A 115,343-nucleotide genomic window follows, 5' to 3' on the forward strand; every position below is an offset into this window, starting at 1 on the left:
TGTAAGTCTCCTTTCATTTCTTTGCAACATCATACACGATTTGCAGGAAAAAAGTGCCGAAATGTAATAAATGGTAGTGTTTCATGTAATAAGTTGCGTTTTTTCGGTTGATACGATACAATTACAGAAGCTTTATTTATGAAAAAAACGGAGGTATAAAATGAGTCGTGCGGATGATATTTTTATAGAAATGTGTAGATCAATCATAGAAAACGGATATAGTACAGAGGGAGAAAAAGTCCGCCCTAAGTGGGAGGATGGAACAAGTGCTTACACGATCAAAAAGTTTGGCGTCGTAAACCGCTATGATCTGTCAAAGGAATTTCCGGCAATTACACTTCGAAAGACATATATTAAGTCTGCTATAGATGAGATACTGTGGATCTGGCAGAAAAAATCCAATAATGTACATGATCTGAAAAGTCATATCTGGGATAGCTGGGCAGATGAAGATGGTTCGATCGGAAAAGCTTACGGATATCAGATGGGTGTAAAACACCAGTACAAAGAAGGTATGTTTGACCAGGTGGATCGCTTGATTTATGATCTGAAACATAATCCATACAGTCGTCGTATGATGACAAATATGTATGTACACGAGGATCTTCATGAGATGAATCTGTATCCGTGTGCTTATGGGATGACATTTAATGTAACAGGAGATCGCCTGAATGCTATATTGAATCAGAGATCACAGGATGTACTTGCGGCAAATAATTGGAATGTTGTTCAGTATGCAGCACTGGTTTATATGATTGCACAGGTTACAGGGTTTAAACCGGGAGAATTGGTGCATGTAATTGCAGATGCACATATTTATGACAGACACATTCCGATCGTAAAAGAGCTGATATCCAGAGAAACCTATCCTGCACCAAAGTTTACCATGAATCCGGATGTAAAAGATTTTTATCAGTTTACGTTGGATGATTTTACAATTGAAGATTATCAGACAGGACCACAGGTGAAGAATATTCCGATTGCAATTTAAACAATACTTGTGGTTATTTGAGTAAAATTACTAAAAAAAGACGCGATTTTAATATAAAATTCACAAAAAGTATTTGTCTATTCCGATATATTGTGATACAATTTTCATATATTTTTGGAGGTGCGTTACACATGGCAAATATTATGATTACATCAGGCACAAGTTTTGAAGGATATGAGATAACAGAATATGGTCCTTATAAATTTGTACAGACAATTTTAAGCTCTAATTTTTTAAAGGAGATCGGTGCATCTATTGCTGACATTGCAACAGACAGAAGCAGCATGTACCATGACAAGCTGGATGGAACAATGAAGGAAACCATCAAGTCATTTGAGGAAGTTGTCGGAAAGACAAATTACAATGCGGTCGTAGGCTTTAAAACAAATATAGTTGATTATTCATCTAATATTTCAGCGGTTATTGTTAGCGGTACACTTGTTTCGGTGAAAAAAGAGTACAAATCCGAATTTGAAAAGAGCGATTTTGTAAGAAAAGAATTATATGTAAATAATTATTACGACAAGCTTGTACCGAGAGCCGTAAAAGTTATCCTTGCATCTGAAGGAAACGGAACCAAGATTTCGGCATGGTATAATAATTACAATATGGATGATGTCAAAGCAATCAAAGCAGACATTCAGTTTGTAAATATTTACGGTGATGAAATCACATTAACAGGTGTGGATTTTGTATTTGATAAAACAAATGTATCATTATTAAAATCTGATTATATAGAATGTAAACTTCCTGAAAAATACATAAAGATTATTACAAGTTGTAAAGTATATATTCAGAAATATGTAACTGCAAGAGGTGTATATTCATGCGGAGATGATCCGATCGATGTTGAAATGAGTGCATTGAAGTATAAAGCACTTAAAGTTAAAAAAGGTCTTGATGCTGTATGTAATTATAAGTCGGATGGACTTGTATGGACCTGTAACTGCGGACATGTAAATGAAGGTGGCGCAGAGGAATGCGTGATCTGTGGCAGAAAACAGGATGAGATGAAGAACAGCATAACATTTAATTATGAGCCGATGTTGGAAGAAATGAAACAGAAAGAATATGTTATGGAGATCAAGGATGTCCTTATGAAGTATATTAAGGATATTGATTCAGGACTTCGTATGCAGTTATTGGAGATTATGGAATCCGGTATTCAGTATGAAAAAACACGTGGAGATATGAAGGAAACTGTAATTGAGAAGGTTGAGAATCTGTTCCTTGGATTGTAAAAATGCAACAATATATGTTACAGATCATTGAGCATCTGGGGGAAAAAGGATATAAAAAATTAAATCCTGACAGTAATAATGTATATGGCAGAGCGGAAGGCGATGCCATATACGTTATTGTGCTTGGAAATAGCAGAAATTTGAAAGCGGATAATCTTATAAAGTTTAATTCACAGATTAGAAATGATCTGGAAGAAACAGGAAAAAGAGTTATGATTTTGAACCTGCTACTTACCAAGGACGGAATATTTGATGACGACTTAAGTACGATCATTAAGAAGATGGACAATGTCTGGCTGTTCAGTGAGGATTATGGTAAATTATATATTTTTGAGAATCAACCGGCAGATTTTGACGGGTTACAGAGGATTCTTGAAAAAGAGATTTATGCGGAAAAAGACCACTGGCGTATCCGGTTAAAGGAAATATTTGGAGTGGTAACACCGATTCTGGTATTGCTCAATATTTTGGTATTCATAGCATATGTATATACCAGGGATGCTTACGGATATTCTTTTCTTGAAGAAATTCTGACAGATAATCTTCGGTATGTTCTTGTTGAAAAGCAGTATTACAGACTGCTAACATCTATGTTTTTCCATTTTTCTCTGACGCATCTTTTAAGCAATATGGTTGTATTGATTGCTCTTGGAGCAAGGGTAGAATATCTGCTGGGGAAAGTAAAGTATATATGCGTATATTTGTTCTGCGGCATTGTAGCATCTGTTTGTTCGATAGTCAGTTGTTATATGGGAAACTTTTACGAATATGCAGGAGGTGCATCGGGTGCAATCTGCGGCTTGATGGGTATATTGATTGTTTTTGCCTTTTTTGGTAAAGGAAAGATATCAGATATTTCATTAAAGGATCTTATTTTTTTATCCGTGATCACAATATTGAATGGATATGTTTCGGAAGGCATAGATAATGCAGCGCATATAGGAGGATTGATAGCTGGATTATTTACAGGATTGCTTTGTGCATATATATGCTCGAAGAAGCAAAACTCAGGTACATGACAGTTGTAAAAGATGACCTGATGTGATAAAATTAGCTGATGAAAATTAGTTTAGGAGTATGATTGGATGGGTACTGGAATTAGCATGTCAAGTGTCAACAAAATAAAAGAACTTGCGGCAAGCGGGGATTATAGTCTTGCATTGGATATACTTGAACATCAGGATTTGACCAGATCGCTTTCACCTCAGTTTATCAAGATTTGTGGTGAAGTTTACTATGAAAACGGACGTTATTCGGAAGCCAGAGCTGCTCTTGTAAAAGCCCACTCCATGGCGCCTGTTGGAAATAAGATTATATATTCACTGATTAAAGTGTATTTATCTGAGGGGTTTTACTCACTTGTAGACACATATTATGACATCTATAAATTTAATCAAGATGAAAAAGATGCAGGTACATATCGTATAGAATACATGATTGCAAAAGCAAAACGAAAATCGTTCAAAGAGCTGTATGGAATTCTTATTTCAGCAAATGAAGCCGAAACGGATGCAGCTTGGGATTTTGAGATGTTGTTATTGTATGCTGCAATGGGAAATATGGAGAAACTTCAGTCGGAGGCTGAAATTTTCTGCGCGACCTATAAAGGTTCCCCATATATTGAGAATGTGAACCGGCTTAGAGATAAATCATATGATGTAGAGAAAACTATATATTGTTATCCTGCATCAGAACAGGAGGATGATTCAAAAGAACAGGAAGAGATCAGAACATTTGAACAAAAGGTTTTGGAAGCTGATCACCTTCGTATGTTCCCGAAAGACCCTAAGATTACTTTGATGGTCGATGATCGTGAACCCATACCAAATTCTGTGAAGTTCAAACAGATGCTGCTTAAATCTAAAGAAAAGAAAGAATTAAAGAAACAGCAGAAGAAAGAACAACAGGAAAATGAGCAGTCAGAGGAAAAAAAGGATAAAGGAAAGAGATTTCATATAGGACGACTGTCAAAGAAAGAAGAGGCTGCGATTGAAGAGGTAATTGCTGAAACAGAGAAGCTGCAACCGGACAAAGACAAATTACTGGATGAAGTAATGGCGGTAGAAGAGAATATAGATTCGACTCAGAGTGAAGATATAATGAAAGAGCCGGAGACCGCTTCGATTGTTAGCGAAGAAAAGAATCTGGATCAGATATCAGAAGAATCATTCGATGAAAGTCTGGATGATTTTGATACTTCGGATATTACAGATGATTTCGATACAGTATTGATGGTTGACCCGGATGCGCTTGAACAAAGCGAGCCGGAGATCGAGACAACTGTCGAGGAAGAGACTGCGGAACCTGAGACTGAGACAATTGTCGAGGAAGAGACTGCGGAACCTGAGACTGAGACAACTGTTGAGGAAGAGACTGCGGAACCTGAGACTGAGACAATTGTTGAGGAAGAGACTGCGGAACCTGAGACTGAAGAAATTGTTGAGAAAGAGGCTGCAGAATCGGATACTGAAACAGTTATTGAAAAAGAAAATACAGAACCTGAGTCTGAAGAAAATACAGAGTCGGAGATTGTTGCTGAAGAAGCTGAGTATGCAGAACCTGCGGAGCCACATGAGGATGCAGAGGTAGCGGAGATTGCTGAACAGCTAGCAGAAGAAGACGAGACGGTTCTCATGGAAGAACCTCAGATAAGTGAAAATGAAGAGCTTTCGGGAGATGTTTCTGAATCTGAAGGAAAGAAAGATCATAAATTTGATATTGATGTTGCGATCCAGTCACTGGATGAATACAAATTTGATACAGACGATTGGGAAGACGATTCGTTTGAGCAGGCATATGAGGATGACGATATTGTAGAGATCTCGGAAGTGCCGGAAGATCTGATGCCAGATGAAAGTGATGAAGATATCATTCAGTCTGAGACAGAAGAAATCAAGCAGGAAGAAGATGTGGAAGCTGAAATCATTGACGAAGCGGAAGTTAATGTTGATATCGAAGCAGAAGAACCGGAACAGGCGGAGCCGGAGACGACAGAATCTGAACAGTCGGAAACAGATGCTTATATACCGGAAGAAACTGTCGACGTCACAACAGAAGCGTTTGATGAGTCGGTACCTGATGAACTCGATGAATCAGCTTCAGAAGTAATATCAGAACAGGATTATGATATAGATAATGATGCTTCTGAAACGGAGATTCCCGAAGCAAAGATTTTTGAAACCGACGATTTTGAAATAAATGATCCTGCATCAAAAAATCCTGAAACAGAGGTTTTTGAAATAAAAGATTCAGAATCAGAAATCTTAGAACCGGTGGTTGAGAATTCTGCAAATGTAAATGGCAGAAAAATAGATTTTCCTACATTCAGATCAAGTCTTTTCCCTGATTATAACAGTGATAAACCACCTGTTGTAGAACATGTAAAGCATGAAGACATACAGGAAGAATACGATCAGAAGATGGCTGAAAATCTGAAAAAAGAGGAAGCTTTGATCAGTGAGACAGATGAATTGCTTGCAAGACTCGGAATCGAGCTTGGAACTAAATATGCATCAAACACTGATTATTTCAATATGCATCAGGACAGCTTTGTGTTAAATCCTTCAAGCGAGGATGAAACCGATGAATCGGAAAACATAAAGGAAAATGATAGTGCTTCAGAGTCTGAAGCTGTAAAGAAATCTGAATCAAAACATTCCGATGAAAAAAAATATAAGCTTAAGAAAAAATGACAAATAATTAGATTAATATAAATATTATTTTTTTTATTTGATAATGTGGAAGGAGGCGTACAAATTGGCTATAGATCAAACAGAAGCTATGATTGCTGCGATTAAAGCACAGCTTGAAAAAGAAAGGGCTGCTGAAGCTGCAAAGCAGAAAAGACTTGAAGAAGAACAGGCTTTGAAGAATAAGAGCAGCAATAAAAAGAAAACTTCAGATAGTGGAAGCAAGAGCCAATACAAGACTTTGTCTGCTGAAGAACTTGCGCGAATTGAGGAGAAGAAGCGTCGTAAGAGAGAAGAAGCATTAGGTATTGTTCATGAGGATGAGCCTGAAGAGACAGAGAACAAAGAAGCTGAAGCTGAAAAGCCGGATACAAATAATATAGAGGCAGAGAGTGAAGCTAAAACAGAGAAAAAGAATGAAAAGCAGGAAATGCCAAAGATCAGTCTTAACCTCGGTGGTATTGCCGATGAGGGACTTGGTGGTGGCCTCGGCGGACTTGGTGGTGGCCTTGGAGAAGGCTATGGCGGTCTCGGCGGACTTGGCGGTGGCCTTGGAGAAGGAGCCGGCGGACTTGGTGGACTTGGTAGTGCACCTTCAGGAGAAGGCCTTTCAGGAAAACCGGGTGCGACAGGAGGCGGTCTTGGTTCGACTTTGAATATGAATGCTTCCCTTGAACCGAATAAGATAAAAGGTAAAGATAAGACAACGTTATCTGATGAAGCAGAACGATTTGACGAAGATGATATGACATCTGTTGTTTCAGATGATGCTGAATGGACACCGGGCAAGAATGTTAAGGTGAAAGAGGTTAAGACTAAAAAAGGAAATGACAATAATGGTGATCTTTTCAGTATTTTACCTGACAGAAACAAAGATGACGCGGATGTTTCATCTATGTATGATATAGATGATGACGATGAAGATGAAGACTTCCTTGGAGCCGGTATTGAGAACCTCTCCAATATTGATGAAACCAGCGAAGAAGAAGCTGCACGTATAAAGGCAGAAGAAGAAGCTAAGAAGAAGGCAGAGGAAGAAGCTAAGAAAAAAGCTGAAGAAGAAGCTAAGAAAAAAGCTGCAGAAGAAGCTAAACGTAAAGCAGCAGAGGAAGAGTCCAAAAAGAAAGCAGAAGAGGCACGTAAGAAGGCTGCGGCTGAAAAGGCAAAGGTTGAAGCCGAGACCAAGAAAAAACAGGCTATCGAACTTGCTGAACGTAAGGCTCAGGATGCAAAGAATGTCGTTGAAACAGCCAAGAAGACGATTGCAGATTCTGAAAAAGAAGAAAAAGAACTGAAATCACAGCTTGAAGAATGTGCAAAGAAAAAAGCCGCTTATGAAGATAAGATGAAGGCAGAATTCGATGCAAAGAAGAAGGCTGATGAGAAACTCTTAGCAAAAGAAAATGCAGAGCTTGAAACAAAAGTAAAAGCTATCAATAAAGAGATAGAAGATACTAATAAGAAAGCAAAGGATGATTCAGATAAGGTATTAAAGGAGAGCAATCCTGAGACTATCAAGATGAAAATCATCAATGATGCACAGGCTGCAGCTGATGAAGTGATCAAAAAGCTTGCAGATGCTAAGAAAGCAAATATTGAAAAACACGAAGCTGAGTATACAAAGGCTTGCAAGGATGCAGAAACGGCTTCCGTAAAATTAGAGGAAGATAAGAAGAAAGCAATTGATGCTGCCAAGAAGAAGAAAGAGACACAGAATGACAAAGCTAAGAAGCTGATGGACGATGCAGAAAAGAATAAGCAGCGTGCAGGTGTTATCTTCACAGATTCCAAGAAGGCGGAGGAAGAAGCAGCTCTTAACCTTAAGAATACAACAGATATGGAGTCGGAGTCATTAAAGACATTAGCCGGACTTGAAAGCAGGCTTGCTGAGAGTGAAGGCAAACTTAAGACTGCGACGAATAACAATGATTCAGCAACAAAGGCTATTGATTCAGCAAAGAAATCATTAAAAGAAGCAGAAGCAAAAGAAGCTGAAGCGTTGAAGAAACTGGAAGAAGCCAGAACAGCAAAAGCAGCGGCAGAGTCCAGAATTTCAAAGGGTGAAGCTGATAAGAAGAAATTCCAGTCTGAAATTGATTTACTCAATAAAGAAAAGAAGACAACAAACGATGATATTGTTGCGACAAAGAAAGATGTAGAATCCTTTAAGTCAGCAAAGGCTGAAGCACAGCAGGCACTTGATGCAGCAAAGAAATCCGTAGTAGAGGCAGAAGATCTTCTTTCCAAGGCAGAAAATGCAGAGGAAGAAGCAGAAGAAATTCTGGAGAAGGCTAAGATTGAAGAAGAAGTAGAGATCCGGAATGCTGAAAAGGCTGCTTCAGATGGAAGAGAGAAACTGGATAAGGATAAGAAGTCCAGAGAGGATGCACGCGAGAAGTTCCTTGCAGATGAAGAAGAAAAATATGCAGCAGGAGAGGCTGCAGAACTTGAGAAAGTTCAGTCCGCTGCAATGACTGCAGAGAGGGAAGCTGTTGATGCCCAGAAGGAAGCAGAGAAAACAGCACAGAAGTTGCTTGATGATGCCAAGAAGAAAGAAGAAGAACTAAAACAGAAGATTGCCGGTTTGAAGACTGAACAGGAAGAACGTGTCGTTGCCAGAAAAGCTGCAAATGAAGAGGCAGTTAAGAAAGCAGAAGATAAAAAGAAGCATGATCTTGATTCTCTTCTGAAAGAAGAAATCAGTACAAAGAAGCAATTGGAAGAAGTAAGTGGCAGAGCTGCCGCTGCTGCAAAGGTTCTTGAAAAAGCTGTTAAGAAGGAAGAAGAAGCAAGAAAACAGGTTGAACTTTTAAAAGCAGGAAAGGTAGAAGAAGCATCTAAGATAGATGTATCCTTAGAAGCAACGGATGAAGCCGCTGTAGAAGCTGAACAGAGTGAGATTAATCAGGAAATGAAGAAAGCCCTGCCATCGGAAGCAAAGTATCTGTATAAGTATCTTTGTGTAAATCCTGCGGGCGCACAGATTGTGAATGTTCTTCAGACAATGAAAGTGGATCCGAAACGCTCAAAGAATCTCGTTATTCTCGGTCTGCATGGATTTGGTTCATCAAAGGTTGGAGAAGATTTTGCTGAGTGTTATTATGATCTTGGTTTCTGTACATCACCTGCAAAGGCAAAGGTTAGAGCAAAAGTAATCAATAGCGGTAAGCTTGCCGGTGCGGTTACAAAATTGAAAGGCGGATGCCTGATCGTTGAGAGTGCAGGACTTATAACACCTGAGCGTTTCAAAGAGATGGTTGATCTTTGTTCTTCGGAGAAGAATGATGTTAAGATAATTCTTACCGGTGAAAAGGTTGCACTTAGCAAGATGCTTGCAGATAATATGACACAGGCAAGAAGCTTTAACAATCGTGTTTATTTTGATCAGATTAAAGAAGAGAATATGATTGTAATTGCCAAAGAATATATCATTGAAAAAGGGTATAAATATGAAGATGGTATTGAGGGTAATATCAAGAATTTACTTCTTGCGATGGAGACTGGTAATATTGACAGGTTGTTAACTGCTGTAGACGAAGCGATGGAACGAGCAGATGCAAGGAATCCTGAAGCAAAGAAAGTTATGAAGACAGATATAAAGTAATGAAAAGTGAATATCGTAGGATAACATTTTCCAGTTTATATTTTGGTTGAAAAAAATGGTGCCAATGTTTATAATATTTATTATTGTAAACTTGGCACTTTTTTTACGCAGATCGGTTATCAAAGTCTGTATTTATGTGAGATTTTTACAACCGGTACGATAACGTAAGAAACGAGCAGAAAGTTGTTTCTTATGGTTGTCAAACTTAAAGGAGATATAAGATAGTATGGATATAGGAATAGATTTGGGGACATCGAATGTGTTGGTATATGTAAAAGGTCGTGGGGTTGTCATCAACCAACCGTCTGTTGTTGCATATGAGAAAAGTTCGAAACGCATTATTGCGATTGGAAATAAAGCAAAAAAGATGATCGGAAAGACACCGGAATCAATCGAAGTTGTAAGACCGCTCGTAAAAGGAGTAGTTTCAGATTATATTGTTACAGAGCGGATGTTAAAGGCATTTATCCGCAGTGCTATGGAGAAACGAACCGGGGTTGGCAGACCGAAAATATGTGTCTGTGTTCCCAGCGGAGTCACAGAAGTGGAGCGGAGAGCTGTAGAAGAGGCTGTTTACAGAACAGGAGCTAAGAGTGTTTATGTTATGGAAGAACCCCTTGCGGCTGCAATCGGTGCAGCAGTTGATATAGAGGAAGCCAAAGGAAATATGGTCATTGATATCGGAGGAGGAACAACAGATATTGCAGTTATATCACTTGGAGGGGCTGTAGAGAGCCGTTCGATTAAAGCAGCGGGGGATGATTATAATGCATCGATGATCCGATATATCAGAAGAAAGTATAATCTTCTGATCGGAGAACAAACTGCGGAGAAAGCAAAGATAGCGGTAGGATCGGTCTATGAGAGACCGGAGGACATCACCTATGTTGTAAAGGGAAGAGATCTGATCAAGGGACTTCCAAAGGCGATCACGATCACGGCAAATGAGACAATAGAAGCATTTGCAGATACAACTTCTCATATTTTGACGGCGATTCATGGTGTACTTGAGACGGCTCCGCCGGAGCTGGTTGCGGATATATCGGTAAATGGGATTGTTCTGACCGGTGGTGGCAGCCTGATGTATGGAATGGATAAGCTGATCAAGGAAAAAACGGGAATTGATACGTATGTTTCGGATAAAGCGTTAGAAGCAGTTGCACTTGGTGCCGGTATGTCGGTTGATATTGCAGCAAGAAAAGAAGATGCATAGAAAGCAGAGAAAAGAAAATGACAAATACACATAATTTTCTGCCGGTGAATAAAAAAGATATGATAGAAAGAGGATGGGAACAGCCGGACTTCGTGTTTATTACCGGAGACGCTTATGTGGACCATCCTTCTTTTGGTCCGGCAATTATCAGCAGAGTTTTGGAAGCACATGGATATAAGATCTGTATGATTCCACAGCCGGATTGGAAAGATGATAAGAGCATAGATGTATTCGGCAGACCAAGACTTGGTTTTCTGGTTTCCGGTGGCAATATGGATTCTATGGTCAATCATTATACTGTTTCAAAAAAACATAGAAGTATGGATTCCTATTCTCCCGGTGGAAAGATGGGGCTGAGACCGGATTATGCAACAGTGGTATATTGCAATCTGATCCGTAGAACGTATAAGGATGTTCCGATCATTATTGGTGGGATTGAAGCAAGTCTCAGAAGACTTGCACACTATGATTACTGGTCGAATAAATTAAAGCATTCAATTCTGATCGATTCACAGGCAGATCTGATTTCCTATGGCATGGGTGAACATAGCATGGTCGAGATTGCAGATGCGTTAGACAGCGGAATAGATGTCAGGGATATTACATTTATCAGAGGAACAGTCTACAAGACAAAAGATCTGTCCGGTGTAGAAGCTCCGGTGATCCTGCCTGATTATGCAGCACTTCAGGAAGACCGTTTAAAATATGCAGAAAGCTTTTATACACAGTATATCAATACAGATCCATATTCCGGAAAAGTGCTGGTGGAAGGATATGGCAACCGGGGATATGTTGTTCAGAATCCTGCGGCATATCCGCTCACACAGATGGAGATGGATGACGTATATGGGTATGATTACATGAACACCTATCATCCGATGTATGAAAAGGATGGGGGAATCCCGGCTATAGCAGAGGTGAAGTTCAGTCTGGCAAGCAACCGTGGATGCTTTGGCGGATGCAGCTTCTGTGCACTAACTTTTCATCAGGGAAGGATCGTTCAGACCAGAAGTCATGAGTCGATCATTGAAGAAGCAAAGCGCATGACGAAAGATCCGGAGTTTAAAGGATATATCCATGATGTTGGAGGACCTACGGCGAATTTCAGACATCCGGCATGTGAAAAACAGATGAAATACGGCGTATGCCAGAATAAACAGTGTCTGTTTCCAAAACCATGTCAGAACCTGAATGCCAGTCATAAAGATTATGTTGAGCTGCTTCGTAAATTAAGACGGATACCCGGGGTGAAGAAGGTATTTGTAAGATCCGGTATTCGATTTGACTATCTGCTTGCGGATCACGATGATACCTTCTTACGGGAGCTTTGCCGGTATCATATCAGCGGACAATTAAGGGTTGCGCCGGAGCATATTTCAGATAATGTCTTAAAGTACATGGGTAAGCCATCGAATCAGGTATATGAGACATTTATAAAAAAATATGAGAAGATCAACGAGCAGTATGGATTGAAACAATATGCAGTACCATATCTTATGTCCTCACATCCAGGCTCTACGTTAAAAGATGCAGTAGCGTTGGCAGAATATATCCGTGATATCGGATATATGCCGGAGCAGGTACAGGACTTTTATCCGACACCATCAACGATCTCGACCTGTATGTATTACACAGGAGTAGATCCGCGTACGATGGAACCGGTATATGTTGCGAGAGACCCACATGAGAAAGCAATGCAGCGTGCACTGATCCAGTACAGAAGACCGGAAAATTATGATTTGGTAAAGGAAGCCCTGATAAAGGCAGGACGGAAAGATCTGATCGGATTCGAAAAACATTGTCTGATCACTCCGAGAAAGATGGATAGGAATACTTCGGGATATAAAGATGTCCATAAAAAGAATCCGTCAGGACAGGCAACACGGAATCAGAATAACAAGAACAGTAATCATAGAAAACAGGATAAATCCGGTAAAAATTCAGGAAGTTATAAATCCGGGCAGGATAACAGAAACAGCAGAACCGGGAAACCTGCAGGACAAAATGATAAAAAATATCAAAAACAGAAAACAGGAAAGAAAAAACACTGATATTTTATATAAAATTAAGAAAATAACCAGAAATGAAAAAATAATGATTTCTAATGCGTGCATTTCATTTTTGGTTGCGTGGTACTTTCTTTTGTGCTAGAATGTAGCCAGAAAGTGTGCTGTTATGTCAATAATGGTCATTATTGTGCCGTTTACAGCATAAATGTACCATGATATAACACTTACATTATAAAAAATTACGGAGGATTTCATTATTATGGCAAAGAAAATTGTATTAGCAGGCGCATGCCGTACAGCTATCGGTACTATGGGCGGATCATTAAGCACAACACCAGCTCCGGTACTTGGTTCAATCGTTATCAAGGAAGCTTTAAACAGAGCAGGAGTTCCTGCAGATCAGGTAGATCATGTATATATGGGTTGTGTAATCCAGGCAGGTCTTGGACAGAATGTTGCACGTCAGGCATCTATCAAAGCTGGTCTTCCAATTGAGACAACTGCTGTTACAGTTAATGTTGTTTGTGGTTCAGGTCTGAACTGTGTAAATATGGCTGCTCAGATGATCGAAGCAGGAGATGCTGATATCGTTGTAGCAGGTGGTATGGAAAACATGTCAATGGCTCCATATGCTGTAATGCAGGGACGTTTCGGATACAGAATGAATGATGGTAAACTTGTAGATACAATGGTACATGATGCTCTTTGGGATGCATTCAATGATTACCATATGATCAAGACTGCTGATAACATCTGTGAGCAGTGGGGACTTACTCGTGAAGAACTTGATGAGTTTGCAGCAAAGAGCCAGCAGAAGGCTGTAGCAGCTCAGGAGTCAGGTGCATTTGACGCAGAGATCGTTCCAGTTATGGTTAAGAAGAAAAAAGAGATGGTTGAGTTCAAGAAGGATGAGGGACCAAGACCTGGTACAACAGTTGAGACACTTTCAAGACTCAGAACTATCAATCCAAATGGTTTCGTAACAGCAGGTAATGCTTCAGGTATCAATGATGGTGCAGCAGCTATCGTTGTTATGAGCGAGGAAAAGGCTAAAGAACTTGGTGTTAAGCCAATGGCTACATGGGTAGCAGGTGCTCTTGGTGGTGTTGATCCATCTATCATGGGTATCGGACCAGTTGCTTCAACAAAGAAAGTAATGGCTAAGACAGGTCTTAAGATTGAAGATTTCGATATCATCGAAGCAAACGAAGCATTTGCAGCTCAGTCAGTTGCAGTAGCTAAGGATCTTGGATTTGATGTTGACAAGCAGGTTAACCCAAATGGTGGTGCAATCGCACTTGGACATCCGGTAGGAGCTTCAGGATGCCGTATCCTTGTTACACTTCTTCATGAGATGCAGGCAAAGGGTGCTAAGACAGGTCTTGCTACACTTTGTATCGGCGGTGGTATGGGCTGCTCAACAGTTGTTAAGATCGAAGACTAATCCGGTCGGCTGAAAAACCATATTACATTTCTATATAAGGAGATAAACGATGGAATTCGTAACATATGAACAGGACGGATTTGTTGGTGTTATCACTATTAATCGTCCAAAGGCATTAAACGCATTAAACAGCACAGTTCTTGAAGAACTGGATGCAACATTCAAAGCTGTTGACCTGAATACAACAAGATGTCTTGTACTTACCGGTGCAGGAGAGAAATCATTTGTAGCAGGTGCAGATATCGGAGAGATGTCAACACTTACAAAGGCTGAAGGCGAAGCTTTCGGTAAAAAGGGTAATGACGTATTCCGCATGATCGAGACATTCCCAATCCCTGTAATCGCAGCCGTAAATGGATTTGCACTTGGTGGTGGATGTGAGATCTCCATGAGCTGTGATATCAGAATCTGTTCTGAGAACGCAGTATTTGGTCAGCCTGAAGTTGGCCTTGGAATCACACCTGGATTTGGCGGAACCCAGAGACTTGCCCGTCTTGTAGGTGCAGGAATGGCAAAGCAGCTGATCTACACAGCAAGAAATATCAAAGCTGATGAAGCATACAGAATCGGTCTTGTAAATGCTGTATATCCATTAGAGGAGTTATTACCGGCAGCTAAGAAGATGGCTTCTATCATCGCAGCAAATGCTCCGATCGCAGTTCGTAACTGTAAGAAAGCAATCAATGATGGATTACAGGTTGATATGGATCAGGCAATCGTTGTAGAAGAGAAATTATTCGGCGATTGCTTCGAGACAGAGGATCAGAAGGCAGGAATGGGCAACTTCCTTGAGAAAGATAAGGAAAAGAAATTAAAGGTTGTTCCTTTCCAGAATAAATAAATCAACAATCTTGATATTGACGTTTAGGGTGGTTATTTTGAAATCGAAATCAACCATCCTAAATGTTTGATATACCAAAGTAAGCATGTCAAACGAAACGTATATGAATTTCTCATGTTTGCTTAAAAATAATTTTTAGGAGGATATTAAAATGAAAGTTGGCGTTATTGGTGCAGGAACCATGGGTCAGGGAATTGCTAAGGCATTCGCTCAGGTTGACGGATATGAAGTAGCACTTTGCGACATTAAGCAGGAATGGGCTGAAGGCGGTAAGGACAAGATCGCTAAAGGTTATGCCAGACTTGTTGAAAAAGGAAAGATGACACAGGAGAAGGTTGATGGTATTCTTGCCAGCATCACTCCGGGTATTAAGGAAGACTTATGCGCAGATTGTGACCTTATCGTAGAGGCTGCTTTCGAGAACATGGAAGTTAAGAAGACAACATTTTCTGAGCTTGACAAGATCTGCAAGCCAGAGTGTGTATTTGCATCAAATACATCTTCACTTTCCATCACTGAGATTGGAAATGGTCTTACCCGTCCTATGATCGGTATGCACTTCTTCAATCCAGCTGACAGAATGAAGCTTATCGAAGTTATCGCAGGTGTTAACACACCGGCAGAGACTGTTGATAAGATCGTTAAGATCTCAGAAGAGATCGGTAAGACACCTGTACAGGTAAATGAAGCTGCCGGATTTGTTGTAAACAGAATCTTGATTCCAATGATCAATGAAGCTGCATTTATCAAGATGGAAGGTGTGTCAGATATCGCTGGTATCGATGCAGCTATGAAACTTGGTGCAAATCATCCAATGGGACCTCTTGAATTAGGTGATTTCGTTGGTCTTGATATCTGTCTTGCTATTATGGATGTACTCTATAACGAGACAGGCGACAGCAAGTATCGTGCATGTCCATTACTTCGTAAGATGGTACGTGGCGGCAACCTTGGTGTTAAGAGTGGTAAGGGATTCTATGTATACAATGCTGACCGCACAAAGACACCAGTTGATGCTCAGTAATTGACTGATAAATATATTTATGGAGGAAGAAATAGAATGGATTTCGCTTTAGACAAGAAGTATGAAATGGCGCAGAACTTATTCAGAGAATTTGCGCAGAATGAAGTAAAGCCTCTTGCTCAGGAAATTGATGAAAATCACAGATTCCCTAGAGAGACAGTAGAGAAGATGGCAAAGTATGGTTTCTTAGGAATACCTGTTTCTAAGGAAGATGGTGGACAGGGTTGTGATCCTTTAACATATGTTATGTGTGTTGAGGAACTTTCAAAGGTTTGTGGTACTACCGGTGTTATTGTTTCCGCACATACATCTCTGTGTGTAGATCCAATCCAGACATACGGTACACCAGATCAGAAAGCTAAGTACCTCCCAGATCTTGCTTCCGGTAGAAAGCTTGGTGCATTTGGTCTTACAGAGCCGGGTGCTGGTACAGATGCACAGGGTCAGCAGACAAAGGCTGTTCTTGATGGTGATGAGTGGGTTCTTAACGGATCTAAGTGTTTCATTACAAATGGTAAAGAAGCAGATGTATATATTATCATTGCAGTTACAGGTACAATTGAAAAACGTGGTAGAAAGCAGAAAGAGATTTCAGCATTTATCGTAGAAAAAGGCACTCCGGGATTTACATTCGGAACAAAAGAAAACAAGATGGGTATCTGTGGTTCATCCACATATGAACTTATCTTCACAGACTGCCGTATTCCTAAGGATGCACTTCTCGGACAGAAGGGCAAGGGATTTGGTATTGCAATGCATACACTTGATGGTGGTCGTATCGGTATCGCAGCTCAGGCTCTTGGTATTGCTGAGGGTGCTCTTGATATCACAATCGACTATGTTAAGGAAAGAAAGCAGTTTGGTCGTTCAATCGCTCAGTTCCAGAATACTCAGTTTGTACTTGCTGATCTTGCAACAAAGGTTGAAGCAGCTAAGTTACTGGTATACAAGGCAGCTAAGAAGAAAGAGCAGTACCAGGCTGATCACAAGACTTCATACTCTGTAGAAGCTGCTATGGCTAAGCTGTATGCTGCAGAAGTAGCTATGGAAGTAACAACAAAGTGTGTACAGTTACACGGTGGTTATGGTTATATCAAAGAGTATGATGTAGAACGTATGATGCGTGATGCTAAGATTACAGAAATCTACGAAGGAACTTCAGAAGTTCAGCGTATGGTTATTTCTGCAAACTTATTAAAATAATTAGGAGGTACTTAACGTGAAGGTTATAGTTTGTATAAAGCAGGTACCTGATACAAAGGGTGGCGTTCAGTTTAACCCAGATGGTACATTAAACAGAGGAGCAATGCTTACAATCATGAACCCTGATGATAAGGCAGGTCTTGAAGCTGCACTTAGATTAAAGGATCAGTATGGAGCAGAAGTTACAGTTCTTACAATGGGTCTTCCAAAGGCTGCAGATGTTCTTCAGGAAGCAATCGCTATGGGCGCTGACAAGGGCGTTCTTGTAACGGATCGTGTTCTTGGTGGAGCTGATACATGGGCTACATCAACAACAATCGCCGGAGCACTCAGAAAGCTTGATTATGATCTTATTATTACAGGTCGTCAGGCTATCGATGGAGATACAGCTCAGGTTGGACCACAGATTGCTGAGCATCTTGGAATTCCGGTTATTTCATATGCACAGGAGATCAAGGTCGACGGAGATTCCGTAATCGTTAAGCGTCAGTATGATGATGGATATCATATGTTAAAGGCTAAGATGCCTTGCCTTGTAACAGCACTTTCAGAGTTAAATGAGCCTAGATACATGACTCCAGGTGGAATCTTCGATGCAGTTAATGCAGAGATCACAACACTTGGCAGAGCAGATCTTGTAGATGTTGATGATTCAAACCTTGGTCTGAAAGGTTCACCAACAAAGATTGCAAAGGCTTCTGATAAGGTAAGAAAGGGTGCAGGCGAGAAGGTTGTACCTGATTCTCCAGATGAAGCAGTTAGCTATATTGTTGGCAAGTTAAAAGATAAGCATGTAATCTAATATAGTAAAGGAAAAGTGGTGAATAAAATGGGCGCAATGAACGCAGAAGATATGAAGAACTACAAAGGCGTATTTGTCTTTGCACAGCAGGTAGATAATAAGTTAAGTGGTATTTCATTTGAATTGATCGGTGAAGGAAAGAGACTTGCAGATAAGCTTAATGAAAAGGTTACAGCAGTCCTGATCGGTTCCGACGTAAAGGGTCTTGTAGACGAACTTGCAGAGTACGGTGCAGACAGAGTTATCGTTGTTGATGATCCAGAATTAAAAGAATACAGAACTGAGCCATATGCACATGCACTTGCTTCAGTTATCAATGAGTACAAGCCAGAGATCGTTTTAGTTGGTGCTACAGCTATCGGTCGTGATCTTGGTCCTACAGTATCAGCAAGAGTAGCTACAGGTCTTACAGCAGACTGTACATTACTTGAAATCGGTGATTTCCCTCTTGTTGCACTTCCAAATCAGGAGCAGAAGCACAATCAGCTTCTTATGACACGTCCTGCATTCGGTGGTAACACAATCGCGACAATCGCATGTCCTGATAATCGTCCTCAGATGGCAACAGTACGTCCGGGCGTTATGCAGAAGCTTGACAGAGTAGCTGGCAAGAAGGCAGAAGTGATCGAGTACAATCCTGGATTTACTCCAAACAACAAGTATGTTGAGATCCTTGAAATCTCAAAGGCTGTTTCAGATATCAAAGATATCATGGACGCTAAGATCCTTGTTTCAGGTGGTCGTGGTGTTGGTTCAGCAGAGAACTTCAAGCTTCTTGATGATCTTGCAGAAGTACTTGGCGGACAGGTATCATGCTCACGTGCAGTTGTAGATTCAGGCTGGAAGCCAAAGGAGCTTCAGGTTGGTCAGACTGGTAAGACAGTTCGTCCACAGGTATACTTCGCAATTGGTATTTCAGGTGCGATCCAGCATGTAGCCGGTATGGAAGAGTCAGATATCATCATCGCTATCAACAAGGATGAGGATGCTCCTATCTTTGATGTAGCTGATTATGGTGTTGTTGGAGATCTGAACAAGATCGTTCCTGCTCTTACAGAAGCAATCAAGGCTGAGCTTGCTAACAAGTAATTCAGTTTATAATTGAAAATGGACATTTTAGACTGCCGGGTTTTATACCCGGCAGTTTGTGTGTAAATGAGCCAAGCACAGATATTCATGTAAGTACAGATATTATGCTTGCATGCATATCTGTACTTACATGAATATCTGTATTTGGCGAATAGGCGACATCGAGCCGACAGGCGAGATGGGGCATGAAAGAGAGTATATTGCTGTGCGGTGGGCGAGATGGGGCATGAAAGAACATGAGAATGTTCTTTTACGCACAAAAGAGAGTGTATTATTACAGATTTCCCTGTTGAAACAATAAATACAATGCTGTATGATAAATACTGTTGCGAAAAAGACAAATGACAGTTAGATAAAAGAAGATTAGGGTTGATGAGAAAAATGAGTAAGTATGAAACACAGGAAGAATTAAAACGAGAAGAATTAAGTCAGGAAGGGCAACTGTTAAAAACAGAGGTTGACAACGCAAAATTGACAGGCGACAGTATGGATGTAAAAATGACAGATGCAAGTGAAGAAAGCAAAACTAACAATACTACCGGAGAAAATAAGATGGGAACCATGCCGATGGGGAAGTTATTGATATCAGTATCACTTCCGATGGTAATTTCAATGTTGGTACAGGCACTTTATAATGTAGTCGATAGTGTATTTGTATCGCATTTTGATCAGGATGCACTGACGGCAGTATCGACAATATTTCCGTTACAGAATCTTATGATCGGAGTTACCTCCGGTCTCGGTGTCGGTTTTAATGCATTGATATCCAAGTCACTTGGTGAAAAAAATCAGAAAAAAGCAAATGATGCAGCCAGACAGGGAATCTTTCTGGAACTTATTGGATTTGCAATTTTCTTATTGATCGGTTTATTTGGGATCGATGCATTTATGAAGAGTCAGACGGATGTTGCAAAAATCATTGATTATGGAGTGGATTATGGACGTATCTGCTGTATCTGTTCCTTTGGTATCTTTGCACAGATGACATTTGAACGTATGCTGCAGTCAACAGGACGGACGCTTTACACAATGAAGACACAGGCACTTGGAGCCGTTATTAATATTATACTTGATCCGATTATGATCTTTGGATATTTCGGACTTCCGGCAATGGGTGCTGCAGGTGCGGCAATAGCAACAGTTATCGGACAGTGTATTGCGGCATCACTTGCAATCTATTATAATCTGAAAAAAAATCCGGATATCCAGTTATCATTTAAAAGCTTTCGGCCGGAGGGAGATGTGATCGGCAGAATTTTGTCCATTGCTGTTCCTTCAATCGCGATGGTTGCGGTAGGTTCAGTTATGACATATGGATTTAATCGTATTTTATTTACATTTACACCGATCGCAGTTTCAGTGTTTGGTATTTTTTATAAAGTACAGAGTATGGCATTTATGCCGGTATTTGGTCTGAATAATGGTATGATCCCTATCGTATCATATAATTACGGAGCAAAACAACCGGATCGAATGCTCAAAGCTGTTAAATATACAATGATGGCTGCGATCTGTTTCATGCTTTTGTGTCTGACTGCGATGCAGGTAATTCCGGGATTGATCCTTAAGGTATTCGATGCACAGGAGGACATGATGGCGATCGGTATTCCGGCACTTCGAACAATGAGCATTTCATTCCTGTTTGCAGGAATCTGTATTGTATGTTCCGGTATGTTCCAGGCGCTTGGTAAAGGTGTGTACAGTCTGATCGTATCTCTAGCCAGACAGTTGATCGTGCTGCTTCCGGTTGCTTATGCATTTGCAAAATTGACACACAATCTCGAGCTGGTATGGTTGTCTTTCCCGATTGCGGAGGTTGTCAGTGTGATTCTTTCGGTCTTCATGGCGCTACAGACAAAAAAGAAAATTATCGATCCTTTGAAGAATTCGGTGAAAGTAGTACAGGAATAAGCAGAACATTTGTCAGTAAAGAGCATATTCTATAAAATAGCAAAATAATTTATAAATGATCTGTAGAAAATGATGGTTCAGGATATAGCTATAGTACATAAAGAATCAGAAAGAAGGAAAAGAAATGAGTGATTTGGTCTATCTTGATCATGCGGCAACAACGGCAGTTCATCCGGATGTTTTAAAAGAAATGCTGCCATATTTTACAGATAAATTCGGAAATCCGTCCAGTGTTTATGGATTTGCGGCAAATAATAAAAATAAATTGACAGAGGCAAGAGAGACGATAGCCGGAGTTCTTGGTGTAAAACCGGAAGAAATTTATTTTACGGCAGGTGGGTCTGAGTCCGATAACTGGGCGTTAAAATGTACGGCAGAAGCCTATGGAGTACATGGGGGACATATCATTACGACTAAGATTGAGCATCATGCGATCCTGCATACCTGTAAGTATCTGGAGAATAGAGGGTATGATGTAACGTATCTGGATGTAGATGAAAATGGATTGGTTGATCTGAATATACTTGAGGCAGCCATCCGGCCGGACACCTTTCTGATCTCGATCATGTTTGCAAATAATGAGATTGGAACGATTGAACCAATAAAAGAAATCGGAGAGATCGCACACAGACACGGTATTTTGTTTCATACGGATGCAGTTCAGGCATTTGGACAGATCCCGATTCGCGCAGATGAAATGAATATTGATATGTTAAGTGCGAGCGGACATAAGTTTAACGGACCAAAGGGAATTGGTTTTTTATATATCAAAAAAGGCTTAAAGTTAAAGAGCTTTATTCATGGTGGCCAGCAGGAGCGAGGACGCAGAGCCGGTACAGAAAATGTACCGGGAATCGTAGGTATTGCAAAAGCGTGTGAGATCGCAATGGCAGAAATGGAAGAACGGATGAAAAAGGAGACGGAGCTCAGAGATTATCTGATCGAACGGATATTGAAGGAAATCCCGTATACCAGACTGAATGGACATTCAAAGAAACGACTGCCAAATAATGTAAATATCAGCTTTCAGTTCGTGGAGGGAGAATCCATTCTGATCATGCTAGACATGGCGGGTATCTGTGCATCCAGTGGCTCTGCCTGCACATCGGGTTCTGTTGATCCTTCTCATGTGTTGCTTGCGATCGGACTTCCGCATGAGATTGCGCACGGTTCTCTGAGGCTAACCCTTGGATATGAGAATACGAAAGAAGAAATGGATATGGTTGTCGATAATCTGAAACGGATCATTACAAATCTTCGGAATATGTCACCTTTATATGAGGATTTTGTCAAGAAAAATCATATACAGTAAGATTGTTAGAAATGAAAGATCAGATTCGGTCGGAGTGAATATAAGAATGCAATTGTGAAATGCGTGAGATAAAACGCCCCAAGTGTGAAGGAGAAAGATATGTACAGTGATAAAGTGATCGATCATTTCCAGAATCCAAGAAATGTCGGAGAGATTGAGGATGCCTCCGGTGTCGGTACGGTTGGAAATGCTAAATGCGGGGATATGATGCGGTTGTATCTGAAGATTAATGAGGAACAGGTGATCATAGACTGCAAATTTAAGACCTATGGGTGTGGAGCTGCAGTAGCATCCAGTTCCATGGCAACGGAGATGATCAAAGGAAAAACAGTTGCTGAGGCAATGAAGCTTACAAATAAAGCAGTTATGGAAGCATTGGATGGGCTTCCACCGGAAAAAGAACATTGTTCCCTGCTTGCAGAAGAAACACTGCATGCAGCTTTGTGGGACTATGCAGAAAAACATGGAATCAAGATTCCGGGACGTGTAAGACCGGTACAGGATATTGAAGACCGGATGGTGAGAGAACTGGAAGATTAAACAGTATTTGTATACTTGACAGCCGGAGAAATCCGGTTCTATACTGCAAGCAGGAATTGCAGGAAGGAAGATAAGATGGATAAAAAGACAGTATGTGTCGGTATGTCAGGAGGCGTGGATTCTTCTGTAGCCGCATATCTTTTAAAAGAACAGGGATATAACGTGATTGGTGTGACTATGCAGATCTGGCAGGATGAGGATGCAGATCAGATCAGTGAGCATGGCGGCTGCTGTGGCTTGTCGGCGGTAGATGATGCGAGAAGAGTAGCTGCACAGCTTGAGATTCCTTATTATGTAATGAACTTTAAAGAGGATTTCCGAAAATACGTCATTGACTATTTTGTAGATGAATACCGGAACGGAAGAACTCCGAATCCATGTATCGCATGCAACCGGTATGTAAAATGGGAGTCACTGTTAAGAAGGTCTTTAAGTATCGGTGGAGACTATATTGCTACCGGACATTATGCTAGAGTGGAACAGCTTTCAAGTGGCAGATATACCTTACGCGTGGCAAAAGGAATCGAGAAGGATCAGACCTATGCACTTTATAATCTGACACAGGATCAGTTATCAAAGACGTTGATGCCGGTTGGGGAATATAATAAGACACAGATCCGGCAGATTGCCGCAGATATCGGTATCCAGGTAGCAAATAAACCGGACAGTCAGGATATCTGTTTTGTACCGGATGGTGATTATGCCGGATATCTGGAACGGGAAGAGGGCTTAAAGGCAGTACCTGGAAATTTTGTAGATATGAATGGAAAAGTCCTTGGTACACATAAAGGTATAATCCATTATACGATCGGACAACGGAAGGGACTTGGACTTGCAATGGGACACCCGGTATTTGTTGTGGATATTATCCCGGAGACAAATGAAGTGGTGATCGGAGAAAATGCAGATACATTTTCAAAAGAACTGATCGCAGATAAAACGAACTTTATGTCTGTCGAGCGGCCGGAAGATGGGATGCAGGTGATCGGAAAGATCCGGTATGCACATAAGGGCGCGCCATGCAGGATCTACATGTTGGATGCTGACAGGGTCCGGGTTGTATTTGATGAACCGGTCCGGGCAGCGACCAAAGGACAGGCGGTTGTCTTTTATGAAGATGACCATATTGTCGGAGGCGGTACAATAAAAGAGATCATACGATAGGAATAAAAATGACGCTGGTGTGGATGCTATTATTTAAAAAATTATTATTGTTCTGCCACATACTCACCTATTATTACGCAAGACACTTCCGTTCTAGTCCTCGTGCAGCGGTTCTAAGCTCGCCACAAAGTGGCTTGCTAAGTACCGGCCTCGGACAAGGCTTGCTCCATAATAGTGAATATGTGGTAGAACAGCAAGATTTTTTGTAATAGCATCCACACCAGCGTCACTTTATAATTTATGAAATACAGGCTGCATCTGTTCAAAGGTGCAGTAATAGCGGAAACCTGTGGCGGTCAGAATGTCTCTGGCATAGGTTTCAAAGTCATAGCCAATGTATTTTGGAATATGTGCATCGCTTCCGACAGTGATGATCTCACCACCTAACTCCTTGTAGAGTTTAAGAATAGACGGATGAGGATGTGCATAAGTCATGTTTTTATACAGGCTTCCGGTATTGATCTCGATGCCCTTCCCATGTTCGATGATTGTTTTCAGAATTGCTTCAAAGACATCTGCATAATCAGAAAAGCGGAAGGCTGCTTCGCCGGATGGACAATAACGGACGGCATAGTCCAGATGGCCGTATATGGAATAATTATCAAAGGTCTGCACATTTGCAAGAATGGATTCAAAATATTCCAGTAGTGCTTCTTTTTCCGAACGTCCTTCATAGTAAGCGGGATAGTAGGGATCTTTGCCATATACAAGATGAGAGGACCCTATAATAAAGTCAAAATCATGATATTTATCTGTGTAAGCAATGATCTTGTCTGCGATATGAGACATCAGACCGAGTTCGATGCCGAGGTGGATCGTAAGTTTGTCTTTGTACTGTTCCTGCAACTTTCTTACAGCAGAAATATATCGGTCTGTATCTAACAGAAAGGTATGGCCTTCCTCGTCTTTTGGATAATCAATATCATGATGATCTGTAATGCAGATCTCAGACATACCAAGATGAATTGCCTGTTCAGCAATATCTGTAAGTCCTGTTTCAGAATCATCGGAGAATCCGGAATGTAAATGATGATCGCAAAGCTTCATATGTAAAACCTCCTGTTGACTGCAGATGTTGTGAAAATTAATGTTATTATAGCACGTTAGAAAATAAAACACAGCTACAGGGACTGAAAAAATAGTGAAGAAGAGCCGAAGATAAGAAGAAATCATACAAAAGAAGCATATATTGGTAACACAAGAATCATGTGTGAAATATCTCGAAATACGGGTTTAATGGTTGCAATAAATATGAAAATATCATAAAAAGTTGATTCTTTGTACATTTTGCAATATAGTGTTTGTTTATTTTTGCGTGAATTGGACAATTTTTTTTTGAGAAAGACTTGAAATTTACACACAAATTAGGTATGATTTTGTTGTGTGAATAGCACGATTAATTACTGCGCTTTGCAGTATATTATAAATACTTTTATTATTCAAAACTTAGGAGGAATAAAAAATGGCAGTAAAAGTAGCAATCAATGGTTTTGGACGTATTGGTCGTCTCGCATTCAGACAGATGTTCGGAGCAGAAGGATATGAAGTTGTTGCAATCAACGATTTAACAAAGCCTTCAATGCTTGCAGATCTTCTCAAGTACGATACAGCACAGGGTGGTTACTGTGGTAAGATTGGTGAGAACCTTCATACAGTTTCAGCTGATGATGAGGCTAACACAATCACAGTTGATGGTAAGACACTTACAATCTACAAGGAAGCAGATGCAAACAATCTTCCTTGGGGTAAGATCGGTGTTGACGTAGTTCTTGAGTGTACTGGTTTCTACTGCTCAAAGGAAAAGTCAATGGCTCATATCAATGCAGGTGCTAAGAAGGTTGTTATCTCAGCTCCAGCAGGAAATGATCTTAAGACTATCGTATTCTCAGTTAACCAGGATACATTAACAGCAGATGATCAGATCATCTCAGCTGCTTCATGTACAACAAACTGTCTTGCACCAATGGCTAAGGCTCTTAATGATTATGCTCCAATCCAGTCAGGTATCATGTCAACAATCCACGCTTACACAGGCGATCAGATGATTCTTGACGGACCACACAGAAAGGGCGACTTAAGAAGAGCAAGAGCAGGTGCTGCTAATATCGTTCCTAACTCAACAGGTGCTGCTAAGGCTATCGGTCTTGTTATCCCAGAGTTAAATGGTAAGTTAATCGGATCAGCTCAGAGAGTTCCAGTTCCAACAGGTTCAACAACAATCCTTACAGCAGTTGTTAAGGGTGCTGACGTAACAGTTGATGGAATCAACGCTGCAATGAAGGCTGCTGCATCAGAGTCATTCGGTTACAACACAGATCCTATCGTTTCATCAGATGTAATCGGTATGAGATATGGTTCATTATTTGATTCAACTCAGACAATGGTATCAAAGATCGCTGATGACTTATATGAGGTTCAGGTTGTATCATGGTATGATAATGAGAACTCATACACAAGCCAGATGGTTAGAACAATTAAGTACTTCGCAGAGTTAGCATAATTGACTGACAAATTGTAGTAATTAATTTGACCTTACAAGGGGTCCGGTCTTCATGGACCGGACCCTATATTTCTTTTACGGAGATGTATTTGCACTCTGTACAAATATGAAGATAAAAGTATAAAAATCAGGAGGTTTAATAGTAATGTCATTAAACAAAAAATCAGTAGATGATATTAATGTAAAGGGACAGCGTGTCCTTTGCAGATGTGACTTTAATGTACCATTAAAGGAAGGTAAGATCACAGACGAGAATCGTCTTGTAGCAGCACTTCCTACAATCAAGAAATTAATTGCTGATGGTGGAAAGGTTATTCTTTGCTCACACCTTGGCAAGGTTAAGACAGAAGAAGACAAGAAGACAAAGACTCTTGCACCGGTTGCGGTAAGACTTTCAGAGCTTCTTGGACAGGAAGTTAAGTTTGTTGCTGAGCCTGAAGTTGTTGGACCAAAGGTAAGAGAAGCTGTAGCAGCTATGAAAGATGGCGAAGTTATCTTACTTGAGAACACACGTTTCAGACCGGAAGAGACAAAGAACGGTGAAGCATTCTCTAAGGATCTTGCTTCTATCTGTGATGTATTTGTAAATGATGCATTTGGTACAGCTCACAGAGCACACTGCTCAAATGTAGGTGTTGCAGGTCTTGTTGATACAGCAGTTGTTGGATACTTAATGCAGAAGGAGATCGACTTCCTTGGAAATGCGGTAGAGAATCCGGTAAGACCATTCGTAGCTATCCTTGGTGGAGCAAAAGTTGCAGACAAGTTAAATGTTATCTCTAACTTACTTGAGAAGTGCGATACACTGATCATCGGTGGTGGTATGGCGTATACATTCTTAAAGGCAAAGGGATATGAGATCGGTAAATCATTAGTTGACGAGTCTAAGATCGACTACTGTAAGGAAATGATGGAAAAGGCTGAGAAGCTTGGTAAGAAGTTATTACTTCCGGTTGATTCCGTTATGATCGACGATTTCCCTAATCCGATCGATGCTCCGGTTGAGACAGAGATCTTTGATGCAGACAAGATGTCAGCAGACAAAGAGGGCTGTGATATCGGACCTAAGACAATCAAATTATATGCAGATGCTGTTAAGACAGCTAAGACAGTTGTATGGAACGGACCTATGGGTGTATTCGAGAATCCTACACTTGCTGCCGGTACAAAGGCTGTAGCTGCTGCTCTTGCTGAGACAGATGCTACAACTATCATCGGTGGTGGTGATTCTGCTGCTGCTGTTAACCAGTTAGGATATGGTTCTAAGATGAGCCACATCTCAACAGGTGGTGGAGCTTCCCTTGAATTCTTAGAGGGTAAGGAACTTCCGGGCGTTGCTGCTGCAAACGACAAATAAATTATGTACATGCTCCATCTGAATCGGATGGAAAAATATGCAGATAATGAAAATAATATTTTCAAGGAGATAAAAGACATGTCAAGAAAGAAAATCATCGCTGGTAACTGGAAGATGAACATGACTCCAAGCCAGGCTGTAAAATTATGTGAAGAGTTAAAGCCATTAGTTGCAAATGACGACGTAGATGTTGTATACTGCGTACCTGCAATTGATATTGTACCTGTAGTAGAAGCTGTTAAGGGCACAAATGTAGAAGTTGGTGCTGAGAATATGTACTTCGAAGAAAAGGGTGCATACACAGGTGAGATTTCAGCAGAAATGTTAGTTGATGCCGGTGTTAAGTATGTCATCATCGGACATTCAGAGCGTCGTGACTACTTCAAAGAGTGTGACTGTCTCTTAAATAAGAAAGTTAAGAAGGCATTTGAAGCAGGCCTTACACCTATCCTTTGCTGTGGTGAGTCATTAGAGCAGAGAGAAATGGGTATCACACTTGACTTCATCCGCCTTCAGATCAAGAGTGATCTGAAAGATATCACAGCAGATCAGGTTAAGAGCATGGTAATCGCTTACGAGCCGATCTGGGCTATCGGAACAGGCAAGACAGCTACATCCGATCAGGCACAGGAAGTATGTAAGGCAATCCGTGACTGCATCGCTGAAGTATATGATACAGACACAGCAGAAGCTGTAAGAATCCAGTATGGTGGATCTATGAACGCCGGTAACGCAGCAGAGCTTCTTGCAAAGCCTGATATTGATGGTGGTCTTGTAGGTGGTGCTTCACTGAAGGCTGACTTTGGAAAGATTGTAAATTACAATAAGTAATTAATTTTGCAGTAATTTTTGTAACTCATATATTTGAAATATACAAAGTTAATGCAATAAAGATACCGTAAAATACCAGATGACGACAAAATGTGCACTGTGTATTTTGCGGTATTTTTATTTTAATTGGTAATTCGTGCTAAATGAATAGATTCATACAATGTTTTTGTACATCCCGGCAATCTATACTGTAGGTTTGTCAAACATATGTTACACAGATGCCAGATAATCCTTTAGTACCTGATTTGGAGATTTCCATCCTAATGGACGCATAGGAAAGTTGTTATAATCCCTGCGATTATACACTTTCAACTGTTTGGCAAAGTCCTCAAAAGAATAAAAAGTATGAGTTGCATAAAAACGCTCATTATCCTTTCGGTGGCTTCTTTCAACTTTCCCGTTATGTCGTGGTGTAAAGGGTCGTATAACTTTATGGCGAATCCCATGCTGCTTCAGATGCACCTGAAATAGTGTGGGTTTATCACGGTGAGTGGTAAAACGATTTGTAAATTCTGCTCCATTATCAGTTTGGATACATTGAATGGGTAACGGAAAGGCTTTCACCAGATGCTCTATAAACATAGCAGAAGAATACGTGTTGTGTTCTTCAAAAGCCTCTACGAAACGCCATCTGGAATACTCGTCAATGGCAGTATACTGAAAGAATTGTTTGCCGATGACCTTGGGGTTTTTGAGGCATGCAGAAGGAACAAATTTTACATCAACCTGTATGCGTTGTCCCGGATAATCCATCTGTTCGTAAGGCTTTGGAATATATTTAGGATTTGGCGGATGAACTGCCATAATTCCCTGCTTACGGAGAAATCTGTATAGTCCAGGGATGGAACGGGAGTAACCACGCTGCTTGAGTTTAACCCAAAAGACAACAAGACCGGCATTGGGATTGCGTCTGCGCATATCAAAGATCAGCTTGATCTCTTCAGGGGTATGTTGGTTTGGATGATGATGGGGTCTGCGAGAGCGGTCACGAAGGGACTCAATAGAACCATCATAACGTCGTTTCCAACGATAAATGTATTGACGGTTGGTTTTATATTTGATAGCAGCTTTGGTGACACCAAACCTTTCAGCGTATTTGATTAAGGATAGACGATACCGCATATCTTGTGTTATAGTAGCCATAGCAGAGAACTCCTTTTTTGTTTTTTTGTTGTGGTGACTAAAATATAACACAAAAGAAGCATCTCTGCTTTTTTTATATTCAGTTGTAACACATGTATTGTAATCCTACAGTTTTTGTACATCCCGGCAATCTATACTTCGTTGACGATTATGTTTAACTGTGATATAATTCAAACGATTTTTGAACAAATTAAAAGAAAAAGGATGTAAATATGGAATATTTAAAGACATTCTGGAGCAGAAGATATCTGCTTGCTGAACTGGTAAAGAAGGGAATCAAATTAAAATACAGACGTTCGTATCTTGGTATTTTATGGTCCTTGCTGGAACCGTTGATGACAACAGCAGTATTAACTGTTGTATTCGGAACATTGTTTGACAACAAAAATAAGTTATTCCCGCTTTATATTTTAAGCGGACGTTTGTTGTATTCGTTTTTTAGCAGTGGAACAAAGGCATGTTCCAAGGCAATTCGTGCAAATGCCGGTATGATTAAAAAGGTATATGTACCAAAGTATCTGTATCCAATGTCATCGGTTCTTTTTAATTTTATAATTTTTATGATATCATTATTAGTAATGATACCATTATTTGTTTTTTGTCATCATGTGCCGAAGCTGCAGATACTTCTGATGTTTATCCCGTTGTTGATTCTGCTGCTTATGACATTCGGTGTTGGAATGATCCTAGCAACTGTTACGGTATTTTTCCGGGATATGGAATATCTGTGGGATGTATTTCTAATGATCATTATGTATACATGTGCGATTTTCTATTATCCGACGCGTTTGTTAAAAAGTGGATATTCCTGGCTGTTAAAGTATAATCCATTATATTGTGTTATACACAATTTCCGTGCATGTGTGATGGGTGATCCATTGAATTGGAATTATATGCTGTATGCATTTATTTTTTCGATAGTTGCTATTATAATCGGAACATACACGTTCTATAAGAAACAGGATAAATTTATTCTTCATATTTAAGGGGACAGGAATGGGTAAAGAAGCACTTATTGTTGATAATGTCAGTATGAAATTCAACCTGAGCAGTGAAAAGGTTGATAATATAAAAGAATATATTATTAAATCTATTAAACATCAGATCAGTTATGATGAATTCTGGTCTTTAAGGAATGTCAGTTTTACAATGAACAAGGGTGAACGAATGGGAATCCTTGGATTAAACGGTGCTGGAAAGAGTACGCTGTTAAAGGTTATTTCCGGCGTTTATAAACCAACGGAAGGTAAAGTGATCCGTCATGGGAAAGTGGTGCCTCTGTTGGAGCTTGGGGCAGGCTTTGACCAGCAGTACACCGGTAAAGAAAATATATTTTTATATGGAACTGTTCTTGGATATACAAAGGGGTATCTGGAAGAAAAATATGATGAGATCGTAGAATTTTCCGAGCTTGGGAAATTTATCGATGTGCCGATCAAGAATTATTCATCCGGTATGAAGTCCAAACTTGGATTTTCGATTGCAACGATTGCGAATCCGGATATTTTAATCCTGGATGAAGTGTTATCCGTAGGAGATGCAAAGTTCCGAAAAAAGAGTGAGGCTAAGATCATGCAGCTTATGGAGGGTGGAACAACCGTTTTATTTGTTTCTCATTCTCTTGCACAGGTTCGAAGAATCTGTGATCGGGCAATGATCCTTGACCATGGCACGTTAAAAGCCATTGGAGGAATAGATGAGATATCAAATCAGTATGAAGCGATGATAGAAGCGACGGATACTGGTAAAAAGAAAAAGTAGAAGGAGAATAACAATGAGTAAAAAACCTGTAGTTTTAATGGTACTTGATGGTTATGGAATTAGTGATAAGACAGAAGGCAATGCGATCGCACTTGCAAATACTCCTGTTATGGATAAGCTAAAGGCTGAGTATCCTTATGTAAAGGGGGCTGCTTCCGGTCTTGCAGTTGGACTTCCGGACGGACAGATGGGTAACTCTGAGGTTGGTCATATGAATATCGGTGCAGGAAGAATTATATATCAGGAATTAACCAGAATTACAAAGTCCATTCAGGATGGTGAATTCTTTGATAATGCAGAAATGTTAGAAGCTATCGAGAACTGCAAGAAGAACAATTCTGATCTTCATGTATGGGGATTATTATCAAGTGGTGGTGTACACAGCCATAATACACATTTGTATGCGATCCTTGAGTTGTGTAAGAAACAGAATTTTGAAAATGTATATGTTCATCCGTTCTTTGATGGTAGAGATACTGCTCCTGCATCAGGAAAAGGATTTTTAGAGGAATTGATTGCAGAGATGAAGAAGATCGGCGTAGGTAAGGTCGCTTCTCTATCCGGTCGTTATTATGCTATGGATCGTGATAACAGATGGGATCGTGTTGAACTTGCGTACAAGTCACTTGTAACAGGTGAGGGTGTACAGGCAGAAGATCCTGTTGCTGCAGTACAGGCATCTTATGACAAAGAAGTATATGATGAGTTTATCCTTCCTACCGTTATTACAGAGAATGGTAAGCCAGTATCACTTGTAAAGCCAAATGATTCGGTTATTTTCTTTAACTTTAGACCAGACAGAGCAAGAGAGATCACCAGAGCATTCTGCTGTGATGATTTTGATGGCTTTAACAGACCAAACGGAAGATTCCCACTGGTATATGTATGCTTCAAAGATTATGATGAGTCTATACCAAACAAGATTGTTGCATTTAAGAAAGAAGAAATCGACAATACATTTGGTGAGTATCTTGCAGCAAATGGCAAGACACAGGTTCGTCTTGCAGAGACAGAGAAGTATGCACATGTTACTTTCTTCTTTAATGGCGGTGTAGAAGAACCAAATAAGGGTGAAGACAGAATCCTTGTAAAATCCCCTGCTGTTGCAACCTACGATCTTCAGCCTGAGATGAGTGCTCCGGAAGTATGTGAGAAGCTGGTGGATGCTATCGGTTCTGATAAATACGATGTGATCATTATTAACTTTGCAAATCCTGATATGGTAGGTCATACAGGTGTTATTCCGGCAGCAATCAAGGCTGTAGAGACTGTTGATGCTTGCGTAGGAAAGGCAGTAGAAGCAGTTAAGAAGGCAGATGGTGTATTATTTATCTGTGCAGATCACGGTAATGCAGAGCAGATGATCAATTATGAGACCGGTGAGCCACATACAGCTCATACAACAAACCCGGTACCATTTGTACTTGTAAACTATGATGAGAGCTATGGTTTAAGAGAAGGTGGATGTCTTGCAGATATCGCACCTACACTTCTTGAGATCATGGAGCTTCCACAGCCAAAGGAAATGACAGGTAAATCACTGCTTATTAAGAAATAAAAAATAGGAACGTACAAATAAATGAAGAAATTTTTTCAGGAGTTTAAAGAATTTGCATTAAAGGGAAATGTTCTGGATATGGCGATCGGTGTTATCATCGGTGGTGCATTTTCAGGACTGGTAACGTCGCTGACAGACTGTTTTATCAATCCGATCATTGGATGCATCGGTGGTGCTGAAGTACAGGGTAAGATTCATCTGCTGGGAGATCAGTATATTGATTATGGTTCTTTCATTACAGCAGTGATCAACTTCATCATCATGGCGTTTATCATTTTCCTTCTGATGAAGGGAATAAAAAAGCTGTTATCTCTCGGTAAGAAAGAGGAAGCTGCGGCACCTTTAACAAGAAAATGTCCATATTGTTATGGTGACATTGATGTTAAGGCTACAAAGTGTATGTATTGTACATCTAATGTTGAACCGACAGTAAAAGCAGAAGAATAAAAATGATTGATATTCTGCATTATTCGTATTCATGCATCAGAATAAGAATGAATTGAAAATACCCGCCGGAGGATCATAGTAACAGATGATTTCTCCGGCAGGTATTTTTTTATTGCAGGAAAGTTTTTTGTCAGATAAAAACATTTTATTAAGATCATATAGAGTTTCTACGATCTGTTTACATCATATAAAATCCGATTCGTTATAAGATGAATACTTTGATAAAAAGTGTGAATACTATAAAAGAATAAAAATTGCCAATAATTGTACGGATAGAAAGGCAGAATGGAGAATCATATGAACAGATTGGAAATAATTGAAATTAAAGCAAGAGAAATACTTGATTCAAGAGGAAATCCGACAGTTGAAACAGATGTTACACTGGCATGTGGATGTAAAGGCCGGGCAATGGTTCCGTCCGGTGCATCAACTGGACAGTATGAAGCACATGAACTCCGTGATGGAGAGAAACGATATATGGGGCAAGGCGTATATGGGGCATGTAATAATGTAAATAACAGAATTGCAGATAAGTTGATCGGTATGGATGTTTCAAGACAGAACGAGATCGACAGGATCATGATAGAAGCAGATGGAACAGATAATAAGACACGTTATGGTGCAAATGCAATGCTCAGTGTGTCTCTGGCCTGCGCAAAGGCGGCTTCGATGGCACTTGGAATGCCGCTTTATAGGTATTTGGGAGGTGTTAATGCAAAAAGACTTCCTGTTCCGATGATGAATATATTAAATGGAGGAAGACATGCCGATAATACAGTAGATTTTCAGGAGTTTATGATCGCTCCAGTTGGGGCAGAATCCTTTCGGGAAGCGATGGAGATTGCCTGTGAAATCTATCATACATTAAAGATAGAATTAAATATCAGAAATTTAAGTACAGGTGTCGGGGATGAGGGAGGTTTTGCGCCGAATCTGGCAACGACATATGATGTATTAAATCTTCTTGTGGAAGCAATCGCAAAAGCCGGATATAATCCCGGCGTGGATGTGCAGATAGCAATGGATGCAGCTGCATCTGAATTATATGATGTAGCATCTGACCGGTATATCTTCCCGGGAGAGTCGAAAATGACCGGAAAAGAGATCCGAAGAAATTCAGAGGAAATGGTACAATTTTATGAGGATCTTGTTACCAGATATCCGATTTATTCAATTGAGGACGGACTGGATGAAAATGATATGAACGGATGGAAGGTTCTGACATACAGACTTGGAAAACAGATACAGCTTGTAGGAGACGATCTGTTTGTTACAAATAAAAAGCGTTTGTTAAACGGAATTGAAGATGGGATTGCAAATTCAATTCTTGTAAAGGTAAACCAGATAGGAACACTGACAGAAGCAATGGATGCAGTTGAGACAGCTCATAAAGCAGGGTATTCATCTGTGATATCACATCGTTCAGGAGAAACAGAGGATACGTTTATTGCAGATCTTGCAGTAGCCATGAACTGTGGGCAGATAAAAACCGGTGCTCCGGCGAGAAGTGAAAGAACTGCAAAATATAATCAGCTGATCCGGATTGAGGAGGAACTCGGTAAATCAGCTGTATATGGTATAGATTAGATTTACGTTATTATTTATCTTACAGGGGTCTGTACAGTAAAATCATCCGGAAGCTTATTTCCGAATTTATTATAAACTGTATGATTATAAATTCTTGTAGCTGTTATATCATAAGAAAGCATTTTATATCCTACAGAATCTAATTGCCTGATGCCGTCTGCTGTTTTTGTAAAAACAGGAAAGGCGGCATTTTTCTTTATTTTCTTTAAGACAGCCGATCCGTTTCTGCGAAGGGCAAGGATATGTCCGTAAAAGCTCCAGCCTTTATCCTTGAACTGTTCCATATCTGTTTTCTTCACATCAAGCAGCAAATGCAGAATCGCACGGTTGATACGTGTCTGAGTGATCTCTTTTGATTTTGCGGATTCAAGGATGTCATGATAGCAGCTGCATGTATCTGCCTTTCTGAGCTTATTATAAAGCTCAGGTGTCATATCGGCTGTATCCGGCATGGTTGTTTGCTGCAACAGCCGGTACTGTAATAAAGCAGAGAGATCATTTTCAAATACAGGGAATGATCTGCCATATTCAGACAAAAATAAAGAGGCAGATGCATCCGGCAGGATCTTCTTTATGGTATCAATAATATTTGAAGATATCTCAGCTTTATTTGTTTCCTGAATAAGAGATCGAATGGCGGAAGCGGAGCAGATCGTACCATTAATATCGGTGCTGTTATACGCAGCTTGTTCGCGTTTGATAATGTATGGTTTTATCGATGAATTCAATTTCTTTAAGGCGGCAAGATATTCGATCGCAAGAATATTGTTTGGTTCAGCAATAACAGAAACAGCATCCGGTAAAAGGCCGGCAAATGCTTTTGCACGTGCAGCCGGATAACTGTTACCATCTGTGATGTACTGTCGGATCAAATCTGAAAATTCGGTAGGCTCATCTATAAGAAAATTTGCAATTGTATTTAAAAGATCAACATCATCACATTCCGCACCAAAGACTAGATAATCAACAGCATGAAGTTTTTCAAGCAGGGAGACTCCGGCAAATGCGAAATCTCCGGCACTGGCTGTCGCAAAGACCATTGGAAGTTCAAATACAGCATCAATGCCGTTTGAAACAGCCATATCCGCACGCAGATATTTGCTGCAAACAGCAGGAAGACCACGCTGGATATAATCACCGCTCATAACAGAGATAATATGCTCGCATCCAAGCGTGGAACAAATCTGTTCCGCCTGATACAGATGTCCGTTGTGAAAAGGATTGTATTCTGCTATGATTCCGGCTGTTGACATATTATACCTCCGTGTTTTTTTCTTCATTATTTCATATGCTTCGCATATTCAATGCACTCGAAAAAAAACATCCCTTGCAAGCAAGTGGATTTTTCTTCATTATTTCATATGCTTCGCATATTCAATGCATTCGAAAAAAAACATCCCTTGCAAGCAAGTGTTTTTTTTCTTCATTATATTTTATATTTTATTTTCTGTAAAGTATGGTATAATTGAAATGTGCATGGTCGGCGTAGTCTGGCCTTTTTTTCGTGAAGATGTACGATTTTTATCACATGGGTTCATGTATGATGAAACAGAAGATTTCGGGAGCTGTTAAACAGAACGGATAAGAAGAAGTCTTGCAGAAAAAACAGGAGTGAATTCGATTTTCAGGATTGACATTTAAGAGAAAGGCTAGTAGTATAATAACAGGAATCGAACATTTGTTTATGGAGGTAGAAAGATGATAAAAGATGATGATAAGAAGAAGGCATTGGATGCTGCATTAGCACAGATTGAGAAGCAGTATGGTAAAGGATCTGTTATGAAGTTAGGAGATTCTTCAGCCAATATGAATATAGAAGTAATACCAACAGGATCATTAAGCCTTGATATTGCACTTGGACTTGGCGGAGTTCCGAGAGGAAGAATTATAGAAGTATTCGGACCTGAGTCCAGTGGTAAGACAACAGTTGCTTTGCATATCGTTGCCGAGATCCAGAAAAGAGGCGGTATTGCCGGATTTATTGATGCTGAACATGCGCTTGATCCGGTATATGCGAAGAATATAGGTGTTAATATTGACGATTTATATATATCGCAGCCGGATTGTGGTGAACAGGCACTTGAGATCACAGAGACGATGGTTCGCTCCGGTGCGGTAGATGTAATTATCGTTGACTCTGTAGCGGCTCTTGTTCCAAAGGCAGAGATCGATGGAGAGATGGGTGATTCACACATGGGCCTTCATGCCAGACTGATGTCACAGGCACTTCGTAAGCTGACGGCTGTTGTCAGTAAGACGAACTGTGTTGTTATCTTTATCAACCAGTTACGTGAAAAGGTTGGTGTTGTATTTGGTAATCCTGAGGTAACGACCGGTGGACGTGCGTTGAAGTTCTACGCATCCGTGCGAATGGATGTCAGAAGAATCGATACTCTGAAGATGGGTGGAGAGATCGTAGGTAACCGTACCAGAGTTAAAGTAGTAAAGAATAAGGTTGCTCCTCCGTTTAAAGAGGCAGAATTTGATATCATGTTTGGAAAGGGCATTTCCAGAGAAGGTGATATACTGGATCTTGCCGTTGCAAATGATATCGTTGATAAATCCGGTGCATGGTATGCTTACATGGGCGATAAGATCGGACAGGGACGTGAGAATGCGAAGGCATTTCTGGCAGAGAATCAGGCAATCTGTGATGAGATAGATGAGAAGATCCGGGAGAAGCTTGGTCTGGTTGAATCTGAGGATGCTGAAGAAAAAGGAACAGAGAAATAGGAACAGAGAAATAGAAAGGCTGTTTATATATGCTGGTAACGGATTTAAAACGGATTGATGATAAAAGATTCTGTCTGTATCTTGATTATGAGGCGTTTGGACCATTGTATGCTTCGGATATCAAGCGGTTAAAGCTGATTGTAGGAGAGAATACAGATGCGGAGAAGCTTACACAGTTCCGAAAAGATTATTTCTTTAAGAGAGCAATGGATAAAGCCATTGCGGCGATTAAATATTCAGAAAAATGTGAATATGATATCAGGCAGAAGCTACAAGAGCTTTGTTATGATAACGAAGTAATTGAAACTACGGTTGAGAAATTAAAAAAATATAAATATGTAGATGATGCCAGATATGCATCTGTATATGTCAGAAGTCATATTAATCGTAAAAGCAGAAGGGAAATCACATATGCGTTATCAGCAAAGAAGATATCGGATGAATGGATTGAGGAAGCCTTTGAAGAAAATCCGCTTCCTGACGAACACGAGATAGTAATGAGATTGATACAAAAGAAATGTCCGGCTTCAGAATTGAAGGACAGAAGGGATAAGGTTATTGCATATCTGCTTCGAAAAGGATATCCATATAGGTTGGTTGCGACCTGCGTAGATGATATTTTAAGAGATGAAACAGCGGTTATATAAGAAAATTTGCACAGAAAATGAGGCAGAAAATTGTTGTTTTTGTTTGTTTTCACTTGACATAATTAGTAAAAAATATTAAACTGAAATAGTTGTATAAGTGTACAATGAAAACTTAATAAGGAGGTGCTCCTGTGAGTGATGTTGCGTGGATAATCATTTATATTTGCATCCTTGTTGTATGTATTGTAGCTACATGGTTCATCGCTATTGCATATAGAAAAAATATTGCAGAAGCAAAGATCGGTAAAGCAGAAGTTGCAGCAAGAGAAATTATAGATGAAGCTCAGAAAGATGCTGAAGCAAAGAAACGTGAGATCTTACTCGAAGCTAAGGAAGATGCTTTAAAGACACGGAATGATCTTGAAAAAGAAGTCAAGGACAGACGTGGTGAAATTTCCAGAATGGAGAAACGAGTTCTTGCACGTGAAGAAAGCATTGACAGAAAGACCGAAGCAATCGAGAAAAAGGAAGCAAGTCTTGCATCCAAGGAAGGTCAGCTCGAAAAGCAGAAAGCAAGAGTGGAAGAGCTTCAGGCAAAACGTTTACAGGAACTGGAAAGAATTTCAGGTTTAACCTCTGAACAAGCAAAGGAATACTTATTAAAGACTGTTGAAGATGAAGTAAAACATGAAACAGCAGTCATGGTCAAGGAATTAGAAACCAGAGCTAAAGAAGAAGCGAACAAGAAGGCAAAGGAGTATGTTGTTTCTGCAATTCAGAAATGTGCAGTTGATCACGTTGCTGAGACAACAATTTCACTGGTACAGTTGCCAAATGACGAGATGAAGGGAAGAATCATTGGTCGAGAGGGACGTAATATCCGTACACTCGAAACAATGACAGGTGTAGATTTGATCATCGATGATACACCGGAAGCAGTTATCCTTTCCAGCTTCGACCCGGTAAGAAGGGAAGTTGCAAGAATTGCACTTGAGAAGCTGATTGTTGATGGAAGAATCCATCCAGCAAGAATCGAAGAAATGGTAGAAAAAGCGCAGAAGGAAGTTGAAACCATGATGCGTGAAGAAGGTGAAGCCGCAACTCTGGAAGTTGGTATTCATGGTATTCATCCTGAATTAGTAAGACTTCTTGGTAAGATGAAGTTTAGAACAAGCTATGGTCAGAATGCATTAAAGCATTCGATTGAGGTAGCACATTTATGTGGTTTATTGGCCGGAGAGATAGGTGTTGATGTCAAGGTTGCGAAACGTGCCGGATTACTTCATGATATCGGTAAATCAATCGATCATGATATGGAAGGTTCCCATGTACAGATTGGTGCAGACTTATGTAGAAAGTACAAAGAGTCTCCGATTATTGTAAATGCAGTGGAAGCCCATCACGGTGATGTTGAGCCAGAATCTTTGATAGCATGTCTTGTACAGGCTGCTGATGCAATTTCAGCTGCAAGACCGGGTGCTAGACGAGAAACACTGGAAACCTATACTACACGTCTTAAGAAACTTGAGGATATTGCAAATTCCTACAAGGGCGTGGAGAAGACATATGCTATTCAGGCAGGTAGAGAGATTCGAGTAATAGTTGTTCCTGAACACGTCAATGATTCCGATATGGTATTACTGGCAAGAGATATTGCAAAGCAGATTGAAAATGAGCTTGAGTATCCTGGTCAGATTAAGGTTAATATTATTAGAGAGTCTCGCGTAGTTGATTATGCTAAGTAAAAGTTTTACAGCCTGTGGAAGAAATTCCACAGGCTGTTTTTAACTATAAAGAAGATTTAAGTATATATAATTGTTTATAAATGGATGGAAGATTTACAGGAGGCGTTATTTATAGAGAGGATGTTTAGATAAGGAGAGAAATATGGAAGAACGATTTATCAGAGAGAAAAAGGAATTGGCTTATCATGCACATATATTTGATGTATATAATGATTATCTGATCCTGCCGGATGGACAGAAGGTGATATATGATCTTATCGATCATATACCCGGGTGCTGTGTTCTGCCGGTGGATGAGAATGGACAGTTGATATTTGTCAGACAATATAGAAATGCAGTGGATGATATGACATTGGAAGTGCCTGCCGGTTGTATGGATAAAGGGGAAACACCGGAACAGTGTATCAGACGCGAATTAAAAGAAGAAACAGGATATACAGCAGAACAGCTTATGTTTGTGACAAAAACATGTCTGGCGATAGGAACCAGCAATGAGATGACATATGTTTATATAGCAACTGGTCTGACGCATGGGGAACAGATGCCCGATCGGGAAGAATTTATCAAACTTGAAAAGTACTCACTGGAAGATACAATGCAGATGATTGAAGATGGAAAAATCATCGATTCAAAGACATTGATAGCAATCTATGCATATGCGAATCATGTATTAAAAAAGCAGATCAGACAGGGTATATAATATTTCATTCCGACATATAAAATACAAGTATCCTGAATGCATGGGGAGGGTGTAATGAAGAAGAATCTGCTTATCTATGTTTACGTTATTGGTCTGATCCTTGGAACTGTGCTGATAAATACGCAATTTGATATGACAGCATTTATTTCCGGTGAACCGATGGCGTGGAGCTTGCCTGTTTATGGGATGCTTGTGTTAAAACGTGGGTTGGGGCTTATATTATGCTATTGGTTTATATATATTCTTCCTGAAAAAATAAGAATGCCCGCGCTCGCCTGTCTGGCGGGATGCATAATCGGAGTGACGGTATCCATACGGGCATATAGCGGATATTTTTTTGGATGTCTGCTGTATGGTATGATAGTTTGTGTAATGGTGATGGTTTATATGGGATTGATTCGTTGGATTCTTGTAGATGGGTCGGAAAAATGTGGTATTCGTGAGCCGCAAGGGCGAAAAAATCTGGTGAAACGATTAGTTATTATTACAATTGTATTAATAAACTGTATTTTTGAGTTAAAAATTCTGAAATTTTTTTGAAAAGAGTTTTACTACATGTGGTATACATAATTCTGGAGGAACACATGATTTGGTAAAAATAAAGAAAATACTGAAAAACCTTGATTTTACTTGTAAAAATTATGTTTGATTTTATAGAAATTTGTATTTATAATGATATTTAGTCTACATAATAAGGGGAAAAATGCGTGGAAATTTACATAGAGAAATATGTTGATTATCTCAAAAATATTAAGAAATCAAGTGAAAATACAGTAGCTTCTTACCGGCGTGATCTGGTTAAGTTTTCTGATTTCTATCGGGAGAATGGAACAGAGGATATTCGTTCGATAAATGAGACAAATATCAACACTTATATTCTGTATTTAGAAAAAAACGGAAAATCAATGGCAACTGTATCAAGAAGCATAGCGTCGATCAAGTCGTTTTTTGGATTCCTTTTTCGGGAGAAGATATTAATGGATGATCCATCGGTTAATATAAAACCTCCAAAGATTGAAAAGAAAATGCCGGATATCTTAACGATAGAGGAAGTGAACCGGCTTCTTGACCAGCCGGGAGACCAGTCTCCAAAGGAGATCCGTGACCGTGCAATGTTGGAACTGTTATATGCAACAGGAATACGTGTATCGGAGCTTGTTACATTGAAGATTACAGATGTGAATCTGAAGATGGGGTATATTGAATGCCATGACCTCAGAAAGTCGAGAATTATTCCAATCGAAGATTCGGCACAGCGCGCGCTTGATAATTATATCTCGAATGTTCGAGGAGATATGTGTAAGAATTCAGAATATTTATTCTCAAACTGCAAGGGAACACCGATGACCAGACAAGGCTTCTGGAAGATCATCAAGGTATATGCCGATAAGGCAGGAATTGATAAGGATATTACACCACATATGATTCGTCATTCGTTTGCGTCACATCTTGTAAACAATGGTGCAGATTTAAAGGCTGTACAGGAAATGTTGGGACATGCAGATATCTCAACGACACAGATTTATCTGAACAGCAAGCAGAGCCGCTTAAAAGAGGAATATCAGAAAGCACATCCGCGGGCATAAGCTGAATGCACATAGCAAAAAACATATTTGTGGGCGGTTATGCTGTATACAAGGTTAATACGCAGTAAAGTATGGATTGTACGAAAAAAAATACATGGAAATAGTTGCATCTTGTCTGTAAAATAGAATATAATCCTTTCGGTTGATAAAAGTTTAAAAGTGAAGGACGACAGGAGAAAGAAAAAATGGAGAACAATTATTACTCACCGGTACAGATTCTGGAAAATAATATAAAGGCAGGTATCAATAAAGCAAACATGGGCCTGCTTAAGATGATATTGCTTGGTATGTTCGCAGGTATGTTTATTGCGATCGGAGCAGAGGGTTCAAACCTTGCAGCTCATAATCTGACAGGCGTTGGTGTTGCAAGAACGTTAACCGGCGTGATCTTCCCGATCGGTCTTATGATGTTAGTTGTAACCGGCGGTGAGTTATTTACTGGAAACTGTATGCTTACAATGGCACTTGCAGACCATAAGATCAAAGCATTACAGATGATAAAGAACTGGGGCGTTGTGTATTTCAGCAATATGCTTGGATCTATATTGACAGCAGCTTGTGTATATGCTTCCGGTCAATATGATTACTCAGATGGAGCACTTGGTGCATTCACGATCAAGGTTGCCATGGGTAAGGCAGATATCGATATCAGCAAAGCAATCTTTTCCGGTATCCTTTGTAATATTCTGGTATGTATCGCAGTATTGATGAGCAGTGCAGCGAAAGATCTGATCGGTAAGCTGTTTGGAGCATTTTTTCCAATTTTAATCTTCGTTATCTCAGGGTTCGAACACTGTGTTGCAAATATGTACTACATTCCGGCAGGAATCATTGCATCAGGCAACAGCAAATATGTAGATAAAGCCTGTGAGCTTTATGGATATACATCAGCACAGATTTCAGATACACTTACAGTTGGCGGTTTTGTTCATAACCTGTTGCCGGTTACACTTGGTAACATTATTGGTGGCGGCATCATTGTATCACTGGGACTGTATGCAGCGCATCTGGTACTTGATAAGAAAGAGAAATAAAAAAGAAAACAGTATTTTAGATATGATAAAAAAGACCTTGTAGTTATGTACGACTACAAGATCTTTTTTTGTAATTTTAATATACTATATGTCAACATATATTTAGAAAATATAAATATATGTTGACATATGTAATACGTATATGCAATACTATAATTGCAACCATTATATTGCATAAAAGGGAGGAAAAATGAAGAAGATAAAAAGAAATATAATATTATTAGCATGTTGTATTACATTATTTAGCTCATTTGTTGTTTCGGCAACATCGGCGAGCAACTCTATAACTGATGGGGTTGCAACATTAACAGGATCGGCGCGTATGTATGATTATAGTAAGAAAAAAGATAAATGCATCATGACTGCAGCATTTGGGGGAGGAAATGCATCTGAAGTTACATCAGGTTCGATATCTGGTAAAATACAGGGTATAGATGTAAAAGTAAAAAGATTGGATACAGGTTATTTAGATAAAAGCAATAAAACCTATTCTGATTCAAAAATTGTTAGTGATGCGTACAGTGTTTTTACTGTTACAATATCATTAAAAGGTGCAGATTCTAAAGAAATATATGCACACGATTAATATATAATACAAGAAGATGTACATATAATGGTTGTAGATTATCAAAGGAAGTTAAAATGAGGATAAGAGATAAAGAATTTTTTAGATTGTTTTTGATCGTATATACACTTATGTTTGTGATTATTTTTCAGTGCTTTGATATTATTAATAAAATGCAGGCTGAGTTAAAGGGAAGGTTATATAATGGCAATTATTCTAATTTGGCGGGAATTGAAACAAAGTGTGATGTATGTATGAATCATCTTAAGGCAGAATATAATCAGGCGGGTGAACTTGAAGCTATGTCGATTGATGTTCCAGATAAGCATAGACAGAAGGAACATCTTGAAACTGCCAAAATGATTATAAAAGCAATGTATGGAAGAAAGTTCACAGTGTATTCATATGCCAATGTTCGGGTTAGTGGAATGCTTCAGGAAAGGTCAGAACTGGCAGTTTTTTCATTGAAGGATGAATTGCCATTTAATATCACTAAAGGACGATCAATATGTTCGGACGATTTAGAGAAAAAAGCTCGTGTTGCAATTGTATCTGAGGATATGATAAATACAATGGTGAAAAAAGAAGAATATTATTACATAAAAATTAATAATGAAGAGTATCAAGTTGTTGGAATTTATGAACCTGTTGCAGATAAGGCAGATGTGTGTTTTGCCTATTTTCCTCAAACAGAATATCAATTTGAGGAATTCTGCAGGAATTTTATAGATAATATTTTTTCAATTTCTAATATGAAGTGGGGAATATTTGGAGTTTATATTGGATCAGAAAATAGTTTTGATATAAATGAAATAGATGAATTTATTTCGGAACTTGAAAAAATATCCGATACAACATTTGATATAAAAGTAATAGATCGTTCGATTGCATCACCGAATGAAAAAATAAAAGTGTTAATTATAATATATGTATTATTGTTATTCTTTTGTATTGTTGTTTATATTCAGGTGATTGATATGTTTACAAAAAAAAGATATAAAGATTATGTAATATATCGTGCCTGTGGTTGCAACTGCAATATGATCGCAAGAAGATTATTTATGGAGATGCTGCCAATGTTTATCTGTTCATTTATTGCAGTTTTTATTGCAAATAGCGTATATAATGTCTGGCTGACAGATTCTGTATGGTATAGTATTTCATATGAAGGTGTTGCGTTTATGGCAGGAACATCGGTTGTTCTTGTTTATATGTCAATTTTCATCATAATTATGAAGTTGCGTCGGATTAATCTGGCAGAAGGGATTATGGATCTATAAATGAAACTTAGGTATTTATGGAAAATCACGTTGGATAATGAATGGAAACAAGGAATTCGAAGTTTTTTTAATGTTATTCTATATATTGTTGGAATTACAATAATTGGACTTCTGGTGTATTTTGTCAGTCTTGAAACAGATACGAAGAAGTCGGTAGAGCGTTCTATACGAAAAGAAATAAAAACATTAGGAAGCATAAGTATTGAAGGGAATCCTTCAGATATTCAGTATAATTCAAATTTTAATCTTTTGAAAGTTGTTAAAAGTTTTAGTGGCATAGATGCATGTTCATCTGGATGGGGAAATGGTTCACTGGCAATATCCGGAGACTGGCGTATCGAATATGATGCATCGGAATACAGAGATGAAGACTTGAAATTACTGCAAGATATACAAAAAAAGAATGTTTATGATCCCGGATATGCAATACAGGGGAAAAGTTTGGAAACTACCTGGCTAGACGCTGGAGCGTGGGATATGATGAAAATTGATCTGCTGCAAGGCAGATGTCCTTCTGAGATTGATTATGCTTTATATGGTGACGCGATTCCAATCTATCTGGGGTATCGTTATAAAGATAAAGTGCAGCCGGGAACCCGCCTTATACATGGAGAAGAGGTTTATGTTGTAGAGGGGATTCTGAAGAAGAACAGTGTATTAGCTCCAAATAGTGATGATCTGATGAACATGTATCCGGAAGACCAGAATGCGATACCCTATCAAATACTTGATTATAGCATTTTGATAATTTTAAATTCAGAAATGGACAATACATATAATTGTTTTTTTACATTAAAAGATGGTTATTCATTTGATGATGTTCAAAGTTATCTGGATGCGTTAAATTTGAACCCGGATGTAGAATTTTACATCAATAGTGTAGAAAAATATCTGGATAATATGAGCAGGGAATCAGAAAGAAAAGAAATGACTGGGTTATTTGTGTATGTCACTGTGATTGTGTGTTTGATTCTGTCGTGCTTTGAAATTAACACGATATTGGCACAGAGAAGAGAGTTTGGGATACTTCTTGCTTATGGGTTATCGCATAGAGATATTATAAAGATGGTATTGATCGATAATATAAAAAAAATGATCATTGCAATTCTGATTATGACGTGCGTAATAGCCGGTAAACTGGCAGCGAACATTATGGTAGAGAATATGACATTTTATATGTTGAAGAATACGATTTACAGTCGGTTAATCTTGACGATTGGAATGATAGGGATATTGCTTGTTCTTTTGGTCTGTATTGTACCGTCAATTCTGTTAAAGAAAATATCTCCGGCGGAATTACTTGGAGGAAAATAAATGATTCAATTAAAAGAAGCAAAAAAAATATACAAAAATGGCAGGACAGAATATCCTGCGTTGAATGGGATAGACCTGACTATAGAAAATGGAGAATATGTTGCAATTATTGGAACATCCGGATCGGGAAAAAGTACACTTTTAAATATCATAGGTGGGATGGATCAGACAACAGATGGTCAGTATCTGTATGATGAAAAGAATGTTAGCAAAATGAATTCTCATGCGCTTCATTTGTTTCGAAAGGAATATGTGAGCTTTGTATTCCAACGATTTGCACTATTGAATCAGTATAGTGTATATGAAAATGTCGAAGTACCGCTTTTGGCAAAGGGAATAGAGAAGAAAGAACGTAAGAAAAAAGTTCTTTCCGCATTGATGCAGGTTGGAATTCAGGATTTGTATAAGAAAAAGCCAAGTGAACTTTCGGGTGGGGAACAACAGCGGTGTGCAATTGCCAGAGCTTTGGTTATGGATACTCCTGTTGTACTTGCGGATGAACCGACAGGTTCTCTGGATAAAAACTCAGGCATTAAGGTTATGGAACTTTTAGAAGGACTGCATGAGCAGGGAAAGACCTTGATAATTGTAACACATGATATGGATATAGCAGAACATGCTGATCGTATAATACAGATTGAGGATGGAAAGATTGTTGCTGATACAAAAAAGAATTAAAAAATATTTATTATTGATAGGCGGAATTGTTATATTGCTTTCAGGTTGTGAAAAAAAAGAAAGTGATGATATGTTTGTGCTGGATCAGGAGGAAATGTCGATACAGGGAGAAGTTCAAAATAGTGAATTAGGGAAAAAAATGAAGGTACCGCAAAGCATCGATTGCAAGATGAAAACAGAAGATGCCGACTTACAAGCAATATTGATATCAGATAAGTCTGTCTGTATTCCAGATGTAGAACAACTTTATACAATGAAGTGCAGCAGAGAGAGACTGGATGCATCATACAAAAAGAAGATTTCAGAAGCAATATTTGGCGAAACAGTCCTGTATATATATGATGGCACCCCATTAATATCTGAATGTGATGAACAAATCCAATATTGCAAAAACAAGCAAAATATTTCGGATACCTTTTATAAACAATATTACCAGGCGAGTATTGAGGAGCTAGAGCAACAGAAAAAAACTGCACAGGAGATAAGAGAAAAGAATATTGATTTTTCGGCGGATCAGTACATTGGTATGATTAACGATCAAAAATATCTTCTTACATTTTATGGAAACGAAGACTATTGTGAATCCTTTGAACTAATGTTGTATCCGGAGAATTCAATGGAGAAATTTTTTGAGATTGATAACGGATATGGATTTGTTCAACCGACAGATATCTTGTCTGAAAATGAGTTGCTGTATTCGGATCTTTTGAATTATAGTGAAAATGAAGAAGATCTTTCAGCCGGGAATCGATGTAGTAAAACAATAGAGGAAGCGATAGATACCGCTTTGGGCTATGCTGGTGCATGTGTCTCATTGCCTGTTGATACGGGATGTGTAGAACCATTTTGTGTATCCTATATAAAGGGTGAAACAGAGGAAGAAGTACTTTTGTGTGATGGATATTCTATAACATTTCTTCCGAAAATTGAACAAGTTACTCCTTTTGTGTCAGATTTGTATTATGTAGAAAGTATAGCAGGCCAATATGACAACAGAAATGACAGCCAATCAAGCATTATGACAAATGGTTCAATATTACGCATTGTAATATCTTCGAAAGGTGTGGTTGGCATTGGTTGTGTAATGCCGGTGAAACAGGATGAAAAAGCGAAAAAAGTGGAACAGCTTTTAACGTGGGATGAGATTATGGAAGCCTTGAAAAATGGCTTGCCGGAATACATCAAAAAGCATGGTGCGTCATATTCGCAAATTGCATTTAATCATGTAGAACTAACATACTATTTAGAAGAAACAGAGGAGGGATATTGTTATATTCCTGTATGGCTTTTGGCAAATATTGATGCGCAGTTACAGGTTCCAGATCAGCTTATTCTACTGGATGCAAGAAATGGAAGATTTGTAGAAATAAAATAATATTCCAGATATACAAAATACAACTGCCCTATATAGAATAACATTGTGAAGATTTCGTTTTTCGATGTATATTGCCAGTAAATACAAATGCTTGTTTGATCCGTAGGTGAGTTAACACAGGAGTATTACGAATCAGGCATATGCATCGAATAGAAATCGCAACAAGTTATCTGTATAGGGCAGTTTGGTTGTATGTAGGGAATCCCATGCTGTAGAGGAAAGCCCTCCACTATTTATAGAACTCCACCAGCTTGTCCATTCTTGCGGACATATTATCAAACAGCGCATTCACGATCGTGATCGCAGCCATAGATTCTACAACGACTACAGCACGGGGACCGATGATCGGGTCATGTCTGCCACGGATCGATACATCGATATTTTCACCGGATTTGTTGATCGTTTTCTGCGTGCTGGCTATCGATGGCGTTGCCTTGAAATGGCAGGTGAGTAACAGATCAGAACCGTCGCTGATTCCGCCAAGGATGCCGCCGGCATGGTTCGAGTTCTTATTTATAACACCATCTTCGATATGGAAACCGTCATTATCATAAGAACCGGTATTTTCGGATACCATGACGCCATCCCCGATCTCAACCGCTTTCACAGCACCGATCGACATAAGGGCTTTGGCGAGATTTGCATCTAATTTATCAAAGACCGGATCACCCAGACCTGCCGGAACACCGGATACGATACACTTGACAGTAGAACCGATCGAATCATTTTGTGCCATGATATCAGAAAGATATGCAGATGCAGCTTCGTAGCTTTTTGCATCCGGCATGTTCAGCTCATTCTTTGAGATATAGTCTGCATCAAAGTCGACAGGGTCGGATACGATATCACCAATCGATGAGACATAGGTTGTAAATGAGATATTCAATGTCTTTAAGATCTTTGCAGCGATCGCACCGGCAGCAACTCTGCCGATCGTTTCTCTGCCGGAGGAACGGCCACCACCACGGTAATCACGAAAACCATATTTCTGATCGAAGGTATAATCAGCATGTCCCGGACGATAGTAGGTAGCGATATCCCCATAATCACCGGAGCGCTGGGAGGTGTTCCGAACCATCAGTGAGATCGGAGTGCCGGTGGTCTTTCCCTCGAATACACCGGAAAGGATCTCTATCTGATCGGATTCCTTTCTTGGCGTTGAGAACTGGGAGAAGCCCGGACGTCTGCGGTTTAAGTATACCTGAATATCATCCTCGGTGAGCGGAAGACCGGCAGGACAGCCGTCAACGACAACACCGAGTGCTTTTCCGTGGGATTCCCCCCATGTAGTGATCTTGAATTTATTTCCAAATGTTGAACCTGACATAATATGTTATCTCCTTTATGTAGAATAAACACAGACGGCATGTTGCATTTGATGTATCTGTGTCAGATGCCGGAAGAACAGTATATTTATATTGCTCTCCATACCATCACGATGCTATTATATAGTAGTTGAAAAACAAAAAGCAACAGAAAATGCTTTTTATATAGCAGTTGAAAAACAAAAAATGCTATTTGTGCTGTGAAAAACACAGAAAACACGGAAAACCTTGATTTTAAAGTTGACACACCTTTGAAAGTGTGGTAGTCTGACAAAGGTCAGCCTGTACTTAGTTTAAGGAGTCTCCGTCCTTTTACCCAGTTCAGGCCAAGTATAATATTATGGAGGATTGTTATTATGATAACAAAAGAGCAGAAACAGGAAATCGTTGCTAAGTACGGCAAGGATGCAAATGACACAGGTTCAGCAGAAGTACAGATCGCACTTCTTACAGCAAGAATCAATGACTTAAACCAGCACTTCAAGGCTAATCCTAAGGATCACCACTCAAATCGTGGTCTGTTAAAGATGGTTGGTCAGAGAAGAAACATGCTTGCTTACTTAAAGAGCAAAGACATTGAGCGTTACAGAAAGCTGATCGAGAGCCTTGGCTTAAGAAAATAATTTCTGCATCACAGATAAGAAAGACAGGTTGTTCCGATGTATGTTGGGATGACCTGTTTTTTTTTGACCTGTTTTTTTTGATTCAATCTTGTATTTGACATATGAGTATGCTAAACTTTAAGAGATTGCGGCATGGCAATTCGAGACTTCTACAAGCTGTATCTATAAGGTGCGTCTTGTAGTTGTTTCGAGCCTGCTGCGGTTAATAACAGAAAAACAGGAGAAAAGAAAATGAGCAAAGAATTCAAGACTTATTCTATGGACATTGCTGGCAAGACACTTCGTGTTGATATCGGCAGAGTAGCAGCACAGGCAAACGGCGCCGCATTTATGCATTATGGTGATACAACTGTATTATCAACAATTACTGCATCCGAGAAACCAAGAGACGGAATCGACTTCTTCCCATTAAGCGTTGAATATGAAGAGAAGATGTATGCAGTAGGAAAGATCCCAGGCGGATTCAACAAGAGAGAGGGAAAAGCATCTGAGAATGCAGTACTTACATCTCGTGTTATCGACCGTCCGATGCGTCCGTTATTCCCTAAGGATTACAGAAATGATGTTACATTAAACAACCTTGTTACATCTGTTGACCCTGAGTGCAGACCGGAGCTGGTTGCCATGCTTGGTTCTGCAATTGCAACAGCTATTTCAGATGTTCCATTCTGCGGACCATGTGCAATGACACAGGTTGGTATGATCGATGGAGAATTCATCATTAACCCATCCCAGAAACAGTGGGACGAGGGTGATCTGAAGCTTACAGTTGCATCTACAAGCACAAAGGTTATCATGATCGAGGCTGGTGCAAATGAGATCCCTGAGGACAAGATGATCGAAGCAATCTACAAGGCACATGATGTAAACCTTTCTATCATTGAATTCATCAACAAGATGGTAGAAGAAGTTGGTAAGCCAAAGCATGATTATGTAAGCTGTGCAATTCCGGAAGAATTATTTGCAGCTATGAAAGAGATCGTAACTCCTGCTGAGATGGAAGTTGCTGTATTTACAGACGAGAAGCAGGTAAGAGAAGAAAATATCAGACAGATCAGAGAGAAATTCGAAGAAGCATTTGCTGACAATGAAGAATGGCTTGCTCTGATTCCTGAAGCATTATATCAGTATCAGAAGAAGACAGTAAGAAAGATGATCTTAAAAGATCGTAAGAGACCGGATGGACGTGCGATCAACCAGATCAGACCACTTGCTGCAGAGGTTGATATCATCCCTAGAGTACATGGTTCTGCAATGTTCACTCGTGGACAGACACAGATCTGCGATATCGTAACTCTGGCTCCATTATCAGAGATCCAGAAGATCGATGGCTTAGATGAGAATGTAGTATCTAAGAGATATATGCATCATTATAATTTCCCATCATATTCTGTAGGTGAGACAAAGGTATCCAGAGGACCGGGACGTCGTGAGATCGGACATGGTGCACTTGCTGAGCGTGCATTACTTCCTGTATTACCATCTGTAGAAGAGTTCCCATATGCGATCCGTGCCGTATCCGAGACATTTGAGTCAAATGGTTCTACTTCCATGGCATCTACCTGTGCATCCTGTATGTCACTGATGGCTGCCGGTGTACCATTAAAGTCAATGGTTGCAGGTATTTCCTGTGGTCTGGTTACAGGCGATACAGATGATGATTATGTAGTATTAACAGATATTCAGGGTCTGGAAGATTTCTTCGGAGATATGGACTTCAAGGTAACAGGTACTTATAAGGGTATCACAGCAATCCAGATGGATATCAAGATCCACGGACTGACAAGACCGATTGTAGAAGAAGCTATCGCAAGAACAAGAGAAGCAAGATTATTCATTATGGATGGCGTTATGAGCAGTGCAATTCCTGCACCAAGAACACATGTTAATGAATTTGCTCCAAAGATCGTTCAGATCAAGATCGATCCTGATAAGATCGGTGAAGTAATCGGTCAGAGAGGAAAGACGATCAATACGATTATCGAGGAGACAGGCGTTAAGATCGATATCGATGATGACGGCAATGTATCTGTATGCGGTGTTGAGCAGGAGAGCATGGACAAGGCTATGAACATGATCAAGATGATCGTTGAGCCGCTTGTTGTTGGTGATGACTACAAGGGTAAGGTTGTTAAGATCCTTGACTGCGGTGCGATCGTTTCACTTGCACCAAACAAAGATGGTCTGATCCACATTTCAAAGCTTTCTGACAAGAGAGTTGCAAAGGTAGAAGACGTTGTAAATGTAGGCGACGATGTTGTTGTTAAGGTTATCAAGATCGATGAAAGAGCTGGACGTATCAGTCTCAGCTTAAAGGATGTTGAGAATAAATAAATAAATACAAAAATTATACGGGAGGGTATGTGTGTGAAATACGGACATTTTGATGAAACCAGAAAAGAATATGTAATAGACAGACCGGATACTCCTGCACCTTGGGCGAACTACCTTGGTTCGCCTGCCTATGGTGCGATCATCTCTAATAATGCAGGCGGTTACAGCTTTGAAAAGAGCGGTGCAAACGGAAGAATCATCCGTTACATCTTCAACAGCTTTGATCAACCTGGAAGATATGTATACTTAAGGGATGACGATACTTCAGATTTCTGGTCAGCATCCTGGCAGCCGGTAGGCAAGAGCCTGGATGAGTATAAGAGCGAGTGTCATCACGGAACTGCTTATACCAATATCATGGCAGATTATTCCGGTATCCATTCTGAGGTACTTTATTATGTACCGCTGGATAAGACACATGAGGTATGGAATGTAACTCTTACAAACAAATCCAATAAGACCAGACATCTGTCTGCGATCGGTTTCTGTGAATTTACAAACGACTGCAACTATGAGCAGGATCAGGTAAACTTACAGTATACATTATTTATTTCAAGAACCTACTACAGAGATCAGAAAATCCTTCAGGTGATCAATGAGAATGTAGTGAATGATTCAGTGGATGGAAATGCTGTAAACAAGCGTTTCTTCGGACTTGCAGGCAGTGAAGTTGCTTCTTACTGTGGAGATAAAGAAGAATTCCTTGGTATGTATCACACATATGCTGATCCGATTGCTGTTATCAATGGTGACTGTGGTAATAAATTAAATTATAACGAGAATTCCTGTGGTGCACTTCAGACAAAGATCACACTTGAGCCGGGCGAATCAAAGACATTTTCATTTATTCTTGGCATGAAGGATGAAGCTACAGCAAATGAGATCATGAAAGCCTATGAAGATGAGAAGACCTGCGCTGCAGAGCTTCAGGAGCTGATCGATTACTGGCATGGCAAGTTAGATAATTTCCAGGTTAAGACACCAAGCGAGTCATTTAACAACATGATCAATACATGGAATTCTTATCAGTGCTTTATGACCTTTATCTGGTCAAGAGCTGCATCCTTTACATACTGTGGTCTGAGAAACGGTTATGGCTACAGAGATACCGTACAGGATATTCAGGGTATCATCCATCTTGCACCGGAAATGGCACTGGAAAAGATTCGTTTCATGTTATCCGCTCAGGTAGATAATGGTGGCGGACTTCCGCTGGTTAAGTACACACACAACCCTGGTCATGAGGATACACCAGATGATCCATCTTATGTAAAAGAGACCGGACATCCTGCATATCGTGCAGATGATGCATTATGGTTATTCCCGACCATTTACAAATATATCGCAGAGTCAGGTAATATCGGCTTTATAGATGAGGTTATCCCATTTGCAAATAAGGATGAAGGAACTGTATACGAGCATTTGAAGAGAGCAATCGACTTCTCTATGAACCGTCTGGGTGACAATGGAATGCCTGCAGGACTTCATGCGGATTGGAACGACTGCTTAAGACTTGGCAAGCGTGGAGAGTCTACATTTGTAGCAATGCAGCTTTATTATGCAATGACTGTAATTAAGTATTTTGCAGAGTTAAAAGATGATGCAGATTATATTGACTATATCAATGAGATCCAGTATAAGATGGGTAACACCATTCAGGAGAAGTGCTGGGAGGATGACCGTTATATCCGTGGATATAAAGAGGGCGGTATGGTGATCGGTTCCAAGAATGATCCTGAAGCAAGCATGTGGCTGAACCCTCAGTCATGGGCAGTTATCAGTGGCCTTGCTACCAGAGAACAGAGCGAGCTTGCATTGGAATCTGTTCACAGAGAATTAAATACACCATATGGTGTCAGACTGATGTTCCCGCCATATAAGGAGCATGCGTTTGACGGAGCATTAATGCTTCTGTTCAATGCAGGAACAAAGGAGAATGCAGGTATCTTTTCACAGCCACAGGGCTGGATCATCCTTGCTGAAGCATTGATGGGACATGGTAATCGTGCATTTGAATACTTTGACGAGAGTTCACCGGCGTCTATGAATGATAAGGCCGAGGTTCGTAAGTTAGAGCCTTACTGCCATGGTCAGTTCACGGAGTCAGTTGGAAGTCCTTATGAAGGCCGTTCCCATGTTCACTGGCTGACAGGAACAGCATCTACCTGTATGGTTGGATGTGTTGAAGGTATCATGGGTATGCGTCCTGATTTCTATGGAATTAAGATCGCGCCTGCAGTACCATCTGACTGGAAAGAGTTCGATATCACAAAGAACTATCGTGGTAAGAAGTTAAATATTCATGTTACAAATCCGGACGGACATGAAAGTGGCTGCCAGAGCATGACTGTAAATGGAAAGGTAATGGAAGATAACTACATTCGGTTTGATGAACTGGATGATGTAAATGAGATTACACTCGTTATGTAATTTATGAATAATTTCATATAAAGTATCAAACAATAGGCAGGAAGAAATGAAAAAATCTTCCTGCCTGTTATTTTTTTGCAAAAAAGTTATGGTTGAATGGAAAAGCAAAAATGATATTCTATTTATACAGGCGGAACATTTCTGACGATAAGAAAGGAAGTCGTTTATATGGATCAGGAATTAAAAAGACAGGACCTCATTGTAGAAAATGGTCAGATCATCATAAATGGAAACAAAGAAAAATATAATATATTGTTACTTGATATCATCGGGGAGATTGAGGGGCATGTCAGTCTGCCATCTGATACCAAGACTACAAAATATGAGCATGTATTGCCGGAGCTTGCGGTTGTTCAGGATGATGAGAGCATCAAAGGTGTACTCGTATTATTAAATACAGTGGGCGGGGATGTAGAAGCTGGTCTTGCAATAGCAGAGATGCTGGCATCGATCAGCAAACCGGTTGTTACACTGGTGCTTGGAGGAAGTCATTCGATCGGTGTGCCGCTTGCGGTATCGGGTGATGTATCATTTATCGTACCGACAGCAACAATGGTCGTACATCCTCTCAGAGTGTCTGATACCGTATTAGGTGTGAGACAAAATTACGAATATATCGAACGGATGCAGGATCGAATCATACAGTTTACGTCCTGCCATTCCAAGATCGATGAAGACTCATTAAGATCGATCATGTTCAATACACAGGAATTATCCAAAGATATCGGTTCGGTTCTCGTCGGAAAAGAAGCAGTCAAATGCGGCATTATTGACCGGATAGGAGGAGTATCGGATGCATTAAACATACTCTATGACTTGATAAATTGATGGAATGATAGTAAAATAGGCTGATGGTTCGTTTTTTTACGGCTTTTGGCCAGTACATAGAAAAACGGTATAGATAGAGAAAAATAATAAAACAGTGCTGGTTCATACAGCAGATCGGAGCAATTATGTCACTATTAGAATCAATCATTATGGGAATCATTCAGGGAGCAACCGAGTTTCTTCCCGTCAGCAGCTCAGGACATCTCGCAATTTTTAAGAACATGTTTCATGTAAATACAGATACAGGTATCATGTTTGATATTCTACTTCATTTTGGTACGTTGGTTGCCATCTTTATTGTGTATTGGAAGGATATTGTTGAACTGATTGTAGAAGGATTTACTATTATCGGTCTTGCCTGCTGCAATGTAGGGAGATTTTTTGCAAATCTGTTTTCCAAGGAGAAGAAACCATATCGTAAGATCATTGAAACGGAATACCGTAAATTTGTAATGCTTGTTATTTTATCAACACTTGTAACTATGGTGATCGCACTTCCGTTTGAGAGCAAGATTGAAAATGCCGGAAATACTTTATTAGTTCCGGGATTTTGTCTCTGTATCACATCTGTGATCTTATTTATTGCTGATCGTGTTCAGAAGGGTAATAAAGGACCTGCAGAGGCTACATATAAGAATTCGTTATTTATCGGTCTGGCGCAGGGTATTGCAACTCTTCCCGGTATTTCCAGATCGGGTTCTACGATTACAGCAGGTCTGGCATGTGGATTCAACAGAGAATTTGCAGTAAAATATTCATTCATCATGTCGATTCCGACAATCCTTGGAGCATGTATTCTTCAGATTCCGGATCTGGCAGGAGCAAGTCTTACCGGGTCAGAGATCCTGAATTATGTGAGCGGTATGATCGTTGCGGGCGTTGTAGGCTTCCTTTGTATCAAAGTGATGCTGAAATCAGTAAAGAACAATAAATTCAAAGGATATTCCATCTATTGTTTATGCGCAGGTGTGATATCTGTTGTTTATTATTTTGTACGTTAATTTAAGTAAGTAAGTGGGAGAAGAAAATGGCTGAAACCAGAAAGAAAAATGGGACGGGAAAGAAAAATAGTACAGCTAAAAGGTCAAATACAGTATCAAACCCCAATACATCAAAAAAGCAGATGGAACAGCAGATAGAAGAAGATAACAGGGAAGTACGTCTGGAAGTAATCCTTTTAGTCATTCTTGCTTTTTCCATATTTTTGATGATCGCTAACTTTGGCAAATGTGGAAAGGTCGGCGATGCAATGTCCGGGTTTCTGTTTGGGGTGATCGGATTTGCTGAGTACATATTCCCGGTGTATCTTTTTATATCATCGGCATTTGTTATTTCCAATTTGGGCAATAAAAAGGTCAGAAATGAAGTAATCTATATCGGTGTGGTTCTGATGATCATATCGATGATCAGCCAGATGATCTTCACAACTGATTATTTATCGGTAAAACAGTTATATCTGGATGGATATAAGGAGCATATGGGCGGTGGAATTATCTGTGGCGGTCTGTTCTTTATCTTCCGGAATACGATCGGTATTGTGGGTGTAACATTGGTAATTATACTTGGTGCGCTTGTTATGTTTGTTCTGATCACAGGAATCTCTGTGATTGATACCTTTAAGAATCTGATCAACAGTTTTTACAGGGAAGAAGAGTATGAAGAACCGGAGCAGGAACACAGACCGGTCAAGAAGAATAAGAAAAAGTCTGCAAACAATCAGGTAAGGCTTGAGAATCTGAAAGTTTATGAAAGCGATGAAAAACATAAGGGTAAAGCGAAAGACTTCTTTGAGAATGAGGATGAGATCCATGAAATAAATGTACCGGATGACGATTTCCTTACATTTAATAATGATGTAGAGAAGATTGTACTTCATGATGAAAGAGAAGAACAGATACCGGTATCGTTTTCGAAGAAAACGTCGGTTACAAAGAGCAGGAGAAAATCAGAGCCTGCTTCTGTGAAAACGGCAGCCGGTGTTTCGTCGGCAGTTCCTATGGGTGATACACAGGAGATTCCTGTTCAGCAGACAAAAGACATTTTTGATGCTGAATTTGATGATGAGGAAGATGTTCTTTCCGGTGCGATCAATGGAAATGAGCATCCGGAGGTTGTCAGTGTGATACCGGATGATTATGATCCGGATATGGATTCTGCATTTTCCAGTGTGACAGGAAAGGCAGAGAACTCTCAGACGGTGAAGAAGCCTGCACCGGCGGCAGACAAGCCCGGACAGAAGAACTATAAAGAGGGAGCGAAGTATAAATTTCCGGGACCCAATCTTCTGGCACAGCCGCCGAAGAATCACAATGCGAACCGGGATGCACAGGTACGCTCTACAGCGATCAAGCTGAAGAATACATTGGAAAACTTCGGTGTTAATGTTACGATCACAAATTATAGCTGCGGACCGGCGGTTACCCGGTTTGAGATGCAGCCGGAGCAGGGCGTGAAGGTCAGTAAGATCCTTGGTCTTGCCGATGATATTAAGTTAAATCTTGCAGCTGCGGATATTCGTATCGAAGCCCCGATCCCCGGTAAGGCAGCAATCGGAATCGAAGTGCCAAACAAAGAAAATTCAATCGTTGCATTCCGTGAACTGGTGGAATCGGATAATTTCAAGAATTCCAAATCTAAGATCGCGTTTGCAGTCGGTAAAGATATCAGTGGACAGGTTATCGTTACGGATATTGCCAAGATGCCGCACCTTCTGATCGCCGGTGCGACAGGTTCCGGTAAATCGGTCTGTATCAATACGCTGATCATGAGTATCTTATATAAGGCAAAACCGGAAGAAGTAAAACTGATCATGATCGATCCGAAGATGGTTGAGCTTGCCTGTTATAATGGCATCCCGCATCTGCTGATCCCGGTTGTAACCGATCCTAAGAAGGCATCCGGCGCACTTAACTGGGCAGTAGAGGAAATGACCAGAAGATATCAGATGTTCGCAGAATGTGGAGTCAGAAATATACAGGGATATAATGACAAAGTAGAACAGGCACTTGCTTCCGGATCAGTAGATGATGAGAAGCTAAAGAAGATGCCGACGATCGTTGTGATCGTGGACGAGCTTGCCGATCTGATGATGGTTGCTCACGGAGAAGTGGAAGATGCGATTGTCCGTCTGTCACAGCTTGCCAGAGCGGCAGGTATCCATCTGGTTATAGCAACTCAGCGCCCATCGGTAGATGTTATTACCGGTCTGATCAAGGCAAATGTTCCGTCGAGAATTGCATTTGCTGTATCATCCGGTGTAGATTCCAGAACCATCTTAGATATGAATGGTGCAGAGAAGCTTCTTGGTAAGGGTGATATGTTATTCTATCCGACCGGTTATCCCAAACCGGTTCGTGTGCAGGGAGCTTTTGTTTCGGATGAAGAAGTGTCAGCCGTTGTGGAGTATCTGAAGAAACAGAACGGTGTCGGAACTTATGATGATGATATATCTAAGTCTATTACACAGACCGGAGCGGCCGGTGCACCCGGTATGAGCGGTGGAAGTGATAAGGATGATTATTTTGTAGAAGCCGGACGCTTTATCATTGATAAAGAAAAGGCCTCGATCGGAATGCTGCAGCGCGCGTTTAAGATTGGCTTTAACCGTGCGGCACGTATCATGGATCAGCTTGCAGGTGCCGGGGTTGTAGGCCCGGAGGAGGGCACAAAGGCAAGAAAGATACTTATGACGCAGGAAGAATTTGACGAATATATAGATAATAATCTATAATACAGATTCAAATGATATTTATACAGGGAAAATGCCGGTGAAGGGATATAGCGTGCATAGGCAGATTTTACCTGATATAGGATAAAATTACACTCAGGGAGGACATATTAAATGTTAAACGACATCGAAATTGCACAGCAGGCAGAGATGAAGAATATAAAGGAGGTTGCGGCAAAGCTTGACATCAAAGAAGATGATATCGAGATGTATGGCAAATATAAAGCAAAGTTGTCAGATGAGCTTATCGCTTCCGTACAGAAAAATGAGAATGGTAAGCTGATCTTAGTTACAGCGATCAATCCGACTCCGGCAGGAGAAGGAAAAACAACGATCACAGTCGGACTTGGTGAAGCTATGGGAAGACTGAATAAGAAAGCGGTTATCGCACTTCGTGAACCATCACTTGGTCCGTGCTTTGGTATCAAGGGCGGTGCTGCCGGCGGCGGATATGCACAGGTAGTACCGATGGAGGATCTGAATCTTCATTTTACGGGTGATTTCCATGCGATCACATCTGCAAACAATCTGCTTGCAGCAATGATGGATAACCATATTCATCAGGGAAATGCACTCGGCATTGATGTGAACCGTATTGTATTTAAAAGATGTATGGATATGAATGACCGTGCACTGCGTCATACTGTGATCGGACTTGGAAAGCGTGTAGACGGTGTACCGAGAGAAGATGGCTTTGTGATCACAGTTGCATCAGAGATCATGGCGATCCTTTGTCTGGCAGCGGATTTCAATGATTTGAAGGAAAGACTTGGTAGGATCATTGTTGCATATAATTATCAGAACGAGCCTGTAACAGCAAAGGATCTGAAAGCGGTTGGTGCTATGGCTGCACTATTAAAGGATGCGATCAAGCCGAATATGATCCAGACGTTGGAGCATACACCTGCACTTGTGCATGGTGGACCATTTGCAAATATCGCACATGGCTGTAACAGTGTAATCGCAACAAAGACAGCATTAAAGCTGGCAGACTATGTAATTACAGAGGCTGGATTCGGAGCAGATCTTGGTGCAGAGAAGTTCTTTGATATCAAGTGCCGTATGAACGGACTGAAGCCGGATGCAGTTGTTCTGGTTGCGACCGTAAAGGCATTGAAGTACAACGGCGGTGTACCGAAGACAGAGCTTGGTCAGGAGAATCTGGAAGCATTAAAGAAAGGTATCGTAAACCTTGAAAAGCACATCGAGAATCTTCAGAAGTATCAGGTTCCTGTTGTCGTTACTTTAAACCGTTTCATCACAGACACAGATGCGGAACTTGCGTTTGTGGAGAAATTCTGTAAGGACAGAAACTGTGATTTCGCTCTTGCAAATGTATGGGAAAAAGGCGGCGAAGGCGGTATCGAGCTTGCAAATGCAGTATTAAATACACTTGAGAACAAAAAGAGTGATTTTAAAGTTTTATATAAAGATGAGTTGTCAATTAAAGAAAAGATCTCATGCATTGCAACAGAGATTTATGGTGCAGCAAATGTAACATACAGTCCGGAAGCAGATCGTGCGATCGCTAAGATTGAAGAAATGGGATTTGGAAACTTCCCTGTATGTATGGCAAAGAATCAGTATTCACTTTCGGATGATCCGAAGAAGCTTGGAAGACCGGAAGGATTTGATATTAATATCCGTGAAGTATATGTCAGTGCAGGTGCCGGCTTTGTGGTTGCAATCACAGGAACAATCATGACAATGCCTGGTCTGCCTAAGGTACCGGCCGCTGAAAATATCAGTGTAAATGATGACGGTGTAATCTGCGGATTATTCTAAGGAGGAATAAATTGAATATGGTTCAACTGATTGATGGAAAAGCAATATCAAAACAGATAAAAGATGAATTAAAGGAACAGGTAGCAGAGCTTTCGGCAAAAGGTATAAAGATTTGTCTGGCAGTTATTCAGGTAGGGAATGATCCGGCATCTTCCGTATATGTCGGCAATAAGAAAAAGGCATGTGCTTATATCGGTATTGATTCTTTGTCTTATGAGCTTCCGGAAGAGACAACGGAGAAAGAACTGTTAGAGCTGATCGATAAATTGAATAAGGACGATGCTGTAAATGGAATTCTGGTACAGCTTCCGGTTCCAAAACATATCGATGAGGACAAGATCATCAAAGCAATCTCACCATTAAAGGATGTTGATGGCTTCCATCCGATGAGCGTCGGAGCATTAAGTATCGGTCAGCCTGGATTTGTATCCTGCACACCGGCTGGTGTGATCCAGCTCTTAAAGCGTTCCGGAATCGAGATCGCAGGAAAAGAATGTGTTGTGATTGGCAGAAGCAATATCGTAGGCAAGCCTATGGCAATGCTGTTATTACGCGAGAATGGAACGGTTACGATCTGTCATTCAAAGACAAAGGATCTGAAAGAGGTATGTAAGCGCGCAGATATTCTTGTAGTTGCGATCGGCAGACCGAAGATGATCGATGCATCCTATATCAAAGAGGGTGCAACAGTGATCGATGTCGGAATACACAGAGACGAGAATAACAAATTATGTGGTGACGTTGATTTTGAATCAGCAAGCAAAGTTGCAGGAGCAATTACACCTGTACCGGGCGGAGTTGGTCCTATGACGATCGCAATGCTTATGCATAACTGTGTAGATTCGATCAATATAAAATAACCTGAGGAAAGAACATATATGAAAGTATTGATGGTATCATTGGGCTGCGATAAGAACCTTGTGGACAGTGAGGTAATGCTCGGACTTCTGCATAAGGCAGGACATGAGATCACAAATGATGAACATGAGGCAGAGGCAGTTGTTATCAATACCTGTGCATTTATCAAAGATGCGCAGGAAGAAAGTATTAATACGATAATAGAATACGGAGAGCTGAAGAAGACAGGATCATTAAAGAAGCTGATCGTTACCGGCTGCCTGTCACAGCGATATAAAGATGATATCCTTGCAGAACTGCCGGAGATTGATACAATTGTCGGAGCTGCAAATTATGACGCGATCGTGGATGCAATCGGATCTGAAGAAGAACATTCCTTTGTTACAGATATCAATTATATGCCGGAGGCAGTTGGTGGACGTATCGTTACAACCGGAGCTTCAATGGCATATTTAAAGATCGCAGAAGGCTGTGGCAAGATGTGTACTTATTGTGCGATTCCATATATCAGAGGAAAGTACAGAAGTATTCCGATGGAACAGCTTCTGGCATCTGCAAAAGAGCTTGCTGCACAGGGAGTAAAAGAACTGATCCTTGTTGCACAGGAAACAACACTCTATGGAGTGGATCTGTATGGTGAAAAGACACTTCCGAAATTATTACATGAACTCTGCAAGATCGAGGAAATCCAGTGGATACGTTTGATGTACTGCTATCCGGAGGAGATCACAGACGAGCTGATCGATACGATCGCGGAGGAAGAAAAAGTCTGTCATTATCTTGATATACCGATTCAGCATTCAGAAGATCCTGTATTGCGACGCATGGGAAGACGTACCTGTAAAAAGGATATTGTAGAATTGATCGCAAAGCTTCGGATCCGGATTCCTGATATTGCGATCCGTACAACGCTGATCGCAGGATTTCCCGGTGAAACAGAAGCGGATCATGAAGCGCTTATGGAGTTTGTGAATGAGTCGGAATTTGACCGCCTGGGTGTGTTTACATATTCACCGGAGGAAGGGACTCCGGCAGCATCATTTCCTAATCAGATTGAAAATGAGGTTGCAGAAAAATGGCGGGATGATATAATGGCATTGCAGCAGGAAGTATCATACGACAAGAATCAGGAGCTGCTTGGCAAGAGTCTTACAGTACTGATCGAAGGCTATGTTGCAGAAGACGATGTATATGTCGGAAGAACTTATCGGGATGCGCCCGATGTAGATGGTATGGTATTTGTTGATGCACCGTATGAGCTGATGTCCGGCACCTTTGTACAGGTTCGGATCACAGATGCAAATGAATATGATCTGACAGGGGAGATGATAGAATGAATTTACCAAACAAATTAACAATATTGAGAGTTATAATGATTCCATTTTTTGTTGTGTTTATGTATCTTGATTTTGCAGCAGCCAAATGGATTGCGCTTGGTATCTTTATCGCTGCAGCGATCACGGATACATTAGATGGACAGATCGCAAGAAGATGTAATCTGGTCACAACATTTGGAAAATTCATGGATCCGTTAGCAGACAAGCTTCTGGTATGTTCTGCAATGATCGCACTGGTCGATCAGGGACGGATTCCTGCATGGATCGTTATTATCATCATTGCGAGAGAATTTATCATTAGCGGATTCCGGCTGATTGCAGCAGAAAAGGGTGTTGTTATTGCGGCTGGTATCTGGGGCAAATTAAAGACTGTTGTCCAGATGGTCATGGTTTGTTTCCTGATCGGTAATCTTGGTGGAAAAGTGATATTTGTAATCGAACAGGTGCTGATCTACGCTGCACTTGTATTAACGGTCATTTCACTGATCGATTATCTGGTATCAAACAAAAATGTCCTGAAGGATTAATATAAAGTTAAAAGCTGTATAGTTATGAACAACTAACCACAAAATAGACAATTATGGGGAAAATGGGGTATTTTCTGACAATTACTTCCACTTTCCCCTTTTGTTTTTTAAGTAAAAATAGCAGGGATGTTCGATTGTTAAAAAGTGCTGAAAAAACTGTGTCGTAATGATAATTTTACTTGAAATAAATTCGTAAAGGCTTTACAATAAAATCGGCATAAATTTGGAATTACTTTTATGTAACTCCTAAAAATAAATTTAATGGAGGACTAGAAATGAGCAACAAACTCACCCTGTCAGCAAGCGATAGAATTAATGCATTGCTTGATGACGCAAGCTTTGTTGAAATCGGTGCTTATGTGAAAGCAAGAAATACTGATTTTAACATTCAGGATAAGGATACTCCAAAAGATGGTGTTATCACCGGATATGGTGTTATCAATGGCAATTTAGTGTATGTATACAGTCAGGACGCTAAAGTTTTAGGCGGTTCTGTTGGTGAGATGCATGCTAAGAAGATTGCAAAAATTTATGATATGGCTATGAAGATGGGTGCACCTGTCATCGGTATGATCGACTGTGCAGGACTCAGACTTCAGGAAGCTACAGATGCACTGAATGCATTTGGTGAAGTATATGGCAAGCAGGTTATGGCTTCAGGTGTTATTCCTCAGATCACAGCTGTTTTTGGTGCATGTGGCGGCGGTGCTTCCCTTGTTCCATCATTATCAGACTTCACTTTCATGACAAAGGAAGGTGCAAAGTTATTTGTAAATTCTCCAAACGCTTTAGCAGAGAACAATATTACAAAGTTAGATACTTCCGCAGCTGATTATGTAAGTGAGAATACAGCAAATGTAGATGGTGTATTTGAGACAGAAGAAGAATTACTTGGTATGATCCGTGCATTGGTTGAGGTTCTTCCAAGCTGTAATCTGGACGACAAGGAAGCTTCTGCAAATGACAATCCAAACAGAATTATCCCAAATCTTGATTCTTACAAGAACGATCCAAGAGCAGTGATCCAGAATATTGCCGATGATTCTCTTGTGCTTGAGATGAAGAAGGAATATGCAGGAGATGTTGTTACAGCTCTGATCCGTATGGATGGTATCACAGTTGGATGTGTTGGTAATCAGGAAGATACGATCACAACAGCGGGTGCATATAAAGCAGAAGAATTTGTAGATTTCTGTGATGCATTTAACATTCCTGTTCTTACACTTGTAAATGTAACAGGTTTTGCTGCAACAGTTGAAGAAGAGAAGACCATCTCAAAGGCTCTTGCAAAACTTACAAATGCATATGCAGATGCAACAGTTCCAAAGGTTACGGTTGTTATGGACAAGGCCTATGGAACAGCATATACGGTTATGAACTCCAAGGCAATCGGAGCTGATATGGTATATGCATGGCCGGATGCAGTGATCGGTACTATGGATCCTGAGATGGCAGTTAAGATCATGTATGAAGATGAACTTGCAGCAGCAGACGACAAGCTTGCCTTCATCAAGGAGAAGAAAGCAGAATATGTTGCAGCTCTTTCAGGAGCAGCTTCGGCAGCATCCAGAGGATATATCGATGATATCATCGAGCCTGATGCTACAAGAAAGAGAGTGATCGCAGCGATCCAGATGCTCCTTTCAAAGGAAGAGATGAGACCTTATAAGAAACACGGTACTATATAAAAGGAGTGACAACTAAATGAAGAAAAAATTATTATTAATAGTTTCTATGTTAGCTGTTACTTTTATGTTTGCCGGATGTAGTGCTTCTGATGATAACGGAGTAAAATTTGCTTATAACGATCAGGAGATCGCTCAGGTAGCAAAAGATGCCTGTGAGACATATCAGAAATATGCAAGCGCAGATGAGACCTATAACTATGTTATAGAAGCAGGCGAGGATGCAGGGGTTTCTGAAAATGAGATAGAAGCAGTCAAGTCATTCCGTAATATCGGTGATGAGTGCGGTGAGTTTAAAGATTTTACAGGTGAATACAAGATTACAGAGACAGAAGGAAATGTAATCGTTACTCTTTATGCTGACTGTACAGAAAAAGAAGCGTTGATCAAGGTAACATTTGTAGACAACAGTGCAACATATAACTTACAGAGATATCAGTTAATGAATCAGTATGGTTACAGTGAAGAGCAGGCTGATGAAGCCCTTTCTTCACAGGGTATGTACCCATATAAGTCAACTGATGTTGAGATTGCAGCAAACATGACATTTGAAGATAAGATGAAGGCAGCCGGAACCAACACCCTGATCGGTATGGCAACTGTATTCGTTGTTCTTATCTTTATATCATTTATCATCTATCTGTTAAAATTTGTTCCCGGCTTCTTTGATAAAGAAGCAAAAGCAGCCAAGAAGGCAGCTAAAAAAGCAGAAGAAGCAGCTAAGGCAGAGCCTGTTGCTGAGACAAAGGAAGAAGATGCAGGATCTGCACCGGCAGGACAGATTGTTGACATCGTTAAGACAGAAACAGGTGAAAGCGTAATGAATGATTCTGAACTGGTTGCAGTTATCACAGCCGCAGTTGCTGCTGCATCAGCAGGACAGAATGCATATACAACGTATCCAAGCAAAGATAAGCTTGTGACACGTCCGATCAGACGTATTAAGAGATAATAATAGGAGGATATATCGATGAAGAATTATAGAATTACAGTAAATGGTACATCATATGATGTTTCAGTTGAAGAATTAGCAGGTGGCGTTGCCCCTGTAGCAGCACCAGTTGCAGCAGCTCCTGTAGCAGCACCGGCACCAGCGGCAGCACCGGCACCAGCACCGGCAGCTAAGTCAGCAGGCGCAGGTTCCATTAAGGTTGCTTCTCCGATGCCTGGCAAGATCCTTGATGTTAAGGCAAATGTTGGTGATGCAGTTAAGAAGGGACAGGTTATTCTGATCCTTGAAGCTATGAAGATGGAAAACGAAGTTGTTGCTCCGGAAGATGGTACAGTAGCAAGCATCGACGTTGCATCAGGTGCAACTGTTGAAGCAGGAGATACATTAGCAACTCTGAACTAATGCTGTACTTGTATAAATCTGATAGGAGGAACGACTAAATGAGTAGTATAGTTGACGTATTGTCAAATTTAGCAAATCAGACAGGTTTTGCAAGTCTTGACTGGAAAAATTACGTTATGATCCTTGTAGCGTTCGTTTTCATGTTCCTTGCAATTAAGTTTGGTTTTGAGCCACTTCTTCTGGTACCAATCTCATTTGGTATGTTACTTGTTAACATGTTTCCAGATATAATGGCAGAAGGCGGATTATTACATTACTTCTACATGTTGGATGAATGGAGTATTCTTCCTTCACTGATCTTCATGGGTGTAGGTGCCATGACAGATTTTGGCCCGTTGATCGCAAACCCTGCAAGCTTTCTTCTTGGAGCTGCAGCACAGTTCGGTATCTACGGCGCATATTTCCTTGCTTTCCTGATGGGATTCAATGGTAAGGAAGCAGCAGCTATTTCTATTATCGGTGGTGCAGATGGTCCTACATCTATCTTCCTTGCCGGTAAACTTGGAATGGGTGGTACATTACTTGGACCAATCGCAGTAGCAGCATATTCTTATATGTCACTGGTTCCGATCATCCAGCCACCTATTATGAAAGCACTTACAACAAAGAAAGAGCGTCTGGTCAGAATGCCACAGCTTCGTCCTGTAACCAAGCTGGAAAAGATCCTTTTCCCAATTATCGTTACAGTCGTAGTTGTTCTGATCCTTCCTACAACAGCACCACTGGTTGGTATGCTGATGTTAGGTAACCTGTTCCGTGAGTGTGGTGTTGTAAAACAGCTTACAGAGACAGCATCCAATGCTATGATGTATATCGTAGTTATCTTACTTGGTACATCTGTTGGTGCAAGTACAAGTGCAGAAGCTTTCTTAAAGATCAGTACTTTAAAGATCGTATTACTTGGTCTGATCGCATTTGCATTCGGTACAGCAGCCGGTGTATTATTTGGTAAGTTAATGTGCCTGGTAACAAAGGGTAAGGTTAATCCGCTGATCGGTTCAGCCGGTGTATCTGCCGTACCTATGGCAGCCAGAGTTTCTCAGAAGGTAGGTTCCCAGTATGATCCTACGAACTTCCTTCTGATGAATGCAATGGGACCAAATGTTGCAGGTGTTATCGGTACAGCAGTTGCAGCAGGAACATTCCTTGCAATCTTTAATGTACAGTAATGATCATAATCATATGAGAATATATTCAGGAGGTTCGAAATGGCAGAAAAGAAACCGGTTAAGATTACCGAAACTGTATTACGTGATGCGCATCAGTCACTGATCGCTACCCGTATGACAACAGAACAGATGCTTCCAATCATCGATAAGATGGATAAGGTTGGATATCATTCTGTTGAGTGCTGGGGTGGTGCTACATTCGATGCATGTCTCAGATTCCTTAAGGAAGATCCATGGGAGAGACTTAGAAAATTAAGAGATGGTTTTAAGAATACAAAGCTTCAGATGTTATTCAGAGGCCAGAACATTCTTGGTTACCGTCATTATGCAGATGATGTGGTTGAGTATTTTGTTCAGAAGTCAATCGCAAATGGTATTGATATTATCAGAATTTTCGACTGCTTAAATGATATCAGAAACCTTGAAACTGCTGTTAAGGCATGTAATAAGGAAAAAGGTCATGCACAGGTTGCACTTTCCTATACATTAGGTGATGCTTATACACTTGATTACTGGAAAGATATGGCTAAGAGAATTGAGGATATGGGTGCAGATTCTATCTGTATCAAGGATATGGCAGGTCTTCTTGTTCCATATAAGGCAACCGAGCTTGTTCAGGCATTAAAGGAAGGTTCTTCCCTTCCAATCCAGCTTCATACACATTATACATCAGGTGTTGCTTCCATGACATATATGAAGGCTGTTGAAGCAGGATGTGATATCATCGATACAGCAATTTCACCATTAGCACTTGGTACAAGCCAGCCTGCAACAGAAGTTATGGCTAAGACATTTGAAGGCACACCATATGATCCTGGATTTGATCAGAACCTTCTCGCTGAGATCGCTGATTACTTCAGACCATTAAGAGAAGAGTGGATTAAGTCCGGCCTTCTGAATCCAAAGGTTCTTGGTGTTAATGTTAAGACATTATTATATCAGGTACCGGGTGGTATGTTATCAAACCTTGTATCACAGTTAAAGGAAATGAACGCAGAAGATAAGTTCGAACAGGTTCTGGAAGAAGTCCCTAGAGTTCGTAAAGACTTCGGTGAACCACCTCTTGTTACTCCATCCAGCCAGATCGTTGGTACTCAGGCTGTATTAAATGTTGTTACAGGCGAGAGATACAAGATGTGTACAAAAGAGGCAAAAGCACTGGTTGCCGGCGAGTATGGTCAGTCTGTAAAGCCTGTTGATCCGGAAGTTAGAAAGAAAGTAATCGGTGATCAGGAGCCTATCACATGTCGTCCTGCTGATCTTCTTGAAAACGAGCTTGGTAAGATCGAGAAGGAAATGATTCAGTACAAGGAACAGGATGAAGATGTATTAACATATGCATTGTTCCCACAGGTTGCTGTTGATTTCTTCAAGTTAAGAGAAGCAAAGAAGACAAAGGTTGATGCAACACTTGTAAACAAAGAGGATAAGGCATATCCGGTATAAGATTATAAAGTGTTATGTCGTTTGAAAAATGGCATATGCAGGTATACTATGGGAAGAGCAGACTGGTGGTATCCGGTCTGTATCTTCCCATGTTTATATCATGAATTTTGTTATCTGTCAGATATAGCAGAGGCAGGGGATTGTTTTGAGTAGAGGTCTAGGGAAATATCATGAATAAGAAGAAATATGTGAACCGAAATTATCTTACAACAACAAGAATTATAGCATTGGGCTTTCTTATCACAGTTATTGTAGGAACGATATTATTATCATTGCCGATTGCATCTGCAAACGGAACATGGACAGATCTCCTGACGGCTGCGTTTACATCGACGACATCCGTATGTGTGACAGGGCTGGTGGTTGTCGATACATTTTCCTATTGGAGTTTGTTTGGTAAAGGTGTGATATTAATTTTGATCCAGATCGGCGGACTCGGAATCGTTTCGATCATCACACTGTTTATGTTGTTATTCAGAATGAAGATAACCTTGAAAAGTACAATGCTGTTGCAGGATGCATTTAATCTGAACAGTAAGCAAGGACTTTTGAAGTTTACGATAAAAGTAATAAAGGGAACGTTTCTGATCGAAGGAATTGGAGCATTTATTTACAGTTTTTATTATTGCAGAGAATACGGATTATTAAAGGGAATCTGGTTTTCAGTATTTCATGCCGTTTCAGCATTTTGTAATGCCGGTCTCGACATTATGGGTGCGGACAGTTTGATTCCTTACCATTCCAATCTTTTGATGATGCTGAATACTTCTTTTCTGATCATTATGGGTGGAATCGGATTTATTGTATGGTGGGATACGGTTGAAGCGTTTCGAAGAATCCGTACAAAGAAATGCAGTATCCGGTCGGCATGGAATGGTGTTCATTTACAGACGAAGATCGCAATTTTTATGACATTGCTGTTATTGATCGGTGGTACAGTTGTTATCTATTTCCTTGAACGCTCTAATCCGGACACTCTTGGTAATTTATCCGAAAAAGACCGGATATTAAATGCTTTTTTTCAGTCGGTAACACTTCGTACGGCAGGATTTGCGGCTGTACCACAGGCAGCACTTCGACCGGTAACGGCTTTCTTCGGGGCGTTACTTATGATGATCGGCGGTTCGCCGGTTGGAACAGCTGGAGGAATGAAGACCGTAACCATTGCAGTTATTTTCTTTACATTTGCTGCCATGATCAGAAATCATGAGGATACGGAGGTCTTCAAGAGAAATATTCCGGTATCCGTTGTAAAAAAAGCAGTTGCAATTGTATTCTTAAGTATGAGTACAATATTTATAATGACGATATTATTGATGGCGACCAATGATGTGAATCTGCTGGATGCCTTGTTTGAGGTTGCAAGTGCTGTCTGTACAGTTGGATTATCCAGAAATCTGACGCCTGTTTTGAATACGGCAGGACAGATCATCATTATGATCTGTATGTATATCGGACGAGTTGGACCGATATCTATGGTGGTAGCATTTAATACACAGAACGGAAAACATCGGCTTCTTCATTATCCGGAAGAAGATGTGATCGTTGGATAAGGAGGAAAGTATGAAAAAATCATTTGCGGTAGTAGGGCTTGGGCGATTTGGAACAAATGTTGCCCTCACTTTGATGGAATCCGGTGCGCAGGTTCTGGCGATCGACAGTAATCCTGAATGTGTGAAGCGGATTTCATCACAGGTTACCTGTGCGGTGACGATCAATGTATGCGAGACAGAGAGTCTGAAAGAAGCAGGACTTGAGAATATGGATGGTGTTGTAGTTGCAATGGGTGATAATCTGGAAGCCAGTGCAATGACGATCATAACAGCAAAAGAACTGGGTGTTCCATATATTCTTGCTAAATCGAATAACGATGAAGCAGCAAAGATCCTGTCCAAGATCGGAGCGGATAAAGTTATCTATCCGGAAAAGGATGCCGGAATTAATGTTGCAAAAAAGCTCTTATGTAGCAATTTTCTGGAATTCTTTGAGATTTCGGATAACATCAATGTAGCAGAGATCTCGGTTCGACCGGAATGGGTCGGCAAGACATTAAAAGAACTTGATTTCAGAAGAAGTTATAATATGAATATCATTCTGGTAAAGGAAGACGGACGTTCGATTGACCATATCACCCCGGAGCTACAGTTAAAAGAAAGCTACAGACTGTTAGTGACTATATCGAATGAAGGTTTAAAGAGGATGATGCAATGAAAAAAATAATAGTAGTCGGTGGTGGTGCGGCCGGCATGATGGCTGCGATCACAGCTGCGGAAAATGGCTGCGAGGTTGTATTATTTGAAAAGAATGATCGCCTTGGAAAGAAGTTATTCATTACAGGTAAGGGGAGATGCAACCTGACAAATGCAGGGGATGCAGACCGCTTTTTTCAGTCGGTGACAACAAACAGTAAATTCATGTACAGTCCGTTTTATACCTTTGATAATCAGATGACGATTGATTTCTTTGAGAAACTTGGACTAAAGACAAAGGTAGAACGCGGAGATCGTGTATTTCCGGTCAGCGATCATTCATCTGACGTGATCGGAGTATTAAAAACGAAATTAAACCGAAATCAGGAGATCATAGTAGAACTACAGACGGAAGTTCAGAAGCTTATTATAGAAGATCAGGTAGTAAAAGGCGTACAGATCAAGACGGCACATGGAAAGAAAGATGTGTATGGAGATGCAGTCGTCATAACAACCGGCGGGATATCGTATCCGCTTACCGGATCAACCGGAGACGGATATCGGTTTGCCGAGAGCGCAGGGCACACGATCAAAGAGCTTTTACCATCACTTGTTCCATTTGAATTAAAGGATGAATTCTGCAAAGAACTTATGGGACTATCGTTAAAAAATGTAGAGCTTGTGATTAAATGTGGAAAGAAGTGTCTGTTTGAAGAACAGGGAGAGCTGTTGTTTACACATTTTGGCATCAGCGGTCCTCTGGTAATAAAGGCATCGGCATATCTTCATAAATATCTGGATAAGGATTTAAGCATGTATATCGATCTGAAGCCTGCGATGACAGAAGAAATGCTGGATGATCGTATCCTTCGGGATTTTAGCAAATATGCTAATAAAGATTTTCATAATTCACTTGGTGATCTGCTTCCGGTCAAACTGATCGATGTAGTCATAAAACGTTCAGGAATCGATCCGTATAAGAAGGTGAATTCAATCACAAAGGAAGAACGAAAGAATTTAGTAACCGTACTCAAACAGTTTACACTTTCGTTCCGGGGACTTCGCGGTTTTGAAGAGGCAATCATTACAAAAGGCGGCGTCAACGTAAAGGAGGTTGTTCCGTCAACAATGCAATCAAAACTTGTAGATCATCTGTATTTTGCAGGCGAGGTTTTGGATGTAGATGCACTGACAGGTGGATTTAATCTGCAGATCGCATGGTCAACCGGATATCTGGCGGGACTTGCATGTTCAGAAGGTAGTAACTAAAGTAAATGGATAAAAGGAGAGAAAAAATGAATATAGCAATTGACGGACCTGCAGGAGCAGGGAAAAGTACAATAGCAAAATTGGTAGCAGGAAAACTCGGATATATCTATGTAGATACCGGAGCGATGTATCGTGCAGTTGCACTTGCATTATTGAATGCAAAGACAGATGTAACGGATGCAGATGCAGTGGCCGAAGAGATCGCAGGGATCGAGATCACAATCTGTTATGAAGATCATGCACAGCAGGTATATCTGAATGGCGAGAATGTAACCGGAAGTCTCAGAAAAGAAGAGGTGGGTAACATGGCATCCAGATCATCTGCAATCCCATGTGTAAGAGAAAAGCTGTTAGATCTTCAGAGAAAGCTTGCAAGAGAAAATGATGTCGTTATGGATGGACGAGATATCGGTACAAACATTCTTCCAAATGCAGAAGTAAAAATCTATCTGACCGCTTCTTCCGCAGTTCGTGCAAAGAGAAGATATGATGAACTGACAGCCAAGGGAGAAACACCGGATATCAATAAAATCGAAACAGACATTATCACAAGGGACAAACAAGACATGGAACGTCCGATTGCACCACTGAAGCAGGCAGAGGATGCTGTATATCTTGACAGTTCAGATATGAGTATCGATGAGGTTGTAGCTAAGATCATCAGCATTGCAGAAAAATAAAACCGGAGTATGGACAAAATATGGAAATTATATTAGCAAAGTCGGCAGGATTCTGTTTTGGTGTACAGCGAGCCGTTGATACAGCGTATAAAGAAGCAGGGAAACAGCATGTATATACTTATGGTCCGATCATTCATAATGAAGAAGTGATCGAAGACCTGAGAAAAAAAGGAATATTGGTGATCGATGATCTTGCCGAACTTGATCAGCAGAAAGATGCAACGGTTATTATCCGGTCACATGGAGTATCGAAAGATGTTATGGATCAGTTGGAAGCCAGACATGTCAACGTGGTAGATGCGACCTGCCCGTTTGTAAAAAAAATCCATACGATCGCACAGGATGAGAGCAAAAAAGGAAACCGTATTATCATAGTTGGTAACAGGGATCATCCGGAAGTCGAGGGTATTATTGGCTGGTGTGAGACGAAAGCATATACGGTACAGAGCGTTTCAGAGGCAGAAGATTTGGTGAAAAATATAGAAAATGAGCCGAATTTTGAGCAAATTAACTTTAGTTTAGTATCACAGACCACCTTTAATAAGAATAAATTTAAAGATATTGTTGATATTATTCGAAAAAAATTGTATAATGTGTTTGTTCATGAGACAATCTGTAATGCAACGGCAGTTCGACAGACGGAAGCAAGGAACATTGCAAAGACTGTAGATGCCATGATCGTTATAGGTGGTCGAAATAGTTCTAATACTCAGAAGCTATATGATATTAGTAAACAAGAATGTGAGAATACTTACTATATACAGACACTCGTTGATTTGGATTTGACTACTTTTGAATCCGTTAGTAGGGTAGGTATTACTGCGGGGGCATCTACCCCAAATTATATTATTAAGGAGGTTCATAGTAGCATGGCAGAGTTAAGTTTTGAACAGATGTTAGAAAATGATGAAAGCAAGGCGTCAATCAGACAGGGAGAGATTATCGATGGAACAATTATCGGTGTTAAGCCGGATGAGATCGTAGTTGATATCAAGTATAAGTCAGATGGTATCATTACCAGAAATGAATATACAAATACTCCAAACGCTGATTTAACAGAGTTGGTAAAAGTTGGGGATCCAATCACTGTTAAGGTTATCAAGACAAATGATGGCGAAGGACAGGTTGCTCTTTCATACAAGAGAGTTGCAGCAGAGAAAGTAAACGAGAAATTAGAAGAAGCATTTAATAATGGTGATATCCTTACAGGTAAGGTTGTTCAGGTTGTAAATGGTGGTTTAAATGTTCTTTACGAAGAGACAAGAATTTTCATTCCAGCAAGTCTTGTATCTGACTTATATGAAAAGAACCTTGATAAGTACTTAGACCAGGATATCGAATTCCAGCTTACAGAGTTCAATCCTAAGAAGAGAAGAATCATTGGTAACAGAAAGAAACTCATCGTTGAGAGAAAAGCTGCAGCTGCAAAAGAATTATTCGAAAAGATTGAAGTTGGCATGACAGTAGAAGGTACAGTAAAGAATGTAACAGATTTCGGTGCATTCATTGACCTCGGTGGTGCTGATGGACTTCTTCATATTTCAGAGATGTCATGGGGCAGAGTAGAAAGCCCTAAGAAGATGTTCAAGGTTGGTGACACTGTTAAGGCATTCATTAAGGACATCAATGGTGACAAGATTGCGTTAAGCTTAAAGTTTGATGAGACAAATCCATGGTTAAATGCAGAAGAGAAATATGCTGTTGGAACAGTTGTAACAGGTAAGATCGCACGTATGACTGACTTTGGTGCATTCGTTGAATTAGAGCCGGGCGTTGACGCATTACTTCATGTTTCACAGATTTCATATGATCATGTTGCAAAACCGGAAGATGTATATAAGATTGGTGATGAGATCGAAGCTAAGGTTGTTGATTTCAAACCGGAAGAGAAGAAGATCAGCCTGAGCGTAAAGGCATTACTTCCGGCTCCGGAGGAAACAGAGGAAGTTGAAGAAGCTCCTGTAGAAGAATAATCAAAGATTATTTCTTATAAAATGTAAAAATACCCACTGTTGAAATTTCATCAGTGGGTATTTTACTGTTTTATGTATATTATATTTTGCCTATAACCTTGCTCTTATTCCGCATTCTTGCAATTTCCGCTTTTGCAGTATGTCCCGGAACTATTTGATCTGCTTTAAAATATTGAGGAGATATTCTTTTAACTGTATCCTGTCATTGATGAAAGCATCATCCAGTTCGATGTATCCGTCTTTATCGGTATGTTCGTATTTGAATATATGAGGCATTTTAAATTTGTTCTGTCGGATGAATACACTTGACTTTGTTGTGTACGCAGTTTCCGGGCGGGCTTTTTCTTTATAGGCGTTTTCTACATAACAGGCAACATCCTTGTGGATGGCAGTCTGTTCTAATGGCAGATAGAAATAATTCTTATAGTCCTTATAAAAATATTTCAGTGTATCATGGATAGCCGGAATATTGATCGTCACGATTTCATCTTTGCCTGAAATATGTATATCATTGCAGTTGGTATCAAATGGAATCGCAAGTTTTCTTGTCTGCATACAGATCATAAACTGTGTATCGGTGCAGGTGGTTTCCGATATCTCAAAGTCGCCATCAAAGAAAGAAGTAAGGGTAAGTGCACCTGATACATAAAACAAGCCATAGATATCATCCTTATTATGAGACAGAAGCATATCCAGTAGTTGCGTATCCTTTGTACTTAGGTAGTCATGATATGTATCGATCAGAAGGCCACCTGAGTGAAATTCGTCCCGTTCTATTCCCATAACAGATTCCAGGGCGGATTGTTTCATTGAATCCATCCGGAGCAGCTTTTTATATTTTCTTATTTTACGGTATACATCAATACTGATAATTGAATCGAAGGATATCTCTTGCCGGAACTGTCTGTATTTTTCCTTTATATATGGAAGATCGAAGGTGTCACCGTTATATGTAACAAGATATTTGTAGTCAGACAATATATTTTTAAATACAGCGAGTATCTTTGGTTCGGAACAGCCATCATCATTGAATAATAAAGTGATGCGAAGCTGTTCATTATTTAAAATCGTTCCATATCCGATCAGATAGAGATCTGATCGGGCAGCACTTAATCCGGTTGTCTCGATGTCGAAGAACAGATATTGATCCGACGTTTCTTTCATCCAGTTCAGGTTAACCGAAGAAAGCGGCATGGTATAGCTATATTGAATCATAGTGTTTAACCTCAAATGTAAAATATATCATGTAATTTAGATTGAAAATTAAATTAGTTTTATAGTAGTAATTTAAAATACATCCTTATATGTAAAAAATCAATCGAATAATTTCATGATATGCCTCTGCGGTCAAAAAATCAATCAGATATTTCCATAACGAGAAAACTGTGTTATACTTGGCATAGTAAAATTCGGAGACATATCATTATGATAGCATATATTGCAGGAGCACTTGTTAGTGCAGGAGAGAATTATATAGTAATCGATAACCACGGAATGGGGTATCGGATCTTCGTATCCGGTAAGTTCCTTGAGCGCATTCCGGCATATGGAACGCAGATTAAAGTATACACACATATGTATATAAGAGAAGATGAATTGACATTATATGGGTTTCATTCAGAAGAGGAATTATCTGTATTCCGTATTCTGATCGGAATCAGCGGGGTAGGCCCGAAGGTCGCTATGGCGATCCTTACAGCTCTTACGATCCAGGAGCTTCAGCTCGCGGTGATCTCAGAGGATGCAAAGACGATATCAAAAGCAAATGGTGTCGGCACCAAGGGTGCATCAAGGATCATACTGGAATTAAAAGATAAGTTAAAGATGGAAGATATGATGGATGCAGCCTATGAGCAGTCGATCGCACAGAATACACAGGATGTAAATGCAGCAAGGGATGCGATACTTGCACTTGTAAATCTTGGCTATTCGAATTCGGAAGCAGCACTTGCCGTAAAAAAGATCGGCGATATCGGACAGATGGACACAGAAGCTATATTAAAGGCAGCATTGAAGAAATTAATATAAAAACGGATACAGGTGGACATAGTGGGCAGAATTATTTCAACAGAAGCAGATATAGAAGAATTAAATAGCGAATACAGTCTGAGACCAAAGTATCTGGATGAATATATTGGACAGAATAAAGTAAAAGAGAATCTGAAGATTTTTATAGAGGCGGCAAAGAGAAGAAATGAACCCTTAGATCATTTGCTTTTATATGGTCCGCCGGGACTTGGTAAAACGACACTAGCATCTATTGTCGCAAATGAGATGGGTGTCAATATCAAGATCACATCCGGACCGGCAATCGAGAAGCCGGGTGAACTTGCGGCTATTTTAAATAATCTCTCAGAAAATGATATATTATTTATTGATGAGATTCACAGATTAAACAGTCAGGTAGAGGAAGTCTTATATCCTGCAATGGAAGATTTTGCGATCGATGTTGTGATCGGTAAAGGAGCAGGAGCAAGATCGATCCGTCTGGATCTTCCCAAATTCACATTGATCGGTGCAACGACAAGAGCCGGTATGCTTACAGCACCGCTTCGTGATCGTTTTGGAATGGTAGATCGATTGGAGTTCTATTCACCGGAGGAATTGAAGCAGATTGTAATTCGTTCCGGAGATGTGCTTGGTGTAGAAACAGATGATGCAGGAGCCCTTGAGATTGCAAAGCGTTCCAGAGGAACCCCAAGACTTGCCAACCGTCTGTTAAAGAGATGTCGGGATTTTGCTCAGGTGTGCCACAATGGCTGTATCGATTATGAGGTCGCAAAGACTGCACTCGATAAGCTTGAGGTTGATTCTATGGGGCTTGATAATACAGACCGGAATATCTTGATGACAATGATAGAAAAGTTTGGAGGCGGACCGGTAGGACTTGATACTCTGGCTGCAGCCATCGGCGAAGATTCCGGAACGATAGAAGATGTATATGAACCATATCTTATTAAAAACGGTTTTATTAACCGGACTCCAAGAGGTCGGGTTGTGACCGAGCGGTGTTATAAGCATTTCGGACTGGATGCATTTATCGAATAGAAAATATATTAGTAGAATAACGAAAAATAAATACCTGCATGATATGCACGGATATAACAAATATAAAAGAAATAAAATGAATATATAAAGGAGGAGAGTTATGTCACAGAAAAATGATATCCCGGTGGTTATTAACAATAAAGTGTATACATTGAGCGGATTTGAAAGTGAAGAATATCTCCAGAATGTAGCGTCTTATATCAATGGTAAGATTCAGGAGTGTCAGTCTTCCGAAAGTTATCGCCGTTTTAATGCGGAATATCAGAGCGTATTACTTGCACTTAATATCGCAGATGATTATTTCAAGGCAAAGCTTCAGGTGAATCAGATGCTGACGGAGGATGATGACAAGGACAAGCAGATCTATGATCTCAGACATGAAGTGATCGAAACACAGATTAAGTATGAATCTGCGCAAAAGATGATTGACGAATACAAAGAAAAAGTCAACGCTTTACAGAGAGAAATAATTAAGTTGGAAGCAGAAAATAATGTTAAATAGACCTGAGATTTTAGCTCCGGCAGGCTCGATGGAATCATTGAAAGCTGCAGTAAATGCAGGTGCAGATGCATGTTATGCCGGAGGCAATATGTTCAGTGCTCGTGCATTTGCGGGAAATTTTGATACAACAGAATTACTGGAAGCAATTGATTACTGCCATATTCATAATGTGAAGTTATATATGGCAGTTAATACTTTGCTTAAAAATAGTGAAATGAAAGATCTGATTCCTTACCTTGACCCTTTTTACAGGGAAGGTGTAGATGGGATTATTGTACAGGATGTTGGTGTTATAAGAAGTCTTTCAAAAGCATATCCTGATCTGCCTTTACATGGAAGTACGCAGATGAGTGTATGCAGTACTTACGGGGCAGAATTTCTTAAAAATCTGGGCATGACAAGATTTGTTCCTGCAAGGGAATTATCATTAAATGAAATAAAATCTATAAAAGAAGCAGTTGATATCGAGATAGAGACCTTTGTACATGGGGCGATGTGCTTTTGTTATTCCGGAAAATGCCTGATGAGCAGTTTTGCAGGCGGCAGAAGCGGCAATCGTGGACGTTGCGCACAACCTTGCAGAAAGGCTTATAACAGCAAACAATTTAATCATGAATATGCACTCAGCATGAAGGACATGTGTACACTTGCAAGCTTGCCACAGCTGATTGAGGCGGGTATTGACTCTTTTAAGATTGAAGGCAGAATGAAGAAACCGGAATATGTGGCTGCAACGGTTCATGCATATTCAGAGATTACAGATGAATGTATAAACGGACATTTGAATGAGAAGCGGATCGCATATCATACAGACAGGCTAATGGATATCTATAACCGGGGCGGTTTTTCGTCCGGTTATTATTATATGAAGAACGGAAAAGAAATGCTTGCGAACAAGCGCCCGAATCATACCGGAACTTTAATCGGTAAAGTAGAAGCGGTGGAAGCACCATTTGTCTATATTCGTCTGGAACGTGGAATTCAGGCAAAAGATGTCTTGGAGATCCGTACCGGTACAGAACAGAATATTGAACTGACATCCAATGTAACTGCACAGGCAGGACAGAAGATTCGACTGAATGCGAATAATCTCCGGCAGATTCGAAAAGATATGCATGTATACCGGACAAGAAACAATGCGCTGATCGAAGATATCGGTGTACGTTTTATACAGAAAGAAAAACAGACGGATATTTATGGAAAGGTAACAGCAAAAATCGGAGAGCCGATCACTTTGGAGCTGTTTTCAGGTGTGGACGATATCTCGGTAAAAGTTAAAGGAGAATGTATATCACAGGCTGCAAAACGTCCGGTTGAGGTGACGCAGATCATAGATAAGCTGTCAAAAACAGGCGGAACCGGTTTTAACTTTTATCTGGAATCAGAATGCGATGAGAATATCTTTATATCTCTTGGAAGTCTGAATGTATTAAGGCGGGAAGCTGTTCGCCGGTTGGAGCAGGCGCTGATCGGACGATATAGACGAAGGGTATCAGATGAGATGAAACCACTATATAACAGTCGGGAAGATATCAAGCGAAAAAATGAGATGAAAACCGATCTTAAAAGAGCTGCAGGTTGCTATGTGTCTGTAAAAACAATGGAACAATTTCAAATTGTTAATAATTATGAATTTGTACGTCATATCATTATCGATTATAATATAATACGTGAAGCAGAAGTCGGGAAGATGAACAGTGAGAAGAAAATTTATGTGGCGTTTCCTGATATCTTACGTGAAAACAAAAAGCATAACATGAAGGATCTTTATTTTCTGGCCGGAATGACAGATGGAATCTATGTAAAAAATATAGATGAACTGGGGCTTCTTAAAGAATACGGATATAAGGGAACTGTTCTGTTAGATTCTTTCCTGTATGCTTATAATGATGAAGCAATTCGCTTCTATAAGGATACATTTGATAATGTAATATTCGTGGGCTCGGTGGAACTGACTCATCATGAATTAGAAAGTCTTTGTACCGGTACGGTAGAACGGTTATACGGATATCAGCCGGTAATGATCACGGCACAGTGTTTTATCAATAATTATCTGGATGGCTGCGGTTATAACAGAAGCAAGCGCTTTTCGTTCCGGGATGAAAAGGGTAATCGCTTTTTCAGTGTAAATAATTGCAGAGATTGTTATTCAATTATCTATAACGGCGTACCGACAGATAATGTGAAGCAGTTGACAAATAACAGAAATACTGATATAACCAATGAATATTTGATTGATTTTACGATTGAATCCGTAGATCAGACGAAAAAGGTCATGGATCGATTGGAAAAGATTCAGACCGGTGAAACTGATATAGAATCGGATGAGTTAGATTATACAAGAGGACATTATATAAAGGGTATTGAATAATGGCAACAATAATTACTGAAATTTCAAAATACTTGATTATATTTTTTATGCTTTTATATACAGTTAAATGTTTTACGGTCTTGAAGCCTGTAAGAGAAGATAAAAAAAATCATGCACTTAATGTACAGATTTTCTATGTATTTATCATACATTTTCTGTGTTATCTGACCCTGTTTTTAAAATATAAAACAGTCAGTATTATTATTTTTTATCTGTTACAGATGATCGTATCCATTGTATATATGGTGTCTTATCACGGAATATATAAGAAATCATCCAGATTGATCACAAATAACATGTCATTTTTACTTCTGATCGGATATGTTATGCTGACTAGACTGGATTTTGATCTGGCAAAAAAGCAGTTTGCTTTTGCTACGATCACATTAGTTATTACTGCATTTATTCCGCTTATTATTGTCAAATGCAAGAATCTTAAGAACTGGGATATTTTTTATGCAGTATTAGGAATCGGTTTCCTAAGTACGGTCTTTATTCCGTTTCTTGGAGTATCCAAATATGGTTCTATGAACTGGATCCAGATAGGATCGATCTCTTTGCAGCCGATGGAATTTGTTAAAATAATATTTGTATTTTTCCTTGCAAGTGCGCTTAATAAAGCGAGGAGTTTTAAGGATTTGATAAAGGTCACGGTTGTATCCGGATTATTTATGCTGGTGCTTGTTGCAGAAAAGGATCTTGGTGGTGCGGCTATCTTTGTTATGATCTTTATCATGATGGTATATCTTGCAACACAGAAGACGATGATCCTGATTGGAGGACTTGGCGGCGCGGCGGTTCTTGCAACTGTAGGATATATGATATTTAAGAACAAATTCAGTCATGTGACAACCCGAATCAATGCATGGTTAGATCCATTTTCTTATATTAATGATGCAGGTTATCAGATTTGTCAGTCGTTATTCGCCATTGGATCGGGTGGAATGGAAGGGCGCGGTCTGGGAAAAGGTTTACCGACTGCGATACCGGTTGCATCCAGTGATTTTATTTTTTCAGCAATCTGTGAGGAGTTCGGCGTAATCTTTGCACTTTGTCTGATCCTTATGTATATCAGTTGTTTTATTTATTTTATTAATATCTCAATGAAGATAAGAAATACTTTTTATAAAAATGTAGCATTTGGATTTACAATATGTTTTATATTCCAGACATTTTTAAATATTGGCGGTGTAACGAAGTTTATTCCTTCTACCGGTGTAACACTTCCGCTTGTCAGTTATGGTGTAAGTTCGGTAGTGAGCACATTATTCCTGTTTGGTATTATTCAGGGAATCTGTGTACTTGAAAATAATGGAGTTGGTGGCAATGAAGAACAAACGATCTACAAACAAAGCAATCATGAAGAAGTATTCTCAGGGGAGTAGAGAAGAAATCGAAAAAAAGAAAAATGATAAAAAGAACGTTCCTGTACTTATAGTGACATATTTTGTTGTCTTTATCTTTATTGGAATGATGGCGCATCTGATCAAATATGTAATCGTGGATTCAGATTCTGATATCGCAAATTCCTACAATAAAAGACAGAACCTGTATGCGGAGACAGTTATCAAAGGACAGATTATTTCGGATGATGGTGTTGTTCTTGCGGAGACAAAGACAGATGACGATGGAAATGAAACAAGAGTTTATCCGTACAGCAATATGTTCGCCCATGCAGTCGGATATGACAGCAATGGTCAGGCAGGACTTGAGATGGCATCAAATTATTATCTGCTGACCTCGAATCAGAATATCCTATATCGTGTGTACCATGCATTATCAAATAAAAAGAACATGGGAAATAATGTTATAACTACATTAGATTATGATCTTCAGAGTACAGCTTATAATGCACTGGGAAGCAATGATGGCGCGATTGTTGCGATAGAGCCGTCTACCGGTAAGATCAAGGTGATGGTTTCCAAACCGGATTTTGACCCAAACCAGATTACATCTGTTATAGAAGAAACAGCAAATTCAGATAGTTCGTGCCTGTTAAATCGCGCAACACAGGGAATGTATCCACCGGGATCTACATTTAAGATACTTACAACCCTTGAATATATCAGGGAAAATCCAAATTACAAATCATATTCTTATGAATGTGAGGGTGAGGGAATCTTTAACAGTGTATCCATACATTGTTATAATCATAAAGTGCATGGAACGGTGGGTCTGGAACAGTCACTTGCATATTCCTGTAATACTTCATTTTCCAATATAGGTACAAAGCTTGATATGGATGCTTTAAACAAGCTATGTGAGGATTTCCTGTATAATAAAGAACTTCCGTATGACGGATATTATTATAAATCCAGCTATTCACTGACATCAAAGACAGATAAATCTCTGATTCCTCAGACTGTGATCGGGCAGGGAAAGACATTGATTACGCCGCTTCACAATGCGATGATCATGTGTGCGATCGCAAATGGCGGTGTTCTTATGAAGCCGTATATGATGGATCGAATTGAGAATTGTGACGGAAGCGTTGTAAAGAAATTCTCTAAGAGCTCTTATGGCAGGATCATTTCCGCAAAAGAGGCACAGACATTAACGGATCTTATGCGGTCTGTTACGGACTATGGAACAGCTTCTGATTATTTTTCAGGCGCAGATTATACGGTAGCCGGCAAAACGGGAACAGCGGAATTTAATGAAAATAAGGACTCCCATTCCTGGTTTATCGGGTTTTCAAATATTAACAATCCTGATCTGGTGGTCTGCGTTCTGGTGGAGAATGCGAGTAATACAGGAACTTCGGCGACGTCCATAGCCAGAAAGATATTTGATGCATATTATGATTAATCAGCTTGAAATAATGCAGTAATACTGATATACTTATAACCAATTAAGGGCTGGCAGATGTAAGTCGGTTCAGAGTTTTATTCGTAGTCGAATGTGAGTAGAACTTGAAGCATTTACAACACCGAAAAGACAGGAGGATTTGCTGTGATCGAAGCAACAAGCTGCGGAGGTGTGGTAATCTTCAGAGGAAAAGTATTATTACTGTACAAAAACTACAAAAACAAATATGAAGGATGGGTTCTCCCGAAGGGTACAGTTGAAAAAGGTGAAGAGCATAACCAGACTGCACTCAGAGAAGTAAAAGAGGAGACAGGTGTTAGCGCATCTATTATTAAGTATGTAGGAAAAAGCAATTATACATTTAATACTGCTTTTGATGTGGTAAACAAGGATGTACACTGGTATCTGATGATGGCGGACAGCTATTACAGCAAACCGCAGCGTGAAGAATATTTTGTGGATTCCGGTTACTACAAGTATCATGAAGCCTACCACCTTCTGAAGTTTCCGAACGAAAAGGATATTCTGGAACAGGCATATGCAGAGTATGTAGAACTGAAACGGAATAATCTTTGGGGAAGCAGAAAGTATTTTTAAGGTTTAAAATCTGACTGTTTATTTAGAAATAGTCAGATTTTTACTTTATAATAATAAATTACAGTTGTATAAAAATTACATAAGGAGGATCTCGATTCGAATGAAAGAATCAAAAGAAAAGGCAGACATGGATAAGAGACAGCCGGATCAGAATTCAGATTATGATGATTCGTTAAAAAATATGAAAAAAAAGAATGGATTATTTTTAAATATCATACTTGTGCTGTGTATTCTGGTCTTCCTTGGCTGCGGCGGTTATCTGGGTATCTATTTTTATACGAATTATAAAGCGGAGACAGCGTTTTCGGCTATTAAGGAAACGGTAGAAGATGGTGACTGCACAGATGATAAAGGAGAACCTGTCTATGTAACAGTACAGAAGAAGCAGGTTTATAAAAAATATGCTTCGGTATATGAGGAGAATCCTGATTTTATCGGTTGGCTCTATATCTATGGAACGAGGATCGATTATCCGGTTATGTATACGCCGAATGATGAGGAGTATTATATTCACAGAAACTTTAATGGAGAATACAGTGCGGCAGGTACTTTATTTGCAGCGGCAAACTGCAGCCCGACAGGTGAAGTATCTGATAATGTTATCCTGTATGGTCACAATATGAAAGCCGGAAGCATGTTTCACGATCTGTTAAAATATGAGGATGAAAATTTCTATAAGGAACATAAGACGATCATTTTTGATACTTTAGATGGACCGGGTACTTATACCGTGATTGCAGCCTTTTATACAAAGGCATATCCGGAAGATGATACAGAGCATTATAATATATATAGTTTTATTAATGCCGAATCGGGAACAGCATTTGATGATTATGTAAGCCGCGCAAAAGTAAATACACCATATACAATAGAAGAAACAGCTTCTTATGGTGATCACCTGCTGACATTATCAACCTGTGCATATCATACAGATAACGGACGGTTTGTAGTCGTTGCAAAGAAGATTGATAACAGCAGCCGATTACAGTAACAGGGACAGCGCACCGATAGGAATCGAAATTACATTTGCAGAGCAGCTTAAGTCTCATATAAATAAAAAGCCACCAAATCTGGTGGGCAAAAGGTGCAAACATATTGCATTTAGGGGGCAAAATGTTACATTTAATTGCATATGTGATACAATATGAAGCGCCTAGAAACAGCTTAAAACCAAGCTTTTTTCAATTATATTCATAGTTGGGAAAAATTTAGAAAGTGCCGGCAGCGGGACTTGAACCCGCACGATGTTGCCACCAACAGATTTTGAGTCTGCCTCGTCTGCCAATTCCGACATGCCGGCGTTTGTGAACCTTTGTAATAGTAACACATGGTAAAAACAGTGTCAATAATTATTTCCTGAAATGAGGTATGAAACAATGATGAAACGTAATATAAAACAACAGTTGAACGCGAAGCTTACGGAAATGAATATGAATCTTGCCAATAACTATAAAGATCTGGCTCATGATGCTTTAAATGAACTGGATCGGATGGTAGAGGATTTTAAAGCATCTGGTGATCTGAAAGAAAAAGATTATCAGAAGATGCGCCGGATGGTAGACGATTATAAGAGAAAGTTGGCTGATTACCATCATTAAGATGGTGTCAGCTCATTTTCATAATCTCTTTTTTCAATTTCTTTATTATCTTTTTCTCTAATCTTGAGATATAGGACTGGCTGATCCCTAAAAGATCGGCCACCTCTTTCTGGGTGCGTTCTATCCCATTGATAGTATTAATACCATAGCGCAGTTCTATAATAGTCCGTTCCCTTTCCGACAGATGTGAGACGGCGGTCTCCAATAAAGAATGATCCATCTCGGTTTCCATATTTCGATAGACGGTATCCTCATCCGTGCCGAGAATATCGGATAACAGTAATTCGTTGCCATCCCAGTCAACATTTAGCGGTTCGTCGATGGATATCTCCATACGAAGCTTGCTGTTTCTGCGCAGATACATAAGGATTTCATTTTCGATACATCTGGAGGCGTATGTTGCCAGTTTAATATTTTTATCACATTTAAAGGTATTGATAGCTTTGATCAGACCAATCGTACCGATCGAGATCAGATCTTCCACACCGATTCCGGTGTTGTCAAATTTCTTTGCAATATAAACTACAAGACGGAGATTTCGTTCAATCAGTATTTTTTTGATTTCTTGATCGTCGCCGTTTCCAAGACCTGCAACCATTGCACTTTCTTCATAAGGTTCAAGAGGAGCCGGTAGTACATCACAGCCGCCTATGTAATGGACATCCTTTCGGGATACAGGTAATAAAGTCATAATATTTGAAACTACTGAAAATTTAAAATCGTTATTTGCTAATGTATTTATCATTTTTTCTTACCTTTCTCAAATATGCTGAATTTAATAATATGCATTTGGACATATGACTGATTTGTAAGGTATGCCTGCTAAGCCCGATCAATGGTCGGTTTCGAATCAGCCGATTGTTAATAAAGAAGAAATCACAGTCGAAAGCAAGCATTAGGTCCGATTCAGAACTGATTGTCCGGTATGGAACCAGATGGATGCCTTCCGGCATTGATAAAGCTGATTTTCGATCGAAAGACTGGGTGCCGTTTGTGTAGTCATATACAATGTAATGGTATTGTCTGGGCAAAAGATCATACATGATCTCAGGGGATGCAATGACGACGTGTTTTCCTGTTGAAATGTCTTTTAAGGTATTTCCGGTATCCATAAAGCCATTTGCCTGTATTGTCTGATGTTTTCTGCCTATAAATAAATTAAAAAAATAGTTCATATGATTTACTTTCTTTTATTTTGCAAATGCAATTATATATACATACAGGGAAATATTTCGTCGTATTAGGGAATTTGAAAACAAGGAATCCCGACTGTATATGACAAATGTGGATAAATATAGGATGAAATACCTGTTTTTTAGACTGAAAATCTTATTTTTGTGTATAAATCTGTTGATAATGTGGAAAAGTTCTAACTTTATTTATATTTTTCGATGTTTTCAAACAATTAACAACATTTTACAAAATGATTTGAATATTCTAAATTGCTGTAAAAAAACATATGATTAACAGATAAAGATTATACCTGAAAACAGGGTGGAAGTTGAAAATGGAAAATAATATTGATACGCAATTGGAGCTTGCGATATCGACAAGAAATACATACAACGAGAGCGAGGCAGAGCTGTATATCGGATACAGTTCCGAGAAGAGTACATGGCAGCTTTTGATTCGATATAATGATGATATATCTGATCTGGTGGAACGGTATCGGATGCAGATATATTATCTGTTGGCAGGCTATGCAATTATTGAGATTTCAGAAGCGTATTTGAATGCATTTGCAGCAGATCCCAGAATTATCTATATAGATAAACCGAAAAGTGTGGAACAGCAGGTGTCTTATGCTCAGTATGCATCCTGTCTGTCCGGAACTTTCATCAATAATTACGGCCTGGATGGTGACGGAACAATCTTTGCGATTATTGATTCGGGAATTGATTATAGACATAATGAATTTGTCAGGGATGGAAAAAGCAGAATTTTATCTTTTTGGGATCAGCAGGCGGTATATCAGGATACATATGCAAATACTTATAAGCTGGGACGTATTTATACAAATGAAGAATTGAATTCAATACTGGATGGAAGTTATGCAGGAATTCTTCCATCTGAGGATCGTTCCGGGCACGGAACACAGGTTGCGGCTATTGCGGCCGGTACGAATATTGGCGTTGCTCCTCAGACAGAGCTTTTGGTTGTAAAGATCGGAAGCGATACCGCATCTAAGCTCCCAACTACACTTGGTCTTATCCTTGGAATTGACTATGCAATCCGGACGGGAATCGAAATGAATCGACCGATATCGATAAATCTCAGTTATGGAAATAATTACGGCTCCCATAAAGGTGATTCGCTGCTTGAAAATTATATCAACGATGTGTCCAGATTTGCTATCTGCTCAATATCGACGGGAACAGGAAATGATGCGATCAACCGAAGGCATCAGCGTGTAATTCTCGGAAATACTTCATATCGTATGATTGATCTGCTTGTAAGCGACTATGTAGCTTCATTTAATCTTCAGTTATGGAAAAATTATAATGACCGCTTTGATATTGTGATCATTGCGCCAAACGGAGACATCATACTGACCTTAAGTGAGTCGCAAAACATCGGAACAGGATCCTATCGAAACACTTTTGTAAAAGGAATCTATGGAACGCCAAATCCGTATAACCGTAATCAGGAAATATTTGTATCATTTCAAGGACAGAAAAATTATATAGATAAAGGGCAGTGGAAGGTCTTGATTCACCCGAAGCAAATTGTTAGTGGGGTGATAGATGCCTATCTGCCGATTCGGGCAAGTCTTACAGGAAATGTGGAATTCCTGAATCCAACAGAATTTGGGACACTTACGATTCCCGCTACTGCCGAAGGGTTGATTACGGTAGCGGCTTATGATCAGAATGTGGATGATTTTGCATATTTTTCAGGAAGAGGTTATACGGCAAATGACAGGATCAAACCGGATCTTGCTGCACCCGGTGTGGATATTTACACTGCATATCCGGGAAATGATTATTCCTTTGCATCGGGAACATCTATGGCTGTTCCGTTTGTATCCGGATCTGCATGCTTGCTGATGCAGTGGGGAATTGTAAACGGAAACGATCCGTTTCTGTATGGAGAAAAGCTGAAGGCTTCGTTGATCCGCGGAGCAAAAAGGATAAAATCAGCGAGAGAGTATCCAAACATATATATCGGTTGGGGAACTTTATGTGTAGAAAATTCTATCCGTTAGAAATGTGAGCCGTAAGGAACACATAAAAAGAGCCAGTCACTAGAAAAGCTAGTGATTGGCTCCGCTTAATACATGATCTTTAATTGCTTTAAAGCTTTCTTTGCTGATCACATGCTCGATCTTGCAGGCATCAGCAGATGCAATATCGGGATCAACACCAAGTTGTATAAGCCAGGCAGAGAGAAGCTCATGTCGTTCATATATCATCTCAGCAATTTCTTTTCCTGAATCGGTGAGTGAAATAAAACCTGCATCACTCATCGTTATGTAGTTGTTCTCACGAAGATTTTTCATAGCAACACTGATGCTTGATTTCTTATAACCAAGTTCGTTTGAGATATCAACCGAACGGACAACAGGCAGCTTCTTGCTTAATACCAATATTGTTTCCAGATAGTTTTCAACTGATTCATTCGTTGTTAACATAGCTTTACCCCATTAAAAATTTATTTACAAAAAATTATATCACAAACCGGAATAAGGTTCAAATGAAAGAAAGATAAAACTAATGGCATCCGTGACAATTGTTACAGTTTCCTCCGCACTGAACAGATTTTCCGGATTTTTTATCTTTTACCATTGAACGGATCGCAAGTACGCACACAAGTATAATAATAGCAGCAACAATAATAGTACCTATATATTTCTCCATAATAATCCAACCTTTCAATTTTATAATCGTAATTAGTTTAAACTAACCATATGAAAATGTCAAGCATAATAAATAAATTTGCATTTTAAGAATATAGCTTTGTTATATACGACTAAGATACGTTACAAGCTTCTAAATGATGTTATATTTTTCTAAAAAATGTTATTGACTTCTAATGAGGGTTAGTATATACTAACGATGAAATTTGAAACAGCATATTGCTTAATGATAAATTTATACGATTATGAAAGAAGATGGAATATGATGCCTTTAACTTTTATGAATATTGGAGAAACAAAGACCATTACCAAAGTTGGTGGAAAAAATGAAACAAGACAGTTTCTTGAGAAGCTTGGTTTTGTCGTGGGTGGAGAAGTAACAGTTGTTTCAGAGATAAACGGTAACATGATTGTAAATGTAAAAGAATCCAGAGTTGCCATCGGAAAAGATATGGCAGCCAAAATTATGGTATAAGGATACCGAAAAAACAGAAATATAAGTATTTGCACATTGGTAGCTGCCGGTGCAATTGTTTATATACACAAATGTATAAGAAGAAAAGCCGTCACAGAATCCGGTCTGAATATGTGAAGACGTTCTTATATGTATAAAGAAAAAGAAGGAGCAAAATGGTATGAAGACATTAAGAGAGGTTGCCGTCGGACAGACAGTTAAGGTAACAAAACTTGTTGGCGAAGGACCTGTAAAGAGACGTATCATGGATATGGGAATCACGAAAGGTGTAGAAATCTATGTCAGAAAAGTTGCACCGCTTGGTGATCCGGTTGAAGTAACAGTACGCGGTTATGAGCTTTCTTTAAGAAAGGCAGATGCCGAAATGATCGTTGTTGAATAAATGTGTGGATCGTACCGATCCTACAGACAACGAAGCAGATGATTTACTTATTTGATGAATCATAGAAAATGACAGACAAAAAGGAAGGAGCATAAAAATGTCAGTTAAAATAGCGTTGGCAGGTAATCCAAACAGTGGAAAGACAACATTATTTAACGCACTTACAGGTTCAAACCAGTATGTAGGTAACTGGCCTGGTGTAACAGTAGAGAAAAAAGAAGGAAAATTAAAGGGTCACAAAGATATTATCATCACTGACCTTCCCGGTATTTATTCACTTTCTCCATATACATTAGAGGAAGTTGTTGCCAGAAATTATCTGATCAAGGAATATCCGGATGCGATCATCAATATTATTGATGGTACGAACATCGAAAGAAATCTGTACTTATCAACACAGTTGATCGAGCTGGGAATCCCGGTTATCATGGCAGTTAACATGATGGATCTTGTAAAGAAGAATGGTGACAAGATTGATATCAAGAACCTGAGCAATGCACTTGGATGCGAGGTTGTAGAGATCTCTGCATTAAAGGGTACTGGAATTGATGAAGTAAAAGAAAAAGCAGTTGCGGCAGCACAGAAGAAAGTACAGAATAAGCGTGTACATAGCTTTGATCAGGCTGTTGAAGATGCAATCGACAGCGTAAGTGCAAAGCTTACAGTTGAAGAAAGAAAGAAGAGATTCTTTGCGATCAAGCTTCTTGAAAAAGATACAAAGATTGCAGGGCAGATGGACAGTGTTCCGGATTGTAAAGATGAAATCAAAGCACTGGAAGACAAATTTGATGATGATACAGAGAGTATTATCACCAGTGAGAGATATGCATATATCTCATCTATCATCGGAAAATGTGTGAAGAAGAATACAAAGGGTGAAAAGCTTACAACCTCAGATAAGATTGATAAGATCGTTACAAACCGTATCCTTGCACTTCCGATTTTCATCATTGTAATGTGGCTGGTTTATTATATTGCGATGTCAACAGTCGGTGCATGGTGCACAGACTGGACAAATGATAATCTGTTTGGTGACGGTTTCCATTTATTCGGTATCGGAAGCAAAGATTATGAAGAGGCATCCGGTGATTACGATGCAGCTACAAATGCACTTGACGCATACGGCGTACTTGTAACAGATGATGAAGACGCTATAGATGTTGATGCAACAAAGGCAGCTATCGAAGCAAATACAAATACAGAAGCAAGTGTTAAGTATCAGATGGAAGATGAAGAAACTCTTGATACTTACGATATCGATGTATATTATTCAGAAGTACCTGCTGGTGCAAAAGAAGATAAGACAAATGCTATGTCTTATTTAGATGCAGTAGAATACTTCAACAAGACAGAAATGGCAGAGATCGATCCTGCTGATTATGGTGTGTTCGTTCCGTCTATTCCTGATCTTGCGGAAAGAGGTCTTGATAAGATCGGATGTGCAGACTGGTTAAAGGGACTGATCCTTGACGGTATAATCGCCGGTGTTGGTGCTGTACTTGGTTTCGTACCTCAGATGCTCGTATTGTTCATCTTACTTGCAATCCTTGAGTACTGTGGCTATATGGCACGTATCGCATTCATCATGGACCGTATCTTTAGAAAATTCGGTCTTTCGGGAAAGTCATTCATTCCTATTCTTGTAGGTGTAGGTTGTGGTGTTCCTGGTATCATGGCATCTCGTACAATTGAAAATGAAAAAGACCGTCGTATGACAGTTATGACAACAACATTTATTCCTTGTGGTGCTAAGGTTCCGTTTATTGCAATGATCGCAGGTGCGATCTTCGGTGGATCTTCACTGGTTGCTACAAGTGCTTACTTTATCGGTATTGCAGCAATTATCTGCTCCGGTATTATCTTAAAGAAGACAAAGATGTTCGCAGGAGATCCTGCTCCATTCGTTATGGAGTTACCTCCTTACCATATCCCGACAATCGGTTCTGTATTAAGAAGTATGTGGGAGCGTGGCTGGTCATTCATTAAGAAGGCCGGTACCATCATCCTCCTCTCAACAATCTTTGTATGGTTCACAACATACTTCGGTATTCTGGATGGTAAATTCCAGATGCTTTCAGAAGATCAGATCGACCACAGTATCTTAGCTAAGATCGGTGGAGCAATCTGCTGGATCTTCAAGCCACAGGGATGGGGCGACTGGCAGGCAACTGTTGCATCTATTACAGGCCTTGTTGCTAAGGAAAACATCGTTGGTACTATGGGTATCCTTTATGGTGGTGGGGAAGGCACTGTATACAGCGAGCTTGCAAAAGCATTCACAACAGCAAGTGGTTTCTCATTCCTCGTATTCAACTTACTCTGTGCTCCATGTTTCGCAGCAATGGGTGCTATTAAGAGAGAGATGAACAGTGCAAAATGGTTCTGGTTTGCAATCGGATATCAGTGTGGTTTCGCATACCTTGTATCCCTTGTTATTTACAGAATTGCAGGACTCTTCACAGGTGCATGCTCATTCGGTATCGGCACTGTTGTAGCAATCCTGATCATCGTTGCTTTCTTCTTCCTGTTATTCCGTCCGGATCCAAACAAGAAGGTCAAGACAAGCAAAGAATTCTTAAATGCATAATTATAAAGGCTAACATATAATACACATACAATACGATGCGCGCTTCCCTTTGTGGCAGCGCGCATTTTGTGTATCGGTTATTATACAGAAATCAGATTTATATAAATTCCTGTCTGTCGGCTGGCGTTCATAGAATTGACAGACAAGATGACAAATGTAGATATTTATTAAAACTCCGTGAAATGAGTTGACAAATAAATATATGATAGAGGAAAATGAATGTATACTATAATACAAGAACACTTACTTGTCAGAAATGTTTTTTGAAAGTACAGATGTAAGATGATTGAGATGTCTGTATAATTAACGAATGACGAATTGGAGGTTTTTACTATGGCAGTTATACATTTAAATGAAAAAGAATATGAAGATCAGGTTTTAAAGGCAAAGGGACTTACGCTGGTTGATTTCTGGGCCACCTGGTGCGGACCATGCAGAATGGTTGCACCGATCGTTGAAGAATTGGCTGACGAATTTCCGGAGGTAAAGGTATGCAAGGTAGATGTAGATGAGAATCAGGAACTTGCACTTGCAAACAAGGTTGTATCAATTCCAACATTTTTATTATATAAAGATGGAGAAGTTATAAAGAAAATCGTGGGAGCAGTTCCAAAATCCGAGCTGATTCAGGCAATCCGCCAGTTTCAGTAGATAAGAATGCAGTCCAAAACGCTTGCAAAAGAAAGCATATTATTATAAGATGAAAGACAGCGACCAGATAAATGGGTACATGAATTGACTAATTTACTAAACGGAGGTTTACAAATGAAAATGTTATCATTATCAGAGGAACTTAAGGGTAATTCTTATCCCGGCAGAGGAATCGTGATCGGACGTTCGGAAGACGGAACAAAGGCAGTTACCGCATACTTTATCATGGGTAGAAGTGTGAATTCCAGAAATCGTGTATTTGTTACAGAGGGCGAAGGAATCCGTACAGAAGCATTTGATCCATCCAAGCTTGAGGATCCAAGCCTTATCATTTACGCACCGGTTCGGGTTCTTGGCAATCGGACGATCGTAACAAATGGTGATCAGACCGATACGATCTATGATGGAATGGATAAAGAGCTTACATTTGAACAGTCACTCAGATGCCGCGAGTTTGAACCGGACGGTCCAAACTATACACCGAGAATTTCCGGAGTTATGCATATCGAAGGCGGACAGTATGACTATGCAATGTCTATCTTAAAGAGCAATAACGGAGATCCGTCGGCATGCAACCGATATACATTTTCATATGAGAATCCCGCAAACGGAGAAGGACATTTTATTCATACATATATGCATGATGACAATCCACTTCCAAGCTTTGAGGGAGAACCGAAGTTAGTTGGTATATCAGGTGATATCGATACATTTGCAAATATGGTATGGGAAAGCCTGAATGAAGACAATAAGGTATCCCTGTTTGTCAGATATATCGATATCGCAACAGGAAAGTATGAGACAAGAATCATCAATAAGAACAAGTAATTATCACGAATCGGGAGGAAATACAGAATGAACGAAATTCAATTAAAATACGGATGCAATCCAAATCAGAAGCCATCAAGAATCTATATGGAGGATGGAAGTGATCTTCCGGTTACCGTATTAAATGGTAAGCCGGGCTACATAAATTTTCTGGATGCATTTAATGGCTGGCAGCTTGTTAAAGAATTAAAGGCAGCAACCGGACTTCCGGCAGCTACATCCTTCAAGCATGTATCACCGGCAGGTGCAGCGGTAGGACTTCCTCTTACAGATACACTTGCAAAAATCTACTGGGTAGATGATCTTGGTGAACTGTCACCGCTTGCATGTGCGTATGCAAGAGCCAGAGGTGCAGATCGTATGTCATCCTTTGGTGATTTCATTGCATTGTCAGATGTCTGTGATGCAGATACAGCCCGTCTCATTAAGCGTGAGGTATCCGATGGTGTGATCGCTCCCGGATATACAGACGAAGCTATGGAGCTTCTGATGCAGAAGAAGAAAGGTAATTATAATATTATCCGGATTGATGAGAACTATGTTCCTGCTGAGATCGAACGCAAACAGGTATTCGGAATTACATTTGAACAAGGAAGAAATGAACTGAATATTGATAAGGATCTTTTATCCAATATTGTAACAGAGAATAAAAATATACCGGAAGAAGCTCTTATCGATATGAAGATCGCACTGATCACATTAAAATACACACAATCTAATTCCGTGTGCTATGTAAAGGGCGGGCAGGCAATCGGTATCGGAGCCGGTCAGCAGTCCAGAATCCACTGTACAAGACTTGCCGGTCAGAAGGCAGATAACTGGTGGCTGCGTCAGTCTCCACAGGTTATGGGACTTCAGTTTGTTGATGGACTTGGACGTGCAGACAGAGATAATGCGATCGATGTATATATGGGTGATGAATATGAGGATGTTCTCCGTGATGGCGAATGGCAGAAGCGTTTCAAGGTAAAGCCGGAAGTATTCACAGCAGAAGAAAAGAAAGCATGGCTTGCCGGAAATCAGAATGTTACACTTGGTTCTGATGCATTCTTCCCATTCTCAGATAACATTGAACGTGCGAAGAAGAGTGGTGTTGCGTACATTGCTCAGCCGGGTGGATCTGTCAGAGATGATCTTGTGATCGAAGCATGTGATAAATATGGAATGGTAATGGTATTTACAGGTATCCGTTTATTCCATCACTAATCAGGAGCGACAGATATGGCAAGAAGAAACAGAAGACGACGCAGAAAGAAAAGATCCAATATTGATTTTGGAAAAGTATTTATATTTTTGCTTGCATGTGCGATCATTATTTTTGCTGCTGTTGTGATTCTTTCAAAATTAATATCACATAAAGATCGGTATTTTGATGAAGGACTTACATATTATCAGAATTCGGAATATGACAAAGCTCTTGATAAATTCACAGAAGCTCTTTCGGAAAAACAGATTTTTTCTCAAAACAAGGATAAGAATACCAGACTTTATATTGCAGATATCTATATGAAAACTGCAGATTATAAAAAAGCGGTAGATGAATACGATACGATCCTTCAGAAGACATCAGCGGATAAGAAGGATGTGAAGAAGATGCAGGAGATTGCTCAGGCGTTATCGGATTTCTCAGATTCGAATTATGCCGGAGCACTTCCGGTTCTGGAACAGTATGTTAAAGATTATCCGGAATTATATCTTTATATCGGAACCTGTTATGCTTCCATGGATGATTCCGAGCATATGTTTGAAAATTATGAGAAGTATATAAAAAAATATGGATATAATTCTTATCTGTATGCACAATATGCGGCATATTATATCAGTATCGGCGAACTGGATAACGCATACGGCTATATCAATAATGGTCTGGCCAGTGATAACACATTCCAAAAGGAACTCCGTTTACAGGAGATCACATATTATGAGAAGATACAGGATTATGATAAAGCATATGAGCTTGCAAAAGAATTATATAATCTGTATCCCGATTATCAGGCGGGTGCAGATGAATATAATTTCCTTTACACCAGAGTATCCCATGATGATGAATAGATAGAATTGGCAGGAGGCATTTTATTCATGGAAATACAATTATGGAAGGAGATCTTATCTCCATATGAGCAGGCAGTAGATGAACTGCTTCTGAAATTTAAGCATATCATAAAAGATTACCGCAGTCAGGGAATGTATTCTCCGATCGAGAATGTGACCGGACGTGTGAAAAGAATTTCAAGTATTTTGGATAAGATGCAGAAGAAACATATTCCGATGGATCATATCGTGGAAGAAATGGATGATATCGCAGGAATCCGTATTATGTGCCAGTTTGAAGAGGATATCTACAAGGTTGTAGAGATCATAAGAAATCGCAAGGATATGTCAATCCGAGAAGAGAAAGACTATATTACAAATGTAAAGGCAAGCGGATACAGAAGTTATCATATTATACTGAATTATGATGTTTATACGATCAAGGGACTGCAGACAATCCAGGCAGAGATCCAGATACGTACAATGGCAATGGATTTCTGGGCGACGATCGAACATTCTCTTCAGTATAAATATCGTCACAATATGCCGGAGCATATCCGGGAAAAACTGTTAAATGCAGCAAATGCAACCGTTGCACTGGATAAAGAGATGTCATCTGTTCGTGGCGAGATTATGGATGCACAGAATTCATTTAATTATAAGGCATCTGTAGTAGCAGATATACTGACTAATATACAAAATCTGTATTATGTCGGTAATCAGCGAGAGGTTGTAAAGATACAGAATGAATTTTATGATATTTACCAGAAGGATGATCTGGAAAAGCTGGAGGATTTTTCCAAACAGCTTGATATTATCGCAGAAGGATACAAAGCACAGGGGTTATAGATTATGAACTTACCGGAGTCATTTACAAACAGGATAAAGACACAATTAGGAGACGAATATGAAGCATATATGAATTGTCTGGATCAGGGCATGCATCATGGACTTCGTGTGAATACAAATAAAATCAGTGTGGAAGATTTCTTAAAGATCTCTCCATTTGAATTAAAGCCTGTACCATGGACAACAAATGGTTTTTATTATGATGATAAAGCATGTACACCATCCAAACATCCATATTATTATGCAGGGCTTTATTATATTCAGGAACCGAGTGCGATGGCACCGGCGAGTATTCTTCCTGTTGAAGACGGGGATGTGGTTCTTGATATCTGTGCAGCACCGGGAGGTAAATCAACCGAGCTTGCAGCAAAACTTCATGGAACCGGGTTCCTGATCTCAAATGATATCAGTAATTCCAGAGCCAAGGCATTGCTAAAGAATCTGGAATTATTCGGAATCGGTAATATGTGTGTGGTAAGTGAAGCTCCGAATAAGCTGAGCACAAAATTCTATCAGACCTTTGATAAAATTTTGATTGATGCGCCTTGCTCCGGTGAAGGAATGTTCCGTAAATCCCAGTCAATGGTAACAGCGTGGGAGAACAATGGCGTTGAGTTATTTGCCGGTTTACAGCGAGGAATTTTAAATGAAGTTGTAAAAATGTTAAAGCCGGGCGGAACCATGCTGTATTCGACCTGTACGTTTTCTCCGGAAGAAAATGAACAGTCAATCGAATATCTTTTATCACTGGATGATACATTAGAATTAATCGAAGTTCCGAAGTATCCGGGCTTTTGCAATGGAAATCCGGCATGGGGAAAGACCGAAAATGCAGAGCTTGAGAAATGTGCAAGATTATGGCCGCATCATATCGAAGGGGAAGGCCATTTCGTTGCACTTATCCATAAAAAAGAGGCAGAGCAGACACAGGTGTTTCAGTCATGGATTCACAGAGGCTGTAAGCCGGATAAAAATGCGGAAGAATTTTTTACACATATTTCGGCTGATGCAGGAATTAAGTCTGCATATATTGAGGAAAATAACGGAAGACTGTATTACATGGCAGAATGTATGCCGGATGTATCTGGGCTTCGGATGTTAAGACAGGGCTTGTTCCTTGGCGAGATCAAGAAGAACCGGTTTGAACCGAGTCAGTCACTTGCCATGTATCTGCGGCAGGGACAGTTTGATAATGAAGTAAATCTGACTTCTTCAGATGACCGTGTTTTTAGATATCTGAAAGGCGAGACGATCGAAGCATCGGATCAGAAAATTAAAAATGGATACGTGCTTGTTCTGGTGGACGGATATCCGCTTGGATGGGCAAAAAATACAAACGGAACGTTAAAAAATAAGTATTTATCTGGATGGAGGATGATGTCATGAGTAAAATAGCAGTCGTTACCGGAGCTTCTTCCGGATTGGGCAGAGAGTTTGTTGTTCAGATCAGTGAAAAATATAAGACGATTGATGAAATATGGGTGATCGCCAGACGTACAGAACGCTTGTATGCCTTAGAAAGAGAGATTGAAGGCAAGAAGGTTATTGTTCTTCCGCTGGATGTAACAAAGCAGGATGATCTTGAATCCTATAAGAAGATGCTTGCAAAGGAGCATCCATGGGTGCGTGTTCTGGTAAACGCAGCCGGTTATGGCATTATGGGACATGTAGAGGATGTTGTATGCGAGGAACTTACAGGAATGATCGATGTTAACTGTAAGGCTTTAGTTGCCATGACGAAGATTACTCTGCCATATATGAAAGAACAGAGCAATATCATTAATATTGCATCATCTGCGGCATATCTGCCACAGCCATCTTTCGCTGTATATGCAGCAACAAAATCAATGGTAAGAAGCTTTTCCAAGGCATTAAATAAAGAATTGGAGGACAGAGGCATTACAGTGACAGCAGTATGTCCTGGACCGGTTAATACTGAGTTTTTTGATGTAGCCGAGAAATATTCCCATACAAAGGCATTTAAAAGATTGTTCCGTGTAGAAGCAAAAAATGTAGTAAAACGTGCCTTATTTGATGCATATTATCTGAAGACAGAATCTACCTACAGCATAACGATGAAAGCGTTCAAGGTCGTAACAAAGCTGCTGCCGAATGACTGGATCGTTTCCATGATCAAATAGAGACAGATATCCGGTTAATACAAAGATTTACCGGGGATTTGAAGAACATTATAATAAAAACAGAACAGGACAAAAACAATGGAAAAAGGACAGTATGGATATATAAAAAAACATAAGAAAAAGATCATAACCAGTATTATTATACTTGGTGTTATGATCCTTACAGGAGTAATTCTTTCGCTTGTTATGTTTAAAACAACAAAAACCTTGATCATCATACTTCCGATATTGATCAGTCTGCCATTTGCCAAACAGATCGTAGCACTTATCATGTGCTCCAAATTCAAGCCTTTAACAGAGGAAGAACACAAGAAAATAGAAAAAGGGATCCATTATGAGAACCGGGACGGCATCCTGTATGATATCTCAATCAGTCGATACGAGGGAATGATGTTTTTCCCTGCCGTGATCGTACGGGATGGCAGAATGTTGTTCTTGTATCAGAAAGCATTTGATAAGAAGATTCCTGATGTGGAATTCCTGAAAAAAGAAATTGCACGTTCCTTTGAAATGATAAAGAAACCGTATGTTATTATTACAGCGTTAACCGTAGATGAATTTATAAAAAAGGCAGAGGCGATCAAAGAACCGGATGAAGATTACGTAGTAAAGGATCAGTCTATGCGTGAAAAAATATTTGAACTTGGTGTATAGGAGCCGGGCATGAAAGAGATCATTATATCGCAGAATGAAGCAGGACAGCGTGTAAATAAATTTCTTTTGAAATATCTGAATAAGGCACCGTCAAGCTTTGTTTATAAGATGATGCGAAAGAAAAACATCAAATTGAACAATAAGAAAATTGAAGGAAACGAATACATCTATATCGGAGATACGATCCAGATCTATATGTCCGATGAAACGATCGCCAATTTCCGGGAAGATGTCAGCGGGACAGACTGCACTTCCTCTAAAAAGAAGATTCCGGTCGAGATCATCTATTCGGATGAAAATATTCTGATTGCAGATAAGCCGGCCGGCGTTTTGTCACAGAAAGCATCAAAAGATGACTACTCCTTTAATGAAGCATTGATCGACTATCTGCTCGACAGTGGTCATATCACAACTGAAGAATTAAGAACCTATCGTCCGTCTGTATGCAACCGTTTAGACCGCAATACATCCGGACTCATTCTTTGTGGGGTGAGTCTTACCGGAAGTCAGGAATTATCCAGAATTATAAGAGAACATCTATTACATAAATATTATTATACACTTGTACGGGGACGCCTGACGCAGAAGCTTGACAGTACCTGTTATCTACAGAAGGATAATGCAAAAAACAAAGTCCGGATATCGGATCGTCCATGGGAACAGGGCAAGAGTGAAGAAATCCATTCAATCTTTTATCCGGTTAAAAAAAATGATGATTATACGTTGGTAAAGGTTGAGCTTATCACAGGTAAGTCTCATCAGATCCGTGCGCAATTAAAGCATCTGGGATACCCGGTAGTCGGTGATACAAAGTATGGCATACCTGAAGTGAACCGGTATTTTTCAGATTCTTATCATGTAAAGCATCAGCTTCTTCATTGCGGAAACATTATATTTAAAGAAACAGACGGTCCGCTTTCTTATCTGGGCGGGAAAGAGTATTCGGCATTTCTTCCGGAACCGTTTCGGACGATCGAAAAAGATTTATTTGGGTAATTTGGATAATAACTTTAGTAAGATCAGAATCAGATAAAAGATAAAGAGGCAGAATCGGATGGCAACTTGGAATTCCAGAGGACTTCGTGGTTCCTCACTTGAGGAACTGATTAATTATACAAATGAATATTATCGGGAAAAGAAGCTGGCAGTTGTCCAGAAGATCCCGACTCCGATCAAACCGATCCGTATGGATAAAGACAGCAGCCAGATCACACTGGCGTATTTTGAAAAAGATTCTACGGTCGATTACATCGGTGTCGTACAGGGCATTCCGATATGCTTCGATGCGAAGGAATGTGCGGTTGATACGTTTTCCTTACAGAATATACATGAGCATCAGTATCATTTTATGAAAGAGTATGAGGAACAGCAGGGAGTCAGCTTCCTGATCATATTTTTTACGCATAGAAACAAATATTACTATTTACGTTTTTCGGAATTAAAGACTTATATGGATCGCGTGAATGAGGGACATGCAAAGAATTTCAAATATGAAGAACTGAATCCGGATTTCTTTATTCATGCAAAAAACGGTGCATTGGTTCATTATCTTGAGCTTCTCGATAAAGATTTGCAGTTAAGAGCATAAGGGTTCAGGAAAAAATCTTGACAAATATCGACTGCTCCCCTATAATGAGCACATTGTTAAAATAACTAATTACCATGTTATCACTTCAATGTAGTAAAGTGATATGTGGATACAAGGAGGAAAAAAGATGCAGGACAAACTGTTGCAGACTCCGGATGGAGTAAGAGACACTTATGATGTAGAATGTAAAAAGAAAAGAAAGATTATTGAAAAACTGCATCATACTCTGGAGTTATACAGCTATCATGATATAGAGACACCTACATTTGAATATTTTGATATATTTAACCGTGATAAGGGATCTGCACCGTCAAATGAAATGTACAAATTCTTTGATCGTGATAATAATACACTGGTATTACGCCCCGATATCACACCGAGTATTGCAAGATGTGTAGCAAAATATTATAAGGACGAACAGTTACCGATCCGTCTGTGTTATACGGGTAATACTTATTCAAACCCGAGAAAATTACAGGGTAAATTAAAGGAAGTAACACAGATCGGTGCCGAGCTTATAAATGATGATTCATCTGCGGCAGATGCAGAGATCATAGCAACCGTTGTTGATTCTTTTAAGGCACTTGGAATCGATGAGTTCCAGATCGAGATCGGACAGATCGATTACTTTAAGGGAATCGTCGCAGAAGCCGGAATTACAGAAGCTGAGGAGCTTCAGATCAAAGAATATATCAATATCAAGAACTTCTTTGGTTTGGAGGAATATTTAAAGAAGCTGGATATGAGCCCTGTTTTAAAGAAAGCCTTTCTTGCGTTTGACTCTTTATTCGGTGGAGAATCCATGTTAGAGGAAGCAGAGAAGCTGGTTACGAATCCGGTATCACTTGCAGCCGTTCACAGATTACAGAGAATCCATAAAGCGTTATGCTGTTATGGATATGACAAATATATCGGCTTTGATCTCAGTATGTTAAATGGTTATAACTATTATACCGGCGTGATCTTCCGCGGATACACCTACGGAACCGGAGATGCCGTTGTAAAAGGTGGACGATATAATAACCTGTTAAAGCAGTTCGGCAAAGATGCACCGTCTATTGGTTTTGCATTTACCGTAGAAGAACTGATCATGGCACTGTCCAGACAGAATATCGAGGTTTCGGTTGAATATTCGAATACGATCATTCTCTATGATATCGAGAATCAGGAGCCTGCGATCAGCCTTGGTAAGTCTATGCGCCAGAATGATAAGAAGATTGAATTGATACGCAAATCTGTCAGAAAGTCAGTGGACGATTATCTGGAATATGCAAAAAGAGAGCATTTCTCCGGACTGTTTTATTTTGAAAACAGTGATACGGTCAAGGTATTTGATCTTGTGTCCGGTGATGAGAACGAGGTGGCAATCGCATCCCTGAAATAAGCGGACAAAAGCAGAAAGAAATTCAAAATTAGAATTTGATCGATGGATAGATTGGAGAGATAAATCAATGAGATATTTAACATTTGCGCTTGCAAAGGGCAGACTTGCAAAGAAAACCCTTGCATTGCTTGAACAGATAGGAATTACCTGCGATGAGATGAAAGACCCGGATACCAGAAAGCTGATTTTTATAAATGAAGAACTGAAGCTGAAGTTCTTCCTTTCAAAGGCAACAGATGTGCCAACCTATGTAGAATACGGTGCAGCAGATATTGGTGTAGTTGGTAAGGATACGATATTAGAAGAAGGCAGAAACCTGTACGAGGTAATGGATCTCGGATTCGGTAAATGCCGGATGTGTGTCTGCGGTCCTCATAAAGCAAAAGAATTATTGAAGAAAAATGAGATCATCCGTGTTGCCAGCAAATATCCGAATATTGCAAAAGATTATTTTAATAATCAGAAGAACCAGACGGTTGAGATCATCAAATTAAACGGTTCGGTCGAGCTTGCGCCGATCGTTGGCTTATCGGAGGTGATCGTTGATATCGTCGAGACCGGAAGCACCCTTCGCGAAAACGGACTGGAAGTTTTAGAAGAAGTTTGTCCGTTATCTGCAAGAATGGTTGTAAATCAGGTAAGCTTAAAGATGGAAAATGAGAGAATTAGAAAGCTGCTTGCTGATCTGAATTCGTTAATTAATAAGGAGGCATAAAAATGAGAATTGTAAATCTGACGGAAGAAACCAGAAAGAACATTTTAAAAGATCTGTTAAAAAGAAGCCCAAGCAATTTTGGATCTTATGCAGATACAGTAGAGAAGATCGTAAATGATGTCAGAGACCGTGGAGACGAGGCGTTATTTGGATATACAAAGCAGTTTGATAAAGCAGATATCAATGCCGGAAATGTTCTGGTTACAAAAGAAGAGATTGAATATGCTTATACACAGGTTGATGAGAAGCTGATCGAGGTTATCAGAAAAGCAAAAGAAAACATTCGTACCTATCACGAAAAACAGCGTCAGTACAGCTGGTTTGATTCTGATCCGAAAGGTATCATGCTTGGACAGAAGGTAACAGCATTGGAATCTGTCGGAGTATATGTACCGGGCGGAAAAGCTGTGTATCCATCTTCCGTATTGATGAACATTATGCCTGCAAAGGTAGCAGGTGTTAAAAATATTATAATGACCACTCCTTGTAACAGCGAGGGTGAAGTATATGCGACTACATTGGTTGCAGCAAATGAAGCCGGTGCGACTGCTATCTACAAGGCAGGCGGCGCACAGGCAATCGCGGCTCTTGCATATGGAACGGAATCCATTCCAAAGGTTGATAAGATCGTAGGACCCGGAAATATCTTCGTTGCACTTGCAAAACGTGCGGTATACGGACATGTCAGCATCGATTCGATCGCAGGTCCATCCGAGATCCTTGTAATTGCAGATGAGACTGCAAATCCAAGATATGTTGCTGCCGATCTGTTATCGCAGGCCGAACATGATGAGATGGCATCCGCCATTCTGATCACAACTTCAAAAGAACTTGCCGAAAAGGTATCAGCACAGGTTGATGAATTTATAGAAGTATTATCCAGAAAAGAGATCATACGGAAATCTATTGATACATACGGCTACATCTTATTAGCCGATAATATGGCAGATGCGGTTGAAACAGCAAATGCAATTGCCTCCGAACATCTGGAGATTGTAACTGCAAATCCATTTGATGTCATGACAAGAATCAAGAATGCCGGTGCGATCTTCATCGGTGAATATTCATCCGAACCATTGGGTGATTATTTTGCCGGACCGAACCATGTACTTCCAACAAACGGAACAGCGAAGTTCTTCTCCCCGTTAAGTGTGGATGATTTCATTAAGAAATCCAGTATCATCTATTATTCCAGAGAAGCTCTTGAAGAGGTACATGAGGACATTGAAAGCTTTGCAAAATCAGAGCAGCTTACAGCACATGCTAATTCTATTGCAGTAAGATTTGAATAGTGGTATAATATGAAACCAAGATTGCACAGGCGTCTGTATTATCAGTCCGCCTGTGCTTGTAGTTGCCAAAGTATCGGGAGAAAAATGTATAAAAACAAGGGAGAAAAGATATGGCGGATAGAGCAGTAAAATGCACAAGAAAAACCAGCGAGACAGATATTGTTCTGGAATTAAATCTGGATGGAAAGGGAAATGCAAAGATCGATACCGGTATCGGATTTTTCGATCATATGCTGACAAGCTTTGCCAAACACGGATTCTTTGATCTGAATCTGACTGTAAAAGGTGATCTGTATGTGGATTGTCATCATACGATCGAGGATACGGGAATTGTTCTCGGAAAAGCGATCAAGGGTGCGCTTGGAGATAAGAAATCCATTAAGCGTTTCGGTAATTTCTTTCTTCCTATGGATGAAACGCTTGTTATGTGTGCGATCGACCTTTCCGGAAGACCATACCTTGTTTATGATCTGAACCTGACAACAGAACGGGTTGGATATTTTGATACACAGATGGTAAAGGAATTCTTCTATGCAGTATCCTATGGAGCAGAGATGAACCTGAATCTGAAGCAGTTCTCCGGTTCCAATGACCATCATATCATCGAAGCAGCTTTTAAGGCATTTGCAAAAGCTTTAGATGAAGCAACTTCTATAGACGACAGATTAAATGGTAAAGTGTTATCTACCAAAGGTTCACTTTAAGGAGGTACTATGAGTTATAAGAAAATTATTCCATGTCTGGATCTTGAGAATGCACTCGAAATGGCAAAGTTCTATAACGATGCCGGTGCAGATGAGATTGCATATTTTGACAGTAAAGCAACAAAGGAAGGCAGAGAAGCGAATATTGCAGTTATCAAAGAGATCTGCAAGAATGTCGATATTCCATTGATCGCATGTGGTGGAGTAAGAAGACTGGAAGATATCAAGAAGATGTTATACGCAGGTGCTTCCAAGGTTTGTATGAAATCAGCAGCATTAAATACACCGGAGCTTGTAACGGAAGCCGCTGACCGTTTTGGTTCAGAACGTATCATCGTAACGATCGACCTGAGCGAATGTAAAGAGCCTGTAGCTTATGCAGAGCAGCTTAAGGAACTCGGAGCAGGTGAGCTCCTGTTATTACATAATAATATGGTTCCGGAATATATGGATATCGTAAATGAGATCAAAAATCGTGTAGCACTTCCTGTTATTGTTTCCACCTATTCAACAAATGGGGAAGCAATCTGTGAGATGCTTGAAAAGACAAATGCTGAATCCATTTCTTTATATAATCTGAAACAAATGGATATAATGGAGATAAAGCAGGAATGCAGAAAAGAAGGCATTCCGGTTAATACATTTGAAAGTGCAGTATCCTTTGATGAATTCAAGCTGAATTCTGATGGGCTGATTCCATGTATCACACAGCATTATAAGACTGGGGAAGTTCTTATGATGGCATACATGAATAAGGAATCCTTTGAAAAGACGATTGCGACCGGCAGAATGACATATTACAGCAGAAGCAGACAGGAGCTTTGGACAAAGGGAGAGACATCCGGTCATTTCCAGTTCTTAAAATCATTAAAATTAGACTGTGATAAAGATACCCTGCTTGCAGAGGTTTCCCAGATTGGTGCAGCATGCCACACCGGCAGCCCGACCTGCTTCTTTACTGATCTGGTTAAAAAGGAATACGATAATACCAATCCGTTAAAGGTATTTGAAGAAGAATACGATATTATCGTTGACAGAAGAAATCATCCAAAGGAAGGTTCCTATACAAATTATCTGTTTGACAAAGGAATTGACAAAATACTGAAAAAGGTTGGCGAAGAGGCAACAGAGATTGTAATTGCTGCCAAGAATCCTGATTCAGATGAAATAAAATATGAGATATCAGATTTCCTGTATCACCTTATGGTTCTTATGGTTGAAAGAGGTGTCAGTTGGACTGATATTACCAAAGAACTGGCTGATAGAAGGTAGGAGGAGAAAACAGTGGAAAAATATGGCGTAAATCAATTAAGAAAAATGTTTCTGGAATTTTTTGAGAGCAAGGGACATCTGAAGATGAACAGTTTCTCACTGATTCCACATAATGATAATAGTTTGTTATTGATCAACTCAGGTATGGCACCATTAAAGCCTTACTTTACAGGACAGGAGATCCCGCCAAGAAGACGTGTGACCACCTGCCAGAAGTGTATCCGTACCGGAGATATCGAAAATGTAGGTAAGACTGCAAGACATGGTACATTCTTTGAGATGTTAGGTAACTTCTCATTCGGCGATTACTTCAAGCATGAAGCAATTTCATGGTCATGGGAGTTCCTGACCAAGGTTGTAGGCTTAGATGAAAATCGTTTATATCCATCTATCTACGAGGATGATGACGAAGCATTTGATATCTGGAATAAAGAGATTGGAATTGCACCGGAGAAAATCTTCCGTTTTGGGAAAGAAGATAACTTCTGGGAGCATGGAGCAGGTCCTTGTGGTCCATGTTCCGAAATCTATTATGACAGAGGCGAAAAGTACGGATGCGGTAAGCCTGGCTGTACAGTAGGTTGTGACTGTGACCGTTACATGGAAGTATGGAACAACGTATTTACCCAGTTTGAAAATGACGGCCATAATAACTATACAGAACTGGTTCAGAAGAATATCGATACCGGTATGGGACTGGAGCGTCTGGCTGTTGTTGTTCAGGATGTAGATTCCATCTTTGACGTTGATACGATCAAAGCGTTACGTGATAAAGTATGTGAGATGGCTGGCGTAAAGTACATGGAAGATGAGAAGACAGATGTCTCGATCCGTGTTATTACCGACCATATCCGTTCTGTTACCTTTATGGCATCTGACGGTATCCTTCCATCAAATGAAGGACGAGGTTATGTATTAAGACGTCTTCTCCGTCGTGCAGCAAGACATGGCAGATTACTTGGTATCGAAGGCAGATTCCTTGCAGAGCTTTCAAAGACAGTGATCGAGGTTTCTAAGGATGCATATCCGGAGTTGGAAGAAAAGAAAGCACATATCTTTACCTGTATCAATACAGAAGAAGAAAACTTCAATAAGACGATCGATCAGGGCTTATCAATCCTGAACGGCTTCGTTGAGGAGTTAAATAACAGCGGCAAAAAAGTATTAAATGGCGAAAATGCATTTAAGTTATATGATACCTATGGTTTTCCTCTTGATCTGACAAAAGAGATTCTGGAAGAAAAGGGCATCGAGGTTGATACGGAAGGCTTTAATAAGGCTATGGACAAGCAGAGAGAGACTGCTCGTAAATCAAGAAAAGTATCAAACTACATGGGAGCAGATTCAACTATTTATGAAGACATCGACACAGCTCTCACAAGTAAATTCATTGGTTATGACAAGGTAGAAGCATCTTCCAATATTATTGCCATAACAGCAGAATATAAAGAGGGCGATCAGGTAACATCCGAACTGGTTGATGTTATTTCCGAAGGCACAAACGGTTCGATCATCACAGCAGAGACACCATTTTATGCTACTATGGGTGGTCAGATCGGTGATGCCGGTGTGATCGAGACAGAGAGCGGACGTTTCATCGTTAAAGATACGATCAAGGTTGCCGGTGATAAGATCGCACATCTTGGCTATGTTGAATCCGGTGAATTAAAGAATGGAAGCACAGCGAAGCTTTCTGTAACAGCAGACAGACGTGCACTGATCTGTAAAAATCATTCCGCTACACATCTGCTCCAGAAAGCCTTAAAGATGGTCCTTGGTGATCATGTTGAACAGGCTGGTTCTTATGTATCCGAAGACCGTTTAAGATTCGACTTTACACATTTTCAGGCTATGACTCCTGAGGAAATCGCCAAGGTTGAAGCAATCGTAAATGAACAGATTGATAAAGACCTTAAGGTTAAGACAGAGGTTATGAGTATTGAAGATGCCAAGAAGACAGGTGCTATGGCATTGTTTGGTGACAAGTACGGCGAGAAGGTTCGTGTTGTATCTATGGATGACTTCTCCGTTGAATTCTGTGGTGGTACTCATGTTCCGAATACCGGTGTGATCGGTACATTTAAGATCATCTCTGAAATGGGTGTTGCTGCCGGTGTCAGAAGAATTGAAGCACTGACTTCTGTTGGCGCATTTAATTATTATAAAGAGATGGAAGACGAGTTGAAAGCAGCAGCAAAGGCAGCAAAAGCTGAACCTGCAAAGCTGGCTGAAAAGATCGAGACAATGCTCGCTGAGATCAAAGCGCTGACATCTGAAAATTCCAAGCTGAAGGATAAGCTGGCAAAGAATTCTGCCGGAGATGCACTTGCAGATGCAATAGATATAAATGGCGTAAAGGTTCTTGCTACCAGCGTAGAAGATACCGATATGAACGCACTTCGTAATCTGGGTGATGATTTCAAGAACAAGCTTGGTACATCGGTTATCGTTCTTGCTTCCGCAAAGGATGGCAAGGTAAATCTGATCGCTATGGCAACAGACGATGCTGTAAAGAAGGGAGCACATGCAGGAAATATTATCAAAGCGTCTGCAGCACTTGTAGGCGGTGGCGGCGGTGGTCGTCCAAACATGGCTCAGGCCGGGGGAAAGAATCCTGCCGGTATTGCAGATGCACTTGCAAAAGCAGTTGAAACAGCCAAAGAACAGTTAAATGCCTAAAAATAGAAAAATAGAAAATAATAAAATTTTTTGTTGACGTTTTAATAATATATGTTATAATTGACTTCGTGCTTAAATAATACCCAAACAGTTGTTATTTTATTAGCATAGTACACAACTGGAGGGAGGTCAGGTGAGAGAATGTCAAATGTAATAGTTAAAGAAAACGAAACATTAGATAGCGCTCTTCGCAGATTCAAGAGAAATTGTGCGAAGGCTGGTATCCAGCAGGAGATTCGTAAGAGAGAACATTACGAAAAGCCAAGCGTTAGACGTAAAAAGAAATCAGAGGCAGCTAGAAAGCGCAAATATAAATAATCTATAGTTTGGATTAGTAAATATGATTTTTTTGAGTACCGAGCAATCGGTACTCTTTTTTTACGCGAGCAACGAGCCGAAGTCTGTGTTTACACGAGGCCTCGGCGACTGCCGCGATAACCACAAGAAAATTACAAAGTAATTTTCTTGTGGTTGCGGAAGTATCTATCTGTGCTTGGCTCACTTACGCAAAAAGTTGACACAGACAACGCTATAAGATACAATAAATTAATATTCGAAAACGAAAGGGACAAACGAATATGAAAAACGCAATTAATATTTTTGCAATAATCTTTGCCTGGGGAGCACTGATCTTAAGTATTTTTGCATTTGGCGATATGACCGGAAATATATTTAAGGCAGTTACCTATGGATTGATTGTAGGAAATGCCGTTCTGGTTAATTTTATCTGTGTCCATAATCTTAAAGAGAATAAAGAGTAAGTCATAATCCGATACCCAACCAACATAGTATAGATATAAAGTCAATTGGGTATCAGATCATGCAGCTTCCATTTAATCATAACAGTCTATATGATGTGCCGGATGTCACACCGGACATTAAAAAAAGTTCGTCTAAAATCACAATTCATGATAACCACATTATCTATATTGAAAACTATAAATGTATTATATCCTGTTCAGATACTCAGATCCTTGTTAAAACTAAAAAGAATACCATATCGATAAATGGAATTTGCTTGAAAATTGAATATTACTGCCCGGAAGAACTGAAGATATCAGGCAATATTCTATATATCAATTATGAATGATAATGTTGTGTACATAGAAGGGAGAAACCGGATGTTTGATATTATATTAAGGTATCTGTATGGCTTTGCAAAAATTCATCTTCGCGGCATTCATATCAACCGTTTTGTTAATCTATGCAAAGCGAGAGATATTAAGCTTTGGGATCTGGAGCAGAAAGAAGATGAAATATTCTTTTTTACTGCTTCTAAGGATATAGCACGGTTGGAAGAACCTGCACGGAAAACAGAAAGTGACGTAGAGATTCTAAGAGTATATGGTATTCGCGAGTTTATTCGAAAAAATAAAAAAAGAATTCCATTTGTGGCTGGGTTTATCTTGTTTGCTGTTTTGATTTATATTCAATCGTTATTTATATGGGAAATTTCCGTTTCCGGTGAATCAGATTATACATCGGATGAGATACTACAGCATATCAATGAATATTATGTGCAGACAGGAACTCCGAAATCAAAAGTAGATTGCGCCGAGCTTGAGAAGAACCTCCGAAAAGATTTTGAAGATATCGCATGGATATCATGTGCGCTTACAGGAACAAAGTTGTCTGTAGAGATTACGGAAACATTGAATGTATGTACGGACACCTCCATGAAAGGGCCATGCAACATCGTTGCATCAAAGAACTGTACGATCGCAGAGATCGTAACCGCTTCCGGTACACCAGTGGTTAAATCAGGGGATGACGTAAAAAAAGGGGATGTCCTGATATCCGGAGCTGTCTATCTGTATGATGACAATAACGAAGTGATGGATACAAATTATGTGTCGGCAGAAGGAGAGGTTTATGGCATCTGTGTGTATCATTATGATGAAAGTATACCAAGAACAAATTATGTGAAAGAGTATACCGGAAACGAGAAAAAATATTATTCCTTTGGATTGTTAAAGTATGATTTTACCCCTTATGTACCGAAATGTCCTTATGATACATTCGACCGATTAAGTGATGATAAGAGATTACACATAGGAAAAAATCTTTATCTGCCATTTGAGATAAAAAAGACTACAGTCAAAGAATACACATTGATGATGAAAAAATTGTCCGAAAAAGATGCTACAGATAAAATGCAGGAAAAATTAAATCACTATATTGGCAATTTGCAAGAAAAAGGGGTGCAAATAATAGAAAAAAATGTTAAAATAACATGTAGCGAGGACGCATGCCATGCAGTTGGAGATATCACTGTAAAACAGCTGATCGGTGTCCCGCATGAATTACAGATAATAAGTGAGGAGCAGACACTTGAGTGAATTCAGCAAATCAATTACTGTTATGTCCGAATACGTTCAAAATGTATTTGGACAATTTGATGTACATGCAAAAAAAATTGAAAAAGCATTTCATGTTTCTATGATCCTGCGCGATGATAAGCTGAAGATTTCAGGAGAAGAAAAAGACGTGGAGCAGGCGGTTCATGTACTGATCCAGTTATTTGCAGTTGCAGCCAGAGGTACTGCGATTGATGAACAGAAGGTCGATTATACGATAGCCATGTCTAAGGATCATCCTCAGGAAACACAGGAAAATATCGCTGAGTTGGATCGGGATATCATTTGTCATACGATCAACGGCAAACCGATCAAACCAAAAACACACGGACAGAAGGCATATGTAAATGCAATCGATAAATCCATGATCGTATTCGGTGTAGGTCCTGCCGGAACCGGTAAGACATATCTGGCAATGGCGAAAGCGATCACTGCATTCAAAAACGGTGAAGTGAATCGTATTATATTGACACGTCCGGCGATCGAAGCAGGTGAGAAATTAGGTTTTCTGCCTGGCGATCTGCAAAGTAAGGTCGATCCTTATTTAAGACCGCTTTATGATGCGCTCTATGAGATCATGGGACCGGAATCTTTCGCTAAAAATATGGAAAAAGGATTGATAGAGGTTGCTCCGCTTGCGTATATGCGAGGCCGGACTCTGGATAATGCGTACATCGTGCTTGATGAGGCACAGAATACAACTCCTGCACAGATGAAAATGTTCTTAACCCGTATCGGATTTGGATCAAAAGCCATCATTACTGGAGACCTTTCCCAGAAAGATCTTCCGTTTGAGACAAGATCCGGACTTGAAGTTGCACTGATGGTTATTAAAAACATCGAAGAAATCAGTGTTTGTCATCTGACAAGTCTTGATGTTGTGAGACATCCGCTTGTACAGAAGATTGTCAATGCCTACGAAGTGTATGAGGAAAAGCAGAACAGACAGAAGAAAAGATCCGACCAGACAAAGCATGAGATAAGTGACAGCAAGCGTTACGGAGATAACCGCAATAATAAGAGAAAAAGGTAAGGATGTACAATGTCTTTAAATATTGAAAATGAATTCGGAGAGATCCGTGTGCCTGATTATGAACATGTAATAGAGACTGTGATCGGACAGGCGCTGGATTTTATCAAATGCCCATATGAATGTGAGATTTATGTATTACTCACAGACAATTCGGGCATACAGACTATCAATAATTGTCAGAGAAATATCGATGCACCTACAGATGTGCTGTCATTTCCTCTGATTGATTATAAAGAACCCGGAGATTTTAGTGTTGTAGACGGGGATACCTGTGATTATTTCAATCCGGAATCAGGAGAACTGATGCTTGGAGATATTATTATTTCCATGGATCGAGTATATGAACAGGCAAAAAGTTACAATCACTCGAACACCAGAGAACTGGCATTTCTGGTTGCACACAGTATGCTTCATTTATTTGGTTATGATCATATAGATGAAGAAGAACGCAAACAGATGGAAGATCTTCAGGAACAAATACTTAATGAGAAAGGATACACAAGGGATTATGAAGAAAACTAAATATGCAATTGCATTAGCAGCA

At 39.8% G+C, this 115,343-nt stretch carries 102 protein-coding genes and 1 tRNA gene (1 of these 103 only partly in view); 93 read left to right on the forward strand and 10 right to left on the reverse strand.

Translation table 11 applies throughout. The features are described from left to right. Positions 1-160 precede the first annotated feature (160 nt). The 17 genes from thyA to mnmA all read left to right on the forward strand — a co-directional run bounded on the left by thyA (position 161) and on the right by mnmA (position 24,077). Complete coding sequence (gene thyA / locus LK416_04390; GenBank protein ID UEA75424.1) at positions 161-991, forward strand: thymidylate synthase; 831 nt, start codon at positions 161-163, stop codon at positions 989-991. Between the two features lie 131 nt (positions 992-1,122). Next, positions 1,123-2,232 (forward strand): heavy metal-binding domain-containing protein, encoded by a 1,110-nt coding sequence (locus LK416_04395; GenBank protein UEA75425.1) that lies wholly within the window; start codon positions 1,123-1,125, stop codon positions 2,230-2,232. Positions 2,233-2,234: 2 nt separating this feature from the next. Continuing rightward, positions 2,235-3,251: a rhomboid family intramembrane serine protease gene (locus tag LK416_04400; GenBank protein ID UEA75426.1), complete on the forward strand. Its 1,017-nt coding sequence runs from the start codon at positions 2,235-2,237 to the stop codon at positions 3,249-3,251. Positions 3,252-3,317: 66 nt separating this feature from the next. Then, positions 3,318-5,924 (forward strand): hypothetical protein, encoded by a 2,607-nt coding sequence (locus LK416_04405; GenBank protein UEA75427.1) that lies wholly within the window; start codon positions 3,318-3,320, stop codon positions 5,922-5,924. A 64-nt stretch (positions 5,925-5,988) separates the two neighbouring features. Next, the gene (locus LK416_04410; GenBank protein ID UEA75428.1) at positions 5,989-9,525 is read left to right on the forward strand and encodes a hypothetical protein; all 3,537 of its coding nucleotides are present in this window, start codon (positions 5,989-5,991) and stop codon (positions 9,523-9,525) included. 226 nt (positions 9,526-9,751) lie between these two features. Next, positions 9,752-10,738, forward strand: coding sequence for a rod shape-determining protein (locus LK416_04415; GenBank protein ID UEA75429.1), 987 nt, complete (start codon positions 9,752-9,754; stop codon positions 10,736-10,738). A 17-nt stretch (positions 10,739-10,755) separates the two neighbouring features. Next, entirely contained in the window at positions 10,756-12,789 is a 2,034-nt protein-coding gene (locus LK416_04420) for a YgiQ family radical SAM protein (protein ID UEA75430.1), read from the forward strand. A 217-nt stretch (positions 12,790-13,006) separates the two neighbouring features. Next, positions 13,007-14,191 carry an acetyl-CoA C-acetyltransferase gene (locus tag LK416_04425; protein ID UEA75431.1) on the forward strand — a complete coding sequence of 395 codons (1,185 nt, stop codon included), beginning with the start codon at positions 13,007-13,009 and terminating at the stop codon, positions 14,189-14,191. Positions 14,192-14,240: 49 nt separating this feature from the next. Continuing rightward, entirely contained in the window at positions 14,241-15,032 is a 792-nt protein-coding gene (locus LK416_04430; protein ID UEA75432.1) for an enoyl-CoA hydratase/isomerase family protein, read from the forward strand. Between the two features lie 151 nt (positions 15,033-15,183). Next, positions 15,184-16,056 carry a 3-hydroxybutyryl-CoA dehydrogenase gene (locus LK416_04435; protein UEA75433.1) on the forward strand — a complete coding sequence of 291 codons (873 nt, stop codon included), beginning with the start codon at positions 15,184-15,186 and terminating at the stop codon, positions 16,054-16,056. A gap of 36 nt (positions 16,057-16,092) precedes the next feature. After that, positions 16,093-17,259 (forward strand): acyl-CoA dehydrogenase, encoded by a 1,167-nt coding sequence (locus tag LK416_04440; protein ID UEA75434.1) that lies wholly within the window; start codon positions 16,093-16,095, stop codon positions 17,257-17,259. Between the two features lie 16 nt (positions 17,260-17,275). Beyond that, the gene (locus tag LK416_04445; GenBank protein ID UEA75435.1) at positions 17,276-18,061 is read left to right on the forward strand and encodes an electron transfer flavoprotein subunit beta/FixA family protein; all 786 of its coding nucleotides are present in this window, start codon (positions 17,276-17,278) and stop codon (positions 18,059-18,061) included. A 27-nt stretch (positions 18,062-18,088) separates the two neighbouring features. Continuing rightward, positions 18,089-19,150, forward strand: a complete 1,062-nt coding sequence (locus LK416_04450; GenBank protein ID UEA75436.1) for an electron transfer flavoprotein subunit alpha/FixB family protein — start codon at positions 18,089-18,091, stop codon at positions 19,148-19,150. Positions 19,151-19,531: 381 nt separating this feature from the next. Beyond that, entirely contained in the window at positions 19,532-21,061 is a 1,530-nt protein-coding gene (locus tag LK416_04455; protein ID UEA75437.1) for an MATE family efflux transporter, read from the forward strand. Between the two features lie 124 nt (positions 21,062-21,185). Further along, positions 21,186-22,373, forward strand: a complete 1,188-nt coding sequence (nifS, locus tag LK416_04460) for a cysteine desulfurase NifS (protein ID UEA75438.1) — start codon at positions 21,186-21,188, stop codon at positions 22,371-22,373. A gap of 99 nt (positions 22,374-22,472) precedes the next feature. Then, positions 22,473-22,913, forward strand: a complete 441-nt coding sequence (gene nifU / locus LK416_04465) for a Fe-S cluster assembly scaffold protein NifU (protein UEA75439.1) — start codon at positions 22,473-22,475, stop codon at positions 22,911-22,913. A 75-nt stretch (positions 22,914-22,988) separates the two neighbouring features. Then, positions 22,989-24,077, forward strand: a complete 1,089-nt coding sequence (gene mnmA, locus LK416_04470) for a tRNA 2-thiouridine(34) synthase MnmA (GenBank protein UEA75440.1) — start codon at positions 22,989-22,991, stop codon at positions 24,075-24,077. A 231-nt stretch (positions 24,078-24,308) separates the two neighbouring features. On the opposite strand, the gene LK416_04475 is transcribed toward mnmA, so the two are convergent. After that, complete coding sequence (locus LK416_04475) at positions 24,309-25,124, reverse strand: histidinol-phosphatase HisJ family protein (protein UEA75441.1); 816 nt, start codon at positions 25,122-25,124, stop codon at positions 24,309-24,311. A 415-nt stretch (positions 25,125-25,539) separates the two neighbouring features. Here LK416_04475 and gap point away from each other — a divergent pair, with 415 nt between their 5' ends. The 3 genes from gap to tpiA all read left to right on the forward strand — a co-directional run bounded on the left by gap (position 25,540) and on the right by tpiA (position 28,765). After that, complete coding sequence (gene gap, locus LK416_04480; protein ID UEA75442.1) at positions 25,540-26,577, forward strand: type I glyceraldehyde-3-phosphate dehydrogenase; 1,038 nt, start codon at positions 25,540-25,542, stop codon at positions 26,575-26,577. A 145-nt stretch (positions 26,578-26,722) separates the two neighbouring features. Beyond that, a complete protein-coding gene (locus LK416_04485) occupies positions 26,723-27,934 on the forward strand; it encodes a phosphoglycerate kinase (protein ID UEA75443.1) in 1,212 nt (403 codons plus the stop codon). Positions 27,935-28,012: 78 nt separating this feature from the next. Further along, positions 28,013-28,765 carry a triose-phosphate isomerase gene (gene tpiA, locus LK416_04490; GenBank protein UEA75444.1) on the forward strand — a complete coding sequence of 251 codons (753 nt, stop codon included), beginning with the start codon at positions 28,013-28,015 and terminating at the stop codon, positions 28,763-28,765. A gap of 210 nt (positions 28,766-28,975) precedes the next feature. Here tpiA and LK416_04495 read toward each other — a convergent pair whose 3' ends face one another. Then, on the reverse strand, positions 28,976-29,908 hold the full coding sequence (locus LK416_04495) for a DDE-type integrase/transposase/recombinase (GenBank protein UEA75445.1): 933 nt from the start codon (positions 29,906-29,908) through the stop codon (positions 28,976-28,978). Between the two features lie 212 nt (positions 29,909-30,120). On the opposite strand from LK416_04495, the gene LK416_04500 reads away from it, so the two are divergent. The 5 genes from LK416_04500 (at position 30,121) to eno (ending at position 35,261) form a co-directional block, all read left to right on the forward strand. Then, on the forward strand, positions 30,121-30,894 hold the full coding sequence (locus LK416_04500) for an ABC transporter permease (GenBank protein ID UEA75446.1): 774 nt from the start codon (positions 30,121-30,123) through the stop codon (positions 30,892-30,894). 10 nt (positions 30,895-30,904) lie between these two features. Beyond that, positions 30,905-31,669 (forward strand): ABC transporter ATP-binding protein, encoded by a 765-nt coding sequence (locus tag LK416_04505; protein ID UEA75447.1) that lies wholly within the window; start codon positions 30,905-30,907, stop codon positions 31,667-31,669. Positions 31,670-31,682: 13 nt separating this feature from the next. Further along, complete coding sequence (gpmI, locus tag LK416_04510; GenBank protein ID UEA75448.1) at positions 31,683-33,227, forward strand: 2,3-bisphosphoglycerate-independent phosphoglycerate mutase; 1,545 nt, start codon at positions 31,683-31,685, stop codon at positions 33,225-33,227. 21 nt (positions 33,228-33,248) lie between these two features. Next, on the forward strand, positions 33,249-33,674 hold the full coding sequence (mscL, locus tag LK416_04515; protein UEA75449.1) for a large conductance mechanosensitive channel protein MscL: 426 nt from the start codon (positions 33,249-33,251) through the stop codon (positions 33,672-33,674). A gap of 297 nt (positions 33,675-33,971) precedes the next feature. Beyond that, positions 33,972-35,261, forward strand: coding sequence for a phosphopyruvate hydratase (gene eno, locus LK416_04520; GenBank protein UEA75450.1), 1,290 nt, complete (start codon positions 33,972-33,974; stop codon positions 35,259-35,261). A gap of 14 nt (positions 35,262-35,275) precedes the next feature. On the opposite strand, the gene LK416_04525 is transcribed toward eno, so the two are convergent. Beyond that, entirely contained in the window at positions 35,276-36,514 is a 1,239-nt protein-coding gene (locus LK416_04525) for a nucleotidyltransferase family protein (protein UEA75451.1), read from the reverse strand. Between the two features lie 445 nt (positions 36,515-36,959). Between LK416_04525 and recA the strand changes: the two genes are divergently transcribed. The 12 genes from recA to LK416_04585 all read left to right on the forward strand — a co-directional run bounded on the left by recA (position 36,960) and on the right by LK416_04585 (position 48,858). Then, complete coding sequence (gene recA / locus LK416_04530; protein ID UEA75452.1) at positions 36,960-37,994, forward strand: recombinase RecA; 1,035 nt, start codon at positions 36,960-36,962, stop codon at positions 37,992-37,994. A 29-nt stretch (positions 37,995-38,023) separates the two neighbouring features. Further along, a complete protein-coding gene (locus LK416_04535) occupies positions 38,024-38,641 on the forward strand; it encodes a RecX family transcriptional regulator (protein UEA75453.1) in 618 nt (205 codons plus the stop codon). Between the two features lie 131 nt (positions 38,642-38,772). Further along, positions 38,773-40,326 (forward strand): ribonuclease Y, encoded by a 1,554-nt coding sequence (gene rny, locus LK416_04540; GenBank protein UEA75454.1) that lies wholly within the window; start codon positions 38,773-38,775, stop codon positions 40,324-40,326. 142 nt (positions 40,327-40,468) lie between these two features. After that, positions 40,469-41,026, forward strand: coding sequence for an NUDIX hydrolase (locus LK416_04545; protein UEA75455.1), 558 nt, complete (start codon positions 40,469-40,471; stop codon positions 41,024-41,026). A gap of 54 nt (positions 41,027-41,080) precedes the next feature. After that, the gene (locus tag LK416_04550) at positions 41,081-41,566 is read left to right on the forward strand and encodes a hypothetical protein (protein UEA75456.1); all 486 of its coding nucleotides are present in this window, start codon (positions 41,081-41,083) and stop codon (positions 41,564-41,566) included. A 167-nt stretch (positions 41,567-41,733) separates the two neighbouring features. Then, on the forward strand, positions 41,734-42,612 hold the full coding sequence (gene xerD, locus LK416_04555; protein UEA75457.1) for a site-specific tyrosine recombinase XerD: 879 nt from the start codon (positions 41,734-41,736) through the stop codon (positions 42,610-42,612). A gap of 185 nt (positions 42,613-42,797) precedes the next feature. After that, complete coding sequence (locus LK416_04560) at positions 42,798-43,646, forward strand: formate/nitrite transporter family protein (protein UEA75458.1); 849 nt, start codon at positions 42,798-42,800, stop codon at positions 43,644-43,646. A gap of 190 nt (positions 43,647-43,836) precedes the next feature. Continuing rightward, on the forward strand, positions 43,837-44,232 hold the full coding sequence (locus LK416_04565) for a hypothetical protein (GenBank protein UEA75459.1): 396 nt from the start codon (positions 43,837-43,839) through the stop codon (positions 44,230-44,232). Positions 44,233-44,288: 56 nt separating this feature from the next. Continuing rightward, positions 44,289-45,491, forward strand: a complete 1,203-nt coding sequence (locus LK416_04570) for an ABC transporter permease (protein ID UEA75460.1) — start codon at positions 44,289-44,291, stop codon at positions 45,489-45,491. A gap of 30 nt (positions 45,492-45,521) precedes the next feature. Next, the gene (locus LK416_04575; GenBank protein UEA75461.1) at positions 45,522-46,805 is read left to right on the forward strand and encodes an ABC transporter permease; all 1,284 of its coding nucleotides are present in this window, start codon (positions 45,522-45,524) and stop codon (positions 46,803-46,805) included. After that, positions 46,806-47,483, forward strand: coding sequence for an ABC transporter ATP-binding protein (locus tag LK416_04580; protein ID UEA75462.1), 678 nt, complete (start codon positions 46,806-46,808; stop codon positions 47,481-47,483). Continuing rightward, on the forward strand, positions 47,461-48,858 hold the full coding sequence (locus LK416_04585; protein ID UEA75463.1) for a hypothetical protein: 1,398 nt from the start codon (positions 47,461-47,463) through the stop codon (positions 48,856-48,858). Before LK416_04580 ends, LK416_04585 begins: the two co-directional genes overlap by 23 nt. 229 nt (positions 48,859-49,087) lie before the next feature. On the opposite strand, the gene aroC is transcribed toward LK416_04585, so the two are convergent. Beyond that, positions 49,088-50,185: a chorismate synthase gene (gene aroC, locus LK416_04590; protein ID UEA75464.1), complete on the reverse strand. Its 1,098-nt coding sequence runs from the start codon at positions 50,183-50,185 to the stop codon at positions 49,088-49,090. Positions 50,186-50,539: 354 nt separating this feature from the next. Between aroC and rpsO the strand changes: the two genes are divergently transcribed. The 20 genes from rpsO to LK416_04690 all read left to right on the forward strand — a co-directional run bounded on the left by rpsO (position 50,540) and on the right by LK416_04690 (position 76,397). Then, positions 50,540-50,806, forward strand: a complete 267-nt coding sequence (rpsO, locus tag LK416_04595; protein UEA75465.1) for a 30S ribosomal protein S15 — start codon at positions 50,540-50,542, stop codon at positions 50,804-50,806. A 231-nt stretch (positions 50,807-51,037) separates the two neighbouring features. Further along, entirely contained in the window at positions 51,038-53,140 is a 2,103-nt protein-coding gene (locus LK416_04600; protein ID UEA75466.1) for a polyribonucleotide nucleotidyltransferase, read from the forward strand. Positions 53,141-53,173: 33 nt separating this feature from the next. Continuing rightward, the gene (locus LK416_04605; GenBank protein ID UEA75467.1) at positions 53,174-55,570 is read left to right on the forward strand and encodes a N,N'-diacetylchitobiose phosphorylase; all 2,397 of its coding nucleotides are present in this window, start codon (positions 53,174-53,176) and stop codon (positions 55,568-55,570) included. Positions 55,571-55,738: 168 nt separating this feature from the next. Then, positions 55,739-56,398, forward strand: coding sequence for an ATP-dependent Clp protease proteolytic subunit (locus LK416_04610; GenBank protein UEA75468.1), 660 nt, complete (start codon positions 55,739-55,741; stop codon positions 56,396-56,398). Positions 56,399-56,523: 125 nt separating this feature from the next. Beyond that, positions 56,524-57,399 (forward strand): undecaprenyl-diphosphate phosphatase, encoded by an 876-nt coding sequence (locus LK416_04615; protein UEA75469.1) that lies wholly within the window; start codon positions 56,524-56,526, stop codon positions 57,397-57,399. A 26-nt stretch (positions 57,400-57,425) separates the two neighbouring features. Next, positions 57,426-60,128: a DNA translocase FtsK gene (locus LK416_04620; GenBank protein ID UEA75470.1), complete on the forward strand. Its 2,703-nt coding sequence runs from the start codon at positions 57,426-57,428 to the stop codon at positions 60,126-60,128. 111 nt (positions 60,129-60,239) lie between these two features. Further along, the gene (locus LK416_04625; protein ID UEA75471.1) at positions 60,240-61,910 is read left to right on the forward strand and encodes a formate--tetrahydrofolate ligase; all 1,671 of its coding nucleotides are present in this window, start codon (positions 60,240-60,242) and stop codon (positions 61,908-61,910) included. Between the two features lie 17 nt (positions 61,911-61,927). Beyond that, a complete protein-coding gene (gene folD / locus LK416_04630) occupies positions 61,928-62,770 on the forward strand; it encodes a bifunctional methylenetetrahydrofolate dehydrogenase/methenyltetrahydrofolate cyclohydrolase FolD (GenBank protein ID UEA75472.1) in 843 nt (280 codons plus the stop codon). 18 nt (positions 62,771-62,788) lie between these two features. Next, complete coding sequence (rimO, locus tag LK416_04635) at positions 62,789-64,105, forward strand: 30S ribosomal protein S12 methylthiotransferase RimO (protein UEA75473.1); 1,317 nt, start codon at positions 62,789-62,791, stop codon at positions 64,103-64,105. Continuing rightward, complete coding sequence (pgsA, locus tag LK416_04640; GenBank protein ID UEA75474.1) at positions 64,102-64,632, forward strand: CDP-diacylglycerol--glycerol-3-phosphate 3-phosphatidyltransferase; 531 nt, start codon at positions 64,102-64,104, stop codon at positions 64,630-64,632. Before rimO ends, pgsA begins: the two co-directional genes overlap by 4 nt. Before the next feature lie 275 nt (positions 64,633-64,907). Beyond that, on the forward strand, positions 64,908-66,320 hold the full coding sequence (locus tag LK416_04645) for a carboxyl transferase (protein UEA75475.1): 1,413 nt from the start codon (positions 64,908-64,910) through the stop codon (positions 66,318-66,320). Positions 66,321-66,336: 16 nt separating this feature from the next. After that, complete coding sequence (locus tag LK416_04650) at positions 66,337-67,269, forward strand: OadG family protein (GenBank protein UEA75476.1); 933 nt, start codon at positions 66,337-66,339, stop codon at positions 67,267-67,269. An 18-nt stretch (positions 67,270-67,287) separates the two neighbouring features. Beyond that, the gene (locus tag LK416_04655) at positions 67,288-67,671 is read left to right on the forward strand and encodes a biotin/lipoyl-binding protein (protein UEA75477.1); all 384 of its coding nucleotides are present in this window, start codon (positions 67,288-67,290) and stop codon (positions 67,669-67,671) included. Between the two features lie 38 nt (positions 67,672-67,709). Next, a complete protein-coding gene (locus tag LK416_04660; GenBank protein ID UEA75478.1) occupies positions 67,710-68,840 on the forward strand; it encodes a sodium ion-translocating decarboxylase subunit beta in 1,131 nt (376 codons plus the stop codon). 39 nt (positions 68,841-68,879) lie between these two features. After that, positions 68,880-70,286 carry an oxaloacetate decarboxylase subunit alpha gene (locus tag LK416_04665; GenBank protein UEA75479.1) on the forward strand — a complete coding sequence of 469 codons (1,407 nt, stop codon included), beginning with the start codon at positions 68,880-68,882 and terminating at the stop codon, positions 70,284-70,286. Positions 70,287-70,456: 170 nt separating this feature from the next. Next, complete coding sequence (locus LK416_04670; protein UEA75480.1) at positions 70,457-71,839, forward strand: potassium transporter KtrB; 1,383 nt, start codon at positions 70,457-70,459, stop codon at positions 71,837-71,839. 10 nt (positions 71,840-71,849) lie between these two features. Then, entirely contained in the window at positions 71,850-72,497 is a 648-nt protein-coding gene (locus LK416_04675; protein UEA75481.1) for a TrkA family potassium uptake protein, read from the forward strand. After that, complete coding sequence (locus tag LK416_04680) at positions 72,494-73,744, forward strand: NAD(P)/FAD-dependent oxidoreductase (protein UEA75482.1); 1,251 nt, start codon at positions 72,494-72,496, stop codon at positions 73,742-73,744. The genes LK416_04675 and LK416_04680 overlap by 4 nt, the downstream gene beginning before the upstream one ends. A gap of 26 nt (positions 73,745-73,770) precedes the next feature. Continuing rightward, on the forward strand, positions 73,771-74,424 hold the full coding sequence (cmk, locus tag LK416_04685; GenBank protein ID UEA75483.1) for a (d)CMP kinase: 654 nt from the start codon (positions 73,771-73,773) through the stop codon (positions 74,422-74,424). Positions 74,425-74,444: 20 nt separating this feature from the next. After that, entirely contained in the window at positions 74,445-76,397 is a 1,953-nt protein-coding gene (locus tag LK416_04690) for a bifunctional 4-hydroxy-3-methylbut-2-enyl diphosphate reductase/30S ribosomal protein S1 (protein UEA75484.1), read from the forward strand. A 150-nt stretch (positions 76,398-76,547) separates the two neighbouring features. Here LK416_04690 and LK416_04695 read toward each other — a convergent pair whose 3' ends face one another. Next, positions 76,548-77,612 carry a ribonuclease H-like domain-containing protein gene (locus tag LK416_04695; GenBank protein UEA75485.1) on the reverse strand — a complete coding sequence of 355 codons (1,065 nt, stop codon included), beginning with the start codon at positions 77,610-77,612 and terminating at the stop codon, positions 76,548-76,550. A 210-nt stretch (positions 77,613-77,822) separates the two neighbouring features. On the opposite strand from LK416_04695, the gene ruvA reads away from it, so the two are divergent. The 8 genes from ruvA to LK416_04735 all read left to right on the forward strand — a co-directional run bounded on the left by ruvA (position 77,823) and on the right by LK416_04735 (position 86,714). Continuing rightward, complete coding sequence (gene ruvA, locus LK416_04700) at positions 77,823-78,425, forward strand: Holliday junction branch migration protein RuvA (protein ID UEA75486.1); 603 nt, start codon at positions 77,823-77,825, stop codon at positions 78,423-78,425. An 18-nt stretch (positions 78,426-78,443) separates the two neighbouring features. Continuing rightward, positions 78,444-79,445 (forward strand): Holliday junction branch migration DNA helicase RuvB, encoded by a 1,002-nt coding sequence (ruvB, locus tag LK416_04705; GenBank protein ID UEA75864.1) that lies wholly within the window; start codon positions 78,444-78,446, stop codon positions 79,443-79,445. 100 nt (positions 79,446-79,545) lie between these two features. Continuing rightward, positions 79,546-79,947 (forward strand): cell division protein ZapA, encoded by a 402-nt coding sequence (locus LK416_04710; protein ID UEA75487.1) that lies wholly within the window; start codon positions 79,546-79,548, stop codon positions 79,945-79,947. Then, the gene (locus LK416_04715) at positions 79,937-82,318 is read left to right on the forward strand and encodes a U32 family peptidase (GenBank protein UEA75488.1); all 2,382 of its coding nucleotides are present in this window, start codon (positions 79,937-79,939) and stop codon (positions 82,316-82,318) included. Before LK416_04710 ends, LK416_04715 begins: the two co-directional genes overlap by 11 nt. After that, complete coding sequence (locus tag LK416_04720; protein ID UEA75489.1) at positions 82,318-83,703, forward strand: FtsW/RodA/SpoVE family cell cycle protein; 1,386 nt, start codon at positions 82,318-82,320, stop codon at positions 83,701-83,703. The genes LK416_04715 and LK416_04720 overlap by 1 nt, the downstream gene beginning before the upstream one ends. Continuing rightward, positions 83,645-85,126, forward strand: a complete 1,482-nt coding sequence (locus tag LK416_04725; GenBank protein UEA75490.1) for a penicillin-binding protein 2 — start codon at positions 83,645-83,647, stop codon at positions 85,124-85,126. Before LK416_04720 ends, LK416_04725 begins: the two co-directional genes overlap by 59 nt. A gap of 144 nt (positions 85,127-85,270) precedes the next feature. Continuing rightward, positions 85,271-85,723 (forward strand): NUDIX domain-containing protein, encoded by a 453-nt coding sequence (locus LK416_04730; GenBank protein ID UEA75491.1) that lies wholly within the window; start codon positions 85,271-85,273, stop codon positions 85,721-85,723. 100 nt (positions 85,724-85,823) lie between these two features. Next, positions 85,824-86,714 carry a class B sortase gene (locus LK416_04735; protein UEA75492.1) on the forward strand — a complete coding sequence of 297 codons (891 nt, stop codon included), beginning with the start codon at positions 85,824-85,826 and terminating at the stop codon, positions 86,712-86,714. A 225-nt stretch (positions 86,715-86,939) separates the two neighbouring features. On the opposite strand, the gene LK416_04740 is transcribed toward LK416_04735, so the two are convergent. Then, positions 86,940-87,023 (reverse strand) — tRNA-Leu (locus LK416_04740). A 76-nt stretch (positions 87,024-87,099) separates the two neighbouring features. Between LK416_04740 and LK416_04745 the strand changes: the two genes are divergently transcribed. Beyond that, positions 87,100-87,321, forward strand: coding sequence for a hypothetical protein (locus LK416_04745; protein ID UEA75493.1), 222 nt, complete (start codon positions 87,100-87,102; stop codon positions 87,319-87,321). 7 nt (positions 87,322-87,328) lie between these two features. On the opposite strand, the gene sigE is transcribed toward LK416_04745, so the two are convergent. Both sigE and LK416_04755 read right to left on the reverse strand, forming a co-directional pair. Next, a complete protein-coding gene (sigE, locus tag LK416_04750; protein ID UEA75494.1) occupies positions 87,329-88,066 on the reverse strand; it encodes an RNA polymerase sporulation sigma factor SigE in 738 nt (245 codons plus the stop codon). Then, the gene (locus LK416_04755) at positions 88,044-88,496 is read right to left on the reverse strand and encodes a sigma-E processing peptidase SpoIIGA (GenBank protein UEA75495.1); all 453 of its coding nucleotides are present in this window, start codon (positions 88,494-88,496) and stop codon (positions 88,044-88,046) included. The genes sigE and LK416_04755 overlap by 23 nt, the downstream gene beginning before the upstream one ends. A gap of 332 nt (positions 88,497-88,828) precedes the next feature. On the opposite strand from LK416_04755, the gene LK416_04760 reads away from it, so the two are divergent. Further along, positions 88,829-90,526 carry a S8 family serine peptidase gene (locus tag LK416_04760; GenBank protein UEA75496.1) on the forward strand — a complete coding sequence of 566 codons (1,698 nt, stop codon included), beginning with the start codon at positions 88,829-88,831 and terminating at the stop codon, positions 90,524-90,526. Between the two features lie 48 nt (positions 90,527-90,574). Here the strand turns inward: LK416_04760 and LK416_04765 are convergent, their stop codons facing one another. Then, entirely contained in the window at positions 90,575-90,952 is a 378-nt protein-coding gene (locus LK416_04765; GenBank protein UEA75497.1) for a metal-dependent transcriptional regulator, read from the reverse strand. Positions 90,953-91,031: 79 nt separating this feature from the next. Continuing rightward, positions 91,032-91,166 (reverse strand): FeoB-associated Cys-rich membrane protein, encoded by a 135-nt coding sequence (locus LK416_04770; GenBank protein UEA75865.1) that lies wholly within the window; start codon positions 91,164-91,166, stop codon positions 91,032-91,034. Positions 91,167-91,439: 273 nt separating this feature from the next. Here LK416_04770 and LK416_04775 point away from each other — a divergent pair, with 273 nt between their 5' ends. The 26 genes from LK416_04775 to LK416_04900 form a co-directional block, all read left to right on the forward strand. Next, the gene (locus tag LK416_04775) at positions 91,440-91,652 is read left to right on the forward strand and encodes a ferrous iron transport protein A (protein ID UEA75498.1); all 213 of its coding nucleotides are present in this window, start codon (positions 91,440-91,442) and stop codon (positions 91,650-91,652) included. A 160-nt stretch (positions 91,653-91,812) separates the two neighbouring features. Then, positions 91,813-92,034: a ferrous iron transport protein A gene (locus LK416_04780; protein ID UEA75499.1), complete on the forward strand. Its 222-nt coding sequence runs from the start codon at positions 91,813-91,815 to the stop codon at positions 92,032-92,034. Between the two features lie 97 nt (positions 92,035-92,131). Then, positions 92,132-94,621, forward strand: coding sequence for a ferrous iron transporter B (locus tag LK416_04785; protein UEA75500.1), 2,490 nt, complete (start codon positions 92,132-92,134; stop codon positions 94,619-94,621). Positions 94,622-94,954: 333 nt separating this feature from the next. Beyond that, positions 94,955-95,272, forward strand: coding sequence for a thioredoxin (gene trxA, locus LK416_04790; GenBank protein UEA75501.1), 318 nt, complete (start codon positions 94,955-94,957; stop codon positions 95,270-95,272). Between the two features lie 114 nt (positions 95,273-95,386). After that, entirely contained in the window at positions 95,387-96,100 is a 714-nt protein-coding gene (locus tag LK416_04795) for an IMP cyclohydrolase (GenBank protein UEA75502.1), read from the forward strand. A 27-nt stretch (positions 96,101-96,127) separates the two neighbouring features. Then, positions 96,128-97,306, forward strand: a complete 1,179-nt coding sequence (locus LK416_04800; protein ID UEA75503.1) for a phosphoribosylaminoimidazolecarboxamide formyltransferase — start codon at positions 96,128-96,130, stop codon at positions 97,304-97,306. A gap of 15 nt (positions 97,307-97,321) precedes the next feature. Then, positions 97,322-98,152 (forward strand): hypothetical protein, encoded by an 831-nt coding sequence (locus LK416_04805; GenBank protein ID UEA75504.1) that lies wholly within the window; start codon positions 97,322-97,324, stop codon positions 98,150-98,152. A gap of 27 nt (positions 98,153-98,179) precedes the next feature. Continuing rightward, positions 98,180-98,980 (forward strand): GTP pyrophosphokinase family protein, encoded by an 801-nt coding sequence (locus LK416_04810; protein UEA75505.1) that lies wholly within the window; start codon positions 98,180-98,182, stop codon positions 98,978-98,980. Between the two features lie 3 nt (positions 98,981-98,983). Continuing rightward, complete coding sequence (locus LK416_04815; GenBank protein ID UEA75506.1) at positions 98,984-100,366, forward strand: RsmB/NOP family class I SAM-dependent RNA methyltransferase; 1,383 nt, start codon at positions 98,984-98,986, stop codon at positions 100,364-100,366. Further along, positions 100,363-101,121, forward strand: coding sequence for an SDR family NAD(P)-dependent oxidoreductase (locus tag LK416_04820; protein UEA75507.1), 759 nt, complete (start codon positions 100,363-100,365; stop codon positions 101,119-101,121). Before LK416_04815 ends, LK416_04820 begins: the two co-directional genes overlap by 4 nt. 78 nt (positions 101,122-101,199) lie before the next feature. Further along, positions 101,200-101,775, forward strand: coding sequence for a hypothetical protein (locus LK416_04825; GenBank protein ID UEA75508.1), 576 nt, complete (start codon positions 101,200-101,202; stop codon positions 101,773-101,775). Positions 101,776-101,784: 9 nt separating this feature from the next. Next, positions 101,785-102,771 (forward strand): RluA family pseudouridine synthase, encoded by a 987-nt coding sequence (locus LK416_04830; protein UEA75509.1) that lies wholly within the window; start codon positions 101,785-101,787, stop codon positions 102,769-102,771. A 58-nt stretch (positions 102,772-102,829) separates the two neighbouring features. After that, entirely contained in the window at positions 102,830-103,363 is a 534-nt protein-coding gene (locus LK416_04835; protein UEA75510.1) for a Holliday junction resolvase RecU, read from the forward strand. A 127-nt stretch (positions 103,364-103,490) separates the two neighbouring features. Further along, complete coding sequence (gene hisZ, locus LK416_04840) at positions 103,491-104,747, forward strand: ATP phosphoribosyltransferase regulatory subunit (GenBank protein ID UEA75511.1); 1,257 nt, start codon at positions 103,491-103,493, stop codon at positions 104,745-104,747. A gap of 67 nt (positions 104,748-104,814) precedes the next feature. Next, positions 104,815-105,462, forward strand: a complete 648-nt coding sequence (gene hisG, locus LK416_04845) for an ATP phosphoribosyltransferase (GenBank protein UEA75512.1) — start codon at positions 104,815-104,817, stop codon at positions 105,460-105,462. 2 nt (positions 105,463-105,464) lie between these two features. Further along, positions 105,465-106,754, forward strand: coding sequence for a histidinol dehydrogenase (gene hisD, locus LK416_04850; protein UEA75513.1), 1,290 nt, complete (start codon positions 105,465-105,467; stop codon positions 106,752-106,754). A gap of 110 nt (positions 106,755-106,864) precedes the next feature. Next, complete coding sequence (gene hisB / locus LK416_04855; GenBank protein UEA75514.1) at positions 106,865-107,458, forward strand: imidazoleglycerol-phosphate dehydratase HisB; 594 nt, start codon at positions 106,865-106,867, stop codon at positions 107,456-107,458. 9 nt (positions 107,459-107,467) lie between these two features. Continuing rightward, a complete protein-coding gene (hisIE, locus tag LK416_04860; GenBank protein ID UEA75515.1) occupies positions 107,468-108,730 on the forward strand; it encodes a bifunctional phosphoribosyl-AMP cyclohydrolase/phosphoribosyl-ATP diphosphatase HisIE in 1,263 nt (420 codons plus the stop codon). A 12-nt stretch (positions 108,731-108,742) separates the two neighbouring features. Further along, positions 108,743-111,409 carry an alanine--tRNA ligase gene (gene alaS, locus LK416_04865; protein ID UEA75516.1) on the forward strand — a complete coding sequence of 889 codons (2,667 nt, stop codon included), beginning with the start codon at positions 108,743-108,745 and terminating at the stop codon, positions 111,407-111,409. Positions 111,410-111,550: 141 nt separating this feature from the next. Then, complete coding sequence (rpsU, locus tag LK416_04870) at positions 111,551-111,727, forward strand: 30S ribosomal protein S21 (protein UEA75517.1); 177 nt, start codon at positions 111,551-111,553, stop codon at positions 111,725-111,727. Positions 111,728-111,987: 260 nt separating this feature from the next. Then, positions 111,988-112,170 carry a hypothetical protein gene (locus LK416_04875; GenBank protein ID UEA75518.1) on the forward strand — a complete coding sequence of 61 codons (183 nt, stop codon included), beginning with the start codon at positions 111,988-111,990 and terminating at the stop codon, positions 112,168-112,170. A gap of 59 nt (positions 112,171-112,229) precedes the next feature. Beyond that, complete coding sequence (locus tag LK416_04880) at positions 112,230-112,499, forward strand: YabP/YqfC family sporulation protein (GenBank protein ID UEA75519.1); 270 nt, start codon at positions 112,230-112,232, stop codon at positions 112,497-112,499. Between the two features lie 31 nt (positions 112,500-112,530). After that, positions 112,531-113,748 carry a sporulation protein YqfD gene (locus LK416_04885; protein UEA75520.1) on the forward strand — a complete coding sequence of 406 codons (1,218 nt, stop codon included), beginning with the start codon at positions 112,531-112,533 and terminating at the stop codon, positions 113,746-113,748. A 22-nt stretch (positions 113,749-113,770) separates the two neighbouring features. Beyond that, complete coding sequence (locus LK416_04890) at positions 113,771-114,799, forward strand: PhoH family protein (GenBank protein ID UEA75866.1); 1,029 nt, start codon at positions 113,771-113,773, stop codon at positions 114,797-114,799. A 9-nt stretch (positions 114,800-114,808) separates the two neighbouring features. Continuing rightward, positions 114,809-115,321 (forward strand): rRNA maturation RNase YbeY, encoded by a 513-nt coding sequence (gene ybeY / locus LK416_04895; GenBank protein ID UEA75521.1) that lies wholly within the window; start codon positions 114,809-114,811, stop codon positions 115,319-115,321. Continuing rightward, positions 115,308-115,343: the start of a DUF3048 domain-containing protein gene (locus tag LK416_04900; protein ID UEA75522.1), read on the forward strand. The gene runs 1,050 nt beyond the window's last position; 36 of the gene's 1,086 nt are visible here — the first part of the coding sequence; its start codon is at positions 115,308-115,310; its stop codon lies off the right edge, out of view. Before ybeY ends, LK416_04900 begins: the two co-directional genes overlap by 14 nt.

This window comes from Lachnospiraceae bacterium GAM79, from assembly GCA_020735665.1.
Lineage (GTDB): Bacteria > Bacillota > Clostridia > Lachnospirales > Lachnospiraceae > Coprococcus.

What these genes read in the sequence shown, in the direction of transcription:
- thyA (UEA75424.1), top strand. Translation starts at nt 161, where the DNA reads ATGAGTCGTGCGGATGATATTTTTATAGAAATGTGTAGATCAATCATA.
- LK416_04395 (UEA75425.1), top strand. Translation starts at nt 1,123, where the DNA reads ATGGCAAATATTATGATTACATCAGGCACAAGTTTTGAAGGATATGAG.
- LK416_04400 (UEA75426.1), top strand. Translation starts at nt 2,235, where the DNA reads ATGCAACAATATATGTTACAGATCATTGAGCATCTGGGGGAAAAAGGA.
- LK416_04405 (UEA75427.1), top strand. Translation starts at nt 3,318, where the DNA reads ATGGGTACTGGAATTAGCATGTCAAGTGTCAACAAAATAAAAGAACTT.
- LK416_04415 (UEA75429.1), top strand. Translation starts at nt 9,752, where the DNA reads ATGGATATAGGAATAGATTTGGGGACATCGAATGTGTTGGTATATGTA.
- LK416_04420 (UEA75430.1), top strand. Translation starts at nt 10,756, where the DNA reads ATGACAAATACACATAATTTTCTGCCGGTGAATAAAAAAGATATGATA.
- LK416_04425 (UEA75431.1), top strand. Translation starts at nt 13,007, where the DNA reads ATGGCAAAGAAAATTGTATTAGCAGGCGCATGCCGTACAGCTATCGGT.
- LK416_04430 (UEA75432.1), top strand. Translation starts at nt 14,241, where the DNA reads ATGGAATTCGTAACATATGAACAGGACGGATTTGTTGGTGTTATCACT.
- LK416_04435 (UEA75433.1), top strand. Translation starts at nt 15,184, where the DNA reads ATGAAAGTTGGCGTTATTGGTGCAGGAACCATGGGTCAGGGAATTGCT.
- LK416_04440 (UEA75434.1), top strand. Translation starts at nt 16,093, where the DNA reads ATGGATTTCGCTTTAGACAAGAAGTATGAAATGGCGCAGAACTTATTC.
- LK416_04450 (UEA75436.1), top strand. Translation starts at nt 18,089, where the DNA reads ATGGGCGCAATGAACGCAGAAGATATGAAGAACTACAAAGGCGTATTT.
- LK416_04455 (UEA75437.1), top strand. Translation starts at nt 19,532, where the DNA reads ATGAGTAAGTATGAAACACAGGAAGAATTAAAACGAGAAGAATTAAGT.
- nifS (UEA75438.1), top strand. Translation starts at nt 21,186, where the DNA reads ATGAGTGATTTGGTCTATCTTGATCATGCGGCAACAACGGCAGTTCAT.
- nifU (UEA75439.1), top strand. Translation starts at nt 22,473, where the DNA reads ATGTACAGTGATAAAGTGATCGATCATTTCCAGAATCCAAGAAATGTC.
- mnmA (UEA75440.1), top strand. Translation starts at nt 22,989, where the DNA reads ATGGATAAAAAGACAGTATGTGTCGGTATGTCAGGAGGCGTGGATTCT.
- LK416_04475 (UEA75441.1), bottom strand. Translation starts at nt 25,124, where the DNA reads ATGAAGCTTTGCGATCATCATTTACATTCCGGATTCTCCGATGATTCT.
- gap (UEA75442.1), top strand. Translation starts at nt 25,540, where the DNA reads ATGGCAGTAAAAGTAGCAATCAATGGTTTTGGACGTATTGGTCGTCTC.
- LK416_04485 (UEA75443.1), top strand. Translation starts at nt 26,723, where the DNA reads ATGTCATTAAACAAAAAATCAGTAGATGATATTAATGTAAAGGGACAG.
- tpiA (UEA75444.1), top strand. Translation starts at nt 28,013, where the DNA reads ATGTCAAGAAAGAAAATCATCGCTGGTAACTGGAAGATGAACATGACT.
- LK416_04495 (UEA75445.1), bottom strand. Translation starts at nt 29,908, where the DNA reads ATGGCTACTATAACACAAGATATGCGGTATCGTCTATCCTTAATCAAA.
- LK416_04500 (UEA75446.1), top strand. Translation starts at nt 30,121, where the DNA reads ATGGAATATTTAAAGACATTCTGGAGCAGAAGATATCTGCTTGCTGAA.
- LK416_04505 (UEA75447.1), top strand. Translation starts at nt 30,905, where the DNA reads ATGGGTAAAGAAGCACTTATTGTTGATAATGTCAGTATGAAATTCAAC.
- gpmI (UEA75448.1), top strand. Translation starts at nt 31,683, where the DNA reads ATGAGTAAAAAACCTGTAGTTTTAATGGTACTTGATGGTTATGGAATT.
- mscL (UEA75449.1), top strand. Translation starts at nt 33,249, where the DNA reads ATGAAGAAATTTTTTCAGGAGTTTAAAGAATTTGCATTAAAGGGAAAT.
- eno (UEA75450.1), top strand. Translation starts at nt 33,972, where the DNA reads ATGAACAGATTGGAAATAATTGAAATTAAAGCAAGAGAAATACTTGAT.
- LK416_04525 (UEA75451.1), bottom strand. Translation starts at nt 36,514, where the DNA reads ATGTCAACAGCCGGAATCATAGCAGAATACAATCCTTTTCACAACGGA.
- recA (UEA75452.1), top strand. Translation starts at nt 36,960, where the DNA reads ATGATAAAAGATGATGATAAGAAGAAGGCATTGGATGCTGCATTAGCA.
- LK416_04535 (UEA75453.1), top strand. Translation starts at nt 38,024, where the DNA reads ATGCTGGTAACGGATTTAAAACGGATTGATGATAAAAGATTCTGTCTG.
- LK416_04545 (UEA75455.1), top strand. Translation starts at nt 40,469, where the DNA reads ATGGAAGAACGATTTATCAGAGAGAAAAAGGAATTGGCTTATCATGCA.
- LK416_04550 (UEA75456.1), top strand. Translation starts at nt 41,081, where the DNA reads ATGAAGAAGAATCTGCTTATCTATGTTTACGTTATTGGTCTGATCCTT.
- LK416_04560 (UEA75458.1), top strand. Translation starts at nt 42,798, where the DNA reads ATGGAGAACAATTATTACTCACCGGTACAGATTCTGGAAAATAATATA.
- LK416_04565 (UEA75459.1), top strand. Translation starts at nt 43,837, where the DNA reads ATGAAGAAGATAAAAAGAAATATAATATTATTAGCATGTTGTATTACA.
- LK416_04570 (UEA75460.1), top strand. Translation starts at nt 44,289, where the DNA reads ATGAGGATAAGAGATAAAGAATTTTTTAGATTGTTTTTGATCGTATAT.
- LK416_04580 (UEA75462.1), top strand. Translation starts at nt 46,806, where the DNA reads ATGATTCAATTAAAAGAAGCAAAAAAAATATACAAAAATGGCAGGACA.
- aroC (UEA75464.1), bottom strand. Translation starts at nt 50,185, where the DNA reads ATGTCAGGTTCAACATTTGGAAATAAATTCAAGATCACTACATGGGGG.
- rpsO (UEA75465.1), top strand. Translation starts at nt 50,540, where the DNA reads ATGATAACAAAAGAGCAGAAACAGGAAATCGTTGCTAAGTACGGCAAG.
- LK416_04600 (UEA75466.1), top strand. Translation starts at nt 51,038, where the DNA reads ATGAGCAAAGAATTCAAGACTTATTCTATGGACATTGCTGGCAAGACA.
- LK416_04610 (UEA75468.1), top strand. Translation starts at nt 55,739, where the DNA reads ATGGATCAGGAATTAAAAAGACAGGACCTCATTGTAGAAAATGGTCAG.
- LK416_04615 (UEA75469.1), top strand. Translation starts at nt 56,524, where the DNA reads ATGTCACTATTAGAATCAATCATTATGGGAATCATTCAGGGAGCAACC.
- LK416_04620 (UEA75470.1), top strand. Translation starts at nt 57,426, where the DNA reads ATGGCTGAAACCAGAAAGAAAAATGGGACGGGAAAGAAAAATAGTACA.
- LK416_04625 (UEA75471.1), top strand. Translation starts at nt 60,240, where the DNA reads ATGTTAAACGACATCGAAATTGCACAGCAGGCAGAGATGAAGAATATA.
- folD (UEA75472.1), top strand. Translation starts at nt 61,928, where the DNA reads ATGGTTCAACTGATTGATGGAAAAGCAATATCAAAACAGATAAAAGAT.
- rimO (UEA75473.1), top strand. Translation starts at nt 62,789, where the DNA reads ATGAAAGTATTGATGGTATCATTGGGCTGCGATAAGAACCTTGTGGAC.
- pgsA (UEA75474.1), top strand. Translation starts at nt 64,102, where the DNA reads ATGAATTTACCAAACAAATTAACAATATTGAGAGTTATAATGATTCCA.
- LK416_04645 (UEA75475.1), top strand. Translation starts at nt 64,908, where the DNA reads ATGAGCAACAAACTCACCCTGTCAGCAAGCGATAGAATTAATGCATTG.
- LK416_04650 (UEA75476.1), top strand. Translation starts at nt 66,337, where the DNA reads ATGAAGAAAAAATTATTATTAATAGTTTCTATGTTAGCTGTTACTTTT.
- LK416_04655 (UEA75477.1), top strand. Translation starts at nt 67,288, where the DNA reads ATGAAGAATTATAGAATTACAGTAAATGGTACATCATATGATGTTTCA.
- LK416_04660 (UEA75478.1), top strand. Translation starts at nt 67,710, where the DNA reads ATGAGTAGTATAGTTGACGTATTGTCAAATTTAGCAAATCAGACAGGT.
- LK416_04665 (UEA75479.1), top strand. Translation starts at nt 68,880, where the DNA reads ATGGCAGAAAAGAAACCGGTTAAGATTACCGAAACTGTATTACGTGAT.
- LK416_04670 (UEA75480.1), top strand. Translation starts at nt 70,457, where the DNA reads ATGAATAAGAAGAAATATGTGAACCGAAATTATCTTACAACAACAAGA.
- LK416_04675 (UEA75481.1), top strand. Translation starts at nt 71,850, where the DNA reads ATGAAAAAATCATTTGCGGTAGTAGGGCTTGGGCGATTTGGAACAAAT.
- LK416_04680 (UEA75482.1), top strand. Translation starts at nt 72,494, where the DNA reads ATGAAAAAAATAATAGTAGTCGGTGGTGGTGCGGCCGGCATGATGGCT.
- cmk (UEA75483.1), top strand. Translation starts at nt 73,771, where the DNA reads ATGAATATAGCAATTGACGGACCTGCAGGAGCAGGGAAAAGTACAATA.
- LK416_04690 (UEA75484.1), top strand. Translation starts at nt 74,445, where the DNA reads ATGGAAATTATATTAGCAAAGTCGGCAGGATTCTGTTTTGGTGTACAG.
- LK416_04695 (UEA75485.1), bottom strand. Translation starts at nt 77,612, where the DNA reads ATGATTCAATATAGCTATACCATGCCGCTTTCTTCGGTTAACCTGAAC.
- ruvA (UEA75486.1), top strand. Translation starts at nt 77,823, where the DNA reads ATGATAGCATATATTGCAGGAGCACTTGTTAGTGCAGGAGAGAATTAT.
- LK416_04710 (UEA75487.1), top strand. Translation starts at nt 79,546, where the DNA reads ATGTCACAGAAAAATGATATCCCGGTGGTTATTAACAATAAAGTGTAT.
- LK416_04715 (UEA75488.1), top strand. Translation starts at nt 79,937, where the DNA reads ATGTTAAATAGACCTGAGATTTTAGCTCCGGCAGGCTCGATGGAATCA.
- LK416_04720 (UEA75489.1), top strand. Translation starts at nt 82,318, where the DNA reads ATGGCAACAATAATTACTGAAATTTCAAAATACTTGATTATATTTTTT.
- LK416_04725 (UEA75490.1), top strand. Translation starts at nt 83,645, where the DNA reads ATGAAGAACAAACGATCTACAAACAAAGCAATCATGAAGAAGTATTCT.
- LK416_04735 (UEA75492.1), top strand. Translation starts at nt 85,824, where the DNA reads ATGAAAGAATCAAAAGAAAAGGCAGACATGGATAAGAGACAGCCGGAT.
- LK416_04745 (UEA75493.1), top strand. Translation starts at nt 87,100, where the DNA reads ATGATGAAACGTAATATAAAACAACAGTTGAACGCGAAGCTTACGGAA.
- sigE (UEA75494.1), bottom strand. Translation starts at nt 88,066, where the DNA reads ATGATAAATACATTAGCAAATAACGATTTTAAATTTTCAGTAGTTTCA.
- LK416_04755 (UEA75495.1), bottom strand. Translation starts at nt 88,496, where the DNA reads ATGAACTATTTTTTTAATTTATTTATAGGCAGAAAACATCAGACAATA.
- LK416_04760 (UEA75496.1), top strand. Translation starts at nt 88,829, where the DNA reads ATGGAAAATAATATTGATACGCAATTGGAGCTTGCGATATCGACAAGA.
- LK416_04765 (UEA75497.1), bottom strand. Translation starts at nt 90,952, where the DNA reads ATGTTAACAACGAATGAATCAGTTGAAAACTATCTGGAAACAATATTG.
- LK416_04775 (UEA75498.1), top strand. Translation starts at nt 91,440, where the DNA reads ATGATGCCTTTAACTTTTATGAATATTGGAGAAACAAAGACCATTACC.
- LK416_04780 (UEA75499.1), top strand. Translation starts at nt 91,813, where the DNA reads ATGAAGACATTAAGAGAGGTTGCCGTCGGACAGACAGTTAAGGTAACA.
- LK416_04785 (UEA75500.1), top strand. Translation starts at nt 92,132, where the DNA reads ATGTCAGTTAAAATAGCGTTGGCAGGTAATCCAAACAGTGGAAAGACA.
- trxA (UEA75501.1), top strand. Translation starts at nt 94,955, where the DNA reads ATGGCAGTTATACATTTAAATGAAAAAGAATATGAAGATCAGGTTTTA.
- LK416_04795 (UEA75502.1), top strand. Translation starts at nt 95,387, where the DNA reads ATGAAAATGTTATCATTATCAGAGGAACTTAAGGGTAATTCTTATCCC.
- LK416_04800 (UEA75503.1), top strand. Translation starts at nt 96,128, where the DNA reads ATGAACGAAATTCAATTAAAATACGGATGCAATCCAAATCAGAAGCCA.
- LK416_04805 (UEA75504.1), top strand. Translation starts at nt 97,322, where the DNA reads ATGGCAAGAAGAAACAGAAGACGACGCAGAAAGAAAAGATCCAATATT.
- LK416_04810 (UEA75505.1), top strand. Translation starts at nt 98,180, where the DNA reads ATGGAAATACAATTATGGAAGGAGATCTTATCTCCATATGAGCAGGCA.
- LK416_04815 (UEA75506.1), top strand. Translation starts at nt 98,984, where the DNA reads ATGAACTTACCGGAGTCATTTACAAACAGGATAAAGACACAATTAGGA.
- LK416_04820 (UEA75507.1), top strand. Translation starts at nt 100,363, where the DNA reads ATGAGTAAAATAGCAGTCGTTACCGGAGCTTCTTCCGGATTGGGCAGA.
- LK416_04825 (UEA75508.1), top strand. Translation starts at nt 101,200, where the DNA reads ATGGAAAAAGGACAGTATGGATATATAAAAAAACATAAGAAAAAGATC.
- LK416_04830 (UEA75509.1), top strand. Translation starts at nt 101,785, where the DNA reads ATGAAAGAGATCATTATATCGCAGAATGAAGCAGGACAGCGTGTAAAT.
- LK416_04835 (UEA75510.1), top strand. Translation starts at nt 102,830, where the DNA reads ATGGCAACTTGGAATTCCAGAGGACTTCGTGGTTCCTCACTTGAGGAA.
- hisZ (UEA75511.1), top strand. Translation starts at nt 103,491, where the DNA reads ATGCAGGACAAACTGTTGCAGACTCCGGATGGAGTAAGAGACACTTAT.
- hisG (UEA75512.1), top strand. Translation starts at nt 104,815, where the DNA reads ATGAGATATTTAACATTTGCGCTTGCAAAGGGCAGACTTGCAAAGAAA.
- hisD (UEA75513.1), top strand. Translation starts at nt 105,465, where the DNA reads ATGAGAATTGTAAATCTGACGGAAGAAACCAGAAAGAACATTTTAAAA.
- hisB (UEA75514.1), top strand. Translation starts at nt 106,865, where the DNA reads ATGGCGGATAGAGCAGTAAAATGCACAAGAAAAACCAGCGAGACAGAT.
- hisIE (UEA75515.1), top strand. Translation starts at nt 107,468, where the DNA reads ATGAGTTATAAGAAAATTATTCCATGTCTGGATCTTGAGAATGCACTC.
- rpsU (UEA75517.1), top strand. Translation starts at nt 111,551, where the DNA reads ATGTCAAATGTAATAGTTAAAGAAAACGAAACATTAGATAGCGCTCTT.
- LK416_04875 (UEA75518.1), top strand. Translation starts at nt 111,988, where the DNA reads ATGAAAAACGCAATTAATATTTTTGCAATAATCTTTGCCTGGGGAGCA.
- LK416_04880 (UEA75519.1), top strand. Translation starts at nt 112,230, where the DNA reads ATGCAGCTTCCATTTAATCATAACAGTCTATATGATGTGCCGGATGTC.
- LK416_04885 (UEA75520.1), top strand. Translation starts at nt 112,531, where the DNA reads ATGTTTGATATTATATTAAGGTATCTGTATGGCTTTGCAAAAATTCAT.
- LK416_04890 (UEA75866.1), top strand. Translation starts at nt 113,771, where the DNA reads ATGTCCGAATACGTTCAAAATGTATTTGGACAATTTGATGTACATGCA.
- ybeY (UEA75521.1), top strand. Translation starts at nt 114,809, where the DNA reads ATGTCTTTAAATATTGAAAATGAATTCGGAGAGATCCGTGTGCCTGAT.